This is a genomic window from Herbaspirillum sp. YR522 (genome assembly GCF_000282575.1).
Taxonomy (GTDB): Bacteria; Pseudomonadota; Gammaproteobacteria; order Burkholderiales; family Burkholderiaceae_D; genus Herbaspirillum.
Window position 1 is genome coordinate 1 of record NZ_AKJA01000103.1, and the last position, 113,441, is coordinate 113,441.

Consider the following 113,441-nt stretch of genomic DNA (forward strand, 5'->3'; position numbering starts at 1 on the left):
CGGCGGCCGCCTGCGACGACGTCAGCTGCAGCTCGGACGGGTCGCTATCGTGCGCGCAATGCACCAGCAAGGCACGCAATCGCGACAGCAACTGCACGGCCGCGGTCGCATCGACCACCTGGAGCACGTGGATCAACTGGTCGATCTGATTGCACAGCTGCGCCAGCTCCTCGCTGCAGCTGGGCGGGGTGCCGGCGCCGACGGCCGGCGAAAAATGCGCCAGGATGCGGTCCAGCGCCAGGTGCAGCGCCGGTGCCAGCAGGCGCAGGCTGTCCGATAGCTGGGCCATGGCGGCGCCCGCGTCCAGGGCGTCGCCGTGGATGCCGGTGTGATCCGGATCTGCGCGCTCGGCCATGGGGGTCGGGGCGTCCATCGTGGCGCCGACCTCAGGACACCGTGACCCGGAACCGCGACACCGAGTTTTCCAGCTGCTTGGCGGCGTCCCACAGCTCGTTGTAGAGCGCGGAAACCTGTTCGCGGCTTTGCTCGATGATCTCGTTTTCGCTCAGGATGCTCTGGATGTTCTGCGCCACGCCGTTGGCAGAGATGGCCTGTTGCTCGGTCGACGACGACATGCCCTGGATCAGCTCGGCCAATTGATTGGACACGCGCCGTATGTCGGACAGCGCAGCACCGGCGGCATCCGACAGCACCGCCCCTTCGACCACGCCGGCGGTGGATTTTTCCATCGCCGCCACGGCGTCGTGGGTGTCGGTCTGGATCATCCGCACCAGCGCGCCGATCTCGCGGGTGGCGGCGCTGGAGCGTTCGGCCAGGCGTTGCACCTCTTCGGCCACCACCGAGAAGCCACGTCCTGCCTCGCCGGCCGAGGCCGCCTGGATGGCCGCATTGAGCGCCAGTACGTTGGTCTGCTCGGTGATGTCGGAAATGAGCTCGGTGATTTCGCCGATCACCTGCGACGATTCGCCCAGCCGCTTGATGCGCTTGGAGGTTTCCTGGATCTGTTCACGGATTTCGTTCATGGCCTTGACCGCATCTTCCACCGCCTTGGCGCCACGCTCGGCGACCACCACCGAATGGCGCGCGACGTCGGCCGATTCGTTGGCCGAGATCGAGACATCGGTGATCTGGATCGACATCTCGAGCATCGATTGCCCGGTTTCCTGGATCCGACGCGCCTGCATCCGGGCCGCGCTGGCCAGTTCGGTGGTGGTGCTGCGCACATGGTCCGAGGTGGCGGCCACCTTGGTGGCCATCTGGGTAACCTGCCCCACCAGCCCGCGCAGCGCCTCGACGGTATAGTTGACCGAATCGGCAATGGCCCCGGTGATGTCTTCCGACACGGTAGTGTGTACCGTCAGGTCGCCATCGGCCACCTTCTGCAATTCATTCATCAACCGCAGGATGGCCGCCTGGTTGGCCACGTTGGTGCGCATCGCCTTTTCTTCCTGCTGCTGCGCCTGCAGCCGCTGGGCATCGGCCTCCTGGCGGCGGGCTTCAGCCTCGGCGGCATTGTCGCGACTGCTCTGCAGTTGTACCAGCGCGATTCCCACGCCACTGAGCAATGCACAGGCGATACCGGCCAGCATGCACCAGAACAGCCAGGAGCGGGATTCCTGCGCGACCCGGTAGTCGTTCTGCAGTACCGTCAGGTGCTGCTTGAGCGTTTCGTTCTCGACGAAGACCAGTTGCTCAGATTGCTTGGCGGCAATGAAATTCTGCAGGTTGCCGAGAATGCCGGCGACCTGGGGCTGGTATTCGCCAAACACCTTTTCCAGTTCCAGCAGCTTTTCGCGGGTTTCCTTGTCGGCCACCGGCTTGAGGCGCAACAGCTCGCTGCCATGCAGAAAACCGTCGATGATGTCGTGAAAGGTATTGACGTCCTTGCCCAGCAGGAAGGCGGTCTCGGGATTGACGCCTTCGGAGGTCAGGAACTCGTTGGAGCTGCGGCCCAGTCGCAAGGTCAACTGCACCAGCATGCTGGCCGTGCTCATCTCGCGCGGACCGGCCACCCCCTGGGACTGCAGCATGGCGATCTGCTCGCTCAGGTCGAGCAAGGTGGGCAGCATCAGGTTCAGGCGCTTGAGGGTCACGCCGAACCCGGTCAGTTCACTTTCGAGCTTGAGGATGGTCTGCGATGCCTGGTTGGTATGGTCCCAGATCTTTTGCACGTCTTCGAGCACCGGCTTGAAGGTTGGCGTAGGTGCCTGGATCACGTCGCCCTGGTATTTGCCACCGTTGGCCAGCAGGCCCAGGCCGAGGTTGAATTCATTGCGGCTCTCGCGCAATTGCGCAAAGGCTTCGCGGTTGCCCTGGATTGCATTGGGTACGGCCTTGCCGATGCGCTGGGAGTGCATGACCAGGTCGGAGGTGATGTGGGCCTGCAGCGTGACATGGATATAGCTGCGCGATTCAAGCCAGAGCAGCAGCAAGGTCGCCGCCAGCGACAGCAGGAGCAGCAACAACAGGATGCGGGTCTGGGTGCGCAACGAAAAGCGGCTGATCAGCGGCAGCCTGGTCCTGCGCATGCGCGGGCGGGACAAGACGACCTCGCCCTGGTCCACTCGCGATTTCTTGTTCTTCGGTAGACGCGGCAGACTCAATGCCATGGCTGGTGCTCCTGTACGATTTGTTTTGATGTCGCCGCTGTTGCCTGCCCCCTGCGGCGGGGCGCCACGCCTGCCTTCAGCGCCCGATGTGGAGGAACCTGTCGTCGTTCAACAGCGATACCAGACTTAACTCCCGCCACTCAGTTCCCTCTGAATCCTTATGATGCCGCATCACTCCCGGTATTTTGAGATCGCCATCACTCGCTTTCGATATTTCTTTCATATCATAGATCTGGCGCATCCCGAGCACCGATGCCAGCAACAAGCCACAGTTGGGTGCCAGCGTGGGCGACAGCACCAGCACCCGGCTGGCCGGCGCCGCGACCTGCGGCGGGGCCCCCGCCAGCATGGCCAGATCGGTGATACCGACCAGGTTGCCGCGGATGTTGGCCAGTCCAAGGTACCAGGGCAGCGTCAAGGGAACGCGCGTGACCTTGTCGAGGGTCGACAGTGGGATGATTTCACCGGCCTCGGCCAGGTTGACCAGGCAAGGCACGTCGCCGATCAGTACCGCCAGGCGCCGGGTGTACGATTGTTCGCTGCTGGCCGCCTCCATGCGCTCCAGCAACGACGCCTGGAAAGCCTGTAGCCCCTCGAATGGCGAAGCCTGCGCGGCGTCGCGGGCGATCCTGCCGTTATTCATTGTCGGACTTTCGTGCATGCCTGCATTGTAGGATGGACAACCGTGAACTCATTCGATGGCGTGGATCTTGGCCAGCAGCTCTTCGGGGTCGACCGGCTTGACGATGTAATCGCAGGCCCCCTGGCACAACGCCCATATGCGGTCGGTCTCCTGCGCCTTGACACTGCACATCATGATGGGCAGGTCCCTGGTGCTGGGATCACGCACGATCTGGCGTGTGATCTGGTAGCCGTTCTTGCCCGGCATCACCACATCGAGCAACACCAGTTCGGGTTTGTCCTCGCGGATCTTTTGCAAGGCTTCGTCACCGCTGTCGGCAGTAGCAACGCAAAAGCCGTTCTTCTCGAGGATGCTTGTCAGCACGTAACGATCTGTCGCCGAATCATCAACCACCAGCACTTTTTTTATTCGCATGCAGACCCCTGTTGCCAATGAATGGACCGCGTCAGACGGCATCGACTCCGTCGACGTGGGCTCGCGTGATTTGCAGCAACACCGTCTCGTTGACCGGCTTGCCCAACAGCTGGTCGGCGCCGGCCATGGCGCTGCGGGCGCTGTCGAAGGGCCGTTCCCGCGCCGACAGCATGACCACCGGCAGGCCGGCATGACGCGCGCTGCGGCGTATCAACATGCAGATATGACGTCCATCCAGCGGCGCCATGTCGGCGTCGCATATGACGAGGTCGACGTGCTGCGCCCCCAGTTGCGCCAAGGCCTCGATACCGTTGGCCGCGGTCAATACGTCGTAGCCGGCGTCGCCGAGCAGGCGGGACAAGTTGTGCCGTACGGCGCTGCTGTCATCGGCCACCAGTATTTTACGTTTCGCCCGAAGCGTCGAATTGATCATGCTTTCTCCGGCTGTTGCCATGACGTACTTTCCCACTCTAGCAAATGAACCTGCGATCTAGAGCAGAAACAACAGCAACTTCCCGGGTTTATTGAAAACACTGGAACGTCGGGTCAAGCCGACAGGTTATCGATGAACAAACAAGTTTGAGTGCGATCCGCAACTGTGCAGTACGGCATTGCCGAAAGACATCATGGAATCATTAGAATGATCGCGCCTGTTGATGCAGGTCAACACGCAGCGAAGCCGGCCTGGTGGCCGTCAGGCGGGGGATGGCAGCAGCCCTGGTGACGGTTCGTCGCCGCCAGGAGACGGCGGCGGCGCGTGACATGATCACGCCACCGCAGCCCGGCGGTCGTTTCAGATTTCGACCAGTTCGAAGTCTTCCTTGCGTGCGCCGCACTCCGGGCAGGTCCAGTTGATGGGCACGTCATCCCAGCGAGTACCAGGCGCAATGCCCTCTTCCGGCAGACCGGCCTCTTCATCGTAGATCCAACCGCAGATCAGGCACATCCATGTTTTGAATTCGGCTTGGCTATTGCTCACGCTGACTATCCCTCAAATCAATTCAAGTAAAATGCTTGGCATCGCTTCGTCATGAAGCAAGCGCCAAACACGATATCTTAATCTACTCGACGTGCAAAACCAAACCTCCCCTCTTATCCTGACCTTCGGCGCGGCCGATCCGGTGGGCGCTACCGGCATCCAGGCTGACCTTGCCACGTTCGCTGCCATGGGCTGCCATGGCTTGTCCGTGGTGACTTCCCTGCTCATCGGCGACACTGCGCGTACCGAAGACGTGCAGGTCATCGATGTCGACTGGGTAGCAGACCAGGCGCGCGTCATCCTCGAAGACATGGCGGTGGGCGCATTCAAGGTCGGGGCCGTGGGCAGCCTCGAGAATATCTCGGTGATTGCCGAGATCGTCTCGGACTATCCGGACGTGCCCTTGATCCTCGATCCTTTCACGTCGTCCCTGGCGGGCCACGAGGAAGAAGAAGACCTGGTCATCGCCGTGCGCGAGTTGCTCATCCCGCAGGCCACGCTGGTGCTGGTCTCGGCCAGCGAGCTGACACGGCTGGCCGAAACCTGGCGCGAGCCGGTTCCGGGCCAGGCGCTTGAACTGGACGCGGCACGCATCATCGAGATGGGCTGCGAATACCTGTTCGTGACCAATACCCAGACCGACCTGCAGGAAGTCTCCAACTCGCTCTTCGATATCTCCGGCCTGGTGCGCCAGGACACGCGGCCCCGCTTGCCGGGCTCGTTCACCGGTGCCGGCGCGACGCTCTCGGCGGGCATCGCGGCGATGCTGGCCAATGGGCTCGAGGCGCCCCAGGCGGTCGCCGAGGCGCAGGAATTCACACTGGCCGCGCTGGCCAATGCACAGCGCCTGGGAATGGGCAAACTGGTCCCCGACCGTTATTTCTGGGCCCGCGAGGCCGACGAACCAGGCGCGCCGAACTGAGACCCCCTTTTTGCAACTGGAATACACATGGCAACCAACACCAATGAATCATTATTTGCGCGAGCCCAGGCCAGCACACCCGGCGGCGTCAATTCGCCGGTACGGGCTTTCCGCTCGGTAGGTGGCACCCCGCGTTTCATCGAGCGCGCCGAAGGTCCCTGGTTCTGGGACGCCGAAGGACAGCGCTATATCGACTACATCGGTTCCTGGGGCCCTGCCATCGTCGGCCATGCCCATCCGGATGTGGTGCTGGCCGTGCAGCAGGCTGCCACCCGTGGCTTGTCCTTCGGCGCACCGACCGAGGCCGAGATCGTGATGGCCGAAGAGATCGTCAAGCTGGTGCCCTCGATCGAACAGGTGCGCCTGGTCTCGAGCGGCACCGAAGCCACCATGAGTGCGCTGCGGCTGGCGCGCGGCGCCACTGGCCGCGACAAGATCATCAAATTCGAGGGTTGCTATCACGGTCACGGCGATTCGCTGCTGGTCAAGGCCGGCAGCGGCATGCTGACCAACGGTCATCCGACCTCGGCCGGTGTGCCCGAGGACTTCGCCAAGCACACATTGGTGCTGGACTACAACGATACCCAGCAGCTCGAAGAGGCCTTCAAGGCGGCCGGCGACCAGATCGCCTGCGTGATCGTCGAGCCGGTGGCCGGCAACATGAATCTGGTACGCGCCAGTGACGAATTCCTGCAGGCGATGCGTCGGCTCTGTACCGAGCATGGCGCCATCCTGATCTTCGACGAGGTGATGTCCGGCTTCCGGGTGGCGCTGGGTGGCGCCCAGCAGCTCACTGGCATCCGTCCTGACCTGACCGCGCTGGGCAAGGTGATCGGCGGCGGCTTGCCGGTAGCCGCCTTTGGCGGACGTGCAGACATCATGAAGCACCTGTCGCCGTTGGGCGGGGTATACCAGGCCGGAACGTTATCGGGCAATCCGGTTACCGTGGCCGCCGGCATGGCCACGCTGAAGATCATCCAGCAGCCTGGTTTCTACGAAAACCTCGGGCGCCAGACCAGGCGCCTGACCGACGGCTTGACTGCCGCCGCCGGTGCGGCTGGCGTCACCTTCGTCGCAGATGCGGTGGGCGGCATGTTCGGCTTGTACTTCGCATCGACCGTGCCGGGCAGCTATGCCGCGGTCATGCGGGGCGACAAGGAACGCTTCAACCGCTTCTTCCACAAGATGCTCGCCGCCGGTGTCTACCTGGCGCCGTCGGCATTCGAAGCGGGCTTCGTCTCGGCGCGTCATGACGATGCCATTATCGACGAAACCATTGCCATCGCGACCAAGGCGTTTGCAGAACTGGGCTGATTCGCCCCTGCACCGATCATGCGGCACAAAAAAGGGGCACCATCGAGATGGCGCCCCTTTTTTCATCCAGGCGTAACAGCGGTCGGCAAGTCGGCCGACCTGCCTGCCGGCGTTACACCGAAAACGATGAACCGCAACCGCAGGTGGTGGTGGCGTTTGGATTCTTGATCACGAATTGCGCACCTTCGAGGTCGTCCTTGTAGTCGATTTCGGCGCCCACCAGGTACTGGTAGCTCATCGAATCGATCAACAGCTGTACGCCGTTCTTGGACATCGTGGTGTCGTCCTCGTTGACGATCTCGTCGAAGGTAAATCCGTACTGGAAACCCGAGCAACCGCCGCCTTGCACGAAGACACGCAGTTTCAGGTCAGGATTGCCCTCCTCGTCGATCAGCTGCGCGACCTTGGCGGCGGCACTGTCGCTGAAGGCGATCGGAGTAGGCATTTCGGTATGTTGCAGTTCGGCTACGGCATTCATTTCTGGCTCCTGCTTGGGCAATGGATTGCATTATAAGCGCTGGAGGATTTTCATGCTTCAGCCGACGCGGCGAGCTTAAGCAATGGCGTTTCGCCCACCTGGTCATGGCTGAGCTTGCCGGAGACCAGCGCGCCTCCGTGCATTTCCAACGCCTTGTAGTACACGTTACCGGTTATGCGGGCTTTCGGCTGCAATTCAAGCAGTTCCGACGAATGCACGTCGCCGACGATCTCGCCATTGACGATCAGATGCGCAGCATGCACCTCGCCCACTACCTTGGCATGCTCCGAAATGACCAGCACACTGGGCTGGCCGCTCTCGGCATTGATGTTGCCGTTGATCTGGCCATCGATACGCAGGCCACCCTTGAAACCGACATCACCCTTGACCGAGGTCGACATGCCGATCAGGCTGTCGATGGTACTTTTGGTCTTGCGTCCGAACATGAAATCACCTCACAAATCCACCGATTGCTGGGCACGCACCTGGCCTCGGTCAAGAACACGAACGGCAACCGACTTGATGGTCGCACCCTCCGGCAGATTCACCACACCCTCGACCCGCTGGTAGTACTTGAACGCGAGCCTGTAGCGCGCCAGGTCGGTCGAATTGGCCTCCGGAAAATTGATGATAGCACTCTTGCCCGCCTGCCAAATCGTGATACTGAGCTGTAAATTGCCAGCAAACTGCTGCGTGGCAGCACCGCCCTGCATGACCAACACACGATAGCGCACCTGGCTCGGGCCGGCCAGCTCGGCCTTGAAACGCTGGATGGTGATGCCCGGCACGCCCAGGTTGGTGGGCAGCAGGCTATCGAAGAAGGCCAGGTCTTCCTTTTGCCGGTTGTTCTCGGCTTCCAGGTTCTTGACCTGCACCGCCAGTTGCGACTGTGCGGTCTGGGCGATCTTCAGTTCGTTCTGGGAGGCATTGGCGGCGCTTTGCAGCCGTTCATTCTCGGCCGCCAGTTTCTTGACCTGGTCCGACAGCAGTTCGACCTGCTCGCCGCTTTCGCCCTGCAAGCCGGGCAATGCCCGGCTGCCCAACTGGTAGGTCCACACCGCGACGGCCACCGCCACCGCCAGCGCCACGGTCCATAGCAACGCCAGCAGCGGCCAGGGCAGGTGCCGCTTGATGGTCATCTTCGGCGCCGAGATGGTCAAGCGCCGCTGCCACAGCCGGTACTTCACGGCAAGACCGGGACCTGTTGCAAGCCGGTCGTCTCATCCAGGCCGAACATCAGGTTCATGCACTGCACGGCCTGCCCGGAAGCACCCTTGACCAGGTTGTCCTGCACCACCAGCACCACCACGGTGTTGCCGTTGTCGGGCCGGTGCACGGCCAGGCGCAACATGTTCGAGGCACGTGTGGTGCGGGTTTCTGGATGGGAGCCGAAAGGCATCACATCAACGAAGGGTTCGTCCTTGTAGGCGTCTTCGAACAGCGCCTGCAGCGCGGCATTGTCGATATCGCGATTCAGGCGCGCATACAGGGTCGAATGCATGCCACGGATCATCGGCACCAGGTGCGGCGTGAAGATCAGGCCGATCTTGTCGCCGGTCAGGCGCGACAGTTGCTCGACGGTCTCCGGCGAATGACGGTGCCCGGATACGCCGTAGGCCTTGAAGTTATCGGATGCCTCGGAGAACAGCAGCGGCAGTTCCGCCTTGCGGCCCGCTCCGGACACGCCCGACTTGCAGTCGGCGATGAGCTGCGAAGCATCGATCACGCCAGCCTTGAGCAGCGGCGCAAAGCCCAGTTGCATGGTGGTCGGGTAGCAGCCCGGGTTGCCGATCACGCGTGCCGTGCGGATGGCCTCGCGATTCAGTTCGGGCAGGCCGTAGACGGCTTGCTTGAGCAGGTCGGCACAGCTGTGCGGCAGCTTGTACCATTTTTCGAATGAAGCGACGTCCTGCATGCGGAAGTCGGCCGCCAGGTCGATCACCTTCACGCCAGCGGCCACCAGCTCGGGCGCCTGGGCCATCGCCACGCCATGCGGCGTGGCAAAGAACACCACGTCACAATCGGTGAGCTTGGCCTTGTCGGGCGAAGAGAAGGCAACATCGACGCGGCCGCGCAGCGAAGGATACATCTCGGCCACCGGCAAGCCGTCTTCCTTGCGGGAAGTGACGGATTGCACCGTGACTTGCGGATGCGTGGCGAAAATACGCAGCAATTCGACGCCGGTATAACCAGTGCCGCCGACGATACCAACCTTGATCATGTCTAGTCCTTGCAGTAGAAGCAAATTGGGGGTCCATCCCGAAGGAACCCCAGGAAGCAGGCAATTTTAGCAGGAGAATATTTCCTGTCGGTTTTCGATGGACAGTTATTTGCCATCGGCACGACAACCGCCCGCCGCCCAAAGCGAAAAAGCCGCCTGGCAAGAACCAGGCGGCTTTCCGTACCACGTATCGTGCAGATTAACGCTTCGAGAATTGCTTTGCGCGACGTGCCTTGCGCAGACCAACCTTCTTACGTTCGACTTCACGCGCATCGCGAGTGACGTAGCCAGCGCTCGACAGGGTCGGCTTCAGGGCTGCATCGTAGTCGATCAGGGCGCGGGTGATACCGTGACGAACGGCACCAGCCTGGCCGGACTCGCCACCACCGTGCACGTTGACCATGATGTCAAAGCGCTCGACGTTGCCGGTCAGTTCCAGCGGCTGGCGAATCACCATCAGGCCGGTTTCGCGCGAGAAATACTCGGCGGCAGGCTTGCCGTTGACCACGATCTTGCCGGAGCCGGTCTTGATGAAAACGCGCGCCACTGCACTCTTGCGACGGCCGGTTCCGTAATTGTAGTTACCGATCATGTCTGTTCCTTAGAGCGCGAGGGGTTTCGGTTGCTGAGCGGAGTGCGGATGGTTGCCATCTGCATAAACCTTCAGCTTCTTGATCATGGCGTAGCCCAGCGGGCCCTTGGGCAGCATGCCCTTGACAGCCTTCTCCAGCGCACGGCCGGGGAAACGCTGTTGCATCTTCAGGAAATTCGTTTCGTAGATGCCGCCCGGATAGCCGCTGTGACGGAAGTAGGTCTTCTCGGTGGCCTTGGTGCCGGTGACGCGCAGCTTGCCAGCGTTGACGACCACGATGAAATCACCGGTATCGACGTGCGGAGTAAATTCGGGTTTGTGCTTGCCGCGCAGTCGGAGTGCCACTTCGCTGGCAACACGTCCGAGGACCAAGTCCGTCGCGTCAATCACGAACCACTCACGCTGCACCTCATGTGCTTTAGCGGAAAAGGTCTTCATGTTTGACTTTCATAATGAAAATAAACGCTCAAATGGCGGTTCCGTTCGATCATCAACCCCGGTTTTACGGGCCATCAGGTCGGCCGGACTCATCCTTTTATCTTCCCGAGCGCATGGGAAAGCCGAGAATTATAGCCTTTTCAAGGACTTAGCGTCAAAAGGTTTCACGCAATTCGTGGCGTGGTGGCAGCGTGTGCCAGGCGAGCAGACAAAAAAAACCCGGACACTCAGGTTCCGGGCTTAATCCACACCAATGAGGAGGGTGGAGGAGACATGGTACGTACTGCAAGACTTCCGTTGAATTCAATATAGCAAAGCACCTTGTGCGACGCAATATTGTTTTCATCTTTTTTTCAGGATGAGCTGTAATGCGCAACGGTGTTGGGTCTGCGCGACTCTGCCGTAGCTTCCAAGGCAGAGCATTCGCATTTCCGCCGGGCACGATTGCGCATCGCAGCACGGTGCCCCGCTCCTGGAGGCGGGCGCACCTGGCGAACGCAGCCCGACGCGACATTGGCTACAATACGCACCTCTTTTGATTCTAGGGATGACGCAGATGGAATGCACAGTGCGCTGGACCGGCTTGTCCGGCATGACCTTTACCGCCGAAACCGGCTCGGGCCATCTGGTGACCATGGACGGCGCGCCCGATGGCGGCGGCCGCAACCTGGCGCCGCGCCCGATGGAAGTGCTGCTGGCCGGTACCGGCGGCTGCACCGCCTATGACGTGGTGGTGATCCTGCGCAAGAGCGGCCAGGACGTGCGCGGCTGCGACGTGAGCCTGAAATCGGAACGGGCCGACAGCGATCCCAAGGTCTTCACCAGGATCCACTTCCACTTCACCGTGCGCGGGCGCAACCTGAAGGCCAACGTGGTCGAGCGCGCCATCAAGTTGTCCCACGAGAAATACTGCTCGGCTTCGATCATGCTCGAGAAGACCGCCGAGATGACGCACACCTTCGAGATCATCGACGACCTGACCGAGCCGCCACCGCCGCTGCCAACGCCGAAGTAAGCGGCGTTCAGACGTAATAGGCGACCGAGGTCATGACCTTGGACATGGCTTTCATGGCACCGCTGATGGGCGCCGGCATCGGTGCCGCTCCCAGTGCCTTGGCAGCCTCGCCATGCTCGATCTCGTCCTGGCGCATCTGGTCGACAATGGCACGCGACTTGTTGTCCTGTGCCGGCAGTTTTTCCAGGTGGCTCATCAGGTGCAGTTCGACCTGGCGTTCGGTCTCGGCCACGAAGCCCAGGTTGCGGTCGTCGCCCACGCGGGCGGCAATGGTCCCCAGCACATAGGAACCGGCGTACCACAATGGATTGAGCAGGCTGGTGCGCGACCCCAGTTCCTGCAGTCGCTGCGCGGTCCAGGCCAGGTGATCCTCTTCCTCGATGCCGGCACGCTCGAATTGGCGCTTGATCTCCGCCTTTTGCGCAAATCGACCCTGGGCGTCGTACAGGGCCTGGGCACATACCTCGCCCACGTTGTTGATCCGCATCAGCCCGGCCGAATGACGCTTCTCGGCATCGCTCATGACGCCGTCGGCCAGACCCCGCCCGGGATTGGGACGGCTCTCGAACACCACCCCACTGACCACGCGCAGCGCCTTGTCCAGATCGGTAATCAAACGGTCGATGAATTGCATGGTTGTCTACGCCCTCGTGTTCGTCAAAGCATCTTCCACTGCAGCTCGTCGCCGGCGGCCAGCGGCACCACGGTGCTGTCGCCCATCGGCAACTCGGCCGGGATGGTCCAGCTTTCGCGCTTGAGGGTGATGCTGCCCTGGTTGCGCGGCAGGTTGTAGAAATCGGGGCCGTTGAAGCTGGCGAAGGCCTCGAAGCGGTCCAGTGCATCGACCTGGTCGAATGCCTGCGCATAGAGCTCCAGCGCATGCAGCGCGGTGTAGCAACCGGCGCAACCACAGGCGTGTTCCTTCAAGCCCTTGGCGTGCGGCGCCGAATCGGTGCCCAGGAAGAAACGCGCATTGCCCGACGTGGCTGCGGCCACCAGCGCCTGGCGGTGCGTCTCGCGCTTGAGTACCGGCAGGCAGTAGTAATGCGGCCGGATACCGCCCTTGAACATCTCGTTGCGGTTGTACAGCAAGTGGTGCGCGGTGATGGTGGCCGCCGTCGGCCCCTCGCCCGCCAGCACGTACTGCGCGGCATCCTTGGTGGTGATGTGCTCGAACACCACCTTCAGCTCCGGCATGGCCTGGCGCAATGGCTTCATGATGCGATCGATGAAGACTGCCTCGCGGTCGAACAGGTCGATGTCCGGATCGGTCACTTCGCCATGGACCAGGAACGGCAGGCCAAGCTCCTGCATCACCTCCAGCGTCTGGTAGCACCTGGAGAGATCGGTCACGCCGGCGGCCGAATTGGTGGTGGCGCCGGCCGGATACAGCTTGACCGCCTTGACGAAGCCGCTGTCGGCGGCGCGGCGGATCTCGTCGGGCGGGGTATTGTCGGTCAGGTAGAGCACCATCAGCGGCTCGAACTGCATGCCTGCCGGCAGCGCCGCCAGGATGCGGTCGCGATACTGGCCGGCCAGGGCGGTGGTGGTCACCGGCGGTTTCAGGTTGGGCATGACGATGGCGCGCGCGAACTGGCGTGCGGTGTGCGGTAGCACGTCGGCCATGGTGGCGCCGTCGCGCAGGTGCAAATGCCAGTCGTCCGGGCGGGTGATGGTGATCTCGTTGCGCATTGCGATGTCTTTCTGCTCTGTTGGCGTACGGCGGCTGTTCAAGGCCGATATTCTACCGTAGCCGTCGCCGGTGCAGCGCCGGCGTGCCACCGGTGCTTGATGTCGGACAAATGAAAAAAGGCCGTCCGCGAACGGACGGCCTCTTGCACGCCTGGTCGACGCCGGGCGCGGCGATGACGACTTAGTGGGTGATGATCTTGGCCAGGAAGTCGCGCGCGCGCTCGGAGCGGGGTGCGGCGAAGAACTCATCCTTGGCGCAATCCTCGACGACCACGCCCTTGTCCATGAACACCACACGGTTGGCGACCTTGCGGGCAAAGCCCATTTCGTGGGTCACCACCATCATGGTCATGCCTTCCTGGGCCAGGCCCACCATCACGTCCAGCACTTCGTTGATCATCTCCGGGTCGAGCGCCGAAGTGGGTTCGTCGAACAGCATGGCGATCGGATCCATCGACAGCGCACGGGCAATCGCCACGCGCTGCTGCTGGCCGCCCGACAACTGGCCCGGGAACTTGTCCTTGTGCGCCAGCAGGCCCACGCGATCCAGGTACTTCAAGCCCTTTTCGGTGGCTTCTTCCTTGCTGCGGCCCAGCACCTTGATCTGGCCGATGGTCAGGTTGTCGCGAATCGACAGGTGCGGGAACAATTCGAAGTTCTGGAACACCATGCCGATGCGCGCGCGCAGCTTGGACAGGTTGGTCTTGGCATCGCCCACGGACACGCCGTCGACGGTGATGACGCCCTTCTGGAACGGCTCCAGGCCGTTGACGGTCTTGATCAGGGTCGACTTGCCCGAGCCGGACGGGCCGCACACCACCACCACATCGCCCTTCTTGACCGAGGTCGAGCAGTCGGTCAGGACCTGGAAGCTGCCGTACCACTTGCTGACGTTGTTGAGTTCAATCATTTGTTTCTCCTGGATTTCTGAGTTCGTTGACGCCGGCCGCGCGCCGCGGCCGCGCCGTCATGTGGCTTAGCGGATGATGGCGATCTTCTTCTGGAAGCGCTTGACCAGCTGCGACAGGCCAAAGCTGAGCACGAAGTACACGACCGCGACGAAGATGTACATCTCGACCAGCCGGCCGTCACGTTGCGCGATCTTGGATGCGCTGGTGACGAAGTCCGGCACCGAACCCAGCACGTAGACCAGCGACACGTCCTGGAACAGCACGATGGTCTGGGTCAACAGGATCGGCGTCATGTTGCGGAAGGCCTGGGGCAGCACCACGTTGCCCATCATCTGCCAGTAGTTCATGCCGATGGCGTAGCCGGCAAAGACCTGGCCGCGCGGGATCGACTGGATACCCGAACGCATGATCTCGCAGTAGTACGCCGCCTCGAACAGGATGAACGTGATCAGTGCCGACTGGAACGCGCCGACCTGGATCGGCTCGGATGCGCCGATGATCCACGCCCCGATGAACGGCACCAGGAAATAGAACCAGAAGATCACCAGCACCAGCGGGATCGAGCGGATCAGGTTGACATAGGTGGTGGCGATGAACGACAGCGGCTTGTTGCTCGACAGGCGCATCATCGCCAGCAGGGTGCCGATGATGATACCGCCGGCCATGGCCGAGAACGTGAGCACCAGGGTGAACTTGAGGCCGGTGGTGAAGAGGTAGAACCACGAACGCTCGATGACGTTGAAGTCGAAATTGCTGAACATGGATCAATGCCCTCCCGCGCTGGAGCTACCGCTGGAAATATATCCAGGGACCGCCGTGACTCGTTCCAGCAGGCGCGCCAGCAGCAGCGCAATGATGGAGATGATGAGATAGATGATGGTGGCGCCGGTCAGGGCCTCGAAGGTCTGGAACGTGAACTCGCGCATCGAGTAGGTGGCGGCAGTCAGCTCGACCAGGCCGATGGTCAACGCCACCGAGCTGTTCTTGATGATCGCGGCGAACTCGTTGGTCAGGGCCGGGATGATGATCCGGAACGCCATCGGCAGCAGCACGTAGCGATAGGTCTGGGTCGGGGTCAGGCCCAGCGCGGCGCCGGCCATGCGCTGGCCGCGCGGCAAGGCCTGGATACCGGTGGTGACCTGCACGGCCACCCGCGAGGAGGTAAAGAAACCCAGCGCCAGGGCGGCGGTCACGAACGATGCATTGGGCAGGCCCTTGAGCCAGTCGCCGATGGCAGCGGGCAGCAGTTCCGGTACCACGAAATACCAGAGGAACATCTGCACCAGCAGGGGAATATTGCGGAACAGCTCCACATAGCCGTTGGCCAGGCGCACTACCCAGGGCTTGCTGGTGGTACGCAAGGTACCGAAGATGGTGCCCAGGGCCAGCGCCATGATCCAGGCGAAGATCGCGGTGGCAAGGGTCCATTTCAGGCCTGCCAGCAGCGTATCGATGTAGGGAACCCCGTCGGGAGACATCTCCCAGAAGATTCCCCAGTTCCAGTTGTATTGCATAAATGGCCTCGTCTCTACGTTTCGAGTCTGTATGTCGGCGCGGCACCAGGCAAATGCCGCATCCGCGTGTTCCGGTCACACCGGCGCCCGCATTGCACCATGGCAATGCGCATTGCATCCGGTTAAACAAAACGGGGGACAGGCCCCCGTTTCGTCGCATCAGGCAGGCCGTGGCGCACCGACTGCCGGTGCGCCACGGGCCGATTGCCGATTTACTTCTTCTTGCCCTGGTTCTTCTGGGCTTCCGGCACGGCAGCGTACGCGGCCGGATCGAACGAGTCGGTCGGCTTTGCCATCACTGCTTGCAGCTGCGGGCTCATCGGCACGTTCAGGTTGACGCCCTTCGGTGGGATCGGAGCCTGGAACCACTTGCCGTAGATCTTCTTGATGTCGTCGCCCTTGTAGACCACGGTCAGCGCATCATCGACCACCTTCTTGAAAGGCTTGTCGCCGCGTGGCAGGATCAGGCCGTACGGCTCGACCGACAAGGCCTCGGTCGACACCTGGTAGTCGCCGGGCGCCTTGGAGTTGGCAGCCAGCGACGACAGCAGGATGTCATCCATCACGAACGCTGCAGCACGGCCGGTCTCGACCATCAGGAACGCTTCGGCGTGGTCCTTGGCGGCCAGGATGTTCATGCCCAGGTTGCGTTCGGTGTTGAGCGCAGTGATCTGCTTGAGGTTCGAGGTACCCGAGGTCGAGACCACGGTCTTGCCCTTCAGGTCATCCAGGGTCTTCAGGTTGGCGGCCTTCTTCGACAGGAACTTGTTGGCGGTCACGAATTCGGTCACCGAGAAGTCGACCTGCTTCCAACGCTCTTCATTGTTGGTGGCCGAGTCGCACGAGATGTCGGTGGTGCCGTTGGCGATCAGCGGAATGCGGGTCGCGGAAGTCACGGGAACCATCTTGATGTTGAGCGCTGTTAGGCCCAGGGTCTTCTGGATCGCGGTGGCGGCCTTCAGGCACAGGTCGATCGAGTAGCCCTGGTAGGACTGCTTGTCGTCAAGGTAGGAGAAGGGAATCGAGGAATCGCGCACGCCCAGCGTCAGGGTGCCGCTGTCCTTGATCTTCTTGAGCCTGCCGGTGAATTCTTCTGCGTGAACAGAACCCATCAGCACGCTCGCGCCGACCAAAACCCCTGCTAGCTTCAATAACTTCATTGTGTGACCTCCTGGAAAAATTTTACGTAGTGTACCAAAAGCCCTACTCCAAAAACAGTTATGCCGTCCCTGGGAATCGGGCTTGCTGGCCTTCTTGCCATGCCTCTTCTTGTTATAATAGCCACATCTTTGCTGGCTTGTTTCAGCCCCGCCTGCAGGCCGGTCGCCATCGAGACGACCAGTTGCGGCAGGCAGGGCTAAATTCTTGGGCAACCATGTCGGCGGGCGGCATTTTACGACATTGCCGCCATTCTGCGCCGCCCTCTTTGCCGGAACCGCCCGCCTGTGTGCAATAAACATCATTTGCCCCCGGCCGGGCGCCCCGCGCGAGGCGCATGTTACTCCAACATCCTGGCGCGGACCGGCAATGCTTTCATTGCCGTGCCGGCCCTGCAATATCGGATTGCCGCAGTCCCCGCCGCGATCCTTCCACTTCAGCAATATCCATGCCAGAAAGCCAATAGTGCATCATTGCGCCACCTTGTCGGTCGGGAAGTTGAAGGAATCGCGCAGCAGATAACCCATCGGCAGGTTCATCGCAACGCGCCCACCGCCGGCCGGCGCCAGGAACCACTGGCGGTACAGGGCATGGATTTCGCGCGTCGAGATCATGCGCACCATCTCGCGGTCGACCAGCGCCTTGAAGGCCGGATCCTGTCGCATCATCATGGCATACGGGTCGACCGAAAGCGCCTCGCCCACGATCACCAGCGCGCCGGGATCGCTTGCCATGCTGCGGTAGGAATACAGCATCACGTCGTCGTCGGCGTAGGCGTCGACCTGGGCCTGCTGCAGCATGCTCATGGCATCGGCTTCACGGTCGATCTGGACCCACTGGATATTGAGCAGTCCGGAGGCATCGCGCGCCTTGGCATAGGGCACGACCGAAGTGCCACGCACCATGACCACGCGCCGCTCGCGCAGATCGCGCCAGCTGCGGATGCCCGAGTCGCGCCGCACCATCATGCGGGTGGTGGTGAAGAAATGGGGAATGGTGAAGGCGAAGCGGTTGCGGCGCGCGGCGTTATTGGTGGTGGTGCCGCATTCGATGTCGGCCTGGCCGTCGGCGATGGCGTCGAAACGGCTGCGGGTGTCGACCTCGAGATAACGTACCTGCAGCTGCGGCAGGCGCAACTCGCGGCGCAAGCCATCCGCTATCCGGTTGCAGATGTCGATCGCATAACCGACCGGTTGGCCGTCCTCGACACTGACGAACGGAAATTGATTGGGCGCATAGGCGACCACCAGCGTATGGGTGCGGCGGATCTTGTCGACCGTCTCTTCGGCATGCGCCGACAGCGATGCCTGGCATGCCAATGCCAGCACCGCAACGAACCAACAGGCGCGCCGCGCGACCAACACGCGGCGCACGCAAGCGCGCACACCAACCACGTCTCCTCCCTCGATGCATGTTGCAAGCCGACGATCTTAGCGTGCCGTCGTACTTGCCAGAAAGCCCCGGACGATGCCGATTACGGGTACAAACCCCGCATCTCCCGAGCCTGCAATACGCGCGTACACGCCACGATGAACGCCGCAGTGCGCAGTGACACGTTCTTCTCTTCGGCCAACTGCCACACTGCGGCAAACGCCTCGCGCATGATACGCGTCAAGCGCAGGTTGATTTCATCTTCGGTCCAGAAAAAACTCGAGAAATCCTGAACCCATTCAAAATAACTGACCGTCACGCCACCCGCATTGGCAATCACATCGGGCACGATCAGCACGCCCTTGTCGTGCAGAATATCATCGGCCGCCGGCGTGGTCGGGCCATTGGCGCCCTCCAGGATGATCTTGGCCTTGATCTGGCCCGCATTGGCTTCGGTGATTTGCTGTTCCAGTGCAGCCGGCACCAGAATGTCGCAATCGACCGACCAGAACTGGGCACGGTCGGTGATCTCGTCGGCTCCCGCAAAGCCCTTCACGCTGCCGTTCTGGGCGACGTAGGTCTGCAGCGCGGCAACATCCAGGCCGCCCGCATTGAAGACGGTGGTGATGTGGTCCTGCACCGCCACCACGCGTGCACCGGCTTCCGAGAACAGGCGTGCGGCGATGCCGCCGACGTTGCCGAAACCCTGCACCGCGACCCTGGCATCCTTGATCTCGAGGTTGCGCTTGGCGGCCGCCTCGCAGCCGACCACGAACACGCCGCGCCCGGTCGCTTCATGGCGGCCCAGGCTGCCACCCAGCGAAATCGGCTTGCCGGTCACCACCCCCGACGAGGTGCTGCCGTGGTTCATGGAATAGGTGTCCATCATCCACGCCATGATCTGCGAATCGGTATTGACGTCAGGCGCCGGGATGTCCTTGCTGGGGCCGATGATGATGCCGATCTCGCTGGTGTAGCGACGCGTCATGCGCATCAGCTCGCCACGCGAGAGGGTCTTGGGATCGACCCGGATACCGCCCTTGGCGCCGCCGTAGGGGACGTTGACTGCCGCGTTCTTGACCGTCATCCAGGCCGACAGCGCCATCACTTCGGACAGCGTCACGTCCTGGTGGAAACGTACGCCGCCCTTGCCGGGGCCGCGCGAGGTATTGTGCTGCACGCGATAGCCCTCGAAGTGGGCGATGGTGCCGTCATCGCGCTCGATGGGCACGTCGACCACCAGGATACGCTTGGGACGCTTGAGGGTTTCGACCCAGCGCGCCAGCGAGCCCAGATAGGGCGTGACGCGGTCGATCTGTTCGAGGTAGACGCCCCACGGGCCGATGCCGTGCGGGACAAGATAGGAAGGCACTTCGTGATTAGGTACGTTCGACATGATGCAATCGCTCCTTTGGTTTGCCGTGCTGTTCAGTACGCTGCAAAAAAACCGATGCCGATGGCCGCGCAGGAAGGCGGACGCCACAGCGCAGTATGCCACCGGAATTCACCTAGAATAACAGCGAAAAACACTCGGAAAATAGCCGTCTAAATCAGCGACGCCATCGTAGCCAGCCGCCTATCGCAAGGCTAATGCTTTGTCTGCATGCAACTATGCACATCGTGCATAACGCGTCGAAAGTCCCGCTGCAGGCCGCATGCCGCCGCATTTCCAGGTGCGGCGCCGGCCGCCGCGCGCATCTTTCCGCCTATTCCCGCTTGTCGCCGGCGCGCCCCCGTGCCGACGCCTTTTGCCGCTCGTGGCGCACCTGGTCCTGGTCGACCAGGTACTCCCATAGGCGCGCCACGATCGCCTTGCCCGCGCGCTGCGCGGTTGGGCGTTCGCGATAGAGCCGGATTTCCATCTCGACCTCCCAGTCGGCGGTGGCGCCATCGGCACGCGCCAGTTGCCGGTTGCGCACCTCGCGCACCACCGACGACTCGGGCAGGAAAGCCACGCCATGGCCTTCCAGAGCCATCATCTTGAGGCTCTCTGACATGTCGGTCTCGTAGTGTTTTTCCAGGTGCAGGGGCCGCTTGATGTCGGCCATCATCAACTCCACCATGCGCCCCAGATAGGCATTGCTGGTGTAGGACAGGAACGGCAGGGGCGCTCGCGAACCACCCGGGAACACATAGTCGGGCTTGCCGTTGCGGTCACAACGCGAGTACGGCCGCAGCGTCTCGGTGCCCATGGTCAGCATGTCGTAGCGGCTGGCATCGAGCTGCACCGGCTGGCGCGGGTGGTGGTAACACAGCAGCAGGTCGCAACCGCCCTCGACGATGGTCATCACGGCGTCGTGCACGTTGAGGGCGATGAGACGGGTATTGATCGAGCCGAAGCCGGACTCCAGCGAACTGAGCCACTTCGGCATGTAGGTCAGCGAGAGCGTATGTGGCACCGCAAAATCGACCGTGGTCTGCGCCGTGGGACGCTTGCCGCGCAACAGCGCACGGGTATTGTTGATCTGCCCCAGCATCTCGACGGCCTGCTCGTAGAACACCTCGCCGGCGGCGGTAAGCCGGGTCGGATAGGAGGTGCGGTCGATCAGGTCGGTGCCCAGCCAGGCCTCCAGCGACTGGATGCGGCGCGAGAATGCCGGCTGCGTGACGTGGCGCAATTCGGCCGAGCGACTGAAACTGCGGGTCTCGGCCAACGAAACGAAATCCTCAAGCCATTTGCTTTCCATCACACGTCCGTTTCTGGTTCTTTTAAATCACGCCAAGCGCCAATTGTGCCGCAGCACCGGCCGCAACACCAGCAGCACCCGCTTTTAGCGCAGCGTCGGCGGCACCAGGATGCTGGCCTCGCGCGGCGGCCCCGCGTCGCCTGCCGCCAGCGACGGCGCGGGCAGCGGCGAGTCCTGGTCGGCATCGTCGTCGGCGCTGGCTTGCTGGCGCTGCCACATCTGTGCGTAGTGCCCGCCCATGGCCAGTAGCGTCGGATGGGTGCCGCGCTCGACGATGCGGCCATGCTCCAGCACCAGGATCTGGTCGGCCTCGACCACCGTCGACAGGCGATGCGCAATGACCAGCGTGGTGCGCTCGCGGGCAATGTCCGACAGCTGCTGCTGGATCGCCTGTTCGGCGCGCGAGTCGAGCGCCGAGGTGGCCTCGTCGAAAATCAGGATCGCCGGGTCCTTGAGCAGGGTGCGGGCAATCGCCACCCGTTGCTTCTCCCCGCCCGACAACTTCAGGCCCCGCTCGCCGACCATGGTGGCGTAACCATCGGGCAGCGATTCGATGAAGTCGTGGATGTAGGCCGCGCGGGCCGCCGCTACGATGTCGTCAAAGCTGCTGCCGGGCTTGCCATAGGCGATGTTGTACTCGATGGTGTCGTTGAACAGCACCGTGTCCTGCGGCACGATGCCGATGGCCTGGCGCAGCGAAGCCTGGGTCACGTTGCGCAGGTCCTGGCCATCGATGCGCACCGCGCCGCCATCGACGTCGTAGAACCGATACAGCAGTCGCGACAAGGTCGACTTGCCAGATCCACTATGGCCGACCACGGCGGTGGTGGTGCCGGGCGCCACCACGAAGTCGACATCGAACAGGATCTGGCGCTTGCGCTCGTAGCTGAAATCGACGTGCTCGAAATGCAGCGCCGCGCCATCGGTCTTCAAGGGCGCCGCGCCTACCCGGTCGGCCACTTCGCGGTTCTCTTCCAGCAGCGCGAACAGGCGCTCCATATCGGCCAGGCTCTGCTTGATCTCGCGATACAGCACTCCCAGGAAATTGAGCGGGATGTAGAGCTGGATCATGAAGGCATTGACCAGCACCATGTCACCCAGCGTCATGGTGCCGTTCATCACGCCCACCGTGGCGCGCCACAGGATGAGCGTGACGGCGATGGCGATGATGGCCGACTGACCGGTGTTGAGCAGCGACAGCGAACTCTGCGACTTGACCGCTGCGCTCTCGTAGCGCTGCAGGCCCTCGTCGTAGCGGCGTGCCTCGAAGTCCTCGTTGCCGAAATACTTGACCGTCTCGTAGTTGATCAACGAATCGATGGCGCGCGTATTGGCGCGAGAATCGAGATCGTTCATGGTGCGCCGGAAATGCGTGCGCCACTCGGTCACCGTCACCGTGAAGCCGATGTAGAACAGCAGCGCGCCGCCGGTGATGACCGACAGCCAGATGTCGTAATGCAGCAGCAGGTAACCCAGCACCAGCAGGATCTCGATGATGGTGGGCAGTATCGAGAACAGGGTGTACGACACCAGGGTCGACACACCGCGCGTGCCGCGCTCGATATCGCGGGTCATGCCACCGGTCTGGCGATTGAGGTGAAAGCGCAGCGACAGCGCATGCAGGTGGCGAAATACCTGCAACGCAATGGTCCGCACCGCACGCTGCGTGACCCGCGCAAACATCAGCTCGCGCAACTCGGTAAAGACCGAGGTCGCCAGCCGCAATGCACCATAGGCGGCCAACAGGCCCAGCGGCAGCACTAGCAACGCCACGGGATGCGCAGGCGTTACCGTCATGGCGTCGACCAGCCGCTTCAGTACCAGTGGCACACCCACGTTGGCCAGCTTGGCCCCCACCAGGAAACCCAGGGCCAGCGCCACCCGCCACTTGTAGGTCCACAGGTAGGGCAGCAGGGTTCGGATGACGGTCCAGTCGCTACGGTAACGGGGAGCGGGCGGACCGGATGGAGCAGACGGATGAGCTGATTGGCGACGCATGAATTGATCGAGGAATGGGTGGCTGGATAACGGTGCGGACTTGCAATCCATGGAACAGGTGATTGCAAAGCTACCGATATAGGTAACATCCGATAAACTATCACCCCGCAAAACAGGGATTATAAGAGTCCACCGGATTTCACGCTTTCCAAGGAACATCGATGACCAGCACCACACGCACCCAACTCCCGGCCGGCAAGGCTCCGCAATTGCGCGTCATGCCGATGCCGGCCGATGCCAATATCCATGGCGACGTCTTCGGCGGCTGGATCATGGCCCAGGTCGACATCGCCGGTTCGCTGCCGGCGACCCGGCGCGCCAATGGCCGGGTGGCGACCGTGGCGGTCAATTCGTTCCTGTTCAAGCACCCGGTGTTCGTGGGTGACCTGCTGTCGTTCTACGCCGACATCGTCAAGGTCGGCAATACCTCCGTCACCGTCAATGTCGAGGTCTTCGCCGAACGCAACCGGCTGCAGACCGAGATCGTCAAGGTCACCGAAGCCACCCTCACCTACGTGGCCACCGACGAGAATCGCAAGCCGCGCGCGCTGCCGCCGCTGAGCCCGCAAGACGATATCCCCGCCGTCAATGTGCTGCAGGAGCTGGGCAGCGGCTGGCAGGCACTGTAACGAGGACGATTCGGCTGGCGCGCGCCCCCAGTTGAAAAAGATTCAGCCCGCGGCGGGTCTGCGGCCACTATTGTTACGCTCCCCTTACCGTTTCGACATCATCGACCATGAGCCAACCTGCCCCTTCCCGCCCGACCGTGCTGATCGTGGCACGCCTGCCGCAGCACCTGATGCAGCTGCTGCACGACAATTTCACCTGCCATAACCTGCTCGACGGCTTGACCGAAGAACAACTGCGCGACATCGCGCCGCAGGTGCGCGGCATCGCCGCCAACGGCGAAGCCAAGGTGCCGCGTGAGTTCATGGCGCGCTTCCCGGCGCTGGAAATCGTTTCCGTATTCGGCGTCGGCTATGACGGCGTGGAGGTACCGGCCGCGCGCGAACGCGGCATCCATGTCACCCATACCCCCGATGTGCTGACCGACGACGTGGCCGACATGGCGCTGGCTTTGCTGCTGGGCGTGGCCCGCAACGTGGTGCGCGCCGATCACTTTGCCCGTAGCGGCCAATGGAAGAGCGGCCCCTTCCCGTTTACGACGAAAGTCACCGGTGCACGCCTGGGCATCGTCGGACTGGGGCGCATCGGCCAAGCCATTGCCCGTCGCGCGGCCGCCTTCGACATGGATATCTCCTATCACAATCGTTCGCACAAGGACGTGCCCTATCGTTATTTCGGCGATATCGCGTCGCTGGCCGCGGCGGTCGACTTCCTGGTGCTGGCCACGCCGGGCGGTGCCGATACCCGTGCGCTGGTCAATGCCGAAGTGCTCGACGCCTTGGGACCGCAGGGCTTCCTGATCAACGTGGCACGCGGCTCGGTGGTCGACGAAGCCGCGCTGACGCAGGCACTCAAGGCGGGCAGGATCGCCGGTGCCGGACTGGACGTATTCGCGAACGAACCCAACATCCCGGCCGAACTGGCCGCGCTCGACAATGTAGTGCTCACCCCGCACATGGCCAGCGGTACCCTGGTCACGCGCACGGCCATGGCGGACCTCGCCTACGACAATCTGGCCGCCCATTTTGCCGGCCGGGCGGTACTGACGCCGGTGCCGAACTGACGGCGCCGTAGCGACCGGCGATGGGCCCGGTTGCCCCCGGCATTTGCCCTGGCATTTGCCGCGGCTGCGCCGGGCCTGGCGACAGGCCCGGCGTCGATAGGATGATCGAACCTCATTGGCTTGCTGCGCCACACCATGTTGGCTTTTTGAAAACAAACTGCGGACGCCGTCCAACGGAACCGCGGATCGCCCTGCTCCACTCATGCAAGCACGCCAAGCCGGCGGCATGACCTCACCAGGAGCAAGCATGAAACACCAGGCGATCCTCGTTTTTTCCCTGCTGATACCACTGGCGGCTTGCACCACCGCGCCGACAGTAAGCCTGATGCCACAGGAAGACGGCAGCTTCCGCAGCGTGGCCACATCCGAAAACGAACAGCAGGCCCTGGGCAGTTCGCTGTCCCTGGCCGAATCGACTTGTCGCGAACGCAACCTGCGCCATGCGGTACTCAATGCCGACAGCCACTATCGGGGCCTGCCGCTGCGCACGGCCGACCCGACCCGGCAGGAAGCCGAACTGGTCGCCTATGCCAACTCCCCTACCTTTCCCTCACTGACGGCCAACGACGACTACCAGGTCAAGGTCCATTTCAAATGCATGTAAAGTTGTCTGGTTGTCTGATTTAGTTAGCACTTTCGCTCGCCGCCAAACCCAGGTGTCGTGAAGCGGCGACGGTCGCCGCCTGCATAAGCTGGGTGATCCAGGTCAAACGGCAGCGACTTAACCGAAATGCGCTGCATCGGCGTGCATCCGCGCGCTGATGCAGTGCGCGTGGTGCTTGACGTGGTGCGCGACTGCGACGCCCCTTGTTAATTTCTAACAGAGGTACGAATTTGATGCATACAAGGAACGGATTTAGTCTACTATACCCGTTCCCTGTCAGACAATATAAGGCATGCGCTCGAGGCACCAACGCCATGCCCGCTCCACTGCACGGTGCGTAGCGTGCAGCAGCAAGTGGCCATAACAACGACCGATTGTCAGCCGATGAACATCGCATGTTATATCCGCAATTCAACCATCTACGACCAGGTAAAAACCGCGCTGGTCAGGGCAGGCTTTTTTCCATCGCACTTCGATTCCGAAACCTCCCTGCTGCGCACCTTGAAGCGCAAGAACTTCGACTTCGTCATCATCGACCTGGGCAGCGCCTCCGACACCGATAGCATTTTTTCATGGCTGAGCTTGCGCAGCGGCGACGCCATTCCGACCTTGCTGCTGTCCCCCACGCGCAACGGCGAACTGGTGGCGCGGGCGCTCGATAGCGGCGCCGACGATTTCCTCGAGCGCCCGTTCGAAGCGGTCGAGCTGCTGGCCCGCATCAATGCCATCGTGCGCCGCGCCAGTCCGGCCGCCAACCGGCGCAGCATCGACTACATCGGTTTCCAGTTGCATCGCGACAGCGCCAAGTTCAGTTACCAGGGGCGCGACATCTCGCTCACCCCACGCGAGTTCAGCATGGCCTGGCTGTTCTTCTCGTCACCGGGCGTCTACATCTCGCGCGAGACCCTGGGTGCCGTGATCTGGAGCGCCGACAGCGAGATCGCCGGCCGTACCATCGAACAGCACGTCTACAAGCTGCGCAAGAAACTGCAGGTGGAAGGACGCCAGATCGTGGTCATCCGCACCGCCTACAGCCACGGCTACCGGCTCGAACCGGTAAGCGGCGCGCAGGATGCGGCCGACATGGGCGCCGACACGGCCGAGCCGACCACCGCCGACGTCCGCTGGCAAGCCAGCGCCTGACACTTACGCGCCCGGCTGCCGTCCCCACCGGCGGTGCCCCCCAAGAAAAAACGCGCCGCACAGTCATCGACTGCACGGCGCGTCACGCCCAAGCGGCTACGTCAGGCCTCAGGCATGACCGCTACTGTCGCCGATCTGCGAAATGACCATCTCATCCTGCAGTTCCTGCAACGCAGTACGTTCGACTTCCTGGCCGATGGTTTCCGCGTTTTCTTCCAGGTACCGGCTGATCTTGTCGACTTCCTGGCGCAGGCTCTCGGCCTTGTTGCGTCCGGTGGAAGCATGATTCTGGATCGACAAGCGCTCCCAGGCCGACGATGGCAACGCAAACATCGCGCGCCCGATCGCTCCCAACGCCCGCGCGGTCTCCCGGGGCTGGAAGCCGACGCGTGGAATGGCATTGCGCAGGGTGGTGCGCTGCGTGATCTTCTTGTTGACCGCCGGCCCGGCCGAGAATGCCCCGAGCACGCCGATGCCCGCCAGCAGGACGCTGGTCACATAACGGCTGGTGTCGGATATCAGCGGAGGCTCTCCGGCCGCCGCTTGCTTGGCATTGAGATAACGAAACAGGCTGGGGACGATCAGCGACATGGTAGGGCCGGCAATGAGCATCGAGAATTGGCTGCCGAAGCGTTGCGCCACCTGCGAGATGATGTCTGCCGGCACCTGCATCCGGACCCAGGCGGTGCGCAGGGATAGCAACCAGGGCTTTTCGTTGCCCACCGCGTCCAGCAGGAATTTCTTGTTGTCGACCGACATCGCCTTCCAGTTGTCGTTATCGATGCAAGCAATGTCGTGCTTGACCGCGTTCAAGCGGTCGCGGGCAGCGATGAGGTCCTCATAGCTGTCGCCGTCCGCCGGACTGAGCTGGCGCAAGAAGGCGTGCAGGGGGGCCTGCCCCTGCTGCTGGGCCTGCTGCTCTTCCATGCGCCTGAAATCGGTGACATCCATCTTGACCAAGTCGGCCAGGTGCTGTTCGGCATAGGACCGTTCCAGCACCAGGCTTTCCTTGAACTGGTCCAACGCTGCCGAGATCGAAATGCCGCCGCCCTTCCACTGCTTGGGCAGATCGGCGAGATCGCCCAGATCGGCCTCGGTCAATTGGTCGATCGCCTTGCCATGCGACAGCGGGTCGAGCAGGTGGGTGGTGGCGATGGTCGCCATCAGGGTATTGTTCTGCTTGGAGAACTGGTCGCCCGGGCCAGCCCAGAATTGTTGCATTGCCATGGTGGCGAGCGTGCCGCCGACCTGGATGTAGTTACCGATATGGCCGTCGTGTGCAGCATTTGCGCCCAACGACGCCGACATGTTGACGGCGGTGCGCAAGGCGCGTGTGATCGAGGCACGGAACTGGCCGGCATAGTTCAGGCCGATGACATCCTTGCGGACGTTGAACTTCTTGTCTTCCTCGGCCATCTTGGCGATCAGCGCCAGCGCCGTATTGCCATCCTGGTCGATCTTTTGACGCAGTTCGTTCCACTCGTTGCTGCCGGGCTTGAGGTTCTTCAACGCCGCCTCGTGCCCTTCCATGGTCGTATTGATCTTCTCCATGTCGTCGATCAGCTTGACGATGGCGGCATCGGTCTTGGGATAGCCGGGCGCTTTCATCTCGGCCGAACGGGCCGACTGCCCGCCTGCGCGCATCAGCTCCTGGCGCGTGACCGACACGATCTGCGTGGCGGTATTGATAAAGGGAGTCGCCAACGCAATGGCCACCTGGGAGCCCAGGGCGACTTCGGCGTAATGCACCGGGTCGTCCTTGATCTTTTCCTTCGGAACGGTCATCAGGTACAAGGCCGGCAGCGCCGACGCAAGCGTCATGAGCTGCGGACCCAATGCGTACAGGCTGCCCGAACCGGTCCAGCCTCCCGAGAAGCGGCCGCCCTCGATCTTTTTCATCGCAGCTTCATCCACACCGAAGATATCGAGGTAGAGGGTGCGCGCATGGCTCCAGTCGCGCTCTTTCTCCGGACGTTCCAGCTGGCGTAATTGTTCTTTTACAAACGCCAGCACCTTGGGACGCTCGATGACGCGGTTCTTTTCGGTAGCCAGATATTGCTGCAGGATCTCGCCCAGCTTGGCGTCGACCTCGGACTCTGGCATATGCGCCAGCGGCGGGCTGTCCTGGCGTTGCATCTCGTAGGCCTCGAGCGACGCCCGCGATGGCGATCCCTGCGCCACTTCACGCAGTACATGATCGGGTGGCGTCTGGGACATGCGTACGCTTGGTGTTCTGCGGGTGCCTGCCGCCGGGCTGCTGGATGTGGAACCCATTGCGGCCTCGATGTCCGGAGTGGATGGGGTGGGGTGATTGATATGTGCCATTACATCAACTCCTCAAGCTTGCAACGCAGCGCGAAGACGCTGCTGCTGGGAGCCGGCCTGGGTCTTGCGCTGGCCTTCCAGGAAATAGCCCTGGCGCCACTGCCGCGCCTGCTCGGCATATTGGGCGAAGGCATTGAGCAGTCGCTGGGCATTGACCTCGCTCAGGTGCGCCCGTCCCACCAGCAGCACATGCTGGGTCTCGAAGTTGACCGCGAAGGTCGGCGCGCCGTGGCCGGCCATCAGCAGGTTCGATTCGAGCAGCCGCTGCAGGATCTCGGCCCGCTCGCCGCTGTTGGGCACCGCGCCAAAGTCGCAGAAGTAGCTGAAGGTGTTGCGGTCGTATTGGCCGCCTTCGATGATGGTGAAATAGATGCCATCGACCTCGATCTGGGCATGGTCTTTCTGCGATGCCAGTTCCGGCACCGCCGCCAACGTGGCGAGCTCCTGCAAAAGTTTGCCGAAAGTCTGGTCTTTCAGTTCGTTCGATTCTGTCATTTTGATCTTCTCTCCGGCGTCGCGGTATGAGCGCATACGCCATCTATTAACAAGTAGGGGGCCGGTGCGCGGCCGGTGCCGCGCAAATGCAGCGCACATCCAACGGTTTCTGGCATGGCGCTTGCTCTAAATCCGGTGCAAAAACGGCAACCTGGGTTACCGTCGATGCCGATATGTCGTGCGTGCAACGCCAGCGGTTCCAAGCGGTTCGTAAAACGGCCGCCGCAAGTAAAAAACGTAAGTTTTATGGTACGATACAAAGTATTGCCAACAAAAACGAGCTGTCCAGCAACTCCGATCAGGACCGCGCTTTCCCATGGATCGCGGCACTGAGATGGACACAACGAGCACATCGCCAAACCCGCTTCCCCTAAGCGGGCCCGCACAGCCCGCGCTCCGCGCGCGGTCTTTTCCGGCTTTAGGCATGCGCCAACTGTTCTGCTCGCCCTGCGCCGCCTGTTCGCGCGGCACAAGTTTGGCAGCGTCGTCCCGCTTCGAGCGCGAACGACCAAGCGCTATTGCAGCGTCTATCACGGCGCTGTCAGCGCATATGGATTGAGAAGAAAAAGACCGGCCGACAGCACAGCCTGCCGCTTTCGGTAATGGCATGCCTGGCGCCGGTTACCGTTTGCATCCACGGCATGGCGACGTACGTCCTCGTACTCGCCAGGCCACGCAATGCCTTTGGAATCCGATTCATCATGAAAACAGCCTGTTATTTTCGCAACGCCACCGTCTTCGAGCAGATGCGCACCCTCTTGAAGACGGCAGGCTATGAATCGACCTTGTTCGACAGCGAAATGCGCTTCCTGCGCGCGGTTCGCAGCACCGACTACGATCTGCTGCTGATCGACATGCCGACCGCACCGGGCGATGACGATGGCATTTTCTCGTGGCTGGGATTTCGCGGCACGGAGCGGGTGCCCACCATTGTCACTTCGCCATTGCGCGGCGCCGAACACATCGCCTACGCGCTTGACCGCGGTGCCGACGACTTTGTCGCGCGCCCGTTCGAGCGGGTCGAGCTGCTGGCACGCATCAATGCCCTGATGCGCCGCTGCAAGCCCGCGCCCAAGGCCAATGTCATCGATTTCGCCGGCTTCGCCCTCAATCGCGACACCTCGTCGCTATCCTACCTGGGCACCCCTGTGCCACTGACCTCGCGCGAATTCAGCATGGCCTGGCTGTTCTTTTCGTCGCCCGGAAAATACATCTCGCGCGAGACCATCGGCAACGTGATCTGGAGTGCCGATAGCGAAATTGCCGGGCGCACCATCGAGCAGCACGTCTACAAGCTGCGCAAGAAACTGAACCTGGGCGAACAGCCGACCGTGCTGATCCGCACCGCCTACAACCAGGGTTACCGCCTCGAACTGTGCGGCCCCGGCGACACCTCCGCGGCACCGGGCTGACCTGCCGCGCCGCCGGCGCGGCGCTCTCTGTCCTTCCTCCTTCTTCCAGCTTCTTTCCTACGGCGCGTCATGCCATGACGCGCTGCGTGCGCTCGTCGCCATTTCACGACACGCATCGGCGATGGAACCGTGCGGGCTCGACGTTCTACTCAAGGATGCGGACGGCGACAGCGTCGACGCAAAACCGAACAGCTGAATGCAGGGTCTGCGGCGCGCATAGACGCCCTTACATGCGATGCGCATGCGTGCCCTTCCTGCGACCGAGTTCAGCGCCCGAACAACTGAAAAGAATGCAAGAAAGTTAGAAATGGCACATACACCTACCCTCAACACCAGCTTGTCCACCCAAGGCTTGGCCGATGCGCTGCACGAAGCAGCCAACACCCCATCGTCGAGTTCCAATACACGTCCTGCCGCACCAACGACCACCGGCGGCACTCCCCGCATGGCCGGTACTGCCAACCAACGCGCCACCGAATTGCGCGACGTCGCCGTACAAAGCGCCATCCTGCGCAACATCACCGGCAAGGATGCCGACCTGGCCGAAAAGAACTTCGACCTGCTCAAGAATCGCCTGGGCGATGGCTTCACCAAGATCATGACCGGCACCGGCGTGGCCAACCTGGTCAAGGACGTCAAGCTCGAAAACAACCTGTCGACCCAAGCCACGCAGGATTCGGCTGCCACCGAACGCCTGGCCAACGCATCGGCTCTGCCGATGCCGGCCAACGTGGGCCGCGGTGAATTCACCGTCGCACCGCTGGACATCATGCCGTACGTGGATCCCAAGACCGGCAAGTTCGCCGCCACCGTGCTGGAAATGAACGGCAACGGCTACGGCAACATCACCACCATGGAAAAGAACATGCTGGCCAAGGCCATGCACTCCATGGGCGACGTCGCCGCAGTGATCGAGAAAGAACCCAATGCATTGTTCGTGGTGGGCTGTTCGGGCCGCGAAGATCCACCAGCCTTCGGCCAGAGCAAGAAGATCCACGAAAAGCTGATGATCGCGCAAGCCATCGACAAGGAAATCCAGAAGAAGCAGGTCCCGGGCCTGCTGGCCGAAGCCATGAGCGAAGACGGCGGCGCCACCAATCCGAAGCCTATCGGCGCCAAGATCATCGGCCTGGACAGCTTCGACGGCGATGCACTGCTGCGTGACGGTCAAGGCAAGGTGGTGATCAAGGACAGCGTGGCGCAACAGAAGGAAGGCCGCGACAAGGACGGCATCGCCGAACTGCACAGCACCCTGGACAAAATCGCCGATTGGCACAATCCGACCCAGCCAGCCATCGTCGTGGGTTATACCGCGCAACTGGCACGCGCCATCAAGATCGACGCCGACGGCACCCCGACCCTGAATGGTCGCAAGGTCAGCGTGATCAACAACGACCGCCTGGTGCTCAACATCAACGCGCTCAACGAAGCAGAAGGCAAGAAGCTCGACACCAAGAAGTTCATCTCCAGCAACATCAGCTACCTGCCGGCAGCATCGAAGGGCCACGCCTACGCCTTCGCCAACGATTACAACAAGCAGCCTGATGTGGCCGCCAAGTTCCCGCAGTTCTCGCGTGAAATCATCAACGAACAGGCTGGCAGCATCGACGAGATCCACTCCAAGGTGCTGGAACTGCTGGCCCAGGGCAAGCGCGTCATCATCAAGCCAAGCGGCACCGGCCACGGCGACGGCATCCGCGCCTTCGACCTGCCCGAGGCAGCCACACCGAATGCCATCCGCAAGGAAATCGAAGAGTCGTACGCCCAGGTCAAGGGCACCTACGGCGAACGCGGCGGCTTCCCGTACACCATTTCGGAATACCTGACCGCTGCACGTATCGACAAGCCAGGCCATCCGCTCAACACGATGAAGTACGAGCTGCGCATCCCGGTGCTGGGTGATGTGACCGATCCGGAACAACGCCTGCTCAAGGCCACCCACGGCGCGATCATCAAGATCGACGGCGGCTCGGCCCTGCGCGAAGGCGAGAACGGCGACTTCTCGAAGAACTTTGCCAGCGTATCGGCACAGGTCCTCAAGACCGGCCTGTCGGCCGACAACTTCATGAAGCCGCTGGCCGATCCCAAGACCCTGGACCTGCTGGGCCTGACCGAGAAGGATGTGGGCGAGCTGCTGAAGTGGGCTACCGGCTACGTGGCACACACCCTGACCAACATCGACAAGGCCGAGACCATCCTGGACAAGAAGTAATCCATTCCAACCCGGATCCGACGGACCGATGAAGCATCGAAACGCCACCGTCGAACACGGTGGCGTTTTTTCATGATGGCCGCGCAGCGCGTGAGGCACAGCCCGCGCCCGGCCCTCACCACCCTATAGAACATTGAAGGCACTAACCATGGCACACGCACCTACCCTGCAAACCAATTTCAGCACTACCGACATGATCGCCGCATTGCATGATGCAATGCAGACGCCCGAACGTACCACCGTAGAAGCGCAAAAACCCGCGCTGCACTGGGGTCCCAAGCTCGGCCTCGACACCACCCACGTCTACCCGGCGCTGTCGGGCACGCTGGAAGAGACCGCGACCCTGGGCAAGTCGGTCAGCGCCGCGAGCGCCTCGCGCGCCAAGGTCACGACGACCGGCATCTCGGAGCACAAGGTGCCGCTGCCGCCCCATCGCAATTTCGTTCCGATGGGCGTGGCCGGCGGCATGGGGCCATTGGCTACCGTCGACCTGCAACAGAAACTGTTCGAGGCCGGCGAACGCAAGCTCAATGAAATCGCCAAGGAAACCGGCAAGAAAGTGACCGACCAGGACCATATGGGCGTCATCAGCTTCAACCTGGGACATATGATTGGCGACCGCACGGCCTACCTCAACAGCTTCAAGGGCGATCGCAACGACCCCAAGGCCTGGCGTGAGCACCTGACCAAGCCGGTGCCGGAGAACCCGCTGTTCGGCGCGCTGGAAGTATGCAAAGGCCTCAAGCAGGCCGGCGCCCACTTCATCGTCTTCCCGTGCAATACCTGGCACGCCTGGTTCGACGTCATCGCCGCGGAGGTGAAGCTGCCGATGTTGCACATCGCCGAAGCGACCGTACTGTCGCTGCAGAAAGCCACGCCGAAGTTGCCCGACAACCCGAAGATCGGCCTGATCGCCACCACCGGCACCATCGACAGCGAGCTGTACCAGAAGGCGGGCGCGCGCATGGAGAAGTTCGGCGGTCCGCATATCACCTGGATCCTGCCCAAGCCCGAGTTCCAGGACAAGGCCATGTCGGGCATCTATGACGGCGTCAAGGCCGGTGACATGGCGCATGGCACCAAGCTGCTCAACGAAGTGGCGCTGGAAGTGATCAAGGAAGGCGCCAACGCGTTCTTCGACGCCTGCACCGAAGTCAACCCGGCCATCCACCACATCTCGTATCCGGTGCCGCAAGTCGACGCCGCCACCGCCCTGGCCGACACGTCCGTACGCCTGTCGATGGCGCTGGCCAAGCTGGAGCGCAAGCTGACCTGAGCCGCACCACTTCAACCGGCGGCGCGCGCCGCCGGCTTTCCAACACCAAAAGGATGACAAGATGACCCAACAGGAAACATTGGACGACTTCCGTCAGAAATTCCAGGACCTGATCCGATCGTTCTGCGCGCTGTGCGACATTCCCGACGAAGCCGAAGGCATTCTCAAGGGCGGCCCGCTGGCGGTCAACGAAGTGGCGTTCTCGCTCAGCCACAACGTCGATATCAGCCCGCAGGCGCTCTTGGTGTACTGCGATTTCGGCCCGGTGGCCGAAGGGCGCGAGGCCGAGGCCTATCGCGCGCTGCTGGAAGCCAACATGGTGCTGTATTCGGCCAATGGCCCGATGTATACCGTCTCGCCGCTGACCTCGCGCGTGGTATTTGCCAATAATTACCCGCTCGCAGTGCTGGATGCGCGCACCCTGCGCAATGCGCTGGCGCAATTGGCCGGCATGGCGCGCGACTGGAGCAAGTCGCAATTCCTGCAGGACCCGCCATTGCGCGCCAAGGCGGCGTCCGGCGGCAACCTGATCCAACGCCAGTTCGGCAACCCATCGCTGGACAACGACCCACAGGGCGGCAGCCGCTAGAAGCCGTTGACGCCACCAATGAAAACGCCGCCGGGCCACAAGCCCGGCGGCGTTTCGTTCGTGACGACACGCCTTTATTGCAAGGCGATATGCCCGACCTCGTCGCGAATGACGATCTCGGTACCGTAGGCGCGCGACAGTCCTTGCAGGCGCTCCAGGATGCGCTGGGCATCGGCGCCATGAGCGATACGAGGAATGCCGCGGTCGGCATCGCGCGCACCACCGGTATCCCCCCAGTGCATCTCGATGGGGTGAAGCTCGATACTGTCCAGCTGGCCGTCGCCACGATAGCGATTGACCGCCACCACGCTCTCGAACCAGATCTGGTCCTTGAACACGCCATGCACCCGGCGATGCTCCATGAACTCGGCCTCGGTCATCGACATCGGCTCGACCTTGTCCTTCTCGTATTCGTCGCGGGTGATCGGCTGCTGCTGGTTCTCCATGAAGAAGAAATTACCCAGCGAATAATAGATCGGACGGCCCTTGTAGATCTCGATGCCGCGCAACTGGTGCGGGCCGTGGCCGAAGAAGGCGTCGGCGCCTTCATCGATGGCCTGGCGCGCAATGGTGGGCATGAAGTCGGGCGGCGTCTGGCAATAGTTGCCTGGCTCGTGGGTATGCATCGACACCACCGAGAAGTCCGAGGTCTGCTTGGCCTGGCGCACATTGAACAGGATGCCCTTGCGGTCGCGCTCGTCCATGGTCCAGGTAAAGTCGACCGCCTCTTCGGCCAGCCCGGTGCTGGCGCGGTACTTCACGTCGAACAGCGTGACGGTGCCGTTCTTCTGGTCCGCCGCCAGGATCGAACGCCGCATCATGCCCTGGGGCAGGGCATCGCGAATGCCGGCCAGTACCTTCAGGCGCTCGGGCGACACCAGCACGAAGCGGGTGGTACGCAGCGCATTGAGGCCGGCGCGGCCGGGGATCTGGCCCAGCGGATCGATGGCGCGCGCATTGGCCTCGAAGCGCGAGGCCAGCGCCACCAGCGACACACGCGCCGTGGGCAGGGTCAACAGCGCCGGCGCGCGCGCCTGCGCCAGGGTCTCGCCAGTGCCGGCATGGGCCACGCCGGCCTGCTCGAACAGCATCGACGTATAGCGCATGCCTTCGACACCCCAGTCGGTGGAGTGATTGTTGGCCAGGCTGACCATGTCGAAACCCATCTGCTGCAGGTCGGCCGCCACCGCTGGCGTACTGATGAGCCAGGATCCGCCCGACAATGCCGAGGGCGAGCCGCCGAACTTGCGCAGGTCGATCGCGGTACCTTCGAAATTGCCGAAGGTCACATCCGCATTGCGCAGCAGCGCCAGCAAGTCGGGGGCCGACTTCTCCAGCCGGGTACACAGGGGATCGGTCAGGATCAGGTCGCCCACGGCGACCACGGTGAAACCGTCATGCACGCGCGCGGCGCGCCAGTTGGGATGCATGTGGCCGTCGTGCGGCGTATGTTCTTGTTGGCTCATGGTCGTCCTCAGGCGCCCGGCGCGGGGTCGGCGATGCCATCCCAGCAGGCGCGCGCCAGGCGGCCCAGGGTGTTGAAGGCCGAGACATAGCCGGGCATGCCGTCGGGCATGACCACCGGCACCTGGTCGGTATAGCCGGTGATGATGAACAAGGGCAGGTTGTTGCGGAACACGATACCGCCATCCATGCGACCGCGCTTGCCGGTGCCGCCCTTGTGCGCCACCTTGGCGTCGGACGGCAGCAGCGAGGCGATCTTGGTGCGCAGTTTCTGCCAGCTCAGCACTTCGATGGCGAAGGCGCACTGTTCGGTGGTGCAACCCAGCCTGTCGGCCACCTTGGGATCGCTGCTGCCCTGCAGGATCAGGTCATACAGCAGGCCCTGGTCGCAGGCGCTGATGACGGTGACCTCGTCGAGCTTGTGGTCGCTGGGCATGTCGGGGCGTGGCACCGAGGTACGGTGGACGGTGTCGAACATGCCGATGGAGCGGCAGAAATCATTGATCTCGTCCAGGCCGATGCGCTCCAGCACCATGCGGGTGCAGACGTTGTCGCTGACGATGATCATCTGTACCAGCGCATCGCGCAGCGAGATGCTGAAACCGGGGGTCAGGAACTTGAAGGTGCCCGAGACCACGCCTTCGCGCAGGCGCTCTTCGTAGAGGATCGATTCGTTCAGGTCGAGCTGGCCGCGATTGACCATGCGCAGCACGGCCATCATGATCGAGGTCTTGCGGGTGCTGCCCGAGGGAAAGGCGACATGCCCGCCACGGTCGGCCTGCTGGCCGGTTACCAGGTTCTTGACATACCAGGACGTGACATAGGGTTGTTCATCACAGATCTGGTTAAGACGCGCTACGAGTGCTTCCATGCTATTTTCCTCATCACTATCGGGTTATCCTGCGGCGCCATCGTCAGCGCCTCACCCAGCTTGAACACCGCCACCGCGTCCGACAAGGTAGCGGCCTGGTCGCGCATGCTCTGCGCCGAGGCCGCGGCCTCCTCGACCAGGGCGGCGTTGCGCTGGGTCATGTTATCCATCAATGCAATCTTTTCGTTGATACTCTCGATGCCGCGCGTCTGCTCGTCGCTGGCGGCGGCGATCTCGCCCACCACCGCGGCGATATTGCGCACCGCCGCGACCACGTCGTTCATCGTCTCGCCGGCCTCGCCCACCATGGCACTGCCGGCCTGCACCTTCTGCACCGAGTCCGAGATCAGGCCCGAGATTTCACGGGCCGCCGCCGCCGAACGCTGCGCCAGGCTGCGCACCTCGGAGGCGACCACCGCAAAGCCACGGCCCTGCTCGCCGGCCCGGGCGGCTTCCACGGCGGCATTGAGCGCCAGGATATTGGTCTGGAACGCAATGCTGTCGATGACGCCGGTAATCTCGCGGATACGGCCCGAGCTGTCCTTGATCTGGTCCATCGTCTGCACCATGTTGCCCACCTTCTCGCCGCCGCGCCGCGCCACTTCCGAGGCCGCCAGCACCAGTCGATTGGCTTGCTGGGCATTGTCGCCGTTGTGCCGCACCGCCTCGGTCAACTGGCTCATCGAGGCCGCCGTATGCTGCAGCGACACCGCCTGCGCCTCGGTACGTTCGGACAGGTCGGCATTGCCGGCGGCGATCTCGCCCGATACCACGGCAATGGCCTGGGTGCCTGACCGCACCCCACCGACGATGCCGGCAAGCTGCGTGTTCATGCGCCCCAGGGCGTCGAGCAGCTTGCCGATCTCGTCACCGCCCTTGGAGACGATACGCGAACTCAGGTCGCCGTGCGCGACCCGGGTCGCGACCTCGACTGCCTTGTTGAGCGGGCGCACGATGCTGCGCCGTATGGCCCAGGCAAAACTTCCGCCGACGGCCACGCCGAGACCGCAGATGGCAAACAGCATCCAGGTCAGGCGGCGATCGGCCTGCACCGAATTGTCCAGCACGGCGCGTACCTGCGACTGCTGGATCAGCAGCAGGCGTTCCACCACCGCCACGGCGCGCTTGTTGGCCGGGTCCACGCGGGTGGCGATGATCTGCCCGGCATGTTCGATGTTGAATGCCAACGCATCGTTGAGCGCCTCTTTCAATGCCTCGTCGGTCTCGCGCTGCAGGTTGCCGATCTCGGCCAGCAGCTTGCCTTCGGCGTCATCGGCACCCAAGCTGCGAAAGCGGCTCAGGGCCGTTTCGTATTGCTTGTTGCTGGCCACCACCAACGCCGCCTCGCGCTGCATGTTCTCGACCTCGGTCTGCAGGGCGATGTTGCGCATGGCGATGCCACCGGTAAGGATGGCGCTCTTCATGCGCTCGGCCAATACGCTTTTCTCGCTCGGCCGTTCCAGCTCGCCGATCATTTGCGCCTTGTTTTGGTTGGTCAGCAGCGAGGTCGCCGCCACCACCGCCACCAGCGTACCCAATACCAGACCGAAACCGACGATGAGTCGTGCCCCAATCGACAGATGACGAATATGCATGCCGCGTTCCCCCCCGAGATAAAGCTGACTGCAGATGCAATGACAACGCCGATGCCGACGTCGCCGCTGGGTCACCGCTACGCCTGTGCCTCCAGGCGTTGTGCTGCGTATTGCGCAAGTTCCTGCAGGAAACCGTTGATGTCGCGCTGCAGGACATCGAAGCCTTCGTTCTTCTCGAAGGTCTTTTCATCCATGTAGGTGCCGCGCTTGATCTCTACCTGCACGCTATGCCGCCCCTGTTGCGGGGCGCCGTAGTTGGTCACGATGTAGCCGCCCTGGTATGGGGTGTTGATCAGCACCTTGTAACCCTTGGCGTCGAAGCAGCGCGCTACCCATTCGGTGAACTCCGAGGACGCCGAGGTGCCATTGCGGTCGCTCACCACGATATCCGGACGCACTGCGCCATTGTCCACGTTCATGGCGTTGCCGACCGATTTCATCGAATGGCAATTGATGTGCCAGACCTTGCCGAAACGCTCGTGGGCGGTATCGAGCTGGGCCTTCAATACGCTGTGGTAAGGCAGGTAGTACTGGTCGAGCCGGCCCTTGATCTCGCGTGTGCTCAACTTGCCGGCATACATGGGCACGCCCGGCAACGCATTGAGGCGGATCAGTCCCATGCCGCGCTTGCACGCCGCCGATGGCGCCAGCGGCGTGGGCCAGGGTTCGTCCAGCAGGGTGTCATCGATGTCGTCGGGGGCGCGGTTGGGGTCGATGTAGGCACGCGGGAAACGTGCCGCCAGCAACGGCGCGCCGATACCGGGCGCACCGCTCCAGAGCTCGTCGACGAAGGCATCCCAGGTGGTGTTGAGTGCCTCCGGCGGTGCCACGATGCCGGTGTTGAACGGATAGGTGGTGCCGCTGTGGGGCGAATCGATCACGATGGGCAGATGCCGCTCGGCGGTACCGGGGCGGGTCAGCGCATAGACCTGGTTGATGGATTTGATCATTGCATTGCTTGAAAGTGGATGGGGCGTGAAATATCGGCATCGTTGAGGTGGCACGCCGACCAATGGCCGCTTTCGATTTCCACCAGCGGCGGGCGCTCGCTGCTGCAACGTGGCATGGCATGCGGGCAGCGCGGGTGGAAGGTGCAACCCGACGGTGGATTGAGCGGGCTGGGCAGCTCGCCCTGGATCGGACGGTGCTCCACCACCTTGGCGTCCAGGCGCGGGGCGTCGGCGATCAGCGCCCGGGTATAGGGATGGTTGGGGCGGTCGAACACCGAGCGGGTGTCGGCCAGTTCGACGATGCGGCCCAGGTACATGATCGCCACGCGGTCGGCGATGTATTCGACCACCGCCAGGTTGTGGCTGATGAACAGGTAGGTCAGCCCCTTGGATTCACGCAGGTCCATGAACAGGTTGAGGATCTGCGCCTGCACCGACACGTCCAGCGCCGAGACCGCCTCGTCGCACACCACGAACTTGGGGTTCAGGGCCAGCGCGCGGGCAATCGCGATACGCTGGCGCTGCCCACCCGAGAACTGGTGCGCAAAGCGGGTCGCGTAGCTGGGATCGAGGCCGACCTGCTTGAGCAGCGCGGCCACGAACTCGGGCGCATCCTTCTTCTGCACCAGGCCATGGTAGATCGCCGCTTCGCTGATGACCTGGTCGATGCGCTGGCGCGGGTTGAGCGAGGCATAGGGGTTCTGGAACACCATCTGGATATTCAGGTGGGTCTCGACGCTGGGCTCGGTGATATCGCGCCCGTCGAAGGCCAGGCTGCCGCTGCTGGCCGGCAGCAGGCCGGCGATCATGCGCCCGACGGTGGACTTCCCACAGCCGGATTCGCCGACCAGGCCCAGCACTTCACCGCTCTCGACGGTGAGCGAGACGTCGCTCACCGCATGCACCTTCGGCTGTTGCTTGACCGGCAGCCCGACTTTTCCGGCCAGGCGGGAAAAGCTGCTCTGCTTGTGGCTGAAGCTCTTGGACAAGTTGGTGGTTTGCAGCATGGTGGTCATGATTAGCCCAACGGAAAGAAACAACGATGTTCACGCACGCCTTGGGTGAAGACAGGCGGCACTTGCTGGCACTCGCTACGGGCACGCGCGCAGCGGGGCGCGAAGTGACATCCGCGCGGCAGCGACAGCAGCGGTGGCGTGGCGCCGGGAATCGAATACAGGCGCTTGCCATGGTTCTCGGCGTGCGGCAGCGAATCGATCAGGCCACGGGTATAGGGATGCAGGGGGTCGGCGATGATCTGGTCGACCGGACCGCTCTCGATGACGCGCCCGGCGTACATCACGCACAGGTCGTCGGCCAGGTCCTTGACCACGCTGATGTCGTGGGTGATCCAGATCAGGGCGGTACCGCTCTCGCGCGCCAGGTTCTTCATCTCGTACAGGATCTGGGCCTGGATGGTGACGTCCAGCGCCGTGGTCGGTTCATCGGCGATGATCAGGTCAGGGCTGTTGATGATGGCGTTGGCAATCGCCACGCGCTGGCGCATGCCGCCGGAGAGTTCGTGCGGATAGGCTTTCATCCGCTCGCGCGGCGCCGGAATGCCGACCCGCTTCAAGGCCTCGCACACCTGGTCGTCGATCTCGCCGCGCGAAGCCTTGCGGTGGATCGCCACCGTCTCGGCCAGCTGCGCGCCCACCTTCATGACCGGGTTGAGCGACATCATCGGGTCCTGGAACACCATGGCGATGCGGTCGCCGCGCAGTTCGCTCCAGCGCTTGACCGAAGCGTTACGCAATTCCTCGCCGTTGAACAGGATCTCGCCGCCGGTGATCCGTCCCGGTTGCTCCAGCAGGTTCATCAGCGAGAAGGCCGTCACCGACTTGCCCGATCCGGACTCGCCCACGATACCCAGCACGCGGCCGCGCTCCAGGGAAAAAGAGACATTGTCGAGCGCTCTTGCCACGCCCGCCTCGGTATGGAACTCGGTCACGAGTTCCTTGACTTCCAGTAGTGCCATGATCTTGCCTCAGTGTTCGCCGTAATGACGGACGTGATTATTATTGACGTGGTAAGCCAGCTTAATGGTCCAGCTTCGGATTGAGCGCCACCCGCAGGCGGTCGCCCACCAGGCTGACCGAAATGACCAGCAGCACCAGTGCAATGCCCGGGAACACGCTGATCCAGTACTGGTTGGAAAGCATGTAGTCGAAACCGTTGGAAATGAGCAGGCCCAGCGACGGCTTGGTCTGTGGCAGGCCGATCCCCAGGAAGCTCATGGTCGCCTCCAGCGTGATGGCGTTGGCCATCTGGTTGGTGGTGGTGACGATCAGCGGTGCCATGCAGTTGGGCAGCACGTGGCGAAACATGATGCGACGCGCCGGCAGGCCCTGGCCCAGCGCCGCCTCGATGTATTCCTTGCTGCGCTCGACCATCGCGATGCCGCGCACGTTACGGGCAAAGATGGCCCACTGCACCAGCACCAGCGCCATCAGGGTCTTGTCCACCCCCTGCCCCAGCACCGCCAGCAGCACCAGCGCCACCAGAATGGTCGGGATACTGAGCTGCACGTCAACCACCCGCATGATGATGGCGTCGACCTTGCCACCGAAGTAGGCCGAGATCAGGCCCATGCAGGTGCCCACCGCCAACGCCGCCAGCGCACTGGCCACGCCGATGCCCAGGCTGATGCGCAGGCCGTAGAAGATGGCGCTGAGCATGTCGCGTCCGGCGCCGTCGGTACCCAGCACATAGGTCATCTTGCCGTCGGCGCTTTGATCGCCGGGGCGGTGCTCGGCTTCCATGATCGAGACCTGGGTCAGGTCGTACGGGTCTTGCGGTGCGATCACCGGTGCCAGGATCGCCACCACTACCAGCAGCACCAGCAGCAAGGCGGCGATGGTGCCGACCCGGCTCTTGCGGTAACGGCGCAGCAGCGCCCGGTAGGGATGCTCGGCCGGCGCCGGGGCCGGCTCCATCGGCTGGGGTGAAATGGCTTGGGTGTCTATGTCGTTCATCTTCATCATGGTTCGGCGCGCACGCCGCTCCCTCTCTGTCTGCTCTGCCGTCGAAGCGGCATGGTTCTGTGTCTGGGTGGAATCAGGCGGCCTTGGTGCGCAGTCTCGGGTCGAGCACCAGGTAGAGCATGTCGACCGTGAAGTTGATGATCACGTACAACAGCAACACCACCATCAGGTAAGCCACCACCACCGGCCGGTCCAGCTGCAGCACCGAATCGATGATCAGCTTGCCCATGCCGGGCCAGGCGAAGATGGTTTCGGTGATCAGCGAGAAAGCGATCAGGTGACCGAACTCGATACCCATGACGGTGACGATGGGAATCATCACGTTGGGCATGATATGGCGCACCATCAGGCGCAGCGGGCCCACGCCCTTGGCGCGCGCGAACTTGACGTATTCCTGCACCGCCACTTCACGGGTGCCGGCTTCGGTCATGCGCATGACCAGCGCCACATTGTGCAGGGCCAGGGTACAGGCCGGCAGGATCACGAACTTGATGCCGTCCCAGGTCAGGAAGCTGACCTGGATACCCAGCAGCGAGGTGGTCTCACCGCGCCCGCCGGAAGGCAACCACCCCAGGTTCACCGAGAACACCAGGATCAGGATCAGGCCCAGCCAGAACACCGGCACGGTCACGCCGAAGATCGAGAAGGCCATGGCGAACTTGTGCAGCGCAGTGCCCGGACGCAGGCCCGACCACAGTCCCAGGGGAATGCCGAAGACGGCCGACAGCAGCAGGGCCATGATGGCCAGCTCGAAGGTGGCCGGCATGCGCTCGAAGATCAGGGCAATGGCGGAGCGGTTGAAGACAAACGAATTGCCCATGTCGCCGTGCAATGCATTACCCAGGAAACGCAGGTATTGCTGGTAGACCGGCAAGTCCAGGCCCAGGGCATGCGAGGCACGCTGGATTTCCTCAAGGGAGGCATCGGGTGCCACCAGCAGGTGGATCGGATCGCCCACCAGGTTGATGCCGACAAATGCCAGGATCGACATCACGAATATCACGAGCACGCTTTGCAGCGCCCGCTTCAACATCATCTCAAACATGCTTGCTCTCCACTCCTCTTCTGGGCCCTGCGGCCTCGTCTGCTCGAACCCCACTGGACAAGCATGCTCTTCAAAACTGGTCAGGGCTAGCTGTTCCGGTGCTGGCTTATTCGATACGCTGTATCGTTAAGCGATACTATATATCACGTATCGACACGATGTCAAAATAAACTTGGATGTTTTTAGGGCCTTGCTCATCGGCCGCAAACCCCGTGCGAAAGCGGTGCGCAGCCGTTATTGCATGCACTGCTTTCGCGCCGGTTTTTGCATCGCAGCATGGCATTTGCACCATCGCGATGCGCCCCTTGTCGAGCGCGGTCATTGCATTTGTGGCATCGCCGCAAATCCGGACCGCGGCCGGGCTATCGACTCACCACCGGCAGGATCACGTGCGAGGGACGTTGGGCATCGACGTAGATCCGGTTGGCCGCCACCCGCGGCTCGCTGGCCACGCCTTCGTCGGCGCCGGTATTGGGATTGCAGTCGAAGCGGGGGAAGTTGCTGCTCGACACGTCGACCCGGATCCGGTGCCCGGCCTTGAAAAGATTGCTGGTCGGGAAGGCATCGATGCGGATCCGGTAGACCTGGCCCGGCGTCATCAACGCGGGTTGCTCCCAGCTGTCGCGGTAGCGCACCCGCAGGATGCCGTCCGTCAGGTTCATGGCGTAGCCGTCGGGATAGTCCTCGTTGGGCGGATAGACATCGATCAGCTTGATGGTGAAGTCGGTATCGACGCAGTCCGACGATATCCACAGTTCGGCGCTGACGGCACCTGTTACTTCGACATCCTCCTGCAGCACCGGGCTCTGGAATACCAGCACGTCGGCCCGCGCGGCCAGCGCCTCGTAAGGAGGACGCACCCCGAAGCGGGCGGCATGTTCGTGCTGGTCGAAGGCCCCGCCCACCATCAACGGCTCGCCCGAGGTCACCGCCCCGCCCACCGTGGGCACTGGATGATGCGGGTCGTAGCGATAGGCCAGGTGCGCCTCGGTAGCGGCCGGCTGGTCGGTGGCGAGCAAGCCATCGGCATGCAGGTAGTGCGACTGCAACTGGGTGCCGGGAACCGGCCAGGACGGTTCGGCACGCCATGTGCCGCCATGCTCCATGCGCCCCTGGGCGTTGCGACGCCCGCTGCCGCCGCCCATGACGAACAGGCTCACCGGCGGCAACGGCGATGGCAGCTCCGGGTTGCCCTTGAGCCAACGCTCGAACCAGGCCAGGCGCAGAGCCAGGAAGTCGGGGGCCAGTTGCCCGTCGAGCGTGGCCTCGGGGCCGAAATCGACGTCGCCGGCGTAGGTCAGCGAACGGTTGCCGTGGGTCCATGGCCCCAGGATCAGGTTCACCGGATTTTTCTTCTTGCCCACCAGGCCCATGTAGTTTTCGGTAGCCGTGCGTGGATAGGGGTCGAACCAGGACGACATGTGGACCATGGCGGCGTCGCAGAAACGATCGTGATAACCCTGCGCGTACAGGCCGGGCCGGCGCCAGTAGGCATCGAACTTGCCATGGCGCCATTGCTCGAACAGGTATTGCTCGTACTCCGGGGCCAGTTGCAGGGGCGAATTTCCGGGCGTCCACTCCAGGCTGCGCTCGAACCACTCGCGCATGTCGACATCGCGCAGGGCGTCGGCACGCGCCTCGTCACGCAGCACCTCGGGGCTTTCCAGCGCCTGGCGCAGCGCCCAGGTCGCCTGCTTCATCTCGAACGCGCCGCCCTGGCGGATGCCGCCCTGGTAGGCGTTGGAAAAACCGCCCGAATCCATGAACATGGCCACCACGCCCGGCGCCCCCAGGCTGGCCAGCGCCGCTTGCGTATGGGCCGCGTACGACAGGCCCATGGTACCGATGCGACCGGCGCTCCAGTCCTGGCGCACGATCCAGGCGCAGGTATCGTAGCCGTCCTCGGCGTCGCTGGTGTATTTGACGAATTCGCCTTCCGAGGCGTAGCGGCCGCGACAATCCTGGTAGACCACGGCATAGCCATGCTGCACGAAGTAGCTGGCCACCTGTTCGCGGGTCAGGGTCTCGGCGTTGCTGGCACTGCGCTCGCTGCGACTGGGAAGATGCTTGCCATAGGGCGTGCGTTCCAGGATCACCGGCGACTGCACGCCGTCGCGCGACTGCCGGGGCAGGTAGATATCGGTCGCCAGCAGCACGCCATCGCGCATCGGCACCATCACGTTGCGCAGCACGATCGGCGCCGCATCGGCCGGGGTGGAAGTGGCAGGAGCACCGGCGACGGCATGGCCATCGGCGGCATTGTGGAGTTGGGTTGGAATAGTACGTGGGCGCATAGTCTGATGAAATGGATGAATGCAAGGCCCCCTCCGAGGCTGGCGCAGGCCAGCGGCGGATCCCGGGTATTGCGAAAAAAGCGGGGGGTGAATCAAAAAAAGCGACGTCACGTATGACGCCGCAGATCGCACCGGCACTTGGCCGGTCCAGTTTTTATTCGTCGTCCAACAGAGGCCAACCCCCTCCACCTCCCCTGCTGGCAACGTCTTATGTTATTTGGGACGGATATCCATGGCCATCGTGAAACCATCGGCACGCGGCGTGATGGTCAGGGTCTTCTTCATGGCCCAGGCCGAGTTGAGGTGCAGCAGCGGGATGATGGCGCCATCGTTCAAGGCCAGCGACGCCGCCTTCTGCTGCAATTGCTCACGGGCTTTTTCGTCGGTGGTGGCGGCAGCCTTGTCGATCAGGTCGTCGACTTCCTTGTTGCTGTAGCGGCCATAGTTGCTCACGCCGGTCACCTTGGCCTTGTCGAACGAGTGGACGGACGACACCAGGCCGGTCAGCGAATCGCCGGTCACCGCGCCGTTACCCACCAGGAACACGCTGAACTCGGGCTCGCCGTTGGGACCGCCACCGAAGGCGCGGGTCTGGAACACCGAATAAGGCATGGTCGACACACCGGTCTTGATGCCGATCTGGCTGAATACCTGCGCTACCGCTTCGCACAGCTTGGCGTCGTTGATATAGCGGTTGTTGGGGCAGTGGATGGTCAGGTTGAAGCCCGACTGGTAACCGGCCTCGGCCAGCAGCGCCTTGGCCTTGGCCAGGTCGTAGGCCGGCAGCTTGAGCGCAGGGTCGTAGCCGAAGAAGCCCTTGGGGACCAGCTGAATCGCCGCGGTGGCATCGTCCTTCATCAGGAACTTGATGATGCCGTCGCGGTTGATGGCGGTCATCAGGGCCTGGCGCACCTTGGGATTCTTCAGCGGATTCTTGGCCAGCGGCTTGTCGTCGTCGCCCTTGATATAGGGCGAGACATCGCGCGACTGGTCCAGCGCCAGGTAGTTGAGCATGTACGAGGTGATCGACGCCAGCTGGTAGTTCCTGAACGACGCTTCCATGTTGGAGGTGATGTCGTTGATGATGTCGACCGAGTTCGACAGCAGTGCCGCCGCCCGTGCAGGTTCACGCGGGATGAACTGGAAGGTCACCTTGTCCCATGGCTCCTTGTCGCCCCAATAGTCGGGGTTCTTGGCCAGCGTCAGGCTCTGGCCGTGCGCCCAGGTGGCGAACTTGTAGGGACCGCTGCCGATGGCCGACTTGCCATTGGCAAAACTCTCTTCATTGACGGTGTCGCCCAGCGACTTGGGCAGGATCGCGATCAGGCCCACGTTCTCGGGCAGCGTCGGGCTGACCCGCTTGGTCTTGACCTGCAGCAGCAGCGGGCCGGTCACCGACACCGACTCGACATCCTTGAGGTAGGAGCGGAACGTGCGCGGACCGGACAGGCCCATGGCGCGGTCGATCGAATATTTCACATCGTCGGCGGTAAGCGCGGCACCGTTGGTGAACTTGACGTTGGGGCGCAGCTTGAATTCCCAGGTGGTCGGGTTGACCATGCGCCAGGACAGGGCCAACGATGGCTTGGGGCGTAACTGGTGGTCTTGCGCCACCAGAGAATCGTAGACGTGTGCCCAGATGTTGCGATTGGCACCGTTGAGCACATGTGGATCAGCAGAAGTGACTTCTGCCTTGAAACCGATCTTCAGGTCGGCGGCGACAGTGGCGCCGCTAACGCAGATGGATGCGGCCAGGCATAACATTGCCAGCCCTCTTCTTGCTGCTCTCAACATGGTTTCACCTTTCGTGATTTGTTTCACTAGAGAATACAATATATCGACAAACAATACTTTTTTCTGCCAGCGATTGCAGCGCCGGCGCTCTTGCGGCAAAAAAGCCAATCCCGAATCCGGGATTGGCAAAGAGGGCTCCTCAAGAGACAGAAGGTCACACTACTACAACAGCAATCAGAAACGATGCAGGATGCCCAAGGCCAGCGCGTTCTGGTTGTTGTCCACACCAGGCGCGCCATTGCTGGTCAAGCCTGGGTTATACATGTCCTTGGCGCGCAGGTTTGCCAGCATGCCGTAGACCAGGGTGCGCTTGGACAGGTTGTAGTCCGCACCCAGCACCAGTGCAGTCAACTTGCCGTTGTTGTTGGCGCCGATGAAGTTGAAGCGCGAATGGATCACGCTTCCCTTGAGCAGCCAGTTGCCCAGGGTGTAGTCGGCGCCCACATCATAGATATTGGCCTTGTCGTTGTTGATGCCGCCGGCCGTGAAGGCTGCGGTACCAGCGGTGGCAGCGAAGGTCGAGGCGAAGTTCGGCGCCGCGCCCGACGAGGCGTTGAGCAAAGGCTGCTTCACGTTCGACCACTCGCCGCGCAACTTCAACGCGCCCAGCTGGTAGCTCGAACCCAGCATGAAGACCTTGGTACAAATGGAACCGGTCGCGCCTGCCGCACTGTTACAACCGGCATTGCTCGATGCGCCCTGGTCGCTGCTGGTGTTGCCGGTGCCGATGGTGGCCGCCTTGCGCGATTGCCAGTAGGCGAAGCCGATGCCGAACGGACCGCCGGTATAGTTACCGCCGAAACCGACCGACTGGCCTGCCTTGTTGTCGCCGGCCTGCTCGCCGAAGGCATAGGTCAGGTTACCCTGGAAGCCGCCGAACTTCGGGGTCAGGTAATAGATCATGTTGTTGGCGCGCTCGCCGGTGGAACGGTCGAGGTTGTTGCCATGCACCTTGCCGGTGTAGGGCAGCATGCGCGATGCGGTCGAATATTGGTTGGCGATGAAGTCGGTATAGTCCTTGCGGCGACCGACCTCGATGCTACCGGCCGAACCCGACAAACCGATGGTGGTGCGACGACCGAATGTCAGGCCACCTTGGCCCGATGCGCCGTTATCGATGGTAAAGCCACCCTCGATGACGAAGTTTGCCTTGAGACCACCGCCGAGATCTTCCGTGCCGCGAAAGCCCAGGCGAGACTGGGTGTACTGGCCCGAATCCAGGCCGATACGGCTGGCGGTGGCGCGAGCGCCCGATGCAGGCGTGGTGACCTTGTCCACGTAACCCAGGCCGGCGGTCACGACACCATAGATCGTCACGTTGCTTTGCGCGTGCGCCACACCCACGGCCCCCATGCACAGCAACATCATTGCTGACTTCTTCATTTACCTCTCCCTTTTGTTTAGGCCTGTCGACATCGAGTCGACGACTCCAGTCAATCACCATCGTTTCGCTAACCAATCCGACGTAACGATAGACGACATGGTAATAAGGCTATTCGTCAACGTCAACAGTGTTTCACTAATAAATATAGCGTATCGAATAGCGATACATCAATGAATCATTGTGGGGCGAAAAACCGCCTTCCTGCATCTTTTTCGCGCAGCATTGCACCGCGCAAATGCAGACGGGGAGCGGTTTCTCGCAAAATGCACTAAAACATTTTCGCGCGGATGCAACAGTGCCCTCGCAAACCCGCCGCAGCGCAAAAAAAAATCAGGTTTTTTTTCGCTGTCCCGCCATGAGCTCATCATTGCGTTGTGTGCGATGCAACAAACGCAATCCCCTGAAAACGCTCATTGCGGTCTTTCCAATGGCCTATCGCCCGTCCAATGTGTGACATACGGACAACAGCAAAGGCCTGGCTGCGCGGACGGACAAAAAAAAACGCAGCCGGGAAAGGCTGCGTGGAGGCGATGCGATGACGACCGGAGCCAATTGCGGCTTCAGGCGCCTGAATAACCGAGCGATGCAGAAAAGCGGCTGGCGGCGAACTTCAGGATATCCACATACTTGCCCAATTTATCCTTTGGCACGCGGGTGACCGGGGCCGTCATCGACAGCGATGCGATCACCGCGCCGGTGGCGTCGCGAATGGGCGCGGCCACCGCCACCATGTCGGTGGTCTTTTCCGAAAACGAGGTGCTGTAGCCGTCGACCAGGATCTTCTTGATCTCGCGCTTGAGCTCGGTGCGCTTGACGATGGTATTGGGCGTGTAGCGTTCGAGCTTGCCGCTGAGGATGTCTTCCTGGATCTGTTCCGGCGCATGCGCCAGCAGCAGCTTGCCGGAAGCGCCGACGAACAGCGGGCGTCGGTCGCCCAGCTGGCTGTGTACGCGCAGCGCATGCGGGGCATCCCACCAGGCCACGCAAACCGTCTCGGCGCCGTCGCGAATACGTACCAGCACGCTTTCGTTGCACTCGCGGCCGATGGTCTCGAGCATGTCGTTGGCCACCGTGATCAGGCTCAGCTGCGCCTGCGCCGCACTGCCGATGATCAGGGCCCGGTAGCCCAGGCTGTAGGAGGCTGCCGGCAGCTGGCGGCGCACCAGTCCGCATTCTTCGAGGGTGGTCAGCAAACGAAAGGCGCGGGCCTTGGTATTGCCCGACAGGCGCGCCAATTCGGTGACGCCCTTGCCGCTTTCCTCTGCCACCAGAAACAGGAGTTCAATTGCCTTGCTTACCGCGTCGACGGTATATGTCATAGATGTTCCTTTTGTTGCACGCCTTCATCGCTGGGTGCCCTTTATTCTTTACGGTGCAAAGGTCGACTTGCCGCTCGGCATCATCGCGCGCGCCATATCCCCGCTACCATAACTGGTCATTCTCGCAGAAGGCTTTACAACTGTCAGCCCTGCATCGGTGGACAGTCATCCAGCATCATCACACGCCATCGTTGGCAGGACGCATCGCCGCAGTCACCGCAAACGGTGGCCGGGCATACCATTTCAACAAGAGGTGCGGCTCGGCTGCATTGGCCGACAGACGGGCGCGCGATTGACTCGGCGCTAAAATGATACATTGTTTTATTTGAAGAAACAACGGCGCAAGCGCCACCGCGCAGGCCCGCCCAAGAGGGGCCCGCGCGGCGGCGCTTGCGCACCCACCAGATGGATGGCGGTCTTCAGGCGGCCAGCATGGTCGCGGCCGAGTGGCCCGGCATTTCCGTTTCCTGCTGGTATTCCCAAGGCCAGCGCAGGTAGGTGTCACGGTCGGCCGGCATCGAGAAGTCCGGCACGTACATGTCCGGCCCTTCGCATCGATAGATGCTGAAGGTGCCGGTGCGGTTGCCCAATGCCTCGCAGTATTGCCGGGAGCGCGCAAAGGTCCAGCCGCTGCCGCAGACATCGTCGACCAGCAGGATGCGCCGGGCGCGCGGGGCGCGCTGCTCGCCATCCAGGAAGTGCGGCCGGGGGTTGCGCCGGTTGCAGACCAGGTAGTCGATGGGCAGCCCGGTGTGGCGGGCGATCAGCGCCGCCACCGGACTGCCGGCACGCAGGATGGCCACCAGCAGATCGTAGTCGCGCACGATCTCGGCACGGTGCGTCAACACCATGGCCTCGACATCCGACCAGGCCACGTCGACGGTACGCGAGAAGTTCATCCAGTCGGGCGGCGCCTCGCGGGCGATATCGAGCGTCATCGTTTTTCTCCCGGCGCGCGCGTGGTTGCATCGTACAACTGGCTATCGGCCGAGATGCTCGAGTCCATTGTGCGCAACCGGTCGTCGGTGGCGCCCCTATCCTCGGGCGCGATGTCGGGGTCAGCATGCACGCCGGAAAAACTGTCCCATTCCCGTGGCGGCTGGTCCGAATGCATGCTTTCGAAGCGCTCGGGCTCGTACCCGCTCGATGCGATCGTGCTCAGTCGCGTCGGCTCGTGCTCGTCCCCTCTCGATACGACGGTACTGCGCCGCGTGGAGTCGTTCTCGTCCGCTGGGGGAATGAATTCCCGCGGGATTTCGCGCATCTCGGGCTCGGTCCCGCCAAGCGGCCAGTCCGCTCTGTGCTGTGACCAGGTGCGATCCGGCTCGACGCGCGGATAGCGCTGGTCCACGGTAGTCCCGTCCTGCAAGGCCTGGCGCAAATTGCCCTGCAGCGCCGATTGGCGCATCGTGATCTTGTCACGTGCATTGCCTGCACTGTCCTGGCGAGCGCTGATCTTCTGCGCCAGGATGGCTTGTTGCCGGGGATCTTGCTCATTCGCCAGGCGCAGCTGGTAAGTCTCGATGCGGCCCTCGTGGAACTTGGCCTTGGCATCCGACCAGGAATTGGCGATGCCGGTCATCCACTTGAGGCGGCGGTTGTCCACCGGCTGGAAGAAGTGGGCATCCGAATAGGCCTGCGCCCGCTCGGCCACTCGGCTGGGCCTCGCCGGCGCCACGTCGCTGCTTGCGCTGCGTTCCACATAACGGGCCTGCGGACGACGCGCCCGCAGGTAGCCGATCAACTGTTCACGCTCGTTGTCCATCTGTTCAATTGTCGCCCCCAGCTCAAGATTGCCGCCGAGGGCGGCGCGGTTGACCTTGCGCTGGGCGGCGTTATCCTGCCGGGCCATCATGAAATGATCGCGCCGTGCTGGCGACAGGTCGGTCTGGCGCGCGCGGATTGCATTGGCCTGCTCCTGGGCCAACAGCGCTGCATTGTGTACCCCCAGCTTGATGTGTTGATAGACGCTGCGCACGCGGCTCACGTCACCGTCCTGGTATTGCGCGGTGACCTGTGCCGAGGTCTTGACCGCAAAGGGCGAAGGCCTGCCGTAGCTCATCTTGAGGGAATACCCGTCGGCGCTGGTCAGGTAATTCGGGCGATAGGACCTGACCACCGCGTCCGACATATCCAGTGGCGTGAATCCGGACGCGTCGAGATCACGGCGAAAGCCCGCCGTGGCGTCCTCGACAGCTTCGTCCAGGTTGCCCTTGCGGGCCTGTTGTCCAATCTCGCGCTTGTATCGATAGCGCTGCTGTTTCAGGTCGTAGTGCCGATCGACCTGGTCGCTCTGGTCGCTGCGCTTTTGCGCCAGGTCAGAGGCGAGGTCTTCGTCGGCGCGCACTTCCGGGCGCATGGCATCGAAACGCTTGGCCACGCCGATGCGCGCCCGGGCCGCGCTGGCGCGTCCGCTGGCCGCCATGCTGCGCGCGCCGAGCGCCATATCGCCGAGCTTGTTGACGGCGCCGGCAAAGGCTTGCACCTTGGGGTTGGCGCTCTTGGCCAGCCAGTTCGAATAACGATTGCCGAGGCTGGGGCGAAAATTCGATCGCTCTGCGCTGCGGATCTGGGTCGGGTCGGAAACATGGCTGTAATAGACGCCGCTGGTGCCATTGATGGGTTGGGTCATGATGATTCCCGTGGATGGGTTCAAGGTGTTGCGGTTTCGGGCGCCAGGAAATGGTCGATACGCCACTGCTGCGCCTGCTGGGCCAGGTTCACCATCAGCCCCAGCAGCAAAGGCGGGGCCATCGCAGCCAGTTCGTAGCGATAGCCCAGCGCCACGCGCCGGTCGGGCGCCAGCATGAAGGTGGGTGCCAGCTGGCTGTAGATGACCATGTTCGCTTCCAGCAACGCAGCATAGGCCTCGGCCAGCCGCTCGGCGGGTGCTTCGCCGAAATCGCAATACACCATTAGGTGGTCGGGCGCCGTGTCCTCGTCGTATTCGAGATGGAAATCGATGCCTTCGACCTCGACCGCATAGCCCTGCAGCAGCAGTTCGTGCTGCTCCAGCCGGGCCAGCGTACAAAAGTCCTTGGCAAGATTGATAAAGCGCTGTCGGGACATGGTTTCCTCTTAATGTTGAAGTCACCATGGGTGATGCACGACGGGAATAGGGTTCCGCTTCGTGAGCATCCTTGAGGAAAATTGCCGTTTGGGAAAGGTTGCGCCGGCGCCGTCCAGACAAAAACGCCGAAGCCTGCACTGGCAGGGCTTCGGCGTCGGACCGACGACGGCGCTGGGAACGTGGCGTCAGCGCTTGGCGCTGTTGAGCATGTCGTGCAGCTCGAGGCGGTTGTAGGCCACGCGCAGCGCATCGCGCGCACTGACGCTTTTCTTGAGCACCAGTTGCAGCAGCACTTCGTTGAGGCTGCGCGACATGTTGTCTTCCTTGCGCTTCATGAAATCACCAATCAGGTGCAACTTGGACGGATCGGTGATGAACGGCGCGATCTGCTGGTTGTTGTTGAACACCATTTCACTGGCCATGACATGATGCTGGCCGTCCTCGGACGGCAGCAGGCTCTGGAACACCACGCCCACCAGGGTCTCGGCCAGGGTGGCGGCGCGCTGGTTGCGCTGGTCCTGGGGGAAGAAACCCAGCAACTTGCTGATGGCCCGCACCGCACTACTGGTGTGCAGCGTGGCGAGCACCAGGTGACCGGACTCGCCGGCATGCAGCACCGTGTCGGCGGTATCGAAGTCGCGGATCTCGCCCACCATCAGCACATCGGGCTTCTGCCGCAGGGCTTCGCGCAGGCCGGACGAGAAGCTTTCGGTGTCGGTCGGTACCTCACGCTGTGAGATCATCGATTGCTTGCGCTGCAGTTCGTACTCGATCGGCTCTTCAATGGTGATGATGTGACCGTGCCGGGTCGAATTGATATGGTCCAGCATCGAGGCGATGGTGGTGGTCTTGCCGGCGCCGGTGGGGCCGGTCACCAGGATGATGCCCTTGGTCGCCTCCAGCACGGTCTTGATATAGCTGGGCAGGCCGGTGCCTTCCAGCACCAGCGGCTCCAGCGGGAAGCGCCGGATCGAGACCGCTACCTTGGTGCCGCGCGAGATGCGGAAGATATTGCAACGCAGGCGCCATTCCCCGAGCACGAAGGGGCAATCGATGGCGCCATCGATGATCTTGTCCTCCCAATCCTCGTCGATGGCCGCCAGCAGCGGGCCCAGCGACTCGATGGAGACCGGCATGTCGTTGGACGGCTGCCAGCCTCGCGGGGTCTTGAGCATGAGCGGCTGGTCCTGCTCGATGTGGATATCCGAAAAAGTTTGCGGGGAGTTGACCAAGGCCAGCAACTCCCGTTGGAGGTCTCGGGCAAGGAAATGATCATTTGACATTCAGCCACCTGATTTGTAAGCGGTCTTGATGGAGAGGGCGTTGCACGGCTCGCCTGTTCTTTCCGACATGTTGTTGACACCCTGCATCTCATGCATACCGATGTACCACGCGGCCCGGGTAGTGGGAGCAGATCTACCCATCGGTTCAACTAAGACATCGTACCAAGGGAGTCTACTATACCTGCTCACGCGGTCGCAAATGTTCAAGAATGCTCAACGATTTAGATTTTCTGCAGGTCTCCACCCGATGGGAAACCTATAAAAAAATGAGCAAATACCTGATTGACGAGCGAAAAATCAGGGATTTGCGCCATGCCCGAGGGCTCCCCCGATGTCAACCGGCACGGCGCAGCTTTACTAACATTTATCGCGACGCCTGGGCAATTATCTCTTTGGGTATGTTTTTGTATACCTTTTGCGCATACTTGATCCGCAGTTGGGGATTACGCGCATTGTAAGCGCCCACGGCTTCCCACGTAAGTCCCATGCGTTGCATGTTCTGCGCCAGGATCCAGGCGCCCACCTGCAGGTTCACGCACGGATCCTTCAGTTGTTCCTCGGTCACGCCGTACTTGCGCAAGGTCGGTAGCCAGCTGCTGTTGATCTGCATCATGCCGATATCGTAGCTGCCGTTCTTGTTGCGGTTCATGGCCTCGGGATTGAGGTTGGACTCGGTCTTGGCGATCGCATACAGCAGGTGCACGTTCACGCCGTACCAGGAAGCCACCTCGTTCCAGCAGGCTACCGCCGGTGCGCAGGCCAGGCAGGCCAGGATCAGCGCGGCGGTCTGCAGCAGCAGGCGCACCAGCCAGCGGGGTCGTTCATGGTGAATAGGTTCCATTTGCGTATCTCATTGTCTTGTCGGCGCCGCAGATAAGCGGCACGTAGTTACTGTCCATGACGATCGTGCCCACCGGGAAGGTGATATGGGTGGTGTTTTCCCAGGGATCGTATTCCGAGTAGTGGCAAGGCGCGCCGGGAGTGAAGTAGTTGATCCCGACCGACACTGCCGGCGACGACGTCCAGCGATTGACCTGCAAGCCTTCAGTGACGACGTTGTGGGCCACATAGACATCTTTTGCATTGACCGCACGCGCTGCATTGACATCGCGGTCTGCAGTAATGTCGTTGCTACTACTAATGTCTCCAGTGGCATGGATAGTTCCGGCGGCGACGATATTTTGCGAGGCATTGAGGTTGCCGGTATTGACGTCGCCCGCGGTCAAGGTGCCCGGCACGCTCATGTTGCCGCTCTGGTCCACCGCCAGTGCTACCCAGTTCGAGCCGTTGAAGGTGAAGGCGCGCGACAGTCCCTTGACCATGCGCACGTCACCCACCGTATTGCCGGCGCCGGGCAGGTTGGCATAGTTCTGTACCGGGTCCTTCCACTGCGAGGGCGAACTCCAGACGTTATTGGTGCCGCATACCAGCAGGCCGCGCGTGACCGAGTCGATGGCAACGGCGGCCCGGTTGACGCCATCGGCATCGAGGCAACTGGCACCGGAGCTCACCAGGGCCACGTCGGCCATGCGAATCGGTGTATTCATCCGATTGAGCTCGGGCCGTCCCGGCACGGCGTTGCGGTAGAGGAAATCGGCCGACGATTGCCCGGGGCCGCCGAAGAACAGGTTGGACGCCAGGTGACCACCATCGGCGGCATTACCGGTCAGGTTGGTGGCACCGGTGCAGGTCGTGGAGCGATAGGAAGAGGTGCTGCTGCTCCAGCTGCTCCCCTTGGCATTGCCGAAATCCGACGCACTGATATAGCCGCCATTGGGCCCCGCATTGGCGGCAATCACCGGCAGCACCTTCTCGGGGATCGGATCGCCTCCGGTGGTGACCACCAAGGCATCGAACTTGCCAGGGTTGCCCGTGGGATCAGGCTGGCGAATCAGCACGCACGGCGTCTGCCCGTAGACATTCTTGGCACCCATCCCATCCGGCAGGAATTTTCCCGTCTTCAGTTGGGCCACGCCTACTGCCAGCAGCGACCCTGCACCCGGCAGCGAAGTCGTCAGCGTGGCGGCGTTGGCTGCGATGTATTTCTGTCCCGCCGCCACGACCTGCGACTGGTAATACGATGCCTGCTGGCCCTTGGTGTCCTCCAGCGAGGTGTCCATCATGGTCGACAGGCTCATCACGAGGATGGCGCCAATGGCAAGCGCACCGAGGATTTCGAGCAACGCGATGCCGCTCTGGCGGCGCAGGGAGGAAGGAGGACGGATCGGCATCATATTCATTTGATCATTGCGATCCACACCGGCGCACCGTTGGGAATCGACATGGCGGAAATGGCGGTGGTCGGGATCAGGGTGTCGCCGGCGACCGGCGACTGCAACCTGTTGGTGGTGCTGTCGTAGATGCCGAATAGCACCGAGTTCTGCGCCAGGCTGGCCAGTTCGGCATTGAGGTTGCGCTCTGGCAGCGCGGTGGCGTAGATGTAGATGACGCCGGTGGCGTCCCGGAAATTGTTCCATGCCAGCGGCGCGGCCTGCTGGTAAAGGCGGCTCCACGACGGCAGGTAGCCGCCGCTCTTGAGGACCGCCGTGCTCACGGTGTTATAGCTCGATGCGTGTTCGCTGAAATAATTGATGACAGCGTTGCGATAGATGCCCATCTCGGCAGCCATGCTGGCCGCCTGCGCGGCCTGGACGTTGTCAAGCGTCTCGGTGTTCCTGGTCGCATAGACCCCGGCCACCGCGATCAGGATGGCCATTACTGCGGCGTTCCACATGGGGAGCCCTCCGTCAGGTCGGGCTGGCGGGCGCAGCTGCGCTCGCCAGCGCATTCTTTACAGCGTCGGTATTCAGCTCGATGTGTAGACGATGGAGTTGTCGTCTGCCGAACATTGGGTAGTGGCATTGGCAGCGGTGACCGGGAAGGTGGTAACGGCAGCGTTGGCATTGCCCTTGATGGAAGTCCAGCCATTGGCGCCCGAGAGCATGCTCACGCACACATCCTTCGGCACCGAGGGATAGGTGATCGTGAAACCGGTACCTGCCCCGACGATATCGACCGTGCCGCCCCAGCTGTTCTTGAGCGTGGTGCCGTCGGCAGCCAGCGTGCCGGGCGCGGCCTTGGCTGTCTGCAGCAGCGCGGGAATACCGGTGGTCGGATAAGTCTGCCCCATGTAGAGCTTGCGCACCGCGGTGCGAAGTCCGATCACCTCTTCGTTGGCCTGGTTCGACTTGGCGCTACCGAAAGCCCCCGTCAACAGCGAGATCGCCCCCATCACCACGATCGCGGCGATGCCCAGGTAGGCGATGCCTTCGAGCAGCGAAGCCCCGTGCTGGCGCGCCACCTTGCTGTTGGAGCGAATCGATTTTCCCTTTAAACCATTCATTTTCTCGACGACCATGATTAACCCCTGTTTTTCAAAAAAGAACTGCGTTGAACAAATCAATGAGCGCGGGCCAATGCCGCGATTTCCTGCTGTATTCCAAAAAACCCGATCACCAGCCAACCGATCACGACCGCCATGGTGACGACGGCCAGGCCGTTGACCAGCTTCATGCGCAGGGAAATGACTTCCACCCCCTGCTCCATCCATTCGTCGGCCATCAGTTGCAAGGCGTCGGCAAAGCCCTTGTACTCGGCATAGACGCACAGGTCGTCGATCACTTCCTTGGATGGAAACTGATAGCCCGTATTGCGTAGCGCCTCGCCGCAGTTCAGGCCCGAACGCACCCCCAGCAGCGCACCATCGAGCCGTTCGCGCAGCCAGGGCTGGGCACCGTTGGACAGCCGCATCAAGGCCTTCTCGACCGTCACGCCGGCGCCTTGCAGCGCCGAGAACGCCAGCAGGAAGCCGCTGCCGACCATCAGGCGATAGATCGAATAAGGCGGTGCGCGATCGGCCCAGATGCGAACAGTGCCGCGCCAGCGCGGCATCGACACGAACAGGATCACCAGCGCCGCACCGATGCCCAGCAAGGTCCATCCCATCCAGTTCTGCACCCATAGCGACATCAGGTACAGCGAACGCGCCGCCCCCTGCCACTTGTTGGGGTCCATCATGGTGGTGAACTGCGGAATGACCTTGGCGCCGAACAGGTAGATGTACGACAGCACCAGGCCCAGGATCGCCAGCGGATAGGCCATCCCGCCCACGATGACGCTGTTGATCTTCTTGCGCGCCTGCACCACGTTGACCACCGAGATCAGGGTCGACTCCAGCTTGCCGGACTGCTCGCCGGCCATCAGGATCATCTGCTCCGACTTGGGCACCCAACCGTCCAGCGCTTCCGACAGCAGGCGTCCGTTCTGCACGCTGCGGCGGCAATCGTCGAGGATGATCGCCAGCGGTTCCTTGGGCTTCTTGCCGTTGTACGACTCGCGGTCGCGCAATTCTTCCAGTACCTTCAACAGCGGCAAGCCATTACTGAGCATCTTGGACATCTTGCGATACAGGCGCAGCCGCGCCGTATCGGTGAACTGCGTCTTGGCCCACAGGCGGTTGATGTCAGGTAGCACTGCGGTTCTCCACGACGGTCAGAAAGGGCAACACCGGGGTATGGTCATAGACCAGGTGGCCCACCACCCGCTCGGCCATGCGCGGGTCGAGTTCGCCGCAGGCGACCTTCTCGATGGCATGCTCGAGCATGGTCTTGCCGCCCAGTTCGTTGATCCAGTATTTCAACGCCTCGGTTTTCTCGCCCTGGCGCACCAGGCGGAAGAAGTGGTCGTCCGGGATGATGATCTCGGCCACCACCGAGCGCCCCACGGTGCCCTGCCCCTTGCATTCGTCGCAGCCGGGACCGGTCACGCAGACGCCCTCGAGGTTGGCCGACACCGCTTGCCGCACCCGCGCCAGCATGGCCGGCGGCAGCGCCTCCGGGTGCTCGGCCAGCGACTGCCGGCAGCAGGGGCACAGCTTCTTGACCAGGCGCTGGCTGATCAGGCCGGTCACCACGTTATGGTCGGCCACCAGGCTGGCCGGCAGGCCCAGGTCCAGCAGCCGGTCGACGATGGCCAGGGCGCTGTTGGCGTGTACCGTGGTCCACACCTGGTGGCCGGTCATCGAGGCGCGCAGCGCGTTCTGTGCCGTGGCGCGATCGCGCACCTCGCCGATCATGATGGTGTCGGGGTCCAGTCGCATGGCGTTGGAGATGGCCGCGGCAAAGGCGCGCGAGCGTTCTTCCTCGCTGCCGGCGTTGGTCACCGCGGTCTGCACCGCGCCCTCGATCGGGTATTCGACCGGGTCCTCGATGGTCAGCACGTGCAGCTTGCCTTCGGCCTCGATGATCTCGCCGGTCAGCACTCGTTGCAGCGTGGTCGACTTGCCCGAACCGGTAGGGCCGCTGATGATGTTCAAGCCAACCGGTTGTTCCTTGAGCTTTTGCAGCGCGATCGCATGGGCCTCGGAAAAACCCAGCGGACGCAGGTCGATGTTGTCGCCGGCATCGTTGTAGAGCAGGCGCATCACCATCACCGAGCCTTCGCTGGTGGGCACGGTGGCGATGCGCACGCCGTATAGTGCGGGCGGCAGCTTGTCGCGGTCGGCGATGGCCGCATCCTGGCGTTCGGTAGGCTTGTAGGAGCTGTCCGAGACCGAGGTCATGGCGCCATACAGCGTGGCCAGCAGGCGCTCGCCGTATTCGCGGGTCTGGCCACCCACCGGCACCAGGTCGTTGTGGATGCGAAAGTAGATCTCGGTGCAGTTCTTGCGCACCCGCAGGTGGATATCCGAGGCGCGTGAACGGCAAGCCTTGTTGAGCAGGTCCTTGGCGGTGACCTGCATCATCGTGTGTTCCTGATGGCGCTCCTCGGGCAGCACGCCACCGATACGGTTGATGCGGTAGATCACCTCGATACCGCTCGGCTCCACCTTGTAGGCCTGCCCCAGGCGTTCCAGCCGCCCCTGATAGGACATGACATGGGGATTGAGCTCCTGGCCGGCCACCACCAGCAGACGGCCGTCACCCAACAGGCACAGCAACTTCCGCTCTTCCTGGCTGGCTTCGAACAGACCGGCGTGGCTCAACACCTGCTCGCCGTCGAAGCGTGGTACGTCGTCCTGGTTGCCGGCGAGCGTGCCTTGCGGCTGTTCGCGGCGTCGTGGCAGGCGCAGTTTCATCTTGCCACTCCCCGTCCCGGGTTGCTGGCCACACCAACGGCCGGCGCCGGGAAATTGGGATTGAAACCGTTGAGCGAGGGCGCATACATGCCCAGCCGGAACTGGCGGCCCTTGTTGCTGGCCAATACCTCGCGTGGATGCACGGCGACGATCTTCATGCCCCCTGGCAGTGTGTCACCCTGCTGCACATCGACCAGGCTGCCATCGCCCAACTGCAGCGTGGCATACATGCGGCTGCCGATGCCTTCGATGGCGCGCACCACCGGCTCGCCCACTGCCTCGACCTGGTTCTGGCTCTGCGCCAGGGCCGCGGTCATGCTTTGACGGGCGGCGATCTCGTTCTGCCTGGTGACGATGCTGGACTGCACCTCGAGCTGCTTTTCGCGTGCCTTGAGCACCATGGTCTCGGCTTCGATGCGGGTCAGGCTTTCCGAGGTGCTTTCGGCATGGGCCGCGGACACGCTCCAGGCGGCTGCCACCAGCAACGCGATGACGGATTTATTTTGCATAGATCGTACCCTCCATGATCCACTGGGATCCTTGATAAACCACCTTGTCGAGCCGCACACCTGGCCGGTTGAGAATCTCGGCGATCTCCAGCGGCTCCACGCCGCCGGCGCCCAGCTTGAATAGATAACTGCGCCAGTTGGGCTGCCATTGCTGGTCGCCCGCATTCATCTGCGGCACTGGCGCCACACTGACCTTGATCGGCACTCCCATCATCTGCAGTCGCGACAGCAACGGTTCGAGCGTCTTGCGGCTGTCCTGCAGGTCTTCGTTATGCGGCGCCTGCAGCTTCAGTGGTCGCACGTAGCTGGCGCGTTCCCCGGCCGGCTCCATGGTGACGTCCGGCAGTTGCTCGCGCAGCATGGCAACGGTGGATGCGCCACGCCCCCAGGCATAGGTCTGCGACTCCTGGGTGCAGGTGTAGGACTCCAGCAGCCAGCCACCCGCGGTGGGATGGGTGAACTGCTGCTGGCAGGTCCGCATCAGGCTCACGGGGGAAGCCTTCTTGGCCCACGGGCGTGCCGCCACCGAGGCTTCGCGCATCAGTCTCTCGCGCACCTGCTGCATGGCGATCTCGCGTTCGCGCTCCAGCTTTTTTTCCTGGTAGATCTTCCAGCCGTACCCGCCGACCAGCACCACCGCGCCGATCACGCTGGCCGCTGCCGCCATGGGCATCCAGCTGGGGCGCCCGCCGATCTGGCGCATGCCCCACCACTTGTGGACGCGGATGCTGCCGTCCGCACGCTGCGGGATGAAGCTCTTGATGTCGCGCGGCTGGAAGTTGTGGAAGCCGAACGAGCGTAATTCGTCTTCGCCCAGCACCACGTTCCAGCCACCGAGCGCATAGTCGTTGTGCAGGCGGTCGAGCACTTCTTCCTTGGTGCCGGCAAAGTCGCCGTTGGGCAGGAAGTTGGCGTCGCGCACGGCAAAGTAGACCCAGTTGCCATCGGGCAGCTTGAAGGCGCCCAGCCAGTTGTGCACCGGTTGCTGCTCGCCATCGTAGAACGCACCTTCGATGGCCAGCGTCTTGGACACCACCGCGGCCAGCGAAAACGTGCCTCGCTTGATGCCATCCCTGGTCTGGGCAAACCCGGCCTGGGCGGTGGTATGGTCCATCCGGACCACCATCAGGTCCGAATCGATGCGGCGTCCCAGTTCGGCCGCCTCGCGATTGAGTTCGCGCGGCTTCGACAGCGACTGCCAGAACAGGCCGCAGACGAACTTGTGCTTCTCTATGGTGGTGATATAGCCGGCCATGTCATCTTCCTCAGGAGGCCGAACCCATGGCCACGGGCGTGATCAGCACCACGATCACCTCCTTGTTGGAGGACGCCGAGTAGCCGCCGCCCAGGGCCATGTTCTTGGCCACGCCCACGCCGGAGCGGCCCAGGTCGTCATCGGTCTGCTCGAAGCCGCTGATGATCAGCGTCTCGTTGGACTTCATCGCCACCCGTTGCAGGAAGTTGCGGGTATCCAGCTCGGGCGACTCGATCTGCGAGGTGACCCGGCCGCTGGCGTCGCTGGTGCCGACGATGGTGCGGATGCGGCGCAGCGTCGAGATGTCGGTCGAGAACTGGAGCATCACAGTGCCATTGGTGAGCATGTGCGGCAGGATGCTCATGTTGAAGCCGGCCGTCACCACGCCCGGGGTGAGCGAGGTGGTCGAACCCACCTGCGCCACCAGCGAAGTCTGCAGCGACTGCAGGTAGGTCGTCTGGCGCGCCACCTGCACTGGCACCGGCTGGTTGTTCAGCGTCACCACCGAAGCGGTGGTCTGGCGTCGTACCCGACCCTGCTCGGACAGCGCCTGCATCACGGCCTGGCTACCTGCGAACTTGGAGGTACCACCGGCCGGGATACCCGCCGTCAACGACACCAGGCCGGTGGCGGCAGCGCCTGCATAGGCGTTGGAGATGCCGAAGTTGCTGTTGAGGCTCTTGTAGACCGCGCTCCAGTTGATGCCGTATTGGTCCGAATCGCTCAGGGTGACCGACAGCACGGTCACGTTGATGGCGATCTGGCGCGACAGCGACTTGTTCTCGCCGTCGATATAGGAAGCGATGCGTTCCAGCGAATCCGGCGTATCGACCACCGTGATCGAGCCGGTCGCGGGCGACGCCAGCACCCGGCCATAGGGCGAGAGCATCACCTTGATGGCCGACTCCAGGCCGGTATAGACCGACAGCTTGGACGCGACCTGGGTATTCTGGGTATTGTTGGCGTTGACGCCCGTGGATGAACTGCCGCCGCCGCTGCCGCCACCACCACCGCCGCCGCCACCACCGCTGCTGCCGCCGGCGCCGCCGGTCGAGCTGGCGCCGCTGGTGACGGTGGCCGAGAAGGTCGAGTCACCCGGGATGGCGCTGATCTGGAAATTGCGCGATTCGGTGTGGAAGAACTGGATCACGCCGTCGCTGAACTTCCACGACACGCCGAAGCGGGCGGCCGCGGTATCGAGCAGGCCCTTGAGCGAACCGCTGTTATAGGCGATGCGCACCCCGTTTGGCAAGTCGGTGAAGGTCGGCTGTGTCTGGCCGGTATTGGCTGCCGGGCCGCGACCGGGCTGCACCGGGCTGCTCTGCCCTTCTCCGGGCAGGCCTGCAGGCAGCGGCAACATCGGACCGTTCGATTGCGCGATCATGCCGGGAGCCGCGCGCAGCGCCGGATTGGCCGAGGTCGGCAAACCCGCCAGGTTGCGGGGACGGAACGCGCCGCCCGACACTTCCAGCGCATCCGCGCTGACCTTGCTGGGAATGCCGGAGCGCAGCGTGATGCGTTCGGCCAGTTCGGTCAACGAATTGATGGTGCGGTCGAAGGTGGTCGGCTCATAGAAGATCGGCGGCAGCGAAGGCTGGCCCAGCTTGATGGCGGTCTTGCCCAGCCAGATGCCCGGCTCGTGCTTGACCAGTGGCGAGGACGGCATGACCGTGCCGGGCGCGGTGCGGCCGACGTCACGACTGAGGCGGGTGGCGCGTTCGCCTTCCTGGTCGACCTGGCCTTCGAGCTTGTTGGCCAGTCCGCTGCAGCCGGCGATCAGGACCGCCAGCGGCAACAGCATTGGCAGTTTGATGGAATATGCCTTCATCACTCGCTCCCCTTGGCCATGATGCGCAACACTTTGTTGCCTTGATAAAAGACTGCCTTCATTGGAATCTCAGCCGATTCCATGCTGCTGGCGACGATCGACACCGCTTCTTCGAAGGTGCCGCTGACCCGGGTGCGCGCTTCCACCGCGTAGTCCACCGGCAGCTCCCACAGCAGTTGCCAGCCGGCCGATGCGGCCCAGCGCGCCAGGGTGGCGTTGAGGGTCTTGTCGGAGACGATGATTTCCCAGTCGCGGGTACCGGCCGCCGACAGGCCCATCGAAGCGGGCGTGGCCAGCGGCGCCGAGGCCATCGGCACGGCGTCGATCATGGTCTTGGGTTCTTCTTCCTTGACGTGCTTCTTGCGACGGTTCTTCTTGTCGTCGTCGGCCTTGGCCAGCACGATGGGCTCGGTGCCCAGTGACGACGCCGCCAGCGGCAGGGGATTGCAATCGTCGCCCAGCTCGATTTCACCGGCGATCAACTGGAACCGTTGGTCCTCGGCGGCAGCGGCAAAGCCCGAGGCTGCCGCATACTTCATCACCGCGGTCGACTCGGCCGCGCCGGCTGTCTGCAGGCAGCCTTGGCCCAGGCACAGTACAACCAGGCCGGTGAGTATCCGGATCTGCCGCGAAGGGCGTTGGACCTCAAGGTGTGAGCGATACATAAGTGCTTCCCATCCATGAACATCGTCATTAAAAAAAGGCGAACAGCGTCCCCTTGCACGCTCGTCAAGACGAGCCGCGCATCGGCGTGAATCACGCGTGCATGGGCACCCGGGCTCACCTGGAATCACCTGACTAAACTGTTACCCGACTTTCTGATGCTGCTTGACACATTTGCATCTTCCTCATCGCCTCGCTCACCATTGCAGTGTGCGGCGGCCCCGGCGCAATGCGCCTAGCGATGAGTGCCAAACCTTCTACGGCGCGCCGTTTGCGGCGTTTTCCGTTCAGGACTGGAGCAGATATTAACGAAAAGCTGGAGAGGTAATTCTCAACAAATATGACCGTTACGGAACTGGACGAAACAACAATTCGACCACTGTTGCACGAATGACATCCCCCGCAATCGAATCGCCCCGACTTGCCGGTTCTTCGATTCCGTCCTGCTGTCCATGAGTGAAAAAGGCCGCGCTTGCGGTTCCATGCACCACATAAAAAAAATGGCCAAGGAAAAAGGGAGCACCGCAGTGCTCCCTTGCCGTGTGGTACAAGCCGGTGCCGCTACATCATGCCTACGCTACCCGGTCGCGCGCAGCGGTTCTTGGTCCTGCGCAGCGGTAGGTGGACTCCCATCAATGACCCATCCTGTGGCGCACTGCTGGCCAGTTGGGGCTCTGCGGTGGGCGCCGCTTCGCTGGCCTGCGGCTTGCTGGCGCCGCCCGGGGCGCTGGCCGGCAGCGGCAGCAGCGCAGGTGGCGTCGTCGATGCGCCCGCCGGCGGCGGCAAAGCCTGGGCGCCGGGGGTCGGTCCGGTGGTCGGCCCTGGCACCGGCACGGCGGGCATGCCGGTGGGTGCAGCCGGTACCGGAGCGGGCGCGGGGGTCGCGGCCGCCTTGCCGCGCGGGTTGTTCATGGCCATGCGCGTGCCATCGAAACCGGTGATGCGCGGTGTAATCAAGAACAGCCGCTCGCGGGTGCTGTTGGAGCGCGACTCGCTGCGGAACAGGCCACCCAATACCGGCAGGTCACCCAGCACCGGTACCTTCTGCTTGTTGCGGATGAGCGATTCGGCACGATAACCGCCGATCATCAGGGTCTGCTGCGCATCGATGATGGCCTGGGTATTGATGGTCGAGCGGGTCACGCTGGCGGCGATGGTGCCGCTGCCGTTATTGTTGTTCGAGTTCGATGAGCCGGAAGAATTGGAGTCGTTGTTGAGCGACCCATCCTCGATATCCACTTCCAGCCGCACACGGGTGTCGCCGGCGTCGTTGATGATGCGCGGGATCACCCGCAGCATGGTGCCGGCGGTGATGTCGGACATGTCGGCCACGCGTTCGCCGACCAGCGATACATAGGCGCTCTGGCTCAGGTCCAGCACGGCCGCCACGTTGTCCAGCGTGAGCACGGTCGGGGTGGCCAGCACGCGCGCTTCGCCATTGGATTCCATGGCCTTGAGGCGGGCATAGAAACGGGCCGCATCGCTGATGAGCAAGGTCGCGCCTGGCAACGGCAGGTCGGTGCCGCTGGACTGGGTAGTGGTGCCATTGACGGTGGTGTTGACCACGCCGGCGCGGGCGCCCCACTCCACCCCCATCTCGGCCAGCTTGCTGCGGTCGATATCGACGATCAGCGCTTCGATCTCGATCTGCTGCGGCTTTACGTCAAGCTGGTTGATCAGCGACTGGTAGATGTCCTTCTTGGCGATATCGTCGTAGATCATGATGGCGTTGAGGGTAGGATCGGCCTCGATGCGCGGCGGCTGCTTGGTTTCACCTTCGCTGCCATGACCGCCGCCGCCCTGGTCTTCCACCTCGACCTGGCTGGTGAGGTTGTTGCGTCCGTCGGCGCCCGGCGCCGAGAACAACGGGACGAAACGATTGTTGCTGCCTTCCTGGGCCACCTCGCGCGCTTCGCCCCGGCCGTTCTTGCCGGTACGCGAACGCTTGGTGCTGGCGGCATCGAACTTGCCCGGGCCGGTCAGCTTTTCACTGCTATGACCGCCGCCCAGCATCAGGTTCGACAGGATGCTCTTGATGCCGGGGATGGTCTCGGACTTGCCGCGCGAATTGATCACGCGGTCCATCGCCGAGGCATACTTGAGGCGAAACAGCATCACCTGACGTCCGCGCAGCCGTTCCTTCTTGCCGTCCGGCATCAGGACCTCGCGCGCCAGGTCGACATAGGCGCGCGGGCCGCTGACGATGACCACGCCTTCGTCGGGCAGTTCGCCCCAGCCGAAGCGTTCGTCGAACAGGCCCAGGCCGACCAGCGCGTTCTTGGCGTCCTGCACCGCGTTTTCGCCCACCTGCAGGCGGGCCGAGGTATTGTCGCTGGTGGGCACCACATACAGGGTGTCGCTATAGACGAACCAGCGGAACTTGTACTGTCCCGACAGGCGATTGAGGAAATCGACGCCGTTGTCGCCTTTCAGGCGCGACTTGACCAGCCCGCCATCGGAGGTCATCTGCAACCGCACGCCATAGGTACGGCTGAAATCCTCGAGTACGCCGCGCACGGTCATGCCGTTGGCGTTGATCGAGAAACCGCCGTCCTTCCAGGACGGCGGCACGGCCGCGTGCAGCGTGGTGCCCCATAGCAGCAGGCCCACCAACGCCAGGCTCAGGCACCATGATTTGATCGTCTCGTGCAGTTTCATCGTAATCCCCCATTCAATGCTTGCCGCGCACGTTCCTCCGCGCGCGAAACGGTACTGACGCGGCCGGTGCCGGTGGTCATCGCGGCGCGCCACAGCGCCGCCTGGTTGAGAATGCCTTCCAGCGCTTCGGCCACGTCGCTCCATGCTTCGGCGCCCGGCAACCACCGGTTGAGGATGAGCTCACCACCCTCGGGGTCGATCGCCAGGCCCGCATCGAAATCGAGCGCGCACTGGAAGGCGCTGCGCATGGTGTCGGCAATCTGGTTGTCGGTGGGCTCCTCGATCAGGATCAGCCCCAGTTCGGCGCCGCCGTCACGTACCCGCAGATAGACCGCCTCGCCGTCGATATCGCATGGTTCATCCAGGGGCAAGCCCAGCAGCCACTGCTCCAGCTCTTCGGACTGCATGGTCAGCGTGTTTCGTTGAGGACGGTCTTGAGCGGCTTCTGCAGCAAGCCGAATTGGGCGTTGAGCGCGGTGTGGGTGACCGACTGCTTCTTGAGCAGGTCGACGAACTCGGCGGGATCCGGCTCCTGGCCCTCGGCCTGGGCGCGGTTGAATTCGCTCATGCGCTCGCCCAGGTTATCGAAGCGCTGGGTCAGGTGGCGCAGGTTCTGCAGCACGGGATTGGGATTGCTCGACATGGTGCACTCTCCTATGGAATGGCCGGACTTGCCGGACATGGATCATCAACAAACGCAGGTGTCCATGTGAGTGACCGCAAGGCACGGGCAGTTCGCCCGTCGAATTCTCAACTTTCCTCTACGTCGCCGGCCGGCGCCGGCTCGAACCAGGCCTGCTGCTGGCGCAGCGCTGCGCCCAGCTCCTGCGCGCCCAGTGAAAAGCTGGCGCTCCATTCGCCGCTGGCCGCTTCCAGCCGGCAGGCGCCCGGCGCCAGGCGGGCATCGGCACGCAGCTCCCAGCTGGTCTCGCCCAGCCCGGGCAGGTCGTCCGGATGCACGCACAACACCGCCGACAGCAGCTTGGCGGGCGCTTCCTCGCGCACCCGACGCACCGCGCCGGCGATGCGTTCGGCCGGCACCGTGTCGGCCACCAGCCGCTCGAAGGCCTGGTGCGCCAGTTCCAGCGCCAGCTCGCCCACCCCGTCGAGCATCTGCGCCTGCAGCAGGCGCAGGCCCTCGAGCAGGCGGGTGGCCTCCAGCGCCACTCGCTGGCGCTCGCTGCGGGTGGCGGCGGCAGCCTCGTCGCCGGCCTTGGCCAGGATCGCGTCGGCCTGGGCCCGTGCCTGTTGCAGCACCACGGCGGCGGCGCGTTCGCCCTCTGCCGCCAGCGCCATGCCGGGCGCGCGCAATACACCGCGCAGCGGGCGCAGGGCGGGCGCCAGGGACAGGCTATCCACACAGAAGGAATTCATCTTGACTCCGTAGTCGTCATGGCCGCCAGCACGCGCTCGGCGCGCACCTGCGCCAGGCACATCAGCCAGCAGCGCCGGTCACGGTCGTGCAAGCGCGGCGGCGCGGCCGGGGCCTTGGTAAATCGGGACAGCGCCTGCTGCTCGGCGGCGGGCAGCAACAGGCGCAGGCGGGGCCACATGCCGGGAAAAGCCAGCTCCAGGCGCGCGCCCAGTTCCAGCAGCCCGCGCCGGCCCAGGCTCATCGGTTCGGGCAACTCGCCCATCCAGCTGGCCAATGGCTGGGTCAGCGCCACCGACAGGCACCAGCGCCGGCGCGCCGGCGACAGCGCGGCCAACTCGGCTTGTCGCCGGGCACGTGCGGCGAGCAAGCCGCCGAACAACTCCGCGGCCTGCATTAATTCGTCGGCATCGCGCACCGCCGCCGGCTGCCAGCGCCAGTCGGCCTGCTCGGCGATGTGCGGCGCCAGGCCGGCCTGGTCGCACCAGTGGCGATAGCGGTCGCGGGCGGCCAGCATGCCGTCGGTGGGGGCGGACGCGGGCAGGTCGGCCCACGGCACGAACCACCAGTCGAGGAAGGCGTCGGTGGGTGCGTCGAGCATCACGTGCCCTGCTTGGCTTCGGCCTTGCGCGCCCGGCGCATGGCGAAGTTGAGTGCGATCTGGGCCACTCGCGGGTTGCGCAGGGCCATCTGGAACAGGATGTAGCCGAGCGCGCCCAGGGCCACCAGGATCGGCAGGAAGATCACGATCAGCAAGCCATTGGCTGAACTGGCGGCGACCGTGAACGGGCCCAGCATGGTCCATTCGATACCCGGCGTGGGCGGCTCGCCCGGCATCATCACCACCGATACCTTGTTGCGCCCCTCCTCACCGGCCAGGCCAGGGATGCTCGACGCCACCAGCCGCCGCACGCGCGGCAGGACCGCATCTTCGTCCATCGGCGGGCGATACTTGATGAATACCGCCGCCGAGGACGGCTGGATCGGCTCGCCCGGGGCGATGCGCTCGGGCAGCACCACATGCACCCGGGCCGCGACCACGTTATCGAATTGCATCATGGTCGATTCGAGTTCTTCCGACAGGCCGTGGATGTAGCGCACCCGCTCTTCCATCGGCGACGAGATCATGCCCTGCTTCTTGAACACCTCGCCCAGGTTGGACAGGTTGCGCCGCGGCAACCCGGCCGCGTTCATGGTCTCGGTGGCGCGCGAGAGATCGCTGTCCTTGACCAGCAGGGTCACGCCTTCCTTGCCCTTCTGCTTGTCGACCTCGATACCCTTGCGATTGAGCACCAGCACGATTTCGTTGGCGTCGGCATCGTTGAGCGCCGCCTGCAGGGTGACCATCTTGGTGCACGCCGCCAGCAGCACCAGCAACAGGAAGATGCATCCGCTGCGCAACAGCTGGCGCATACGCATGGAACGCTGCGGCCCCGCCAGGGGCCTCTTGAGGATAATAGCCATATGCCGACTCCGGCTTATTGCAACTTGGTCAGCGAATCGACGGCCTGCGAGGCCTTCGACACCGTCTTGGAAATGGTCTGCACCCGCAGCTGATAGTCGTTCAAGGCCATCATGGCCTTCATCAGCTGCATCGAGTCGCCGCTGCGGGTGGCCGTTTCCAGCAACTTGGACACATACAGCTGGTCCTGCTTGACCTCGGATGCCAGGTGCGTGGTGCGTTGTGCCAATGCGCTGCCCAGCGAGTTGGTATTGGGCTTCATGCGCATGGCATCGCGGTTCAGGTACTGCTCGAACATGGCCTTGAAATGTTCACCCTCGGCATTGTTGGGTGCGATCTCGAGGTGCAATCCGGCGCTGCGCGGACTGCTTGCGGACAGGTCGCCGCTGGCGACGCCTGTCTGTACGGGTGCTTGCATGGTTCGGAGCTCCAATGAAGTCTGACTCGACGTGTTGTATAAGTGGCCCGGCGCGCGCGCCGGTTCCAGTGCTTGTCGCGGCAATGCACAATGATTCGCTCGATGGCCGGCTATAACGCCTGGCGCGCCGCCGCCGTGGCGTTATCGCAGTACTGGCCACCGCAGCCGAGGTCCGACGATGGGTCGCAGAAACCGGCCTTGCCGCAGCGACGCCGGCATTCGGCGCGCGACTTGGGTCCGGCCGGCAGCACCAACGAATCGCGCGGCAGGGGGCGGCGCCGGGCCTGCGCCACGGCATGGCCAGCCACCAGCGCCAGGTGGTGCATGCGGTCGCCACTGCCGACGATGCGCTCGCTGGCGGGCTCGTCCTGCTCGATGACCAGGTCCTGGCCCGCGAGCACGCCACCGGCAGCCGACCCCGAGACACCGATGGGCACCGGCACCGGCGCCGCGCTGGCGCCGATGAGCGGTTCCGGTGCCGCAGGCCCGGTGCTGTCCTCGGCCTGGTCGACCGGCTCGGCCTGGCCGCGCCGCCACAGCAGGATGCGTGACTCCAGTTCCTGGCGCAGCCGGCGCGTGCTGCGGGGCTCAGGGTGGGCCGTGGGCGGGTGTTCCGGCTGGCAGTTCAGGTCGATCGGGTCGGCATTCTTCATGTCGGCGGCCTCGCTTGTTCATTGCGTCAGTTCTTCGGGTGGCTCGCCGTGGGCTTCCAGCTCCACTTCGCGCTGCACGTCGCCGCGGGCCACCAGTTCATGCACCACGGCATAGACCTGGGCCACGGCCTGGTAGCTGGTACGCGGCACCGCCATGTCTTCGCGGCAGGTAGCGTAGAGCGTGCGCGCCAGCCAGACATGACGGATCACGGGAATACCCCGTTCGTGGGCGCGCTTGATCATGGCCTGGGCCACCTCGTCGCGGCCCTTGGCCAGCACCACCGGCACCATCGCCTCGTCGGGGTCGTAGAACATGGCCACCGCGAAGTGGGTCGGATTGACCACCACCGCGTTGGCGTCCTCGGTCTTGGCCGCCGGCGCTTCGTTGGCCCATTGGCGTGCCAGTCGCTTGCGCTGCCCCTTGATCATCGGGTCGCCTTCGGACTCCTTGTGCTCGCGCTTGATTTCTTCCTTGTCCATCATCAGTTCCTTCTTGTGGAAGTACTTCTGGACGGCAAAGTCGATCACGCCCAGGATCAGGCACATCACGAGGATCATGTGGAAGATCGAGCGCAACAGCGTCATGAAGGCCTGGTAGGAATCCTTGGGCTCACCACCGGCCAGCGCAATGATGTGCGGCAACTGCGCGCGCACCATGCTGTAGACCATGAAGCCGATCATCCCCGCCTTGCCCACCGTGATGAGCAATTCGACCAGCTTCTTCTTGGATACCATCTGCTTCAAGCCATTGACCGGATTGAGCTTGTCGAACTTGGGCTGCAATGCCTCGGTCGCCACCAGCATGCCGAACTGGCCCCAGTGCGCGGCCACCGCCACGATGGGCAGGATGACGAAACAGGCCGCAAACAGGATCGCCAGTATCGTCAGCGCCGACATCAGCTGGTTCTGCATGGACAGCGTGAAGTCGGCGCCGACCCCGGCGATGCCGCCTTCCATCAGCTCGAACACCGCGCCCCGCCACAAGGGCTCGCAGGCAAAGGCCGCCTCGGCCACCACCGTCAGCGTCGCCAGGCGGGCCAGGTCGCGACTGACCGCGATCTGGCCCTTCTCCTTGGCATCCTCTATCTTCTTGTCGGTGGGTTCTTCGTTCTTGTCGTCGCTCATGGCCTAGCGGATCTCCATGAGACTGGCGGCCAGCTCCAGCAGGTGCGCGAAGTCGCTCGCCATGTAATGCGAAAAGGTCGACCAGTACAACAGCATGATCAACAGGCCCACCAGGCTCTTGACCGGCGCCGAGGCGAACGACACCTGCAGGTTGGACGCGAATACGCCCACCACGGCAAAGCCGAACTCGATGAGGATCAGCGGGATCAGCACCGGCGCCCCGTAGACCACGATGTACCACAGCATCTCGCCGAAGCGCTTGATGACGATATCGAAGTGGCCAGCCTCGAAGGGCGGCGTCAAGGTCCAGGCCGGCCACACGGTGAAGCTTTCCAGCAGGATGCGGGCCAGCGCCGAAAACAGTCCCGCCTGCACCATCACCAGCACCACCGCCTGCAGCAGGATGGCGCCGGTGGCACTGGCGTCGCGGTCGATCGAGGCGTTGTTGGCCTGGATCTGGATCGGCGAGCGCTGGGTGTCGAAGATCGAGCCTATCGATTGCACCACCCACAGCGGGATCGCCATCATCACCCCGAATACCAGGCCGATCATGGCTTCCTTGAACACCAGCACGCCGGTGGTCAGGAAGTCGGGCGCGCTGGTCTGTACGAAATGGAACGCCGGCAGCGCCGCCGGCAGGGCGATCGCCATGGCCGCCGCGTTGCGCGCCATGCCGGTGAGTACGTTGAGACCGAACCCGGGCAGGATGATCAGGCACACCAGGATGCGCGGCGTGATCAGGGCCATGGTGACCAGCACCGCCTGGATATCGAGCAGGAGCGAGGCCGGCATCACCGGCCCACGTCCGGCACCATGGTGAAGGCCAGCTCGGCCAGGCGGATCATCTCGACCCCGATCCAGCGGCCCATCGCCGCCAGCGTCACCGCCACCGCCACCAGCTTGACCACGTAGGGCAAGGTCTGGTCCTGGATCTGGGTCACGGCCTGGATCAGCGACACCACCAGCCCGCAGGCGGTAGCGATGATCAGCGGCGGCGCCGACATCATGATGGCCATCCACAGCCCCTGCTGGAAAAAATGTATGGTATCGACCACGACTGTCTCCTTAGACGTAGGACATTGCCAGCGCGTTGAGCAACTTGCCCCAGCCGCCCACCAGCGTGAAGAGCAGCAGCTTGAGCGGAATGGTGATGGTTTGCGGACTCACCTGTTGCATCCCCAGTGCCATGAGCAGGTTGGATATCAACAGATCGATCACCACGAAGGGAATGTAGATCAGGAACCCGATCTCATAGCCGGTCTGCAGTTCCGAGACCACGAAGGCCGGGATCAGGATCAGGGCATCGCTGGACTGGGCGTCCTTGGACGCTTCCTTGGGCCACAATTTCTTGGCCGAGGCCAGGAACAGCTCGCGCTGCTCGGGCTTGCTCACCTTGAGCATGAACTGGCGGATCGGCTCGAACGCATCCTGCGCGCGCTGGAGCACCGGCGTGGTGCGCGAGGCGGCGGGATGGGTAGTATCGATCGACAGCGCCCGCTTGCCTGCTTCCTGGATGGTGGGCGACATGATGAAGATCGACAACGCCAGCGAGATGCCGTAGATGGCCAGCGTGGGCGGCACCTGCTGCACCCCGATGGCGTTGCGCAGCACCAGCAGCACCAGCGAGATCTTCAGGAACGACGTCGTGGTCACGACCATCAAGGGCACCAGCGCCATGAGCGCCAGCAGGACCGAGAAAGAGACGACGTCGAACTGGCCGCCTAGCATGCTCCGCCCCAGTGGGTGATGCGTACGCCGAGGCGCCCTTCCACATCCACCACTTCACCGCGTCCGACCTCGGCGCCACCGCAATGGATGGCCAGCGATTGCGGCGCCCCATCGAGCAGCTCGATCACGCATTGCGGACCCAGCGCACGCAACTGGTCCAGGCTCAGGCGCACCCGCCCGAGCTCGAAGCGCAGGCTCACCGCTACCTTGCCGAAGCCGGCGGTGCTGCCCACTTCGGCCGGTTCCGATCGTTGCGCTTGCGGGTCCTGTCCGTATTCCTGCTCGTCACCGTATTGGTCTTCGTCCATCCGGTCCTGTTCTTGCCCTGCCTGAGCGTGCGTGTCGTCCAGGGCGGCATCGTCCATCATTTCGGCATCCATCTGATTCTCCTCATCAATTAATTCCAATCCGCGCTGCGGCAGGTAGCGCACCCGCCAGCAACGCTCCCCCAGGGCAATGCGCCCGGTCCCAGCCACATCAAAACGACACGCCGCAGGCAGGATCACATCGCCCGCCGCCAGTGCCTGGACATCGGCCAGTGGCAAGCGATGACTGGCCAGCGGCACGGCGAAGGACAATTCCAGCCCCTGCCATTGCAGCCAGGGCATGCGCAGCGCCTGGCCCGGCTGTTGCCGCAGCAGCGCCAGCCAGGTGGCAGCGCTGGCGCAGGCAGCGCTGCCGACCTGGTGCGCTTGTGCATTCAATTCGAATTGCAGGCTGGTCAGCCCGGGCGGTGGCGCATCGAGCGCGCGTACGGCCACGACGGAGGCCAGCAGCGTGTCTTGCAGGCGCCCGGCCAGCGCACCGGCCAGCCAGCTGGGCCAGGCGCCACGGTCGGGGCCGTCTAGACCGGTCAGGCCGCGCAGCAGCCGGTGACCGTCCTCGATGAACAGTTCGCCGTGGATGGTGTTCAATCCCAGCCACGGCAAGCCGCCCTGGGCCCGGCCGCCTGGCAACAGGCGCCAGGCCAGGTCGGGCGACGGCCCTTGCAGTTGCATGCCGCGGCCCAGCAAGCGGCTGCAGGCAGCAGCAGCGGCCGTCACTGGTGTGGCCTCGAGCAACAGGTTGCGCGTCGTGGCCGGTCGTGCCGAAATGTCGATGAAGGTGTCGGACATGGATGTGAGCCTGGATGCTGGTTGGCGCCGGCGGTGACCGCAAGTGCGCCCGCGCAATGCCATGCATTGCGCCGGTAGCCCCCGCTACTACAGCACCGTAACTCCGACGTATCTGTCCATACGTTGCGCGAGCCCCTTTTCCAGTTCCATTTTTCTTTTATTGAGCAGGCCGCGCAGCCGCTCGCTGGAGGGGGTAAGCAGGAAAGTGGCCTGGCGCGCATCGAGGTCGGCGACCACGCCGAGCCGATCGCCATCGGGCATGATCAATTCGAAGATACCGCTCTCGCCCTCGTTGGGCAGCAGGTCCAGCAGCATGTCCAGGTCGAGTTCGCCCTCGCCGGCCAGGCCGAACTGCCCGGCCAGGCCGCCCGCCATGCCCTCCTGCTGGCCGCCGCCGCCCTGGCCGCCAGGGTGGTAGCCTGGTACCCATACCGCCACCCCCGCGCCGGACTCATTGGCGCCCGGCCCCGGCGGCGCCATGCGGGCCTCGCGTTCACCGCCGGGCCGCGCGGCAGTACGCGCCGGTTGCTGCGATGGCGGCGTGCGCGCCGGCCTGGGCGCGTTCGCTGCCGAGCGTGCGACCTCGTCGTTCCTCTGTTCGGCGCGCGCCTGGAGCGCACGCTGGAATGCCTGGCTGCGCGGCTTGGGCCGCGGCGGCTCCGGCCGGTGTTCGGGTTCCTGCAACAGCGAAACGATAGGTGCCAGTGCCATATGCTTATCCTTGCGCCTCGAGCGCGGCCTCGGCCGCCCGCAGTTCGTCGCGCAGCACGCCCAGCTTTTCCTGCTGTTTGTTGGCGTCCTGCACCATCTGTCGCGCATCGAAGAAGAACTGGCCGGCGGCACGGCTGGCGCGCGCGATCTCCTTGCAATCCAGGCGCAACTTGATGGCTTCCTTCTTCATGCGCTCATAGACGGCCTTGGCCTTGCGGAATTCGCCGCTGGTGATGACCATGTCGGTAAACGACTGGCGCGCCGCCTCCCACTGCTCGCGCGCTTCTTCCTGCGCGCGCCGCCAGCGCAACTTGCTGCCGTGCAGCTTCTTGCGCATCAGGCGCCAGGACTGGAGCGCTTCGTTGCGTTCACGCTCGAGCCGGCTCAGGCGCTGCTTGCGTACGTGCAGCAACTGGTCCAGCCGGCGATCCGGGACACGCCGCTCGGCCACGTCGATGACTTCGCGCTTGCCCCGGCGCGCGCCCAGCGATGCCTGCCCCGGCGCGCTCATGCCGCCATGTCCTGCAGGCTGTCGAGGGTCTGCTGGTAATCCGAACTGCCACTGGTGTCCTGTCGCAGGAACGACAGCTGCTGCGGCCGCAGCTGCATCGCGCGGTCAGCCACCGGGTCGGCGCCCGACTTGTATTCGCCCAGCCGGATCAGCAACTCCATCTCTTGATAGCGCGCCATCAGTTCGCGGAAATGCGAAGCCGCCTTGCGGTGTTCGCGCGAAGTCACGTTGCTCATCACGCGGCTGATGCTGGCCAGCACATCGATGGCCGGGTAATGCCCCTGCTCGGCCAACTTGCGGGTCAACAGGATGTGGCCATCGAGCAGCGACTTGGCTTCATCACCGATCGGGTCGGAACTCGATTCGCCATCCACCAGCACGGTGTACATGGCCGTGATGGAGCCTTGCTGGGTGCCGCCGGCACGTTCGATCAGGCGCGGCAGCATGGTGTAGACCGAGGGCGTGAAGCCGCCCCGTGCCGGCGGTTCGCCGGCGGCCAGGCCGATCTCGCGCTGGGCGCGGGCAAAGCGGGTGAGCGAGTCGACCAGCAGCAGCACCTTCTTGCCACGCTCGCGAAACGCCTCGGCAATGGCGGTGGCGGTAAAGGCCGCGCGCGAACGTTCCATCGAAGTGCGGTCGGACGTGGCGCACACCACCACGGTCTTGCGGATCAGTTCGGCATCGAGCTCGTGCTCGAGGAATTCGTTAAGTTCGCGCCCGCGCTCGCCGATCAGGCCGAACACGATGGCGTCGGCCTGGCAGCCGCGCGCGATGGCCGCCATCAGGGTGGTCTTGCCGCAACCGGGCCCGGCAAACACGCCGATGCGCTGCCCTTCGCCCATGGTCAGCAGGCCATCGATGGCGCGTACGCCCGTGGCCAGGGGGGTGGCAATGCGCGGGCGGTCGGTGGCCACCGGCGCGTCGCGCATGACCGGCACCGTATGGCGCCAGGTGGAGACGTTGTCGCTGGCCGCCGGGGCACGAAACATCCAGCGTCCGAAGCCGTCCAGCACGCAACCGAACAGGTGGTCGCCGACCTCGATGGTGTGGGCGCGCCGCAGCGGTTCGATCACGGTACGGGTGGACACGCCTTCCAGTGGACTCAATGCCGACAGGATGGCGGCGCGGTCGGTAAAGCCGACCACCTCGGCCAGCATGTCGCGCCCGGGGTTATCGGGATTGCGCAAGGTGCACAGTTCGCCGATCTGCACTGGCGGCATGTGCGCCTCGATCAGCGTGCCCAGCACCTGCGCCACCTTGCCCTGGCTGGAGAAACCCGGCCGTCGTGGCAGGGCCTGGGTCAATTCCGGCAGGCGCAGGCGCACCGCCTGCAGGCGTTCGCCCAGCGCCGCGTCGAACTGTTGCGATGCGCTCACCATACGATGTTGAGGTTGTGCTTGCCGGTAAACTTGAGCTGGTTGCCGGCCACTGCTGCCAGCCGCACGCCCCGATATTCGTCGCCGACATACAGTCGCCTTCCGTCGTCGGTGACGATGCTGGGGTCGTTGCCCGAGATCACCTGGCTGATGCGAAACGGCAGCATCGATTCGGCCGAGCCGATCTTCACGTTGACCGGAAAGTCGATCACGTAGGACTGCGCGAAACTACGCAGCATGCGTTGCAGTCGCTCGCCGTCGTCGTCATTGAGGGCGCCGCGGATGGTCCATTGGCGTGCATCCAGTTCGAGGTTGACCCGTCCCAGCAGGTCGATCTGGGCCAGTCGCTTGCGCAACGCCGCCTGCAGCTCTTCCTGCCCGAGCGTTTGCGGCAGGCCCGCCAGGCGGCGTACCTGGGCCGCCTCGCGCGCCGCGATCTCGTCGGTGCGATGTTGCGGCGGTGCGTTCAACGCATAGGCGGCAGCGGCCGACAAGATCGCCACGGCGGCCACCGGTACCATGACCACCCGCAAGCCGCGCTTGCGACGCGGGGCGGCCGCCGTGGGCGTGGTGTTTTGGGCATAGACCGGCTCGGGGTCGGCCTGGCCAGCCTGACCGTCGGCGGCCGGCTCTTGCGTGGCGCCCTCGGCGTCGGACTCGGCCTGCTGGTCCGACGCCTGATCCTCGGTATCGACGGCCAGCGGATCGTCCTTGGGTTCCGGCGGTGGATCCTGCCAGGGCGAACCTGCTTCGCGCAGTGCTATCCAGACCGCGCCCACGCGGGCGAAACCGGTTCCGTCCAGCGTGACCTGCGCTGCCACCGCATTGGTGTGCTGGTCGCGCACCTCGCCTTGTCCGGGCGTGAGCACCCAGCCTGCGTCGCCACGCGACAGTTGCGCATGATGGGCCGCCACACCCGGGTCGGCCAGCACTACGTCGGCATCTTCATCGGCGCCGATGCTCAGCACTTCCTCACCCAGCGGCAGGGTGGCGCCACGATGGTAGCCGCTCAGTATTCTCAGTTCCAGCATGATGACTTCTCCAAAAGGCTGGTCAGCCTCGATCCTTCCAGGCGCTCGATGTCTTGATCAGGGCCATCAGCAAGCCGCCCTTGCCCTTGCCGCCGCCCGTGCCGTCGATCGGGTTCCAGCCCGGGTTGTCCATATTGGCCAGCGCGCCGATGACCATCGCCTCGGCCAGCTCGCGCCGCTGGCGCGCCATCTGCTCGCGCTCTTGCGCAGCCACGCGCAGCGAGACGGCACTGTCGGCCTTGCCGCGCAGCAGCGCCGGCAGCTTCTTCTCGCGTTCGGCCAGCGCCAGGTTGATGTCGTTCATCACGTCGTTGATGAACAGGCAGCACCGCTCGCGCAGGAAATCGACCTCGCGCGCCAGGTGCTTGTCCTTGCTGGCGCGATTGATGATGTCAAGCGCTTCTTCGTGCGTCATCGGATCAAGCTGGCGTTGGTGCAGCCGTTTTTCCGGAAGATTCATGGTGATGCTCCCCTTATCGAGTTGGTGAAGGCGGCTGCCCGTTACGGCAGCCGTACCTCGCGATGACGCCTGACTATCCGCGGCTCAGGCGCTCGGCAGCGTCCAGCCCTTGGTGCGCGAAATTGCTTTGCACCTTGACGTTGGTCAACTGCTGCTCCAGCGTCATCGCGCCAAGATGGTTATCGATGGCGGCGCTGGTGCCCGCTGCCCCGCCTCCCGTGGTGCCCAGGTCTGCGGCGACGGGACGAGTCCGGAACCGGTCGTGGCGGTCATGCGTGCCGTCGGTGCTGGAGTTCTGGTCGACCTCCTGCTGCTGTTCGAACTCCTGCCGTTGCTCTTCTTCCACTTCGGATGTGGTGCTCATCGAGTCGCGGCGCACGGGCTCGCGCTGCTGGGTCGTCGCGGTTTGATCCGGAACCGCCTTGCGCCGGACCGGTGTCGCACCCGGACCACCGGGTCCGCCTCGCGGCGGCAGCGTGGGCGGCGGTCCTGGCGGCAAGGTCACCTGCGGCTTGGCTGTCGGGTCTTGCGCCTTGGGCTTGGATCGCAGCGGCAACGCCGGCGGCGCGTCCTGTGCTTGCACTTGCTGCCGCAGTGAGTCACCGAAAGCGCTAGGGCGCCTCGAGTGATGGCGCGGTGGCGGCGGAAACGTGGACGGGTCCCGGAACGGCAATTCCTGCTCTTCGTGCGGCAACGACGGCTCCTGGTGCTGCGCCTGCGGGGCGGGGCCGCCACGCTCCAGCTGCGCTACGCGCTGCGTCAGTTCATCCATGCGGGCGGTCATTTCGTCCATGAAGCCGCCCAGCATGTTCTGGATCATGTCCGGCAGGCCCGCCAGGTGCTGTTCCATCATCTGCCGGGGGTCCTGCGGACGGCGTGGTTCCTGCTCCTCGACATCCCGCTCCGAATGGACGTCACCGAACTGGCTGTGCATGTCGGCGTCGCGCTGGTAGGGCTGCGGCCGCGGTGGTGGCGGTGGCGACGGGAAATGGCCGGCCGGCTCATATCGATGACCGCCGTAGCCGCCCTGATGACCGCCGTAGCCGCCCTGATGACCGCCGTAGCCACCCTGATGACCACCGTAGCCGCCCTGATAGCCGGCGCCGTCATCGCGCCGGTTGCGCCACGAGATGTCCTCCCCCGCTTGCTGGCGATCATAGAGGTGCTGGGCATATTGCATCTTGTCCAGCTGGTGGTTGCTGTATTTTTCGACCCCGCCCATGAGTGTTTTCATCAGGCGGTCGGTGAGCCTGTTGACCGGCCTTTGTGGAGCGTCGTATCGGCCCTGGGGATTCCGGGACGAGCCCACCCCGGCGTCATATTGATAGTTGTTATGTGTTGGAATGCGACCGAAATCAGCCATGATGATGTCCTCTTATCGAACTGCCGGCGCGGTCGGGAGCGACCGCGCTACTGGTGCAAATAGCACGGCCTCGGCCGGCTCTGCCTGTATCCATGAATGTCTGGCGGCACGCTTTGGTTCCTGCAGTGTTGCCGCTCAGATCTCGATCATGCCGACCGGCTTGACCTTGGCGTGCTGGGTCAACTCCGAGAAGGCGAACACCGGCACCGGGAAGAACTCTTCTTCGATCAGCTTGCGCACCGAGCGCCGGATATCGGCTGCGGTCACCAGCACCGGCGGCGTGATGGGCGTGCTGACGTTGGTCGACAATTCGTTGAGCCGGTCCAGGATCAGCTGCTCGATCTCGGAATCGATATCGAGGTAGCTGCCCTGGCTGGTCTGGCGCATGGCGTTACGCAATTGGTCCTCGAGCTCGGGCGAGAGCAGGATGACTTCGATCAAACCCTCGCGCGATGCCTCGAAACACAGCTGGCGCTTGAAGGCCAGCCGCACGTAGTCGGCAATGACGTCCGGATCGCGCTCCTTGGGCGCCCAGTCGAGGGTGGTTTCCAGCAGCAATCGGGCATTGCGCAGCGACACGCCTTCCCGCGTGAGGCGCTGCACCACTTCGGTCAAGCGCGGCAAGGTCACCGACTTGATCACTTCCTTGCCCAGTTCCGGGTAGCGGCGCTCGGCCCAGCGGGTGAAGCGGATCACCTCGTTGACGCCGACGAACATCTGGCAGTTGCGCAGCATTTCCACCTCGATGTCGGCGGCGAAGACATTCTCCCAGCGCTGGCACAGCACGCCGGCCTCGGCCAGCCGGGCCTCGTCTTCCAGCTTGACCCACACGCGGCGTCGGCGCGAACCGGAGATGTTGCGCTCGAAGGCCTGGAAACCCAGCTCCTGGACCCGCTCCAGCGATTCGCGCGTGGCCGCCCAGCCGATCATGATCTCATCGTCCACCAGCGGCACTTCGGCCATCATGAAATAGGCCCGTCCGGCCGGCATGGCGGCACTGAATTCGAATTCGACGGGTTTCAGGTCGGGAATGCCGCGCCGCTCCAGCATGCCGTTACGCATGACCCGTACCGCCGAACGGATGACTTCGGCCTCGGGCGTGCTGCGCAGCGCTTCCGGCAGGCGCAGGATGAACGGCGTGGTGGCCGAGAAATTGGTGAGGTCGACGATGCCGGCGTTCTTCTTTTCCTGTTCCTGGGCTTCGCGCGCCAGCTCGGCGTCGGCCAGTGGCTTGAGCAATCCGGTCACGCCAGCCACCGCCAGGCCGAACGCCAGGCCCACGAACACCATGGTAGGCATGCCGGGAATCAAGCCGAACAGCAGCATGATGCCGCCGGCGGTGAGCAATGCCTTGGGTTCCGAAAACAGTTCGCCGACGATTTCGCGGCCGATGTTGCTCTGCTCGCCCTCTTCCTTGTCGTCATTGCTGACCCGGGTGGTGATGATGCCGGCCCCCAGCGAGATGAGCAGCGCCGGGATCTGCGCGATGAGCGCGTCGCCGATGGACAGGATCGAATAGACGTGCATGGCCTCGCCGGCATCCATGCCGCGCTGGACGATGCCGATCGAGATGCCGCCGATGAGGTTGATGGCCACGATGCAGATGCCGGCGATGGCGTCGCCCTTGACGAACTTCATGGCGCCGTCCATGGCGCCGTGCAGCTGGCTTTCCTGGCCCAGGTGGGCGCGCTTGGCCTTGGCTTCCTCCGGTGTCAGGATGCCGGCGCGCAAGTCGCTGTCGATCGACATCTGCTTGCCCGGCATGGCGTCCAGCGAGAAGCGGGCCGACACTTCCGAGACCCGCTCCGAACCCTTGGTGATGACGATGAACTGCACCACGGTCAGGATCAGGAAGATCACCAGGCCCACCACCAGGTTACCGCCCACGACGAAGTTACCGAAGGTTTCGACGATGTGTCCGGCCTCGGCTTCGAGCAGGATCAGTCGCGTGGTCGAGACCGAGATGGCCAGCCGGAACAGCGTGGTTAGCAGCAGCACCGCCGGGAAGGTGGAAAAGGCGGTGGGGCCGGGCATGTACATGGCCACCACCACGATCAGGCCGGCTGCGCACAGGCTGAACGCGATCAGGATGTCGAGCAGCCACAACGGCATCGGCAGCACCAGCATGAAGACGATGCCGATCACCAGCGCCGCGGCCAGAAGTTCGGCGCGTTGCGCCATCTTGGCCGCGATTTTATTGAGCAGAAGGACCAGGCCCATTGCTTTCATGACTCATCCCCCAGAGACGATACGTGAGACGGCCTGGTATCGACCGTCATATAAGAAAAGAGGCGGCTCACGCCGCCGCCGCAGTACGCTGCCCTGCCTGCAGGCGCAGCAGGATCAGGTCGACCCAGGCGGCGTTGTCGGCGGTGCGCAGCGAGCGCAGGCGGGCCTGGTCCACCGGCTCGAGCAATTCGGCGGCAGCGTAGTCGTGCATCAGCTGCAGATGCACGTTGCCGGGCCACAGCGCCAGGCAGCCGGCCGCCAGGTCGTAGGCGTTCTCGTATTGATAGGCATTGAGATGACCCCAGACCAGCCCGGTGGCCAGTTCCAGTTCGGGTGGCAAGGCCTCAGTTGTTCGTCTGCGTCGCATGTTCTTCCTGTTCGGAGGGGAGGAAATGACTTTGGGCCTCGCTGCGGCGCATCTGCATCCAGCGCAGGCGCCAGCGCACCGCCAGCTCGACCACCCGGATGGCACGCATGGCGCCATCGCGCTGGCCTTCGGCCAGGTTCAGCGAGTGCCCCACCAGCAATTTCTGCAGGGAGCGCATCACCGGAACCGGATCGCCGCGCCATGCCAGGTTGTCGGTGGACAAGCGCGCACCCAGCATCTGCTTGAGCGTCTGCAGCGTGGGATCGGGGGCATAGTCGGGCGCCGGCAGCGAAGCTTCTTCTTCGGCCGGCAGCAGGCTGGGGCGGGACTTGGCGACCGGCAGCGCATCGGCCAGGCTATGGATCTCGCCGGCTTCGCCCAGCTCCGGGAGACGCACATTGATATCGCTGACAGGACCGGTTCTCAATTGAGCAGCTCCATGGCCAGTTCCAGTTGCATCGCCAGGGCTTCACCGCCCTCTTCTTCTTCGGCCTTGAGGCGGCGCAGCAGGTACAGGCTGCCGTCGTTGAACATCGACGGCAGCCAATCGGCCGCATCGCGCAGGTCGGCCGCGCGGCGTTCCAGCAATTCGACCGCGGTCAATGCCGCGTCGGGCCCCACGCCCAGCGCCAGCAGGGTGCGCTGGTCCGGCAAGGGGTAGGCGAAGACATGCATGCCATTGTCCAGCGTGGCCATCGCCACCGCATCCTGCATCCGGCATTCGTCGATCAGTCGCTGCATGAGCTCATCCATCGTGTCCATCCTTTCGCTTGCAATACGGAAAACAACCTGACACCGACGTCAGGGACGCTGGCGACTCTCGCTCTTGCGCAGTTGACTCACGGCATCGCGCCATGCCTGTTCGCGCAACTCCTCGCGCGAAGGGTGGGTGCTCATCTCGGCCTGGAACTGGTTCAGCTGGCGCGTGAGTTCTTCCAGCAATTCGCGCCGGGCGGCCTGCTTTTCCTGGGGCCACAACGTCAACGGCAACTTGGCCATGGCGTCGCGCACGATCAGGTAGACCTTGCCGCGCACCGCTTGCGCCGGGCCGCTGAGGTCGACGATCTGCGCCACCAGCTGGGCGGCCTTGCCCTTGCCCCAGCCGGACTCGGTCGCCGTCAGCAGCACCACGGCCAACTCGGCACTGTTCTGGCGGGTCGGCAGGTTGACCTGGGCCGCCAGTTCCTGGCGCAATTCCTCGGCCGTGCCGATGGCCGAACGCACCAGGGTGAAGGCACTGCTGTCTGCCATGGTCAGCCAGTAACGGCCGATACTGCGTAGGGGGTTCTTGCGTAGATCCGACTTCATCGCCTGTCCTCCGCGCGACGATGCGCGCTCTGGTTACCCTGCGAACAGCCCGGAGCGTTCACCGCCCAGGCGACCCTCGACCAGCTCCTGGCGCATGGCCTGCGCCACTGCGAAGCCGAACACCATGGGGCGACGTGCGGTACGCGCGTCAAAGTCGGCGCGCCAGCGTCGGCGCAGAATGGAAAAGCGGCCGAGGCCGCTCGTATTGATGGTTTTTTTTGACATCCTGTTCTTTCAAAAACCCGCCATCATCCGCGAACGCAGCGACATCATCGCCTGCACGCATTTGGCCGCACCGAAGTTCTTGATCAGTGCCTTGAGCACCGTCAGCGGTGACAACGGAGTGTCGATATTTCCCTTGGCCTTGGCGCCGATCAGGAAGCGCAGGTCGCGCACCGACGTCGGCATATCGTCTGACATGGCCTCCAAGGTGGCCACTATTTCGTCGCTTTCCTGCAGCGCGCGGCGCAGTTCCACCGGATGCTGGTCCGCCAGCCGGCTCATCATCGTGTTGAGCGCGCGCCGTATGCCATTCTTCTTGCGCGAAGGCATATCCTTTTCCTCCAGTTCCTGCAGCGCCTCGAACAGCACCTGATAGCGCTGGATAGGCTGGAAGTTGAAGCGTTTGTGCTGGCCTTCCAGCAGTTCCTGCCCGTGCCGGGTACTGTCGTCGGTGAGAATGGAGAGCGCATCCTCGATCGGCGCCAGGAAGGCCGAATCCTCTTCGTGCAATTCGGGCTTCTCGCTTTTCTTGCCCTTCGAACGGCGCAAGGGAACGTAAGCCTGGCGCTCTGCACGCACCGGCACAACCAGTCGCTGCAACAGGCTGCGAAATCGCGCATGGAGGTCTTCGCGCACGCCGGCCTGGCCGCGCACGGAGTCCTTGGGCACCACTTCGGTCTGTTCGTTTCCGGTCACGATCTGCCCCTGCCGGCCCACCGTCTTGTTCTGCGGCAGTGGGCGGGGCAGGTGCATCTGTTCCAGCTGGGCCCCGGCATAGGGGTTGGTCTTGAGCATATCCATGGCCGTAGGTGGCGTCGCCCAGCGGGCCGGTTCCATCGCTCGCAGGGCGAGCGAACCGGGCTGGACGGTTCCATCCCGGACCGCGTCAATCCTCAACAATCTTCAAAGTCTCACGAATGTTCAAGGAATGCTTCGCGGCAGCAAACGCGCTGCTATTGTCCGGCCCATACCTTGACGAGCCAGAGATCGCCACCCCGGCAACACTGGCTCAAACCAACCAACAAGCGTGTTTCACACTAGGAGAACACCATGGATATGCAAGCAGGCATCGAATTGAACCAGGATGAAGCCGCTGCCGACGCAGCGCCGGCAGTGACCATCGATATCGTCGCGCTCTACACCGAACATCGCAGCCACCTGCTGCGTTTCGTGCAGCGCTATGTGGGTAGCCACGAAGACGCCGAGGATGTGGTGCAGAACACCTTCATCGAGGCGGTCAAGTCGGCGCATCGTTTTTCGGGCCTCTCCAAGCCCTCGACCTGGCTGTTCGGCATCGCATTGAACCTGGCACGCAACCAGGTACGGCGCAACATGGCCGATCGCTACGATACGGTCGACGAGAACTTCATGGAGCAACTGGTCGATAGCCACGCCGACCCGGCCATGCTGTATGAACTGCGCCAGATCGCGCAGAAGGTCGATGACCTGCTGGGCGAGCTGCCACCGAAGATCCGCTCGACCTTCGAGGCGGTACTCGATGGCGATTCGACCTACGAAGAAGCGGCCGAATCGCTGCAGATCCCGATCGGCACCGTGCGCTCGCGCGTCTCGCGGGTGCGGGCGGCGGTACGTAACGAATATGGCAATGTCCCAGCGCGCGGTGCGCAACAGGCAGCACGCCGCTGAGCCATGCGGGGGATCGGGGATGTAATACCGGGGATGCAATGCAACGAGGGCGGTCTGGCGGGCCGCCCTGTTTCCGGACTTCAAGAAGACAAGTCGCTTATTCGCTGGCGATACGCGCCTGGCAACGCTGCGCCAGGTCGGCCGTGTTGAGGATCTCGTCCATCACGCTGCGTTCGTCGGAGAGATTGCGCAAGGCAATCTTTCGCACCACGATATAGCGGCCTTCATCGGCGTGCCACAGCAGCTCGAAACCGCGCCGCTCCTGTTCGTCCAGTTCTGCCGGCATCACCGCATGGGGCGGCAGCAAGGCATCACACGGCGGCAGCAGGCCGGTCACCGACAGGTACAGGTCCTGGCCGGCAGGCTCGACCGAGGTGCGGGTGAGAATCTCGCCGATCAATAATTCGAGCACCGGCCGTGCATGGGCCGTGTCGCCGGTGAGCGTGGTCAACTCCGCCAGCAGTTCCTTGACCTGGGCGCCGGTCAGATCGTCCGGTCTGTCCTGTTCCAACTTCGTTCCCCTTTTCGGCATCGGCCCGGATAAGCCGCTTTGGCACAATTGTACGACGGCCAACAGGCCACTTCCAGCACTAACGATATTCATTCCAACCTCGTCGGGATGCTACCGGACCGCGCCCTTTGCGCGGGCGGCAAAAAGGCGCGACCGCAGTCGCGCCCGCCCTCTTGGATAACGCAGACCTATTTACGTGGCATTCGCCTGACACGGTGCCAGGGGAAATTCTCGTCCAGGCTGGCCGCTGCCTCTTGTCGAAGAGCGGCTGCCGTGGACGGCGATGGGAGACTCGGTGCAAAGACATCCAGATCGAAGTTCATGCTATTCACCTTGGCGTTGCGTTGACAAAAATGCCGCGGCCCGTGGAAGACCACGGGTCGCGGCGGTACTTCAAGCTACTGCGGGAAACGATCCTGCCCCACTGCCGAACAGCCAGTGGCAGGCGCGCTGGCGATCCAGCACGGCACGCCGCGCCGCCGAGGCCAGTTGTTCCAGTGCCTCAGGAAAACCGGCACGGGCGTCGGCCTTGGCCGATACCGTTGCACTGTCCTGTTGCACCAGGTACTGACGCCGAGCGGCATCGGCGGCCAGCGAGACTTCCGCCTCGCTGGGTACCGGGCCTTCGGTCCGATTGCCGGTCTGCATCTGCTGCCAGTCCGGCAATTCGGCTTCGTCGCCATGGTCGTGGCGTGCCAGGTGCATCCTGGAGCCGCCACGCTGCGCGCTTTTTCCGCTACCGGCTCCGCCCAACGCCTTGAGAAAGGACGGACGGCGGGTCGGATGCGGCAAGGCGGCCGAGAGCGGCACCGACGGATCGAACCGAGGGCTGGCACTGGCCTGGCTTTGCGCCTTGTTGACGTCGCGCTGGTCATGCAAGCCGACGTGGGCCTCGATCATCCCCCGAAGGTCGTAGCTGGACGAGCCAGCCAGGATTCGTTGAATGCTCATGAGATCACTCCTTGATTGCCGGAGGTGGCCATCGATGCGCCACCGGGATCAGACCGGACGGCCCCGTCGCCGGCATCGACGGGGCCCCGTGCACTACGGGCCGATCAGCTTTCGATCAGGTCCTTCTCGCGTGCCTTCTCGGGGTCGCCCGCGCCCAGGCGGCTGTCATGCTTGCCGTCGGTGGCGGACTCGACCTTGTCGAACAACTCGCCGTTGTTCTTCATGTATTGCTCAGCGGCGCGTTCCAGTTCCGGCGATACCTTGAAGCCATGCAGGGTGCCCTTGGACATCTCGATCAGGTCATCCTGCGACAGGTGCTTGATGCCGGTACGTTGCTGGAAGTCCTCGATGGTGGACACGGCCTTCTCGTCGGTCATGCCCAGTTCGTTCTTGGCACGAGCGGCCTTCGGATCACCGGCGCCCAGCTGGCTGTCATGCTTGCCGTCGGTGGACGATTCCATCTTGTCGAACAGCTTGCCGTTATCGGCCACATAGGCTTGCGCGGCCTGCTTCATCTCCGGCGTAATGGTCTTGCCGTGCAGTTCGGTGATGTCGCCATTGGCAATGCCCTTCATCTCGTCGTACGAGATCAGGCCGATCTTGTTGTCCTTCTGGAACTTCTCGACCGTCTCTACTGCCTTGGTGTCATCCATGCCGGTCTTCTGGCCGTTCCCATTGCCGTTTCCATTGCCATTGGCAGGTGGATTGAAGGTGTAGTCACCATTCTGTCCGTTCTGCCCGTTCTGTCCGGTAGGCGGGTCGATGCGGATGGTGATGTCGTTGTTGCCCTGTTGCGAGGTCGGCACTTGGTCGGACAGCGGCACGCCCTTCTTGCGCGCCTCTTCAGGATCGCCGGCACCGAGCTGGCTGTCATGCTTGCCGTCGGTGGCGTTCTCGATCTTGTCGAACAGGGCGCCGTTGTTGGCGACATAGGCTTCGGCGGCGCGCTTGGCTTCAGGCGTGACGTCCTTGCCGTTGATCTTGGTGATATCGCCCGAGGCAATGCCCTTCAACTGGTCGTATGAGATCAGGCCGATATCGTTATCCTTCTGGAACTTCTCCATCGCGTCGACCGCGCCCTTCTCGGACATCGGCGGCACGCTCACCGTGCCATCCTTGATCGACTTGTCGCCATCGGCTGCGCTCAGCTGGCTATCGTGCTTGCCGGTGACACTCGACTCGATCTTGTCGAACAGGGCGCCATTGTTGCGGGTATAGACCTCGGCAGCATCCTTGATATTGTCGGGAATCGGCTTGCCGTTGAGTTCCTTGATGTCGCCGTTGGCGATGCCCTTCATGTCGTCGTACGAGATCAGGCCGATCTTGTTGTCCTTCTGGAACTTGGCCATGTCCTTGACCGCGTCGTACTCTTCCGGATTGTTGGGCGAGACATGGTTATTGGCGCACGCGTGCATGAAGGTGTCCGGATTCAGGCCGCTCTGGGTGGGCTGGGTGGACAGCTGTGAGCGGTCGAAATGATCCGGGTCGCCGGCGCCGAGCTGGCTGTCATGCTTGCCGTCGGTGGCCGATTCGACCTTGTCGAACAGCGCGCCATTGTTGGCGACATAGGCTTCGGCCGCCTTCTTCACTTCAGGCGGGATCTGCTTGCCGTTGAGTTCGGTGATATCGCCATTGGCGATGCCCTTCATCTGGTCGTACGAGATGAGGCCGATATCGTTCTTCTTCTGGAACTGCTGCATGGTGTTGACTGCCGAGGCCTCGGACGGCAGGTTACTGCCCGAGTTGGACTGGCTGAATATCTTGCGGAAGAAATCGCGCATCGAATCCGGCACGTTCATCTTGTCGAGCAGCGCTTCGACGTCGGTGCTGTTGTTGCCATTCTTAGGTTTGTTGGCACCGATATCGTTCATATCGGAACCGTCGGACCCGCGCAGGCGCAGGATAAGTGGCTGCCCGTTCTCTCCACCATCGATGGTGATATTGGTCGGGCCGTTGGTAGTCAAGGTAACAGACATGGAAGCTCCTCTGGTCATGACGGCACAGGCCCTCATGGCCTGGCGCGCCGGGTGGAAAAATGGCGGCCGCCAGATGGCGCCGCCAGCGGCAGCAGCGAGTGAGTGAGTTTTTGTTATTACAGGGCGGACTGTGCGCCGTCCTCTGCCTTCTTGATCAGATTGGTAAAGATGCTTACGTTCGACAAGTTGGCCGAAGCGTCATCGGTCGCGTTGATCGTTTCGATCGCATCATCACGACCACGCTGCATCGCGGCACGAGATCCTGTTCCCACTGTCGCCATCACTGCTCCCTTTCCAGTCAAAAACGCGCCGCCAGACAGGCGCTCCAGGTCATTGTTGATCGTTGATGCCCTTGGCCATGGTGCTGAATATCTTCAGCTTGGCCAGGGATGTCGCCTGCTGCGAAACCCACATCTGGAATTCCGCCGCATGTTCGACCCCGGCCTGCGCGGCGAGCGTGGTCGAATTCAGCTTGCCGTCACGCTGGTACGGATTGCGTGCGTCGCGCATGGAACTACTGAGTTGGTCTTGGAACGTAGACATGAGTCCTCCTCCAGGTGGCGAGGGCGACGTAGACGCCCCCGCCGGCCCGAATCAGTTAACCGCCACTGATGGTTTCTGCTTGCGTACGACCCTTCTTTTGGAAGTTGGTCTGGACGGTGGCGTTGGAAATGGCAGTAGCAAAAGCATCGGTACCGTAGATGTTGCCGATTGCGTCTGCCGAGCCTACTGCGCCGCCTGGTGTAGTTGATGCCATGAAAACCTCCATACGTATAGTTGATAAGGGCGCCGAACACCGATCAAGCGTCCGGTCCCACATAGGTAGCTGCCAGCCTGCGCGCAGTTCCAGTCCGGCCTGCAAATTTTTTATCCCGCCGCCGCCCTCGGCGATTGACGGAACTACAAGCCTTCGCAGTAACACCCACTCGCGTGGAATGCGTCTTGCGGCTTACCCGTCGCTGCCCTTTTCCACCTTTTTCACCTTTATCAATTCATCCATTCATTACTTTTCTGAGGAAATACCATGGCCATCAATATCAATGTATCGGGCGGCGTACAGGGCGGCAGCAACATCCCTACTGCGGGGGAAATGAAGGATTTCTCGAACGACATCAAGAAGGCCGATACGATGGATCTCATCAAGGCCAAGAACGATCCCAACACCGAGCAATGGCAGAAGGACGCCATCGATAAGGAATTGTCCCAGCGTGGCGCGGCCAATCAAGCTGGCGGCGCCAGCGGCGCTGGTGGCAGCGAAGGCACTCAGGAAGACAAGGACGAAATCGCCAAGCTGCTCAAGAAACTGGCCGATGGCACCATCTCGCAAGACGAATTGCAGAAACTGGCCGGCATGCTGAAGGTGGATCCGAAGGAACTGGAAGCGCAAAAGGGCAAGGGCGGCAGCACTGGCGAAGGCACCGGCCAGAGCCAGGACATCCAAGGCGGTTGATCGCCGCAGGATAGGCTGACAAGGCCGATACCGGGGCAACCCGGTATCGGCTTTTTTACGTCAGGCGATGCCTCGGCCGGTCACCCCGTTGTCGAACAGGAAGTGGTCCTGCGCCCAGCGGCGCGCCATGCCGGCGAAGAACGTCATCAGTTCCAGCGTCGATTCGAGATCGGCCTGGGCCAGGCCGAAGCGACACATCAGCACCACCCGGTTGCGCGCCGGGCTGTAGGTAAAGGCCGGCGTATGCTGGGCGAACAGATACATGTTGGTCTCGAGCAGGCGCAGCAGGATGGGCTCGCGCGATTGCTCCGGCAGCTCGCCGAAATCGCAATACAGCACCACGCTGTCGGGCACCAGCATGCCGCCATGAAAGAGTGTGAATTCGCTGCCGTCGACGAAAAACACGGCGGACTGCCCGGCCACGCTGGGCCGGGACGCGTGCAAGCGCGCGCAGAGCTGGTCGACCAGCGCGCGATAGCGTTCTATGGACATGAAACTCCCTTGTTATTGTGATCAAGCTACGACATCGACTGCGCGCGCACCGGCCGCGTCCAGCGACAGTACCGGCGACTCGCCAAAACGTTCATCGAGCAGCCATGCGGCCAGCCGCCGGGCACAACGCTGGGGCGACTGCAACGCACCGCTGGCATGCATGCGCACGAACATGTCGCGCAGCGCAAAGTCGTCGCGCTGCTGGCGCAGCTCCGACTGCATATCGGTATCGATCACGCCCGGCATGACACTGGCAATACGCACGTCGGGCCGGGCTTCGGCGGCGATGCAGCGGGCTTGCTGGTCCAGCGCGGCCTTGGAGGCGCAATAGCTGCTCCAGCCGGGTAGCGCGCTGACCGATGCGCCGCTGGAGACATGCATGATGCGGCACTGGCGGCCGGCCACATGGGGCAGGCCGAGCACGTGCTCGCACAGCATCATCGGCGCGCCCGCATTCAGTGCCAGCGCCGCACCCACTGCCCGGCTGCCGACCGAACCGCCGGGGCCCAGCGGACCGGCACTGGCGGCATTGTTGACCAGCAGCACGGTATCTTGACCGACGAATTGCTCGATGGCACCACTGGCCAGCCACGCCTGCAGCGCCGCCAGGTCCGACAGGTCCACCGCCTGCTGGACCAGTTGCGGATAACGCCGCTGCAACGCCGTATTGCCGGATCGTGCGATACCCAGCACGCCGATGCCGCAGGCCAGCAACTCCGTTGCCAGCGCTGCGCCCAGGCCGCGACTATGTCCCGTAATAATTGCTTTCAATTGTTTAACTCCTCGCTGTACTTGCTTTGGAACCCATTTGGCAACGCGCTACACACATCTTGCGATGCGGCTGCCTGCCGCTTTTTTGCAACCGAAGCTTGTTACGCGCAAACGCGCAGGATCACAGTCATGAACCACTTCGTCGGATCTGCCCTGGCCCAGAAAGACTATCGGGAAATTCATGTGACACGGCATCTACTGCCGTTCGAAGACCATGCCTTCGTGAAACCCGAACACGCACGTGTGATGGTCAAGGGCGAGGGCATGTATGTGTGGGACGACCATGGAACTCGGTTCCTCGACGGCATGTCCGGCCTGTGGTGCACCGCCGTCGGCTACGGCGAGCCGGCACTGGCGCAGGCCGCGGCCCAGCAGATCACGCAACTGAGCTATTGCAGCCAGTACTTTCTCAACACCCATGCCCCGGTGGCGGAGCTGACTGCGAAGCTGTTCGAATTGCTGCCGCCAGGCTATTCGCGGGTGCTCTACACCAACTCCGGTTCGGAAGCCAACGACCTCATGGCGCGCTCGGTGCGACGCTTCTGGCAACTGGCCGGCAAACCCGAAAAGCGCATCATGATCGGACGGCGCAACGGCTATCACGGCTCGACCGCTACCAGCGCGGCGATGGGCGGTATGGAGGCGATGCACGCCTTCGGCACGCTGGACCTGGAAGAAGTGCGCCATATCCCGCAGCCGTACTGGTTCGGCTATGACGGCTACCTGACCGAATACGAATTCGGCCAGGCGGCCGCCCGCGAACTCGAGATCAAGTTGCTCGAAGTCGGCCCCGAACGGGTCGCCGGCTTTGTGGCCGAGCCGTTCCAGGGCGCCGGCGGCATGATCTATCCGCCTTACAGCTACTGGCCCGAGATCCAGCGCATCTGCCGCCAGTACGACATATTGCTGTGCCTGGATGAAGTGGTCAGCGGCTTCGGACGCACCGGAAAATGGTTCGCCAGCGAGCACTTCGGCATCCACGCCGATACCATGACCCTGGCTAAGGGCCTGACCTCGGGCTATATCCCGATGGGGGCGCTGGTGTTGTCCGAGCGTATTGCCGACACCCTGGCGCATCACGGCGGTCCGTTCTCCCACGGCTTCACCTACCAGGGGCACCCGGTCGCCTCGGCAGTGGCCCTGGCCAACCTGCGCCTGCTCGACGAAGGTGGACTGGTGGCACAGGCCGAACACGACGTCGGCCTGTATTTCCAATATTGCCTGCGCGATCGTTTCAACGGCCATCCCATCGTCGGCGAGATCCAGGGCAGCGGCATGATCGCGGCGCTGCAACTGTCGTCCAATCCCTATGAAAAGGGACGCCTGGAAAAGGAAGCGCTGGTCGGCCAGTACTGCTCGGCGCGTGCCATGGAACTGGGCCTGGTGGTGCGCTCCTCGGGAGGGCGGATCATCATGGCGCCGGCCTTGATCGCCAACCGTTCCCACATCGATGAATTGATCGACAAGCTGGCGCAGGCGGTGGACGACACGGCACGCCTGGTCGGCCTGATGTAGCGGGCGTCGCCGTGCGCGCCGGCGCAGGCATGATCCGGGTCGGGCCTTTTCGATAACGGTGCTGGCAAGCGGGAACCGCACCGTGCGGGCATTGCACTCATGCAATGAGAGTAGCGCCATCGTTGACGACCACAAAGGAGAGGCCATGACCTGCCAGACCAACGTTGTAGACAGCCCGATCGAACTGTGGGGACTGGTGTTCGCAGCGGATCTGCCCGACGAACCCAGCCACAAGACCTTTTTCATCCGCAACCAGGGCCACAGCGGCGTGCTGACCTTTGCCTCGGCGCTGGATGCGGAAATCTATTGCAGCCAGCTTGCCGCCACCGGCATGCCTGGCTGGCGCCGTGCGCCGCTGGAAAGAATCGACCTGTCGCGGGTGATGTCGCTGGCCAGTCCCGGCGAACGCAAGATCATGCTGGCGCTGGGTTTCCATGCCTCCGACACCAATGACCTGCTGGCCGACGAAGACCAGACGCTGCTTACGCCGCTGCTGCCGATTCCCTATCGCATGACGCATAGCTTGCACGGCCTGTCGCAGCTGCACATCAACCATGAGGTGTGTGACTTCATCGAGCAATGGTGGGATCGCGTCGGTGGCGACCATTACAGCGAGCAGGTGCGCATGACCTCGAGCTGGTCCGACCACGAACTGGCACGCTGCGCCGGTGACGCCCTGTCCAAGGCGGCCATCATGAACATGCGCCAATACCATACGCTGTGGAGTCACAGCGGCGCGGGTGACGAGTGTGCGGTGTTTTCGCCGGGCAGTGGTGCCTGGTGTTTCTCGACCTTGCAAGGGCCGCGCCAGCGCGCCCTGCATTGACCGGTGCGCGGCCTGGACGCCGCGCACCGAGCGTACGGAACCGGCTCGCTTCGAGGCCCGACTCACAAGCAAGGGCTTTTCCGAGTTCCGTTGTCATCCCTCCTGTTTTTCCACGAGAAAGGATCCGCCAGCTGGCGGCACGCATCGACAGAAAGCCCAGTTCACCAATATCTGGAGCAGACAGTCATGCTGAATTCATTCCTCATCGGCGGCCGATCCCCTGCGGCGCCATCGCCGTCCCGGGCATCGCACCATGCCAGTCCATCGCGCAGCGGATCCGGCAACCACGACCAGCCCACCCCGTGCGTGAAGCAATTCGTCACGCCTTTTCGCGCAAGGCGCGAATCACATCAAATCTTGATTGCCTACCATGTATGGAAATAACTTCACGGGAGGAAATCGCTATGATCGCCTCCCGGACTACGACCTCGACCACCCCGGATATGCGGGCCAGTCCCGACCATCCGGCACATTTCAACAATCGATACCCTTTCACCCCGGACCGCCGCCCCTGGCCGACCCAGGATATTCCGATCCCGAGGCGCGACTGCTATATCGGCACGTCAATCGCCCCCCTTCGATGCTGGCTCCGACGAGCCAGCGTGACAGGCTGCTCGAGCGCTTCAACCGCACAAGCAATGGCACGCGCGATCGCTTCAGGCCATCGCCCTCGCTTGCCGCCATGAGCGATGACCAGTATGGCCTGCCGGCCACGCAGGTCTTCAATCCCTTCCATTTCCGGCCGAGGACGCCGTTGGTATCGTACGAGCATTTTGGTCACGACGAGATTGAGCTGCTCAGGAGTGCCGGCTTCAGGCGGTCCCATAGGGAACTGCTGGCCTCGCGCCCGGACAACGAGGTACGCTTCGTGCTGACCAATGCCCCCTGGCTGCAATCGAGCCAGTTCAGCCCGGACGACGTGCTTGCCACGGCCAGGCTGGCGCCCGGGCAGCGTGACTTCGTCGCGCGCGAGTGCTTTTTCCTGGCGGCACTGCACTTCACGCCTGGCGAGATGAATGACCTGGCGCTCATGCGCGACAGCTACCGCGAATTCGTGTGCATCCACGGTGCCAATCTGCAGGCAATGGGATTCAGTGCGTTGGAGATGATGTTCATTGCCATGCGCCCTGCCGTGGAGCGCCGCTTCGTGGCAGCCCACGGCATGCAATTGCACCGCGAAGGCCTGTGCGCGGCAGAGATCAGGTTGCAGGCGCGCGACCCCTTGGCGCGGCAGTCGTTCGAAATCGCAAGAAGACAATCGAGTGACGCCCGGTCGCGACGAGGACCGGATGCGCCGCCACGCCGGCGCACCGCACCGGCCCGGATCGATGATGACTTTCCACCGACGGCATTGGTGCGCACGTCCCGCCGCGTGCGCACGACCGAGATCGAACCGGCGCCCGCGATCACGGATGCGCCACAGGCATCGCGGCCCGTGCGCGAGCGCCATCGGCAGCGGCCGGCGGCCAGCTCGCGCCGTCGCGATAGCGCGCACTCCGACGCGCCTGTCATCGAGCCCATCGGCCCAGCCGAGCAAGAGCGCTTCGAACTGATGGGCCTGGCGCAGGAGGCGCTGGATCGGCTCAGCCTGAGTTCGGGCACCGCACGCACGTACATGCTCGAGTACGGAGAGAACCTGCTGGCTTCAGGCGTGGCGTTCGACGAGATCATGCACATGGCCGAGGATATATCGGGCGGGCAAGCAGCGCCGGTCGAGGATCGCCGCGCCAATCGGCACCGCAGACAGTCGCAGGTACCCGACCCCTGGCGCGCCAGCGACGTACCACCGGCACGCCGGCCACTTGCGCGCGCCACTACCGGGCCCGACGACGTGTCGTATCTCACCGCCGAAGACATCGTGGCAGATGGCTCGTTTGCCCACTTGCAGGACATTCCGGAGCGCACCAGTTCGCCGGTCCATCTGGAACCGGCGGCAGCCTCGCATCCCCGCAACGAAGAGCGCTTGAGCAATGACGAACGCCAGATGTTGCGGCACGCGCATCGACGCTGGGCGGACCGGATGTCCGTGGAACAAGGCGAATCCTTCTATCGGGACATCGCACCGGCGACGCTGACGCGCAAGATTGCACAGGACAATCGCGCCGATCTCAGCCTGCTGCTCGGCGGCTTGGCCTACGCGCAGGACAACCAGCATCGGCGGACCGCATCGGCGCACAAGGCCCGCGTAAAGGAGATGACGGATTACCTGGTCAATGCCGACGATGCCGACCTGCTCTACAAGTGCGATCGCGCCGCCGCGGAGGGAGTCACGCATTGCGGTGACCGCGTGGCCTACGGATTGACCCGGGTGGAGCAGGTGGTCATCGCGCACAAGGTAGAAGCGGGGCTGATGACGCCCCGGCAGATGTTCGAGAGCAAGCAGAGCCTGTTCGTGCAGCCACGGGTGGAGCATATCGCTGCGTGCCTGGCCAATGCGCGCAAGATAAGGGAAGAACAACGCATCTCCATCAGGCGCATGAACGACGAGCAGTTCGCCGAACATATAGAAGAAGCCATCAGCGCCACCTACCGCCGCCAGGGCAGCAATGGAGGCGATGGCGGCAACGCCGGTGGTGGCGGATTCACCGGCTGGCTGGCACGCACCATCGGCAACCCCTTCGGCAGCTCAGCGAGCGTGGTCAACGGCGACGATGCAGACGTCGACAACTCGGCCAGCGAAAGCCTGGAGATGTACGCCGCGCTGGCGCCGATCCTCCGGCAGCGGGGGATATCGCTGGTCGAAGCGGCAAGCACCAGCACGTACGGCGGCATGTACGGCGACATACAGCCGGTCGAGATCACCTATGCCGAGAACCAGATCAACCGGCACGTGCGTGATCTGAGCGACGAGTATCTCCAGGAGTTCGTGGGCAACGGCGCCGTCGAGATGATATTGCGCCGGCGCTTCCAGGACGATTTCCGCGCCATGAAGGAAGATCGCGAGAACGCGCAGGAGCAGGTCGATGAAGCCATGTTCGACCCCAATGCGGCGGATGGCACGCAAGCCACGGTGCGCGAGGCCATGACAGCGCTGGCCTCGATGGAGCAGGAATGGTACCTCGATAAATTGAAGGTGGTGCTGCGCCAGCCCGGCATACTGGAAAACCTGCCGCCTCTGGCGGCCGACCTGGTGGATTGACCGCACGGAACCGGTTTGCCCCGGCATCCGACTTACAAGCAAGGGCTTTTCCGAGTTCCGTTGTCATCCCTCCCTGTTTTCTACCAGAAAGGATCCGCCAGGCACATTGGCCTCTTGCGGCAAGCATCGACTGAAAGGCCCATTTCACCAACATCTGGAGCATACAGTCATGCTGAAGTTATTTCAGGGCCACTCTCACTCGGACCGGGCGTCCCAAGGGGAAAGGTCGTCCCGGGCAGCCGGACATCATCGCAAGCACGAAAAATCCGCAAGACGGGATGACAAGGTCACCGTCGACATCCCCTCTTTCATGCGCCGCTACGGCAAGCATGCCGCAGCGGGTTCGGCCGAGAATTCGCTATATAACCGCTTCGTCAACCTGAGCGTCACGGCACAGAACACGCTGCCGGCGCGCATCGACAGCGACGCCCTGGTCTACCAGGACCTGCAGGAAAAGCTGGCGCAGTCGGAGCTTCGCCTGCAGGGCCATCGGGATGCCATGGCCGGTTTCGGCAAGATGACCGAAGCGCAGCATGCGCTGGTGCGCGAAAAACATGCGTTGGTGCAGGAAGAAAAGGACACCAAGAAACGTATCGGCTTCGACGATGTGCAGGCGCAAATCGATTCGTATTACGATGAACGCGATGACCTCAAGAAAGAGCGTCACGAATGCAAGGAACGGTTGTCAACGCTGAGGCAGCGACACAAGAACCACGAGATCAGGAAAGACGACTACAGGAAGCGCAGCGATCCGCTCAAGGCCAAGATCGATGGATTCGACGCCGACATCGCCGAGATCGACGAAGCGCTGGGCCCGCTGAAGCAAAGACGGGCAGCCCTGGATGAACAACTGCTTCCCTATGACGCCAGGTTCGATGCGCTCGACAAGAAACTGGCCGACGCCGGTGTCAGCCGGGACACCGAGCGCGCGATCCGCGACCTGATCGGCCAGATCGATGCCGAACAACTGAACAACAATACGCTCAAGGGCCAGCTCAAGACCATCGACGACACGCCTGTGCCGCTGGCCGAGGATGGCAGCCTGCCAGATCGGCAGTATGCGCAGAGCGCCGAAAAGCTACGCGAGCTGCTCGGTGCGGTACAGGCCGAACTGTCCAACATCGAACAACAGGTACAGGACAAGCTGAAGGCCGCCGCAGATCGCGACAACTCGGGTGACGAGGCATCCACGCCGGCAAAGTCCGCGCGCTCGGCTACCGCCAAGGACGACACCCGCGCATCGAAGTCTGCCAGTAAGCCCGCGGGCCAGCCGAACAGGAACCAAGACAAAGCCGGCGGCAAGCGCGATGAGGGCAAGCGCAGGGCAGCCCCCGGTGGCTTGGCCGGATGGATGGCGGCCAGCGCCGGCATTCCCCCGGCGCGCGTCAAGCAGGCCGCCGCGAAAGCCAGGAAACCGGTCGTCGAGGGTACCAGTGAAGCGCCGTCGGCAGCGCCAACGGAGCTCGCGCAAGAGGTGCCGCCCGTGGCCACCGCTGCGCCTGCACCGTCCATCGTCGAACGCCCCCGGGCGGCGCCGGTCGGCACCGCGAGCGCGCACGCCAGGGTGGATCCGGAACCGGACGACGATGTCGTGGTACCGCCGCCGGTCGGCGCCGGCACCGCCAAGAAAACCACCGTCCCGGTGAAGGCAGCGGCCGTGTCCCCCGACGAGGCGGCGACCAGCACAGCAACGGCCACACCGACGACCGATGCGACCGGCAAGGCCGGTGGTGCAACACCCGCCTCGGCATCATCGACACCTGCCGTAGCGACGCCGAGCAAACCGACTGCCACGTCAACCGCGCGGCGCGCCGCGGCGCCGATAAAGGCACAACCCGATGCAACCGTTTCCAGGGCCGCGCCGGCAGTCACGACAGCGCCCACGGTGAGCGCCCCGACCGCAGGCACGACACCGTCCGCCTCCTCGGCCAAGGCCAGGCCCCAGGTGACACCGTCCCGGCCGACGGTCGCAGACAGCCAGTCCGGCAATACCGCGCCGGCAGTGGCGAACTCGGCCCCCGTGGTCGCACAGGGCGCCACCTCGACAGCAACAGCAACAGCAACAGCGACGGCGTCGGACCAGCGCCAGCCCAAGCCGGCCGCAGCGAAAACCGAGCAACCCGTGTCGACCGCACCCATTGCCACGACGGCTACTACGCCGGCCGCCACCAGCACCAGGCAGCCTGCACCTGCCTTGAGCAAGCCTGCGCCGGCAGTGGCGCCCGAACCGGTAGCACCCGTGGTGCGCCCGGCCCCGGCGCCACGACAGAGCGTGCCGGTGGCCAAGGCCAAACCGCAGGTCACCACGCCTGGGCCGGCGGCCAGTACCAGCCAGTCGGCTAATGCAGCGCCGGCAGCGGCGACCACCGCGACCACCGCACCTGTGGTCACCCAGGCCGATACATCGGGGGCGAGCGCGCCGGCCAAGGCACAGCCCAAACCGGTCGTGGCCAAGACCGAGCAACCGGGGTCGAGCGCGCCGGTTGCCGCAGCGACAGCCACCGCTGCCGGCGCCAGGCAAGGCACACCTGCCAGCACCAAGCCTGCCGCCACCGCCGAGCCGGTGACGCCGGTGGTGCGCCAGGCACCACAACAGAGCGCACCTGCAGCCAAGACCAAACCTCAGGTCACCACGCCACGGCCGGCGGCCAGCACCGACCAGTCGGGTAACGCCGCACCGGTAGCGGCGAGCACCGCGCCTGTCGTCACCCAGGCAGACACGTCCGCCACCGGCGCCACGGCCAAGGCACAGCCCAAGCCGGCCGTGGCCAAGACCGCGCAACCCGTGTCGACCACGCCGGTTGCCGCAGCCACTACCACCGCCAGGCAGCCGGCCCCTGCCAGTACCAAGCCTGCCCCCGCGGTCGTGTCCGAGCCGGTAGCACCGGTGGCGCGTGCGGTGCCGGTGCCACAACAAAGTACGTCGGCCGCCAAAGCCAAACCTCAAGCCAGCACCGCCAGTACCGCGCAGTCCGACAAGGCCGCGCCGGCAGCGGCGACAACGTCGCCGGTGGTCACGCAGGCCGCCCCGCTTGCCACAAGCACACCGGCCAAGGCCCAGCCCAGGCCCACGGTGGTCGAGCGCGAACAACCCAAGCCGACCGCGCCAACTGCCGCAACCGCTCCGACCACTGCTACCGGCAGCACCACGCGACCCGCACCCGCCACGACCAAGCCGACGCCGAACGTCCCGGCCGATCCGGTAACGCCGGCAGTGCGCCAGGTACCTGCGCCACAGCAGAGTGCGCCCGCAGCCAAGGCCAGCCCCCAGGTCACAGCGCCTCGGCCGACGGACGGCGCTGGCCAATCCGGCAACAGTGCACCAGCGGTGGCAACGGCCGCAGCCGTGGCTGCCCAGCCCGGCACATCCGCAACACCGGCGCCGGTACGCCAGGTACCGCCGCAACCGGTGGCCAACAGCGACAAGACACCATCGGCGGCCGCATCGTCGGCAACACAGGCGTCGCCCGCATCGCAGCCCGGAGAGCCCTCCGCGCCGCCCGAAGTGGATTGGCGCAACGCGCTGCCGGTCCGGGTGGCCGAAAGTGCGCCACCGGAGCATGGCAGCCAGGATCAGGACGGTTCGACAAGGAGGGAGGCGTCGGCCGCGCCCATTGCTGCACAGCCTGACTGGCGCAGTGCGCCACCGGTGAGGGTGGCCGCTGCCGATGAGAGCAGCGATAGCGACAGTGAAGGCGATGTCGATGAAACTGCGGACCGGCCCCGCCCGCAGGGCACGACAGGCCCGACCGAATTCACATCGCCGCGACGCGCCTGGACCAGCGACGCCACCCCGGCACGCCCGTCCGGCAAGGAAGACGCTGGCCGTGCCGCGCTCGCGGCGTCGGCCAGCACGGTGCGCGACGCACCGTCGGTGGCGCCCACGGCTGAGCCGGTCGCGCCGCCGACGGCCCCGAAGGCGCCCGCCTATCCATCGGTGAAGATGACGGAAGACCTGCGCCCGGGCGCTACGCAGGCATCCAGTGTCAAGACGCCAAAGGCGCCGGAACCCGGGATAGCGCGCGCCTCGACCTATCCGTCGATGAGTACGCCTGCAACCGACGACACCACCGGCACCGGTTACGCCAAGGTATCTACCGGCGCCAAGGAAAATGCCGGCCGGTCAGCCGCACCGAAGAATCCGGTCTATCCGGTGATACATCGCTATTCTTTCAACAAGTTGCCGGAAAAATTCCGGCGGGATATCCGCAACAATGCACATGTCAATACGCAGCACCTCGATCTTTCCGGCAATACCGGCGTAAAACTGGACTACATCGTGATCGCGCCCGGACAAAGCAAGCCGATTCGCCTGGCCCCGCAAGGCTATGGGGAGATCGTCATCGCACCTGGCAGCGAGGAGTATCACGTGGTGCTCGACACGCCACCCGATGAGATACAGAAAAGGGTGGAAGCGCGCAAGGCCGAAGCCGTCCGTGCCCAGGCCACAGCGACGGTCGAAAGCGATGACGAAGAGAGCGCCCTGCCCGACTCCAAACGCTATTACGGCCTGAACTCGTCGGATGATGAATTTGCCCAATCCTCGCGTGCCCGTCGTGGCCCCTCGCATCGACGCCCCGCCTATGCCAGTACGCCGTCCGGGCAGCATTCGACAGCGCCAAGACCGCATGTGCCCCGGACAACACAGCCGCGTTACCCCGACCTGCCCGATTACGGAGCAAAGTCCAACCCGAACTCGCCGCGCTACGACCCGAGATTCGATCCGAATTCGCCGCGCTTCGATCGCCTGTACGCTGACCTGCATACGGCGAGCACCGCGATGCCGCCACCGCCGCCACCGATGTACGACTACGGGGTGGGCGGCATGCCTTATGCCGGCACTTCAACCGGGTTCCCGCCATTTGGCAGCGACTATGCGCCGCCACCGCCACCATTCGGCCCCGATTTCGGCTCCGGTTTCGGCGGCGTGCCCAATCCCTATCCATCGATGCCGGATTTTGCTCCCCCGCCGTTCGGGGTGCCACCGGTCGGGGTGCCGCCGTTCGGGGTGCCACCGTTCACACAGCCGTTTCCACCAGCCATGCCAGTAGTCCAGCCGACCGACAACAAGGAGGTAAAACCGGTCGTGCTCAAGCCAGCCCAGGGCCAACCGTGGGCCAAGCTGTATTTCCTGGATCAGGGATGGGAAGACAAGAACAACGAGCTGGAGACGCGAAGGAAAACGTCTGGGGCGAACCGGCAGGAGGGCGATATCGCACCCGCACCCAAACCGACCGTGCGCGACACCAATACTTTGCTCTCAGGGCTGCAGCAACGGCTCACGGATACCCAGCTCAAGGAGCTGGGGCAAGAACTGCAACTGTACCTGCTGGCGCAGGACAACGCGCTCGCCAAGACCCCCACCGTCGAAGCGGCGTTTCGGACGTATGTAGACAGGCAGTTCGAAAAAGAAAAAAAGGAAAAACCCGGTGACTACACCGCATTGAGCAACGAGCAGATGACCACCAAGCGGCAGGAGTTCTATGCCAAGACCTGGAGCGATGAGGGCGGCGCCTTTGTCGAGACCTTCCTGTACGAAAAATACAAGGAGGTCTTTTCCAGCCAGTTGACCCTCACGGAGGGCCGGCTCCATGTCTCGCGCTTGCAGCAACGGCTGAGCCGCTTCTGATCGCCAGCTACCACCTTCTGAAACGACTGATGGATGACACGATGAACAACGAACCGATTCTGGCGCAACTAGGCGCAATGCAAGCCGACCCATATCGCGCCCGGGAGCTGCACCGCGTGCGGCAAGAAGCTGCGCAGGACTTGCGCGACCTGGCACGCCAGCTGGCACGGCACCTGGCGATCAGTACCGCACCGCCACGCCCGGCCGGCAAACGACGCAGCATGGCGGCTGGCAAGCAACGCGAACGCCGCACCCAGACCTGCCAGGCGCTGGCCGAGGACATGATCCTGCAGGCGCTGGCGCACATGCATGACCCGCAGTGGGACCCATTGGCCGACGCCGGCCGCGCGCCCGATCCGCAACATGCCAGCCTGTTGCTGTCGTTGTTGCTGATGGATGAAGCGGCCACGACGGCACACGAGCAAGAACCGCATGAAGATGATGCATGGATGGAACCATAGCCGCTGCGGCAACATTCATGGACATGGTTTGCGCGAGCCACACGGGTCGCACTGCACGGCACCGGCGAGGGCGGAATTCCCCCGCTTCGCCCTCGCCGGCGACCGCGCTTCCCACCGAACAGCCACGTTCACACGGCGCTCCGTGCGGGTGCGGCCGGTGGCTCGCCAAACCTGGTCAGGCGTCTGACCCAAATAGCGCAACGGCCGCGGCGGTTTGCCGTCGCGGCCACCTTCCCCGGCGTAGCCGCATTACCGAGGAACCGGCCCCTTGCATATCAAGGCTCGAGGGAAATCGACGGCCGGACCAGACATCAAGCAAGACCCGCGTGAGGAGCTTCGTATGGATCATTTCGCCTCATCCCGAACGCATGGGACGCAGGAGGACGTTCCTGGCGGACCGGGAGCAACACACGAGCAGCAAGACAAGGTAGTTCAACGACGCGCCCCCAGATACGACGTCGATGCATTATTCGGCAGTTTTCCCGAACGTTATTTCAACCAGCGGCATAACGATCAGCAGTGAGACCTTTGGCGACCCTCGCGGGTCGCCTTTTTTTTTGCGCCCGGATAGGTGAAAACAGCCGGCGTGGGTGTGGGTGTGATGCCGTGATGCCATGATGCCATGATGCCGTTGAGTCAATTGCAGGCCGTCCAATCTTATCTCCCGTTCGGAATGAGTAGCTGCCTTGGCAGCGTATCGAAGGCGCTCATGCCGGTGCGTCTTCGATACGGTCCTTCGGACCTACTCAGTCCGAACGGTCTTTATCGAACGTACAAATGAGGTGACGTCTGGCGCTCGACTAGCGGTATCTGACGCTGCACTGTGTAACGTCGGTAGGCGATCCGTCATCGTGACCCATCCCCGTTCGGATTGAGGTGCTGCCTTGGCAGCGTATCGAAGGCGCTCATGCCGGTGCGCCTTCGATACGGTCCTTCGGACCTACTCAGTCCGAACGGTCTTTATCGAGCGATCAAATAAAGCGGCGCTCACCGCAGTCCATACTGAAAAAAAATGCCGTCCAGTGTGATTAACCGGACGGCATTGCCAGCCTGGGGGCCGTGGCAACAAGCGTGCCGTGACACGTCAGGCGGCAGCCTTTTCTGCCTGCGTTTTTTTCTCGTCGCGCAACTCGCGGCGCAGGATCTTGCCCACATTGGTCTTGGGCAGCTCATCACGAAACTCGATGGTCCTGGGCTTCTTGTAGCCGGTGAACTGCTCCTTACAGTAGGCCATCAATTGTTCGGCGGTCAGCGACTTGTCCTTGCGCACCACGAACAGCTTGACGGCTTCGCCCGTATGTTCGTCCGGTACCCCCACGCAGGCGCATTCCAGCACACCCGGATGTTGTGCCACCACGCCTTCGATCTCGTTGGGATAGACGTTGAATCCCGACACCAGGATCATGTCCTTCTTGCGGTCGACGATGCGGGTATAGCCACGCTCGTCCATGATGCCGATGTCGCCGGTCTTGAAGAAGCCGTCGGCGGTCATGACCTTGGCGGTCTCGTCGGGACGTTGCCAGTAGCCCTGCATCACCTGCGGGCCGCGAATGGCGATCTCGCCCGGCTGGCCCAATGCCACCGTTCGCCCATCGTCGTCCAGGATGGCGATCTCGGTCGAGGGCAGCGGCAGGCCGATGGTGCCGGTGTAGTCGCTGATGGTGCAGGGATTGGCGCTGGCGATGGGCGAGGTCTCGGACAGGCCATAGCCTTCGATGATGGGACAACCGGTCAGTTTCTTCCAGCGGTCGGCGACCGACTTCTGGACCGCCATGCCGCCGCCGACGCAGCAGCGATAGCCCGAGAAATCGAGCTTGGCGAATTCGGCATTGTTAAGCAGGGCGTTATAGAGCGTATTGACCGCGGGGAAGGTATTGACCTTGTAGCGGGCCAGTTCCTTGACGAAGCCGGGGATGTCGCGCGGATTGGGAATGAGCAGGTTGAGCGCGCCCTTGCGGGTGCCCAGCATGTTGCATACCGTCAACGCAAAGATGTGATACAGCGGCAACGCGCAGACGAACACCAGCTGCTCCGGGGGCGTGCCCGACTTCAGCGCCGGATCGAGCCACTCTTCGGCCTGCAGCACGTTGGCCACCAGGTTACGGTGCGTCAGTACCGCTCCCTTGGCCACGCCGGTGGTGCCACCGGTGTACTGCAGGAAGGCGACGTCGTCCGGTCCGGCCGCCACCGCCTGCAGCTGCTTGCCCGCGCCATCGTGCAGCGCGCGATTGAAGCCGACGGCCCCGGGCAGCGACCAGGCCGGCACCAGTTTCTTCACGTGGCGCACCACCAGGTTGACGATGGCGCCCTTGAGCAGCCCGAGCATCTCGCCCATGCTGGCCACCACGATATGCTTGATCCGCGTGCGCGCCACCACCTTCTGCAAGGTGCAGGCAAAATTCTCCAGCACGAAGATGGCCTCGGCGCCCGAATCGGTCAATTGATGTTCCAGCTCGCGCGCGGTGTACAGCGGATTGACATTGACCACCGTATAGCCGGCGCGCAGGATGGCGGCGATCGCCACCGGATACTGCAGCACGTTGGGCATCATGATCGCCACCCGCGCGCCACGACTCAGGCCCAGTCCCTGGAGCCACGCGCCCAGGGACCGCGAAAGACGGTCCAGCTCGTCATAGCGCAGGTACTTGCCCATGCAGACATAGGCGTTGCGATCGGCATGACGGCTGAAGGCTTCGTCGATCATCTGCACCAGCGACTGGTACCGGTTGGGATCGATCTCGGCGGGCACGCCCGCAGGATAGGATTCAAGCCAGAATTTTTCCATGATGATTGTCTGTCTCCGATCAGAACTTGCGCTGGCTGGGCGTGTATCAGGTTGGCGCGCACAGCAAAAAAGCACGAGTGTTTTATTATTTAGAGCAGATGCTATCCAGCATTGGTCGCCGGGGCAAGTCCTTTTGCAGCAATTTTGCGCCAGGCCGCTCCTCGATACAGTGAGATCATACCTTGGGCCTGGGCCGATGCGGCGTCACGCCATGTCGCACGGCAACATTCACAGCGGTGCCGGTTCGCGCTTGCGTTTGTTCTTGCCGGTGCCGGCTGGCGGCAGGGGGTCGCCCAGCGCCTGGTGGCGCGCGGCCTTGTCCATGTCGGCCAACTGCCTGACCCGCGCATAGAAATCGCCGAAGTCGCGGCTCTGCGCAAACAGCGTCTTGAAGGCCGGCACCAGGTCGTGATACGCGCCCACCAGCGCCAGGTGCGCATTCGACAGTGGCATGGCGAACCAGCGATCGTAGCCGGCATAGCCGTCCCACCGGGTCTGCTTGAGCTGCGCGTATTCTGCGCGCAGATCATCGAAGACCTGCTGCTTGCGCTGGCGCTTGAGGGCGTCGCTGGCGTCGCTGTCGTAGTTGTCTTTGAGACGATCGCGGTACTTGTCGAGCAAGGCCAGGAAGTCGCGCTTGCGCTCGGCAAAGCGTCGATAGGCGTCGATCATCTTCTGGTCCGAACGGGCCGCCAGCCAGCGCTCCACGCCGAGCTCCTCGACCGCCACCGCAAAGCCTTCGTTGAACGGGGTGTCGTCGCGCGCATAGACCACCTGATGCGCCAGCTCATGGAAGATCAGCCGCGCCAGTTCGCCATCGGGATACTGGATGAAGGTCGAGATGACGGGATCGTTGAACCAGCCCAGGGTCGAGTAGGCAGGCACGCCGGCCACCTGCACGTCATAGCCCCGCTGCTTCAGTTGCGCTGCGTATTGCTGCGCCGCCTGCTGGCTGTAGTAACCCCGATAATCGACGCAGCCGGCGATGGGAAAACACCACTGGTGCGCCTTGAGCGACAACTCGGGGGCCGCCACCACGTTCCACAGCACGAACGGGCGATCGAGCTGGGCATAGGTCCTGTAACTGCCGTTGTCAGGCAAACCCAGCTCGGTCACCGCGAACCGGCGCACCTGGCGCACCGTCCTGAGCTTGGCCTTGAGCGTGTCGGCGGCGGCCGGGTCGTCGATCCAGTCGTCCAGCGGCCGCGCCTGCGCCAGCAATGAAAACTGCCCGTGCGCGGCCTGCGCATAGTAGGCCACCGCACTGCAGCCGCCCAGCAGCAGCGCCGTCGCCGCCACGGCCATCATGCGCAGCAGGCAGGGCAGTCTCATGCGCGCTCCAGTTTCTCCACCTGCACCAGCACGTCATAGAAGGTGGGCGCATTGCCCATGTCGGTCAGGCGCTGGCTGGTGACTTCATTGACGTTCTTGCCATCGGCGGCGAACTTCTTCCACCAGATCGACAACCCCACCACCAGTCCGATGCGCGCCTTGTCGGTCACGCGCACGCGCGCCTGCATGCTGCCACGATCATTGAAGATGCGCACCATGTCGCCCTCGGCGATGGCGCGCGCGCCGGCGTCGACCGGATGCATGTCCAGGCGCGGTTCACCTTCGGTGTCGCGCAGGCTTTGCACATTGACGAATGACGAATTGAGGAAGTTGCGTGCCGGCGGCGAGATCATCGCCAGCGGGTACTTGAGCGCCAGGTCCGGGTTGCTCAGTGCCGATTCATAGGGAGCGATATAGGCGGGCAACGGGTCGAGTCCGGCCGCCAGCATCTGCGCCGAGTAGAACTCGCACTTGCCCGAGGGCGTGGCAAAGCCACCCTCGGCAAAGGGCGCGTCGGGCATGGCCAGGCGCTGCCATCCCTTCTGCTTGAGCAGTTCCCAGTCATAGCCTGCGCTGCGCGGGTGGTCGCGGTCGAAGGCGACGGCGGCGATCTGCTCATCGCTGTGGCCGAAGCATTCTTCATCGAAACCCATGGCCGCGGCCAGCAGGCGGAAGAACTCGGTATTGGGCTTGGCTTCACCCAGCGGCGCGATGGCGGCGTTGTTGGCCATCATGTAGACATGGCCGTAGGCACTATGCACATCCACGTGTTCGAGCTGGGTGGTAGCCGGCAATACGATGTCGGCATAGTCCGCGGTATCGGTCTGGAAATGCTCCAGCACCACGGTAAACAGGTCTTCACGGGCAAAGCCCCGGGCCACCTTGGCCGATTCGGGCGCCACCGCCACCGGGTTGGAGTTGTAGACGATCAACGCTTCGATCCGGGGACCGAATTCGGCGCTGGCCGGCTTGAGCAGCTCGTCGCCTATGGTGCTCATGTTGATGGTGCGCGCCGCGCGACCATGGCGCGCGGCCAGGTCGGGTCGCGACAGCGCGGCGTTATCGCGCACGAACGAATCCGAGGTCGACAGTTGCATGCCACCGGCCGCGTGGCGCCATGCGCCCACCAGCGCCGGCAGGCAGGCGATATTGCGCGCCGCCATGCCGCCACCGCGTACCCGCTGCAGGCCGTAGTTGGCGCGGATCATGGCGCCTTCGCCGGCCAGCGCCGCGGCGGCGTATTCGCGCGCCAGCGCCGTGACCTCGGCCGAGGTGATGCCGCAGACCTCGGCCGTATGCTGTGGCGTCCACTGTTGGACGCGCTGCTTCAACTGCTCGAAGCCCAGCGTGTGGCGGGCGATGTAGTCGTGGTCCAGCAGGTCCTCGCCGATCAGCACATGCATCATGCCCAGCGCCAGGGCGGCGTCGGTGCCGGGCAGCAGGGCGATATGGCGATGACACTTCTCGGCCGTCAGCGAGCGATAGGGGTCGATGGCGATGATGCGCGCGCCATTGCGCTTGGCCGCTTGCACCCGGGTCCAGAAATGCAGGTTGGAGGCGATCGGGTTGCCGCCCCAGATGACGATCAGCTTGGCGTGCTGCACGTGTTCGAGGTCGGTGCCGATGCGCGCGCCCACGGTATAGCGATAGCCCACGCCACCGGCCGAGGAGCAGATGGTGCGTTCCAGTTGCGAGGCCCCCAGCCGATTGAAGAAGCGACCCGCCATCGATTCGGTCTGCACCAGGCCCATGGTGCCGGCAAAGCTGTAGGGCAGGATCGCCTGCGGGTCACGCAGGGCGATGGCGCCCAGGCGGTCGGCGATGGTGGCGATGGCCTGCTCCCAGCTGATGCGTTCGAACTTGCCCTCGCCCTTGGCACCGACCCGGCGCATCGGGTACAGCAGGCGGTCCTTGTGATAGGTGCGCTCGGTATAGCGCGAGACCTTGGTACATAGCACGCCGGCTGTGGTGGGATGGTCGGGGTCGCCCTTGACCTCGGTGGCCACTCCGTCCTTGACCGTGACCAGCAAGGCGCAGGTGTCGGGGCAATCGTGGGGGCAGGCGGCGCGTACTATCGTGGTGGACATGAAAATGGGCAGCAAATTGGTGACTGGCGTGAACCTGCGGCGCCCCGGCATGACCGCAAAGGCGCCGCTGGCGGCAAAACAGTTACTTTATCTTAAAATGCCTTGCCTCTCCCCGACCTTGTCGGTCCGAGGGGCATCCCGGGTAACCGGGCGCTGCGGCTTGCATGCAATCGCGCCCATGCGGGTAAGATAGCCGCACACCGACAATACACAGGTAACGCCATGAAACTCATCGACCCCATCGTACGCTTGCACGCCGAATTGCAAGAGATCCGCCGCGACATCCACGCCCATCCCGAACTGAGCTATGAAGAACAGCGCACCTCCGACGTGGTGGCAGGCAAGCTGGGCCAATGGGGCATCCCGGTGGTGCGCGGCCTGGGCGTGACCGGGGTGGTGGGCATCATCAAGAACGGCGACAGCCCACGCGCCATCGGCTTGCGCGCCGACATGGACGCCCTGCCCATGCCCGAACTCAATACCTTCCCGCACGCTTCGCGCCATGCAGGCAAGATGCACGCCTGCGGTCATGACGGCCACACCGCCATGCTGCTGGGTGCGGCGCACTACCTGGCCGAACATCGCAATTTCGATGGCACCGTCTATGTGATCTTCCAGCCGGCCGAAGAAGGCGGCCGCGGCGCCGAGCGCATGATCCAGGATGGCCTGTTCGACAAATATCCGATGGACGCCGTGTTCGGCATGCACAACTGGCCCGGCATCGCGGCCGGTCATTTTGCCGTCACGCCCGGCCCGATGATGGCCTCCAGCAACGAGTTCGAGGTCACCGTACGGGGCAAGGGTTCGCATGCGGCGCAACCGCACAAGGCGATCGATCCGGTCATGACGGCGGTGCAGATCGCCCAGGCCTGGCAGACCATCGTCTCGCGCAACGCCAATCCCAACGACCCTGCCGTGGTGTCGATCACCCAGATCAACGCCGGCAGCGCCACCAATGTGATCCCCGACAGTGCCACCCTGGCCGGGACCGTGCGCACCTTCAGCACGGCAGTGCTGGATATGATCGAACGCCGCATGCAGGAAATCGCCCGGCACACGGCGGCCGCCTTCGACGCCACGGTGGACTTTCGCTTCACGCGCAACTATCCGCCCCTGATCAACCACGAGAAAGAGACCGCCTTCGCCGTCGAGGTGCTCACCGAGCAGTTCGGGGTCGAGCATGTCGACGCCCGCGCCGAACCCACCATGGGCGCCGAGGACTTTGCCTTCATGCTGCAGCACCGCCCCGGTTGCTACGTGTTCCTGGGCAACGGCGACGGCGGCCATCGCGACCATGGCCACGGCCTGGGCCCCTGCAACCTGCACAACCCCAGCTACGACTTCAACGATGACCTGCTGCCCATCGGCGCCACCTATTGGGTACGCCTGGCCGAGCGGTTCCTGCCGTCGCGCTGAAACGATTGCCGCGCCATCATAATTAAAACAAGGAGACTTTTATGCAATATCTCGCCACCATCCTGGTACTGGCCATCGCCGTCGAACACGTCTGGATCCTGGTGCTGGAGATGTTCCTGTGGACCCATCCGATCGGGCTCAAGGCGTTTCGCCAGTCGCGCGAGGCGGCCCAGGCATCGCGCGTGCTGGCCGCCAACCAGGGGCTGTACAACGGTTTCCTGGCGGCCGGGCTGTTCTGGGGGGCGTGGCGCGGCGACCATGCGATCCAGCTGTTCTTCGTCGGCTGCGTATTGGTCGCCGGCGTCTACGGCGGCCTCAGCGCCAAGAAGTCGATCCTGTATGTGCAGGCGCTGCCGGCGGCCGTCACGCTGGCCCTGCTGCTCGCACTGCCTTGACGCTGGCCGCGCGCGCCGCATGCTCGGCAAAGCGGCGCGCCGGTTCCGGCAGGGCATCGAAATCGTTGGCGTACAGGCATAGCTGGCGGGTTGCCCAGCTGTCGCTCAATTGCACCGCCTGCAAGCGGCGCGCCCCGACATTGCGAAACACGCCCTGCGGCATCACCCCGATGCCCATGCCGCATTCGATCATGCTGCACATCACCGACAGGCTGTCGACCTCCATGCGCTGGCGCAATACCTTGCGCGCCTGGCTGGCCGCGCGCGCCAGCGACTGTTGGACCGCGCTGCTGCCGCGTACGCCGATCTGCTCGTAATCGAGCGCCTCGGCGTAGGCGATGCATTCGGCGCTGGCCAGCGGATGGGCGCGCGGCACCGCCAGCACCAGGCGCTCGGTTCGATACGGACGCCACTGCAAGGCCGGCACCTGGCCGTCCAGGCTGCACAGTCCGAGATCGGCCTCGCGCGCCAGCACCATCGAGGCCACCTGGCTGCTGCTGCACTGTTGCAGGTCGATGCGGATTTCGGGATGGCTCTGGGCAAACCCGGCCAGGTCGGCCGGCAGGAACTGCTCGACCGCCGAGGCGCTGGCGGCCAGCCGTACCCGGCCGCGCACGCCGCGCGCACTTTCGGCCAGGTCCGCCAGGTCCAGCCGCAGGCGTTCGGCCTGGGCCAGGATCGCCTGCGCATGGACCTGCACCTGCTCGCCCAGGAATGTCGGCCGCACGCCACGGGCGTGACGTTGCAGCAACGGTGCGCCGGCCAGCAGCTCCAGCTCGGCTACCCGCTTGCTCAGCGCCGAAGCGGCCAGCTGCCCGCGTGCGGCGGCACCGGCGATGCTGCCGCACTCGCAGATCAGGATGAACAGGTCCAGCGTGCCAAGGTCGAGCTGGCGCAGGAAGTTA

111 protein-coding genes (1 of these 111 running past the window's edge) are annotated in these 113,441 nt (G+C 63.5%); 22 read left to right on the plus strand and 89 right to left on the minus strand.

The features are described from left to right. The 6 genes from PMI40_RS12905 to PMI40_RS12930 form a co-directional block, all read right to left on the minus strand. Positions 1 to 373 (minus strand): hypothetical protein (locus PMI40_RS12905; protein WP_008116031.1); only part of this gene is annotated, 373 nt, incomplete at its 3' end. 13 nt (positions 374 to 386) lie between these two features. Further along, the gene (locus PMI40_RS12910) at positions 387 to 2,570 is read right to left on the minus strand and encodes a methyl-accepting chemotaxis protein (protein WP_008116033.1); all 2,184 of its coding nucleotides are present in this window, start codon (positions 2,568 to 2,570) and stop codon (positions 387 to 389) included. A 76-nt stretch (positions 2,571 to 2,646) separates the two neighbouring features. Beyond that, positions 2,647 to 3,231, minus strand: coding sequence for a chemotaxis protein CheW (locus PMI40_RS12915; protein ID WP_051001809.1), 585 nt, complete (start codon positions 3,229 to 3,231; stop codon positions 2,647 to 2,649). A 30-nt stretch (positions 3,232 to 3,261) separates the two neighbouring features. Next, positions 3,262 to 3,627 (minus strand): PleD family two-component system response regulator, encoded by a 366-nt coding sequence (locus PMI40_RS12920; protein ID WP_008116037.1) that lies wholly within the window; start codon positions 3,625 to 3,627, stop codon positions 3,262 to 3,264. A gap of 31 nt (positions 3,628 to 3,658) precedes the next feature. Beyond that, a complete protein-coding gene (locus tag PMI40_RS12925; RefSeq protein WP_008116039.1) occupies positions 3,659 to 4,060 on the minus strand; it encodes a response regulator in 402 nt (133 codons plus the stop codon). Positions 4,061 to 4,420: 360 nt separating this feature from the next. Further along, positions 4,421 to 4,573 carry a rubredoxin gene (locus tag PMI40_RS12930; RefSeq protein WP_040502026.1) on the minus strand — a complete coding sequence of 51 codons (153 nt, stop codon included), beginning with the start codon at positions 4,571 to 4,573 and terminating at the stop codon, positions 4,421 to 4,423. A gap of 124 nt (positions 4,574 to 4,697) precedes the next feature. Here PMI40_RS12930 and PMI40_RS12935 point away from each other — a divergent pair, with 124 nt between their 5' ends. Beyond that, on the plus strand, positions 4,698 to 5,528 hold the full coding sequence (locus PMI40_RS12935; RefSeq protein WP_008116044.1) for a hydroxymethylpyrimidine/phosphomethylpyrimidine kinase: 831 nt from the start codon (positions 4,698 to 4,700) through the stop codon (positions 5,526 to 5,528). Positions 5,529 to 5,555: 27 nt separating this feature from the next. Beyond that, positions 5,556 to 6,842, plus strand: coding sequence for a glutamate-1-semialdehyde 2,1-aminomutase (hemL, locus tag PMI40_RS12940; RefSeq protein WP_008116046.1), 1,287 nt, complete (start codon positions 5,556 to 5,558; stop codon positions 6,840 to 6,842). A 112-nt stretch (positions 6,843 to 6,954) separates the two neighbouring features. Here hemL and erpA read toward each other — a convergent pair whose 3' ends face one another. From erpA to rplM, 6 genes are all read right to left on the minus strand, one after another. Then, the gene (gene erpA / locus PMI40_RS12945) at positions 6,955 to 7,320 is read right to left on the minus strand and encodes an iron-sulfur cluster insertion protein ErpA (protein ID WP_008116049.1); all 366 of its coding nucleotides are present in this window, start codon (positions 7,318 to 7,320) and stop codon (positions 6,955 to 6,957) included. Between the two features lie 50 nt (positions 7,321 to 7,370). Continuing rightward, the gene (locus tag PMI40_RS12950; protein WP_008116051.1) at positions 7,371 to 7,766 is read right to left on the minus strand and encodes a polymer-forming cytoskeletal protein; all 396 of its coding nucleotides are present in this window, start codon (positions 7,764 to 7,766) and stop codon (positions 7,371 to 7,373) included. Positions 7,767 to 7,775: 9 nt separating this feature from the next. Beyond that, entirely contained in the window at positions 7,776 to 8,480 is a 705-nt protein-coding gene (locus PMI40_RS12955; protein ID WP_040502027.1) for a DUF6776 family protein, read from the minus strand. Positions 8,481 to 8,503: 23 nt separating this feature from the next. Further along, on the minus strand, positions 8,504 to 9,541 hold the full coding sequence (argC, locus tag PMI40_RS12960) for an N-acetyl-gamma-glutamyl-phosphate reductase (RefSeq protein ID WP_008116055.1): 1,038 nt from the start codon (positions 9,539 to 9,541) through the stop codon (positions 8,504 to 8,506). 199 nt (positions 9,542 to 9,740) lie between these two features. After that, positions 9,741 to 10,133, minus strand: coding sequence for a 30S ribosomal protein S9 (gene rpsI / locus PMI40_RS12965; protein WP_008116057.1), 393 nt, complete (start codon positions 10,131 to 10,133; stop codon positions 9,741 to 9,743). Between the two features lie 9 nt (positions 10,134 to 10,142). Beyond that, complete coding sequence (gene rplM, locus PMI40_RS12970) at positions 10,143 to 10,571, minus strand: 50S ribosomal protein L13 (RefSeq protein WP_006461967.1); 429 nt, start codon at positions 10,569 to 10,571, stop codon at positions 10,143 to 10,145. Positions 10,572 to 11,127: 556 nt separating this feature from the next. Here rplM and PMI40_RS12975 point away from each other — a divergent pair. Then, the gene (locus PMI40_RS12975; protein ID WP_008116065.1) at positions 11,128 to 11,586 is read left to right on the plus strand and encodes an OsmC family protein; all 459 of its coding nucleotides are present in this window, start codon (positions 11,128 to 11,130) and stop codon (positions 11,584 to 11,586) included. Positions 11,587 to 11,593: 7 nt separating this feature from the next. On the opposite strand, the gene coq7 is transcribed toward PMI40_RS12975, so the two are convergent. The 10 genes from coq7 to PMI40_RS13025 form a co-directional block, all read right to left on the minus strand. Beyond that, positions 11,594 to 12,220, minus strand: a complete 627-nt coding sequence (gene coq7, locus PMI40_RS12980) for a 2-polyprenyl-3-methyl-6-methoxy-1,4-benzoquinone monooxygenase (RefSeq protein ID WP_008116067.1) — start codon at positions 12,218 to 12,220, stop codon at positions 11,594 to 11,596. Between the two features lie 23 nt (positions 12,221 to 12,243). After that, positions 12,244 to 13,278, minus strand: a complete 1,035-nt coding sequence (gene pyrC, locus PMI40_RS12985; protein WP_008116069.1) for a dihydroorotase — start codon at positions 13,276 to 13,278, stop codon at positions 12,244 to 12,246. A 181-nt stretch (positions 13,279 to 13,459) separates the two neighbouring features. Beyond that, a complete protein-coding gene (locus PMI40_RS12990) occupies positions 13,460 to 14,188 on the minus strand; it encodes an amino acid ABC transporter ATP-binding protein (RefSeq protein ID WP_008116070.1) in 729 nt (242 codons plus the stop codon). A 66-nt stretch (positions 14,189 to 14,254) separates the two neighbouring features. Continuing rightward, a complete protein-coding gene (locus tag PMI40_RS12995; protein ID WP_008116072.1) occupies positions 14,255 to 14,950 on the minus strand; it encodes an amino acid ABC transporter permease in 696 nt (231 codons plus the stop codon). A gap of 3 nt (positions 14,951 to 14,953) precedes the next feature. Continuing rightward, complete coding sequence (locus tag PMI40_RS13000) at positions 14,954 to 15,703, minus strand: amino acid ABC transporter permease (RefSeq protein WP_008116074.1); 750 nt, start codon at positions 15,701 to 15,703, stop codon at positions 14,954 to 14,956. 212 nt (positions 15,704 to 15,915) lie between these two features. Next, positions 15,916 to 16,863, minus strand: a complete 948-nt coding sequence (locus PMI40_RS13005; RefSeq protein ID WP_008116076.1) for an amino acid ABC transporter substrate-binding protein — start codon at positions 16,861 to 16,863, stop codon at positions 15,916 to 15,918. Positions 16,864 to 17,331: 468 nt separating this feature from the next. Further along, entirely contained in the window at positions 17,332 to 18,255 is a 924-nt protein-coding gene (locus tag PMI40_RS13010; RefSeq protein ID WP_008116077.1) for an amino acid ABC transporter substrate-binding protein, read from the minus strand. An 80-nt stretch (positions 18,256 to 18,335) separates the two neighbouring features. Then, a complete protein-coding gene (locus PMI40_RS13015) occupies positions 18,336 to 19,628 on the minus strand; it encodes a Glu/Leu/Phe/Val dehydrogenase (RefSeq protein WP_008116079.1) in 1,293 nt (430 codons plus the stop codon). 310 nt (positions 19,629 to 19,938) lie between these two features. Then, a complete protein-coding gene (locus PMI40_RS13020; protein WP_008116081.1) occupies positions 19,939 to 20,919 on the minus strand; it encodes a LysR family transcriptional regulator in 981 nt (326 codons plus the stop codon). Between the two features lie 84 nt (positions 20,920 to 21,003). Further along, positions 21,004 to 22,917: an ABC transporter ATP-binding protein/permease gene (locus PMI40_RS13025; RefSeq protein ID WP_008116083.1), complete on the minus strand. Its 1,914-nt coding sequence runs from the start codon at positions 22,915 to 22,917 to the stop codon at positions 21,004 to 21,006. A gap of 161 nt (positions 22,918 to 23,078) precedes the next feature. Here PMI40_RS13025 and PMI40_RS13030 point away from each other — a divergent pair, with 161 nt between their 5' ends. From PMI40_RS13030 to PMI40_RS13045, 4 genes are all read left to right on the plus strand, one after another. Further along, complete coding sequence (locus PMI40_RS13030; RefSeq protein ID WP_008116085.1) at positions 23,079 to 23,546, plus strand: acyl-CoA thioesterase; 468 nt, start codon at positions 23,079 to 23,081, stop codon at positions 23,544 to 23,546. Between the two features lie 107 nt (positions 23,547 to 23,653). Next, positions 23,654 to 24,607, plus strand: coding sequence for a 2-hydroxyacid dehydrogenase (locus PMI40_RS13035; RefSeq protein WP_008116087.1), 954 nt, complete (start codon positions 23,654 to 23,656; stop codon positions 24,605 to 24,607). 247 nt (positions 24,608 to 24,854) lie between these two features. Beyond that, entirely contained in the window at positions 24,855 to 25,211 is a 357-nt protein-coding gene (locus tag PMI40_RS13040) for a hypothetical protein (protein ID WP_008116088.1), read from the plus strand. 384 nt (positions 25,212 to 25,595) lie between these two features. Then, positions 25,596 to 26,354, plus strand: coding sequence for a response regulator transcription factor (locus PMI40_RS13045; protein WP_008116090.1), 759 nt, complete (start codon positions 25,596 to 25,598; stop codon positions 26,352 to 26,354). A 108-nt stretch (positions 26,355 to 26,462) separates the two neighbouring features. On the opposite strand, the gene PMI40_RS13050 is transcribed toward PMI40_RS13045, so the two are convergent. Next, the gene (locus PMI40_RS13050; RefSeq protein WP_157221534.1) at positions 26,463 to 28,571 is read right to left on the minus strand and encodes a hypothetical protein; all 2,109 of its coding nucleotides are present in this window, start codon (positions 28,569 to 28,571) and stop codon (positions 26,463 to 26,465) included. 120 nt (positions 28,572 to 28,691) lie between these two features. Beyond that, a complete protein-coding gene (locus PMI40_RS13055) occupies positions 28,692 to 29,174 on the minus strand; it encodes a CesT family type III secretion system chaperone (protein ID WP_238540942.1) in 483 nt (160 codons plus the stop codon). A gap of 86 nt (positions 29,175 to 29,260) precedes the next feature. Here PMI40_RS13055 and PMI40_RS23935 point away from each other — a divergent pair, with 86 nt between their 5' ends. From PMI40_RS23935 to PMI40_RS13075, 5 genes are all read left to right on the plus strand, one after another. After that, a complete protein-coding gene (locus PMI40_RS23935) occupies positions 29,261 to 29,548 on the plus strand; it encodes a hypothetical protein (protein WP_157221535.1) in 288 nt (95 codons plus the stop codon). Positions 29,549 to 29,875: 327 nt separating this feature from the next. Then, entirely contained in the window at positions 29,876 to 30,586 is a 711-nt protein-coding gene (locus PMI40_RS13060) for a response regulator transcription factor (RefSeq protein ID WP_008116097.1), read from the plus strand. A 307-nt stretch (positions 30,587 to 30,893) separates the two neighbouring features. Beyond that, positions 30,894 to 32,798 (plus strand): hypothetical protein, encoded by a 1,905-nt coding sequence (locus PMI40_RS13065; RefSeq protein ID WP_040502013.1) that lies wholly within the window; start codon positions 30,894 to 30,896, stop codon positions 32,796 to 32,798. A gap of 148 nt (positions 32,799 to 32,946) precedes the next feature. Next, on the plus strand, positions 32,947 to 34,074 hold the full coding sequence (locus PMI40_RS13070; RefSeq protein ID WP_008116100.1) for an aspartate/glutamate racemase family protein: 1,128 nt from the start codon (positions 32,947 to 32,949) through the stop codon (positions 34,072 to 34,074). 61 nt (positions 34,075 to 34,135) lie between these two features. Further along, positions 34,136 to 34,663: a CesT family type III secretion system chaperone gene (locus tag PMI40_RS13075; protein ID WP_008116102.1), complete on the plus strand. Its 528-nt coding sequence runs from the start codon at positions 34,136 to 34,138 to the stop codon at positions 34,661 to 34,663. 74 nt (positions 34,664 to 34,737) lie between these two features. On the opposite strand, the gene PMI40_RS13080 is transcribed toward PMI40_RS13075, so the two are convergent. The 53 genes from PMI40_RS13080 to PMI40_RS13335 form a co-directional block, all read right to left on the minus strand. Continuing rightward, a complete protein-coding gene (locus tag PMI40_RS13080; RefSeq protein WP_008116103.1) occupies positions 34,738 to 36,129 on the minus strand; it encodes a CapA family protein in 1,392 nt (463 codons plus the stop codon). 8 nt (positions 36,130 to 36,137) lie between these two features. Beyond that, positions 36,138 to 36,998: a serine hydrolase gene (locus tag PMI40_RS13085; RefSeq protein ID WP_008116105.1), complete on the minus strand. Its 861-nt coding sequence runs from the start codon at positions 36,996 to 36,998 to the stop codon at positions 36,138 to 36,140. Continuing rightward, positions 36,983 to 38,593 (minus strand): methyl-accepting chemotaxis protein, encoded by a 1,611-nt coding sequence (locus PMI40_RS13090; RefSeq protein WP_008116108.1) that lies wholly within the window; start codon positions 38,591 to 38,593, stop codon positions 36,983 to 36,985. The genes PMI40_RS13085 and PMI40_RS13090 overlap by 16 nt, the downstream gene beginning before the upstream one ends. A 77-nt stretch (positions 38,594 to 38,670) precedes the next feature. Then, on the minus strand, positions 38,671 to 39,543 hold the full coding sequence (locus PMI40_RS13095) for an N-formylglutamate amidohydrolase (protein WP_008116110.1): 873 nt from the start codon (positions 39,541 to 39,543) through the stop codon (positions 38,671 to 38,673). Next, the gene (locus PMI40_RS13100; protein WP_008116111.1) at positions 39,540 to 40,559 is read right to left on the minus strand and encodes an ABC transporter ATP-binding protein; all 1,020 of its coding nucleotides are present in this window, start codon (positions 40,557 to 40,559) and stop codon (positions 39,540 to 39,542) included. The genes PMI40_RS13095 and PMI40_RS13100 overlap by 4 nt, the downstream gene beginning before the upstream one ends. A 2-nt stretch (positions 40,560 to 40,561) precedes the next feature. Continuing rightward, on the minus strand, positions 40,562 to 41,518 hold the full coding sequence (locus tag PMI40_RS13105) for an ABC transporter ATP-binding protein (protein ID WP_008116113.1): 957 nt from the start codon (positions 41,516 to 41,518) through the stop codon (positions 40,562 to 40,564). Between the two features lie 61 nt (positions 41,519 to 41,579). Next, positions 41,580 to 42,524, minus strand: a complete 945-nt coding sequence (locus PMI40_RS13110) for an ABC transporter permease (protein WP_008116115.1) — start codon at positions 42,522 to 42,524, stop codon at positions 41,580 to 41,582. 73 nt (positions 42,525 to 42,597) lie between these two features. Continuing rightward, positions 42,598 to 43,569, minus strand: a complete 972-nt coding sequence (locus PMI40_RS13115; RefSeq protein ID WP_008116118.1) for an ABC transporter permease — start codon at positions 43,567 to 43,569, stop codon at positions 42,598 to 42,600. Between the two features lie 136 nt (positions 43,570 to 43,705). Then, positions 43,706 to 43,891 carry a hypothetical protein gene (locus PMI40_RS23940; protein WP_157221536.1) on the minus strand — a complete coding sequence of 62 codons (186 nt, stop codon included), beginning with the start codon at positions 43,889 to 43,891 and terminating at the stop codon, positions 43,706 to 43,708. Between the two features lie 40 nt (positions 43,892 to 43,931). Then, the gene (locus tag PMI40_RS13120; protein WP_008116120.1) at positions 43,932 to 45,863 is read right to left on the minus strand and encodes a CocE/NonD family hydrolase; all 1,932 of its coding nucleotides are present in this window, start codon (positions 45,861 to 45,863) and stop codon (positions 43,932 to 43,934) included. Positions 45,864 to 46,076: 213 nt separating this feature from the next. Continuing rightward, on the minus strand, positions 46,077 to 47,627 hold the full coding sequence (locus tag PMI40_RS13125) for an ABC transporter substrate-binding protein (protein WP_008116123.1): 1,551 nt from the start codon (positions 47,625 to 47,627) through the stop codon (positions 46,077 to 46,079). A 204-nt stretch (positions 47,628 to 47,831) separates the two neighbouring features. Continuing rightward, a complete protein-coding gene (locus tag PMI40_RS13130; RefSeq protein ID WP_008116125.1) occupies positions 47,832 to 49,040 on the minus strand; it encodes a porin in 1,209 nt (402 codons plus the stop codon). A 561-nt stretch (positions 49,041 to 49,601) separates the two neighbouring features. Then, positions 49,602 to 50,360: an IclR family transcriptional regulator gene (locus PMI40_RS13135; RefSeq protein WP_008116127.1), complete on the minus strand. Its 759-nt coding sequence runs from the start codon at positions 50,358 to 50,360 to the stop codon at positions 49,602 to 49,604. 419 nt (positions 50,361 to 50,779) lie between these two features. Beyond that, entirely contained in the window at positions 50,780 to 51,298 is a 519-nt protein-coding gene (locus PMI40_RS13140; protein WP_008116129.1) for a phosphoribosyltransferase, read from the minus strand. Then, positions 51,295 to 52,992, minus strand: a complete 1,698-nt coding sequence (locus PMI40_RS13145; protein WP_008116131.1) for a hypothetical protein — start codon at positions 52,990 to 52,992, stop codon at positions 51,295 to 51,297. Before PMI40_RS13145 ends, PMI40_RS13140 begins: the two co-directional genes overlap by 4 nt. A 20-nt stretch (positions 52,993 to 53,012) precedes the next feature. Next, positions 53,013 to 53,429: a CesT family type III secretion system chaperone gene (locus tag PMI40_RS13150; RefSeq protein ID WP_008116132.1), complete on the minus strand. Its 417-nt coding sequence runs from the start codon at positions 53,427 to 53,429 to the stop codon at positions 53,013 to 53,015. Positions 53,430 to 53,615: 186 nt separating this feature from the next. Beyond that, complete coding sequence (locus PMI40_RS13155) at positions 53,616 to 54,713, minus strand: type IV pilus twitching motility protein PilT (protein ID WP_008116134.1); 1,098 nt, start codon at positions 54,711 to 54,713, stop codon at positions 53,616 to 53,618. Positions 54,714 to 55,077: 364 nt separating this feature from the next. Continuing rightward, positions 55,078 to 55,554, minus strand: a complete 477-nt coding sequence (locus tag PMI40_RS13160; protein WP_008116136.1) for a lytic transglycosylase domain-containing protein — start codon at positions 55,552 to 55,554, stop codon at positions 55,078 to 55,080. Beyond that, positions 55,535 to 56,953, minus strand: a complete 1,419-nt coding sequence (gene pilV / locus PMI40_RS13165; protein ID WP_008116138.1) for a shufflon system plasmid conjugative transfer pilus tip adhesin PilV — start codon at positions 56,951 to 56,953, stop codon at positions 55,535 to 55,537. Before pilV ends, PMI40_RS13160 begins: the two co-directional genes overlap by 20 nt. Further along, positions 56,950 to 57,447 (minus strand): type IV pilus biogenesis protein PilM, encoded by a 498-nt coding sequence (pilM, locus tag PMI40_RS13170; RefSeq protein ID WP_008116140.1) that lies wholly within the window; start codon positions 57,445 to 57,447, stop codon positions 56,950 to 56,952. Before pilM ends, pilV begins: the two co-directional genes overlap by 4 nt. A gap of 72 nt (positions 57,448 to 57,519) precedes the next feature. Further along, positions 57,520 to 58,056 carry a type 4 pilus major pilin gene (locus PMI40_RS13175; protein ID WP_040502034.1) on the minus strand — a complete coding sequence of 179 codons (537 nt, stop codon included), beginning with the start codon at positions 58,054 to 58,056 and terminating at the stop codon, positions 57,520 to 57,522. A 56-nt stretch (positions 58,057 to 58,112) separates the two neighbouring features. Next, entirely contained in the window at positions 58,113 to 59,186 is a 1,074-nt protein-coding gene (locus tag PMI40_RS13180; RefSeq protein WP_008116144.1) for a type II secretion system F family protein, read from the minus strand. Further along, the gene (locus tag PMI40_RS13185; RefSeq protein WP_008116145.1) at positions 59,176 to 60,789 is read right to left on the minus strand and encodes a GspE/PulE family protein; all 1,614 of its coding nucleotides are present in this window, start codon (positions 60,787 to 60,789) and stop codon (positions 59,176 to 59,178) included. The genes PMI40_RS13180 and PMI40_RS13185 overlap by 11 nt, the downstream gene beginning before the upstream one ends. Continuing rightward, the gene (gene pilP / locus PMI40_RS13190; protein ID WP_008116148.1) at positions 60,786 to 61,298 is read right to left on the minus strand and encodes a type IV pilus biogenesis protein PilP; all 513 of its coding nucleotides are present in this window, start codon (positions 61,296 to 61,298) and stop codon (positions 60,786 to 60,788) included. The genes PMI40_RS13185 and pilP overlap by 4 nt, the downstream gene beginning before the upstream one ends. Then, entirely contained in the window at positions 61,288 to 62,553 is a 1,266-nt protein-coding gene (gene pilO2, locus PMI40_RS13195) for a type 4b pilus protein PilO2 (RefSeq protein ID WP_008116150.1), read from the minus strand. Before pilO2 ends, pilP begins: the two co-directional genes overlap by 11 nt. 10 nt (positions 62,554 to 62,563) lie before the next feature. Further along, positions 62,564 to 64,381 carry a PilN family type IVB pilus formation outer membrane protein gene (locus tag PMI40_RS13200; protein ID WP_008116153.1) on the minus strand — a complete coding sequence of 606 codons (1,818 nt, stop codon included), beginning with the start codon at positions 64,379 to 64,381 and terminating at the stop codon, positions 62,564 to 62,566. Next, positions 64,381 to 65,046 carry a toxin co-regulated pilus biosynthesis Q family protein gene (locus PMI40_RS13205; protein WP_008116155.1) on the minus strand — a complete coding sequence of 222 codons (666 nt, stop codon included), beginning with the start codon at positions 65,044 to 65,046 and terminating at the stop codon, positions 64,381 to 64,383. The genes PMI40_RS13200 and PMI40_RS13205 overlap by 1 nt, the downstream gene beginning before the upstream one ends. Positions 65,047 to 65,605: 559 nt before the next feature. Beyond that, on the minus strand, positions 65,606 to 67,702 hold the full coding sequence (sctC, locus tag PMI40_RS13210; protein WP_008116157.1) for a type III secretion system outer membrane ring subunit SctC: 2,097 nt from the start codon (positions 67,700 to 67,702) through the stop codon (positions 65,606 to 65,608). After that, positions 67,699 to 68,109 (minus strand): hypothetical protein, encoded by a 411-nt coding sequence (locus PMI40_RS13215; RefSeq protein WP_008116159.1) that lies wholly within the window; start codon positions 68,107 to 68,109, stop codon positions 67,699 to 67,701. Before PMI40_RS13215 ends, sctC begins: the two co-directional genes overlap by 4 nt. Before the next feature lie 2 nt (positions 68,110 to 68,111). Beyond that, positions 68,112 to 68,345 carry a hypothetical protein gene (locus tag PMI40_RS13220; RefSeq protein ID WP_008116162.1) on the minus strand — a complete coding sequence of 78 codons (234 nt, stop codon included), beginning with the start codon at positions 68,343 to 68,345 and terminating at the stop codon, positions 68,112 to 68,114. A 107-nt stretch (positions 68,346 to 68,452) separates the two neighbouring features. Continuing rightward, positions 68,453 to 69,076 carry a FliH/SctL family protein gene (locus tag PMI40_RS13225; protein ID WP_008116163.1) on the minus strand — a complete coding sequence of 208 codons (624 nt, stop codon included), beginning with the start codon at positions 69,074 to 69,076 and terminating at the stop codon, positions 68,453 to 68,455. Then, a complete protein-coding gene (locus tag PMI40_RS13230) occupies positions 69,073 to 69,675 on the minus strand; it encodes a hypothetical protein (protein WP_008116165.1) in 603 nt (200 codons plus the stop codon). Before PMI40_RS13230 ends, PMI40_RS13225 begins: the two co-directional genes overlap by 4 nt. Next, entirely contained in the window at positions 69,675 to 70,493 is an 819-nt protein-coding gene (sctJ, locus tag PMI40_RS13235) for a type III secretion system inner membrane ring lipoprotein SctJ (protein WP_238540943.1), read from the minus strand. The genes PMI40_RS13230 and sctJ overlap by 1 nt, the downstream gene beginning before the upstream one ends. A 59-nt stretch (positions 70,494 to 70,552) precedes the next feature. Further along, entirely contained in the window at positions 70,553 to 70,954 is a 402-nt protein-coding gene (locus tag PMI40_RS13240; protein WP_008116169.1) for an EscI/YscI/HrpB family type III secretion system inner rod protein, read from the minus strand. 110 nt (positions 70,955 to 71,064) lie between these two features. Then, positions 71,065 to 71,607, minus strand: coding sequence for a hypothetical protein (locus PMI40_RS13245; RefSeq protein ID WP_008116171.1), 543 nt, complete (start codon positions 71,605 to 71,607; stop codon positions 71,065 to 71,067). 18 nt (positions 71,608 to 71,625) lie between these two features. Next, a complete protein-coding gene (gene sctU / locus PMI40_RS13250) occupies positions 71,626 to 72,732 on the minus strand; it encodes a type III secretion system export apparatus subunit SctU (protein ID WP_008116173.1) in 1,107 nt (368 codons plus the stop codon). 3 nt (positions 72,733 to 72,735) lie between these two features. Further along, positions 72,736 to 73,524 (minus strand): type III secretion system export apparatus subunit SctT, encoded by a 789-nt coding sequence (sctT, locus tag PMI40_RS13255; RefSeq protein ID WP_008116174.1) that lies wholly within the window; start codon positions 73,522 to 73,524, stop codon positions 72,736 to 72,738. Further along, the gene (gene sctS, locus PMI40_RS13260) at positions 73,524 to 73,787 is read right to left on the minus strand and encodes a type III secretion system export apparatus subunit SctS (protein WP_008116176.1); all 264 of its coding nucleotides are present in this window, start codon (positions 73,785 to 73,787) and stop codon (positions 73,524 to 73,526) included. Before sctS ends, sctT begins: the two co-directional genes overlap by 1 nt. 10 nt (positions 73,788 to 73,797) lie before the next feature. Further along, positions 73,798 to 74,460: a type III secretion system export apparatus subunit SctR gene (gene sctR, locus PMI40_RS13265; protein ID WP_008116178.1), complete on the minus strand. Its 663-nt coding sequence runs from the start codon at positions 74,458 to 74,460 to the stop codon at positions 73,798 to 73,800. After that, complete coding sequence (sctQ, locus tag PMI40_RS13270) at positions 74,454 to 75,575, minus strand: type III secretion system cytoplasmic ring protein SctQ (RefSeq protein ID WP_008116180.1); 1,122 nt, start codon at positions 75,573 to 75,575, stop codon at positions 74,454 to 74,456. The genes sctR and sctQ overlap by 7 nt, the downstream gene beginning before the upstream one ends. Positions 75,576 to 75,662: 87 nt before the next feature. After that, complete coding sequence (locus PMI40_RS22955; RefSeq protein ID WP_008116182.1) at positions 75,663 to 76,286, minus strand: hypothetical protein; 624 nt, start codon at positions 76,284 to 76,286, stop codon at positions 75,663 to 75,665. A 4-nt stretch (positions 76,287 to 76,290) separates the two neighbouring features. After that, positions 76,291 to 76,797 carry a hypothetical protein gene (locus PMI40_RS13280; RefSeq protein ID WP_008116184.1) on the minus strand — a complete coding sequence of 169 codons (507 nt, stop codon included), beginning with the start codon at positions 76,795 to 76,797 and terminating at the stop codon, positions 76,291 to 76,293. Further along, positions 76,794 to 78,176, minus strand: a complete 1,383-nt coding sequence (locus PMI40_RS13285) for a FliI/YscN family ATPase (protein ID WP_008116187.1) — start codon at positions 78,174 to 78,176, stop codon at positions 76,794 to 76,796. Before PMI40_RS13285 ends, PMI40_RS13280 begins: the two co-directional genes overlap by 4 nt. Next, a complete protein-coding gene (locus PMI40_RS13290; protein WP_008116189.1) occupies positions 78,170 to 79,204 on the minus strand; it encodes an FHA domain-containing protein in 1,035 nt (344 codons plus the stop codon). Before PMI40_RS13290 ends, PMI40_RS13285 begins: the two co-directional genes overlap by 7 nt. A gap of 22 nt (positions 79,205 to 79,226) precedes the next feature. Then, entirely contained in the window at positions 79,227 to 79,664 is a 438-nt protein-coding gene (locus PMI40_RS13295; protein ID WP_008116191.1) for a hypothetical protein, read from the minus strand. A gap of 73 nt (positions 79,665 to 79,737) precedes the next feature. After that, positions 79,738 to 80,898, minus strand: coding sequence for a hypothetical protein (locus tag PMI40_RS24270; RefSeq protein WP_193365692.1), 1,161 nt, complete (start codon positions 80,896 to 80,898; stop codon positions 79,738 to 79,740). A gap of 264 nt (positions 80,899 to 81,162) precedes the next feature. Beyond that, positions 81,163 to 83,256 (minus strand): type III secretion system export apparatus subunit SctV, encoded by a 2,094-nt coding sequence (gene sctV / locus PMI40_RS13305; RefSeq protein WP_008116195.1) that lies wholly within the window; start codon positions 83,254 to 83,256, stop codon positions 81,163 to 81,165. Between the two features lie 67 nt (positions 83,257 to 83,323). After that, a complete protein-coding gene (locus PMI40_RS13310) occupies positions 83,324 to 83,623 on the minus strand; it encodes a hypothetical protein (protein WP_008116198.1) in 300 nt (99 codons plus the stop codon). Next, on the minus strand, positions 83,601 to 84,050 hold the full coding sequence (locus tag PMI40_RS13315; protein WP_008116199.1) for a hypothetical protein: 450 nt from the start codon (positions 84,048 to 84,050) through the stop codon (positions 83,601 to 83,603). The genes PMI40_RS13310 and PMI40_RS13315 overlap by 23 nt, the downstream gene beginning before the upstream one ends. After that, complete coding sequence (locus PMI40_RS13320; protein WP_008116202.1) at positions 84,047 to 84,376, minus strand: hypothetical protein; 330 nt, start codon at positions 84,374 to 84,376, stop codon at positions 84,047 to 84,049. The genes PMI40_RS13315 and PMI40_RS13320 overlap by 4 nt, the downstream gene beginning before the upstream one ends. A 48-nt stretch (positions 84,377 to 84,424) precedes the next feature. Further along, the gene (locus PMI40_RS13325) at positions 84,425 to 84,931 is read right to left on the minus strand and encodes a hypothetical protein (RefSeq protein ID WP_008116203.1); all 507 of its coding nucleotides are present in this window, start codon (positions 84,929 to 84,931) and stop codon (positions 84,425 to 84,427) included. A gap of 33 nt (positions 84,932 to 84,964) precedes the next feature. Further along, positions 84,965 to 85,156 (minus strand): hypothetical protein, encoded by a 192-nt coding sequence (locus tag PMI40_RS13330; RefSeq protein ID WP_008116205.1) that lies wholly within the window; start codon positions 85,154 to 85,156, stop codon positions 84,965 to 84,967. A 9-nt stretch (positions 85,157 to 85,165) separates the two neighbouring features. Further along, on the minus strand, positions 85,166 to 85,948 hold the full coding sequence (locus PMI40_RS13335; RefSeq protein WP_051001812.1) for a hypothetical protein: 783 nt from the start codon (positions 85,946 to 85,948) through the stop codon (positions 85,166 to 85,168). 255 nt (positions 85,949 to 86,203) lie between these two features. On the opposite strand from PMI40_RS13335, the gene PMI40_RS13340 reads away from it, so the two are divergent. Further along, positions 86,204 to 86,800, plus strand: coding sequence for an RNA polymerase sigma factor (locus PMI40_RS13340; RefSeq protein ID WP_008116210.1), 597 nt, complete (start codon positions 86,204 to 86,206; stop codon positions 86,798 to 86,800). A 97-nt stretch (positions 86,801 to 86,897) separates the two neighbouring features. On the opposite strand, the gene PMI40_RS13345 is transcribed toward PMI40_RS13340, so the two are convergent. The 6 genes from PMI40_RS13345 to PMI40_RS23950 form a co-directional block, all read right to left on the minus strand. Then, complete coding sequence (locus PMI40_RS13345) at positions 86,898 to 87,311, minus strand: hypothetical protein (protein WP_051001814.1); 414 nt, start codon at positions 87,309 to 87,311, stop codon at positions 86,898 to 86,900. Positions 87,312 to 87,704: 393 nt separating this feature from the next. Further along, complete coding sequence (locus PMI40_RS13350; protein ID WP_008116215.1) at positions 87,705 to 88,262, minus strand: hypothetical protein; 558 nt, start codon at positions 88,260 to 88,262, stop codon at positions 87,705 to 87,707. A 104-nt stretch (positions 88,263 to 88,366) separates the two neighbouring features. Then, positions 88,367 to 90,238 (minus strand): hypothetical protein, encoded by a 1,872-nt coding sequence (locus tag PMI40_RS13355; protein ID WP_008116217.1) that lies wholly within the window; start codon positions 90,236 to 90,238, stop codon positions 88,367 to 88,369. A 116-nt stretch (positions 90,239 to 90,354) separates the two neighbouring features. Next, a complete protein-coding gene (locus PMI40_RS23945) occupies positions 90,355 to 90,519 on the minus strand; it encodes a hypothetical protein (protein WP_157221537.1) in 165 nt (54 codons plus the stop codon). 49 nt (positions 90,520 to 90,568) lie between these two features. After that, positions 90,569 to 90,781, minus strand: coding sequence for a hypothetical protein (locus tag PMI40_RS13360; RefSeq protein WP_008116222.1), 213 nt, complete (start codon positions 90,779 to 90,781; stop codon positions 90,569 to 90,571). Positions 90,782 to 90,836: 55 nt separating this feature from the next. Next, positions 90,837 to 90,995, minus strand: a complete 159-nt coding sequence (locus PMI40_RS23950; protein ID WP_008116224.1) for a hypothetical protein — start codon at positions 90,993 to 90,995, stop codon at positions 90,837 to 90,839. 267 nt (positions 90,996 to 91,262) lie between these two features. On the opposite strand from PMI40_RS23950, the gene PMI40_RS13365 reads away from it, so the two are divergent. Continuing rightward, entirely contained in the window at positions 91,263 to 91,688 is a 426-nt protein-coding gene (locus PMI40_RS13365; RefSeq protein WP_008116226.1) for a hypothetical protein, read from the plus strand. A 60-nt stretch (positions 91,689 to 91,748) separates the two neighbouring features. Here PMI40_RS13365 and PMI40_RS13370 read toward each other — a convergent pair whose 3' ends face one another. Together PMI40_RS13370 and PMI40_RS13375 are read right to left on the minus strand one after the other, a co-directional pair. Further along, positions 91,749 to 92,180 (minus strand): CesT family type III secretion system chaperone, encoded by a 432-nt coding sequence (locus tag PMI40_RS13370; RefSeq protein ID WP_008116228.1) that lies wholly within the window; start codon positions 92,178 to 92,180, stop codon positions 91,749 to 91,751. A 21-nt stretch (positions 92,181 to 92,201) separates the two neighbouring features. Further along, a complete protein-coding gene (locus PMI40_RS13375; protein ID WP_008116230.1) occupies positions 92,202 to 92,951 on the minus strand; it encodes an SDR family NAD(P)-dependent oxidoreductase in 750 nt (249 codons plus the stop codon). A 129-nt stretch (positions 92,952 to 93,080) separates the two neighbouring features. Here PMI40_RS13375 and PMI40_RS13380 point away from each other — a divergent pair, with 129 nt between their 5' ends. The 6 genes from PMI40_RS13380 to PMI40_RS23955 all read left to right on the plus strand — a co-directional run bounded on the left by PMI40_RS13380 (position 93,081) and on the right by PMI40_RS23955 (position 105,044). Beyond that, complete coding sequence (locus PMI40_RS13380) at positions 93,081 to 94,466, plus strand: aminotransferase (RefSeq protein WP_008116232.1); 1,386 nt, start codon at positions 93,081 to 93,083, stop codon at positions 94,464 to 94,466. Positions 94,467 to 94,611: 145 nt separating this feature from the next. Further along, positions 94,612 to 95,292 (plus strand): hypothetical protein, encoded by a 681-nt coding sequence (locus PMI40_RS13385; protein WP_008116234.1) that lies wholly within the window; start codon positions 94,612 to 94,614, stop codon positions 95,290 to 95,292. Positions 95,293 to 95,974: 682 nt separating this feature from the next. Next, a complete protein-coding gene (locus tag PMI40_RS13390) occupies positions 95,975 to 98,431 on the plus strand; it encodes a hypothetical protein (protein WP_157221538.1) in 2,457 nt (818 codons plus the stop codon). A 169-nt stretch (positions 98,432 to 98,600) separates the two neighbouring features. Beyond that, positions 98,601 to 104,060: a hypothetical protein gene (locus tag PMI40_RS13395; protein ID WP_008116237.1), complete on the plus strand. Its 5,460-nt coding sequence runs from the start codon at positions 98,601 to 98,603 to the stop codon at positions 104,058 to 104,060. A gap of 41 nt (positions 104,061 to 104,101) precedes the next feature. Further along, a complete protein-coding gene (locus PMI40_RS13400; protein WP_008116238.1) occupies positions 104,102 to 104,521 on the plus strand; it encodes a hypothetical protein in 420 nt (139 codons plus the stop codon). A gap of 340 nt (positions 104,522 to 104,861) precedes the next feature. Next, positions 104,862 to 105,044, plus strand: a complete 183-nt coding sequence (locus tag PMI40_RS23955; protein ID WP_157221539.1) for a hypothetical protein — start codon at positions 104,862 to 104,864, stop codon at positions 105,042 to 105,044. 561 nt (positions 105,045 to 105,605) lie between these two features. Here the strand turns inward: PMI40_RS23955 and PMI40_RS13405 are convergent. The 3 genes from PMI40_RS13405 to PMI40_RS13415 all read right to left on the minus strand — a co-directional run bounded on the left by PMI40_RS13405 (position 105,606) and on the right by PMI40_RS13415 (position 110,725). After that, a complete protein-coding gene (locus PMI40_RS13405; RefSeq protein WP_008116241.1) occupies positions 105,606 to 107,306 on the minus strand; it encodes a long-chain fatty acid--CoA ligase in 1,701 nt (566 codons plus the stop codon). A gap of 228 nt (positions 107,307 to 107,534) precedes the next feature. Next, on the minus strand, positions 107,535 to 108,638 hold the full coding sequence (locus tag PMI40_RS13410; protein WP_008116243.1) for an aminopeptidase: 1,104 nt from the start codon (positions 108,636 to 108,638) through the stop codon (positions 107,535 to 107,537). After that, on the minus strand, positions 108,635 to 110,725 hold the full coding sequence (locus PMI40_RS13415; RefSeq protein WP_040502046.1) for a molybdopterin-dependent oxidoreductase: 2,091 nt from the start codon (positions 110,723 to 110,725) through the stop codon (positions 108,635 to 108,637). The genes PMI40_RS13410 and PMI40_RS13415 overlap by 4 nt, the downstream gene beginning before the upstream one ends. Before the next feature lie 222 nt (positions 110,726 to 110,947). Between PMI40_RS13415 and PMI40_RS13420 the strand changes: the two genes are divergently transcribed. Further along, positions 110,948 to 112,141, plus strand: coding sequence for a M20 aminoacylase family protein (locus PMI40_RS13420; protein ID WP_008116248.1), 1,194 nt, complete (start codon positions 110,948 to 110,950; stop codon positions 112,139 to 112,141). Positions 112,142 to 112,182: 41 nt separating this feature from the next. Further along, entirely contained in the window at positions 112,183 to 112,536 is a 354-nt protein-coding gene (locus tag PMI40_RS13425; RefSeq protein WP_008116250.1) for a DUF1304 domain-containing protein, read from the plus strand. Here the strand turns inward: PMI40_RS13425 and PMI40_RS13430 are convergent. Then, positions 112,505 to 113,441 carry the 3' portion of a LysR substrate-binding domain-containing protein gene (locus PMI40_RS13430; RefSeq protein ID WP_008116252.1) on the minus strand. It continues 23 nt past the right edge of the window, so only the last 937 of its 960 coding nucleotides appear in the window; its start codon lies beyond the right edge, outside the window — the gene reads right to left on this strand; the stop codon is at positions 112,505 to 112,507. The two genes, PMI40_RS13425 and PMI40_RS13430, sit on opposite strands and share 32 nt — an antisense overlap.

What these genes read in the sequence shown, in the direction of transcription:
- PMI40_RS12910 (WP_008116033.1), bottom strand. Translation starts at nt 2,570, where the DNA reads ATGGCATTGAGTCTGCCGCGTCTACCGAAGAACAAGAAATCGCGAGTG.
- PMI40_RS12915 (WP_051001809.1), bottom strand. Translation starts at nt 3,231, where the DNA reads ATGCACGAAAGTCCGACAATGAATAACGGCAGGATCGCCCGCGACGCC.
- PMI40_RS12920 (WP_008116037.1), bottom strand. Translation starts at nt 3,627, where the DNA reads ATGCGAATAAAAAAAGTGCTGGTGGTTGATGATTCGGCGACAGATCGT.
- PMI40_RS12925 (WP_008116039.1), bottom strand. Translation starts at nt 4,060, where the DNA reads ATGATCAATTCGACGCTTCGGGCGAAACGTAAAATACTGGTGGCCGAT.
- PMI40_RS12930 (WP_040502026.1), bottom strand. Translation starts at nt 4,573, where the DNA reads ATGTGCCTGATCTGCGGTTGGATCTACGATGAAGAGGCCGGTCTGCCG.
- hemL (WP_008116046.1), top strand. Translation starts at nt 5,556, where the DNA reads ATGGCAACCAACACCAATGAATCATTATTTGCGCGAGCCCAGGCCAGC.
- erpA (WP_008116049.1), bottom strand. Translation starts at nt 7,320, where the DNA reads ATGAATGCCGTAGCCGAACTGCAACATACCGAAATGCCTACTCCGATC.
- PMI40_RS12950 (WP_008116051.1), bottom strand. Translation starts at nt 7,766, where the DNA reads ATGTTCGGACGCAAGACCAAAAGTACCATCGACAGCCTGATCGGCATG.
- argC (WP_008116055.1), bottom strand. Translation starts at nt 9,541, where the DNA reads ATGATCAAGGTTGGTATCGTCGGCGGCACTGGTTATACCGGCGTCGAA.
- rpsI (WP_008116057.1), bottom strand. Translation starts at nt 10,133, where the DNA reads ATGATCGGTAACTACAATTACGGAACCGGCCGTCGCAAGAGTGCAGTG.
- rplM (WP_006461967.1), bottom strand. Translation starts at nt 10,571, where the DNA reads ATGAAGACCTTTTCCGCTAAAGCACATGAGGTGCAGCGTGAGTGGTTC.
- PMI40_RS12975 (WP_008116065.1), top strand. Translation starts at nt 11,128, where the DNA reads ATGGAATGCACAGTGCGCTGGACCGGCTTGTCCGGCATGACCTTTACC.
- coq7 (WP_008116067.1), bottom strand. Translation starts at nt 12,220, where the DNA reads ATGCAATTCATCGACCGTTTGATTACCGATCTGGACAAGGCGCTGCGC.
- pyrC (WP_008116069.1), bottom strand. Translation starts at nt 13,278, where the DNA reads ATGCGCAACGAGATCACCATCACCCGCCCGGACGACTGGCATTTGCAC.
- PMI40_RS12990 (WP_008116070.1), bottom strand. Translation starts at nt 14,188, where the DNA reads ATGATTGAACTCAACAACGTCAGCAAGTGGTACGGCAGCTTCCAGGTC.
- PMI40_RS12995 (WP_008116072.1), bottom strand. Translation starts at nt 14,950, where the DNA reads ATGTTCAGCAATTTCGACTTCAACGTCATCGAGCGTTCGTGGTTCTAC.
- PMI40_RS13000 (WP_008116074.1), bottom strand. Translation starts at nt 15,703, where the DNA reads ATGCAATACAACTGGAACTGGGGAATCTTCTGGGAGATGTCTCCCGAC.
- PMI40_RS13005 (WP_008116076.1), bottom strand. Translation starts at nt 16,863, where the DNA reads ATGAAGTTATTGAAGCTAGCAGGGGTTTTGGTCGGCGCGAGCGTGCTG.
- PMI40_RS13015 (WP_008116079.1), bottom strand. Translation starts at nt 19,628, where the DNA reads ATGTCGAACGTACCTAATCACGAAGTGCCTTCCTATCTTGTCCCGCAC.
- PMI40_RS13020 (WP_008116081.1), bottom strand. Translation starts at nt 20,919, where the DNA reads ATGGAAAGCAAATGGCTTGAGGATTTCGTTTCGTTGGCCGAGACCCGC.
- PMI40_RS13025 (WP_008116083.1), bottom strand. Translation starts at nt 22,917, where the DNA reads ATGCGTCGCCAATCAGCTCATCCGTCTGCTCCATCCGGTCCGCCCGCT.
- PMI40_RS13030 (WP_008116085.1), top strand. Translation starts at nt 23,079, where the DNA reads ATGACCAGCACCACACGCACCCAACTCCCGGCCGGCAAGGCTCCGCAA.
- PMI40_RS13035 (WP_008116087.1), top strand. Translation starts at nt 23,654, where the DNA reads ATGAGCCAACCTGCCCCTTCCCGCCCGACCGTGCTGATCGTGGCACGC.
- PMI40_RS13040 (WP_008116088.1), top strand. Translation starts at nt 24,855, where the DNA reads ATGAAACACCAGGCGATCCTCGTTTTTTCCCTGCTGATACCACTGGCG.
- PMI40_RS13045 (WP_008116090.1), top strand. Translation starts at nt 25,596, where the DNA reads ATGAACATCGCATGTTATATCCGCAATTCAACCATCTACGACCAGGTA.
- PMI40_RS13050 (WP_157221534.1), bottom strand. Translation starts at nt 28,571, where the DNA reads ATGTCCCAGACGCCACCCGATCATGTACTGCGTGAAGTGGCGCAGGGA.
- PMI40_RS13055 (WP_238540942.1), bottom strand. Translation starts at nt 29,174, where the DNA reads ATGACAGAATCGAACGAACTGAAAGACCAGACTTTCGGCAAACTTTTG.
- PMI40_RS23935 (WP_157221535.1), top strand. Translation starts at nt 29,261, where the DNA reads ATGCAGCGCACATCCAACGGTTTCTGGCATGGCGCTTGCTCTAAATCC.
- PMI40_RS13060 (WP_008116097.1), top strand. Translation starts at nt 29,876, where the DNA reads ATGAAAACAGCCTGTTATTTTCGCAACGCCACCGTCTTCGAGCAGATG.
- PMI40_RS13065 (WP_040502013.1), top strand. Translation starts at nt 30,894, where the DNA reads ATGGCACATACACCTACCCTCAACACCAGCTTGTCCACCCAAGGCTTG.
- PMI40_RS13070 (WP_008116100.1), top strand. Translation starts at nt 32,947, where the DNA reads ATGGCACACGCACCTACCCTGCAAACCAATTTCAGCACTACCGACATG.
- PMI40_RS13075 (WP_008116102.1), top strand. Translation starts at nt 34,136, where the DNA reads ATGACCCAACAGGAAACATTGGACGACTTCCGTCAGAAATTCCAGGAC.
- PMI40_RS13080 (WP_008116103.1), bottom strand. Translation starts at nt 36,129, where the DNA reads ATGAGCCAACAAGAACATACGCCGCACGACGGCCACATGCATCCCAAC.
- PMI40_RS13085 (WP_008116105.1), bottom strand. Translation starts at nt 36,998, where the DNA reads ATGGAAGCACTCGTAGCGCGTCTTAACCAGATCTGTGATGAACAACCC.
- PMI40_RS13090 (WP_008116108.1), bottom strand. Translation starts at nt 38,593, where the DNA reads ATGCATATTCGTCATCTGTCGATTGGGGCACGACTCATCGTCGGTTTC.
- PMI40_RS13095 (WP_008116110.1), bottom strand. Translation starts at nt 39,543, where the DNA reads ATGATCAAATCCATCAACCAGGTCTATGCGCTGACCCGCCCCGGTACC.
- PMI40_RS13100 (WP_008116111.1), bottom strand. Translation starts at nt 40,559, where the DNA reads ATGACCACCATGCTGCAAACCACCAACTTGTCCAAGAGCTTCAGCCAC.
- PMI40_RS13105 (WP_008116113.1), bottom strand. Translation starts at nt 41,518, where the DNA reads ATGGCACTACTGGAAGTCAAGGAACTCGTGACCGAGTTCCATACCGAG.
- PMI40_RS13110 (WP_008116115.1), bottom strand. Translation starts at nt 42,524, where the DNA reads ATGATGAAGATGAACGACATAGACACCCAAGCCATTTCACCCCAGCCG.
- PMI40_RS13115 (WP_008116118.1), bottom strand. Translation starts at nt 43,569, where the DNA reads ATGTTTGAGATGATGTTGAAGCGGGCGCTGCAAAGCGTGCTCGTGATA.
- PMI40_RS23940 (WP_157221536.1), bottom strand. Translation starts at nt 43,891, where the DNA reads ATGACCGCGCTCGACAAGGGGCGCATCGCGATGGTGCAAATGCCATGC.
- PMI40_RS13120 (WP_008116120.1), bottom strand. Translation starts at nt 45,863, where the DNA reads ATGCGCCCACGTACTATTCCAACCCAACTCCACAATGCCGCCGATGGC.
- PMI40_RS13125 (WP_008116123.1), bottom strand. Translation starts at nt 47,627, where the DNA reads ATGTTATGCCTGGCCGCATCCATCTGCGTTAGCGGCGCCACTGTCGCC.
- PMI40_RS13130 (WP_008116125.1), bottom strand. Translation starts at nt 49,040, where the DNA reads ATGAAGAAGTCAGCAATGATGTTGCTGTGCATGGGGGCCGTGGGTGTG.
- PMI40_RS13135 (WP_008116127.1), bottom strand. Translation starts at nt 50,360, where the DNA reads ATGACATATACCGTCGACGCGGTAAGCAAGGCAATTGAACTCCTGTTT.
- PMI40_RS13140 (WP_008116129.1), bottom strand. Translation starts at nt 51,298, where the DNA reads ATGACGCTCGATATCGCCCGCGAGGCGCCGCCCGACTGGATGAACTTC.
- PMI40_RS13145 (WP_008116131.1), bottom strand. Translation starts at nt 52,992, where the DNA reads ATGACCCAACCCATCAATGGCACCAGCGGCGTCTATTACAGCCATGTT.
- PMI40_RS13150 (WP_008116132.1), bottom strand. Translation starts at nt 53,429, where the DNA reads ATGTCCCGACAGCGCTTTATCAATCTTGCCAAGGACTTTTGTACGCTG.
- PMI40_RS13155 (WP_008116134.1), bottom strand. Translation starts at nt 54,713, where the DNA reads ATGTCAAATGATCATTTCCTTGCCCGAGACCTCCAACGGGAGTTGCTG.
- PMI40_RS13160 (WP_008116136.1), bottom strand. Translation starts at nt 55,554, where the DNA reads ATGGAACCTATTCACCATGAACGACCCCGCTGGCTGGTGCGCCTGCTG.
- pilV (WP_008116138.1), bottom strand. Translation starts at nt 56,953, where the DNA reads ATGAATATGATGCCGATCCGTCCTCCTTCCTCCCTGCGCCGCCAGAGC.
- pilM (WP_008116140.1), bottom strand. Translation starts at nt 57,447, where the DNA reads ATGTGGAACGCCGCAGTAATGGCCATCCTGATCGCGGTGGCCGGGGTC.
- PMI40_RS13175 (WP_040502034.1), bottom strand. Translation starts at nt 58,056, where the DNA reads ATGAATGGTTTAAAGGGAAAATCGATTCGCTCCAACAGCAAGGTGGCG.
- PMI40_RS13185 (WP_008116145.1), bottom strand. Translation starts at nt 60,789, where the DNA reads ATGAAACTGCGCCTGCCACGACGCCGCGAACAGCCGCAAGGCACGCTC.
- pilP (WP_008116148.1), bottom strand. Translation starts at nt 61,298, where the DNA reads ATGCAAAATAAATCCGTCATCGCGTTGCTGGTGGCAGCCGCCTGGAGC.
- pilO2 (WP_008116150.1), bottom strand. Translation starts at nt 62,553, where the DNA reads ATGGCCGGCTATATCACCACCATAGAGAAGCACAAGTTCGTCTGCGGC.
- PMI40_RS13200 (WP_008116153.1), bottom strand. Translation starts at nt 64,381, where the DNA reads ATGAAGGCATATTCCATCAAACTGCCAATGCTGTTGCCGCTGGCGGTC.
- PMI40_RS13205 (WP_008116155.1), bottom strand. Translation starts at nt 65,046, where the DNA reads ATGTATCGCTCACACCTTGAGGTCCAACGCCCTTCGCGGCAGATCCGG.
- sctC (WP_008116157.1), bottom strand. Translation starts at nt 67,702, where the DNA reads ATGAAACTGCACGAGACGATCAAATCATGGTGCCTGAGCCTGGCGTTG.
- PMI40_RS13215 (WP_008116159.1), bottom strand. Translation starts at nt 68,109, where the DNA reads ATGCAGTCCGAAGAGCTGGAGCAGTGGCTGCTGGGCTTGCCCCTGGAT.
- PMI40_RS13220 (WP_008116162.1), bottom strand. Translation starts at nt 68,345, where the DNA reads ATGTCGAGCAATCCCAATCCCGTGCTGCAGAACCTGCGCCACCTGACC.
- PMI40_RS13225 (WP_008116163.1), bottom strand. Translation starts at nt 69,076, where the DNA reads ATGAATTCCTTCTGTGTGGATAGCCTGTCCCTGGCGCCCGCCCTGCGC.
- PMI40_RS13230 (WP_008116165.1), bottom strand. Translation starts at nt 69,675, where the DNA reads ATGCTCGACGCACCCACCGACGCCTTCCTCGACTGGTGGTTCGTGCCG.
- sctJ (WP_238540943.1), bottom strand. Translation starts at nt 70,493, where the DNA reads ATGCGTATGCGCCAGCTGTTGCGCAGCGGATGCATCTTCCTGTTGCTG.
- PMI40_RS13240 (WP_008116169.1), bottom strand. Translation starts at nt 70,954, where the DNA reads ATGCAAGCACCCGTACAGACAGGCGTCGCCAGCGGCGACCTGTCCGCA.
- PMI40_RS13245 (WP_008116171.1), bottom strand. Translation starts at nt 71,607, where the DNA reads ATGAAGAATGCCGACCCGATCGACCTGAACTGCCAGCCGGAACACCCG.
- sctU (WP_008116173.1), bottom strand. Translation starts at nt 72,732, where the DNA reads ATGAGCGACGACAAGAACGAAGAACCCACCGACAAGAAGATAGAGGAT.
- sctT (WP_008116174.1), bottom strand. Translation starts at nt 73,524, where the DNA reads ATGCCGGCCTCGCTCCTGCTCGATATCCAGGCGGTGCTGGTCACCATG.
- sctR (WP_008116178.1), bottom strand. Translation starts at nt 74,460, where the DNA reads ATGCTAGGCGGCCAGTTCGACGTCGTCTCTTTCTCGGTCCTGCTGGCG.
- sctQ (WP_008116180.1), bottom strand. Translation starts at nt 75,575, where the DNA reads ATGTCCGACACCTTCATCGACATTTCGGCACGACCGGCCACGACGCGC.
- PMI40_RS22955 (WP_008116182.1), bottom strand. Translation starts at nt 76,286, where the DNA reads ATGGCACTGGCACCTATCGTTTCGCTGTTGCAGGAACCCGAACACCGG.
- PMI40_RS13280 (WP_008116184.1), bottom strand. Translation starts at nt 76,797, where the DNA reads ATGAGCGCGCCGGGGCAGGCATCGCTGGGCGCGCGCCGGGGCAAGCGC.
- PMI40_RS13285 (WP_008116187.1), bottom strand. Translation starts at nt 78,176, where the DNA reads ATGGTGAGCGCATCGCAACAGTTCGACGCGGCGCTGGGCGAACGCCTG.
- PMI40_RS13290 (WP_008116189.1), bottom strand. Translation starts at nt 79,204, where the DNA reads ATGCTGGAACTGAGAATACTGAGCGGCTACCATCGTGGCGCCACCCTG.
- PMI40_RS13295 (WP_008116191.1), bottom strand. Translation starts at nt 79,664, where the DNA reads ATGAATCTTCCGGAAAAACGGCTGCACCAACGCCAGCTTGATCCGATG.
- PMI40_RS24270 (WP_193365692.1), bottom strand. Translation starts at nt 80,898, where the DNA reads ATGAAAACACTCATGGGCGGGGTCGAAAAATACAGCAACCACCAGCTG.
- sctV (WP_008116195.1), bottom strand. Translation starts at nt 83,256, where the DNA reads ATGAAAGCAATGGGCCTGGTCCTTCTGCTCAATAAAATCGCGGCCAAG.
- PMI40_RS13310 (WP_008116198.1), bottom strand. Translation starts at nt 83,623, where the DNA reads ATGCGACGCAGACGAACAACTGAGGCCTTGCCACCCGAACTGGAACTG.
- PMI40_RS13320 (WP_008116202.1), bottom strand. Translation starts at nt 84,376, where the DNA reads ATGGATGAGCTCATGCAGCGACTGATCGACGAATGCCGGATGCAGGAT.
- PMI40_RS13325 (WP_008116203.1), bottom strand. Translation starts at nt 84,931, where the DNA reads ATGAAGTCGGATCTACGCAAGAACCCCCTACGCAGTATCGGCCGTTAC.
- PMI40_RS13330 (WP_008116205.1), bottom strand. Translation starts at nt 85,156, where the DNA reads ATGTCAAAAAAAACCATCAATACGAGCGGCCTCGGCCGCTTTTCCATT.
- PMI40_RS13335 (WP_051001812.1), bottom strand. Translation starts at nt 85,948, where the DNA reads ATGCTCAAGACCAACCCCTATGCCGGGGCCCAGCTGGAACAGATGCAC.
- PMI40_RS13340 (WP_008116210.1), top strand. Translation starts at nt 86,204, where the DNA reads ATGGATATGCAAGCAGGCATCGAATTGAACCAGGATGAAGCCGCTGCC.
- PMI40_RS13350 (WP_008116215.1), bottom strand. Translation starts at nt 88,262, where the DNA reads ATGAGCATTCAACGAATCCTGGCTGGCTCGTCCAGCTACGACCTTCGG.
- PMI40_RS13355 (WP_008116217.1), bottom strand. Translation starts at nt 90,238, where the DNA reads ATGTCTGTTACCTTGACTACCAACGGCCCGACCAATATCACCATCGAT.
- PMI40_RS23945 (WP_157221537.1), bottom strand. Translation starts at nt 90,519, where the DNA reads ATGGCGACAGTGGGAACAGGATCTCGTGCCGCGATGCAGCGTGGTCGT.
- PMI40_RS13360 (WP_008116222.1), bottom strand. Translation starts at nt 90,781, where the DNA reads ATGTCTACGTTCCAAGACCAACTCAGTAGTTCCATGCGCGACGCACGC.
- PMI40_RS23950 (WP_008116224.1), bottom strand. Translation starts at nt 90,995, where the DNA reads ATGGCATCAACTACACCAGGCGGCGCAGTAGGCTCGGCAGACGCAATC.
- PMI40_RS13365 (WP_008116226.1), top strand. Translation starts at nt 91,263, where the DNA reads ATGGCCATCAATATCAATGTATCGGGCGGCGTACAGGGCGGCAGCAAC.
- PMI40_RS13370 (WP_008116228.1), bottom strand. Translation starts at nt 92,180, where the DNA reads ATGTCCATAGAACGCTATCGCGCGCTGGTCGACCAGCTCTGCGCGCGC.
- PMI40_RS13380 (WP_008116232.1), top strand. Translation starts at nt 93,081, where the DNA reads ATGAACCACTTCGTCGGATCTGCCCTGGCCCAGAAAGACTATCGGGAA.
- PMI40_RS13385 (WP_008116234.1), top strand. Translation starts at nt 94,612, where the DNA reads ATGACCTGCCAGACCAACGTTGTAGACAGCCCGATCGAACTGTGGGGA.
- PMI40_RS13390 (WP_157221538.1), top strand. Translation starts at nt 95,975, where the DNA reads ATGAGCGATGACCAGTATGGCCTGCCGGCCACGCAGGTCTTCAATCCC.
- PMI40_RS13395 (WP_008116237.1), top strand. Translation starts at nt 98,601, where the DNA reads ATGCTGAAGTTATTTCAGGGCCACTCTCACTCGGACCGGGCGTCCCAA.
- PMI40_RS13400 (WP_008116238.1), top strand. Translation starts at nt 104,102, where the DNA reads ATGAACAACGAACCGATTCTGGCGCAACTAGGCGCAATGCAAGCCGAC.
- PMI40_RS23955 (WP_157221539.1), top strand. Translation starts at nt 104,862, where the DNA reads ATGGATCATTTCGCCTCATCCCGAACGCATGGGACGCAGGAGGACGTT.
- PMI40_RS13405 (WP_008116241.1), bottom strand. Translation starts at nt 107,306, where the DNA reads ATGGAAAAATTCTGGCTTGAATCCTATCCTGCGGGCGTGCCCGCCGAG.
- PMI40_RS13410 (WP_008116243.1), bottom strand. Translation starts at nt 108,638, where the DNA reads ATGAGACTGCCCTGCCTGCTGCGCATGATGGCCGTGGCGGCGACGGCG.
- PMI40_RS13415 (WP_040502046.1), bottom strand. Translation starts at nt 110,725, where the DNA reads ATGTCCACCACGATAGTACGCGCCGCCTGCCCCCACGATTGCCCCGAC.
- PMI40_RS13420 (WP_008116248.1), top strand. Translation starts at nt 110,948, where the DNA reads ATGAAACTCATCGACCCCATCGTACGCTTGCACGCCGAATTGCAAGAG.
- PMI40_RS13425 (WP_008116250.1), top strand. Translation starts at nt 112,183, where the DNA reads ATGCAATATCTCGCCACCATCCTGGTACTGGCCATCGCCGTCGAACAC.